The 112,291-nt window shown below is 60.2% G+C and carries 103 protein-coding genes and 2 tRNA genes (1 of these 105 cut by a window edge); 44 read left to right on the top strand and 61 right to left on the bottom strand.

Features of this window, described 5'->3' with window-relative positions:
* Positions 1-175: 175 nt before the first annotated feature.
* Positions 176-370, top strand: coding sequence for a hypothetical protein (locus ACYZUC_RS14055; RefSeq protein WP_008030018.1), 195 nt, complete (start codon positions 176-178; stop codon positions 368-370).
* On the opposite strand, the gene ACYZUC_RS14050 is transcribed toward ACYZUC_RS14055, so the two are convergent.
* Positions 371-799, bottom strand: coding sequence for a PA3611 family quorum-sensing-regulated virulence factor (locus tag ACYZUC_RS14050; protein ID WP_461996393.1), 429 nt, complete (start codon positions 797-799; stop codon positions 371-373).
* A gap of 186 nt (positions 800-985) precedes the next feature.
* Between ACYZUC_RS14050 and ACYZUC_RS14045 the strand changes: the two genes are divergently transcribed.
* The 3 genes from ACYZUC_RS14045 (at position 986) to ACYZUC_RS14035 (ending at position 3,027) form a co-directional block, all read left to right on the top strand.
* On the top strand, positions 986-1,729 hold the full coding sequence (locus ACYZUC_RS14045; protein WP_207285793.1) for a tRNA-uridine aminocarboxypropyltransferase: 744 nt from the start codon (positions 986-988) through the stop codon (positions 1,727-1,729).
* A gap of 209 nt (positions 1,730-1,938) precedes the next feature.
* Positions 1,939-2,589, top strand: a complete 651-nt coding sequence (gene erdR / locus ACYZUC_RS14040) for a response regulator transcription factor ErdR (protein WP_192228519.1) — start codon at positions 1,939-1,941, stop codon at positions 2,587-2,589.
* Between the two features lie 75 nt (positions 2,590-2,664).
* On the top strand, positions 2,665-3,027 hold the full coding sequence (locus tag ACYZUC_RS14035) for a diacylglycerol kinase (RefSeq protein ID WP_008030027.1): 363 nt from the start codon (positions 2,665-2,667) through the stop codon (positions 3,025-3,027).
* Here ACYZUC_RS14035 and ACYZUC_RS14030 read toward each other — a convergent pair.
* On the bottom strand, positions 3,024-3,950 hold the full coding sequence (locus ACYZUC_RS14030) for a LysR family transcriptional regulator (protein ID WP_008030029.1): 927 nt from the start codon (positions 3,948-3,950) through the stop codon (positions 3,024-3,026). The two genes, ACYZUC_RS14035 and ACYZUC_RS14030, sit on opposite strands and share 4 nt — an antisense overlap.
* Positions 3,951-4,072: 122 nt before the next feature.
* Here ACYZUC_RS14030 and fpr point away from each other — a divergent pair, with 122 nt between their 5' ends.
* Positions 4,073-4,852, top strand: coding sequence for a ferredoxin-NADP reductase (gene fpr / locus ACYZUC_RS14025; protein ID WP_003443014.1), 780 nt, complete (start codon positions 4,073-4,075; stop codon positions 4,850-4,852).
* Between the two features lie 132 nt (positions 4,853-4,984).
* On the opposite strand, the gene tsaA is transcribed toward fpr, so the two are convergent.
* From tsaA to rimO, 6 genes are all read right to left on the bottom strand, one after another.
* On the bottom strand, positions 4,985-5,683 hold the full coding sequence (tsaA, locus tag ACYZUC_RS14020) for a tRNA (N6-threonylcarbamoyladenosine(37)-N6)-methyltransferase TrmO (RefSeq protein WP_461996390.1): 699 nt from the start codon (positions 5,681-5,683) through the stop codon (positions 4,985-4,987).
* Positions 5,684-5,853: 170 nt separating this feature from the next.
* Positions 5,854-6,624, bottom strand: coding sequence for an SDR family oxidoreductase (locus ACYZUC_RS14015; RefSeq protein ID WP_461996388.1), 771 nt, complete (start codon positions 6,622-6,624; stop codon positions 5,854-5,856).
* Positions 6,625-6,822: 198 nt separating this feature from the next.
* Positions 6,823-7,293 carry a YehS family protein gene (locus ACYZUC_RS14010; RefSeq protein WP_017336769.1) on the bottom strand — a complete coding sequence of 157 codons (471 nt, stop codon included), beginning with the start codon at positions 7,291-7,293 and terminating at the stop codon, positions 6,823-6,825.
* A gap of 75 nt (positions 7,294-7,368) precedes the next feature.
* Positions 7,369-8,079 (bottom strand): rRNA pseudouridine synthase, encoded by a 711-nt coding sequence (locus ACYZUC_RS14005; RefSeq protein WP_461996386.1) that lies wholly within the window; start codon positions 8,077-8,079, stop codon positions 7,369-7,371.
* A 175-nt stretch (positions 8,080-8,254) separates the two neighbouring features.
* The gene (locus ACYZUC_RS14000) at positions 8,255-8,728 is read right to left on the bottom strand and encodes a GNAT family N-acetyltransferase (protein ID WP_461996384.1); all 474 of its coding nucleotides are present in this window, start codon (positions 8,726-8,728) and stop codon (positions 8,255-8,257) included.
* Positions 8,729-8,841: 113 nt separating this feature from the next.
* Complete coding sequence (gene rimO / locus ACYZUC_RS13995) at positions 8,842-10,179, bottom strand: 30S ribosomal protein S12 methylthiotransferase RimO (RefSeq protein WP_461996382.1); 1,338 nt, start codon at positions 10,177-10,179, stop codon at positions 8,842-8,844.
* A 288-nt stretch (positions 10,180-10,467) separates the two neighbouring features.
* On the opposite strand from rimO, the gene ACYZUC_RS13990 reads away from it, so the two are divergent.
* A complete protein-coding gene (locus tag ACYZUC_RS13990) occupies positions 10,468-12,369 on the top strand; it encodes a potassium transporter Kup (RefSeq protein WP_461996381.1) in 1,902 nt (633 codons plus the stop codon).
* A 173-nt stretch (positions 12,370-12,542) separates the two neighbouring features.
* On the opposite strand, the gene ACYZUC_RS13985 is transcribed toward ACYZUC_RS13990, so the two are convergent.
* On the bottom strand, positions 12,543-12,914 hold the full coding sequence (locus tag ACYZUC_RS13985; protein WP_461996379.1) for a DUF3077 domain-containing protein: 372 nt from the start codon (positions 12,912-12,914) through the stop codon (positions 12,543-12,545).
* Positions 12,915-13,340: 426 nt separating this feature from the next.
* Between ACYZUC_RS13985 and ACYZUC_RS13980 the strand changes: the two genes are divergently transcribed.
* Positions 13,341-13,631, top strand: coding sequence for a type II toxin-antitoxin system Phd/YefM family antitoxin (locus ACYZUC_RS13980; RefSeq protein WP_461996377.1), 291 nt, complete (start codon positions 13,341-13,343; stop codon positions 13,629-13,631).
* A gap of 154 nt (positions 13,632-13,785) precedes the next feature.
* On the opposite strand, the gene ACYZUC_RS13975 is transcribed toward ACYZUC_RS13980, so the two are convergent.
* The 5 genes from ACYZUC_RS13975 to ACYZUC_RS13955 all read right to left on the bottom strand — a co-directional run bounded on the left by ACYZUC_RS13975 (position 13,786) and on the right by ACYZUC_RS13955 (position 18,665).
* Positions 13,786-13,989, bottom strand: coding sequence for a hypothetical protein (locus ACYZUC_RS13975; protein WP_461996711.1), 204 nt, complete (start codon positions 13,987-13,989; stop codon positions 13,786-13,788).
* A 112-nt stretch (positions 13,990-14,101) separates the two neighbouring features.
* Positions 14,102-15,397, bottom strand: coding sequence for a virulence factor family protein (locus ACYZUC_RS13970; RefSeq protein ID WP_461996376.1), 1,296 nt, complete (start codon positions 15,395-15,397; stop codon positions 14,102-14,104).
* Entirely contained in the window at positions 15,397-18,039 is a 2,643-nt protein-coding gene (gene mprF / locus ACYZUC_RS13965) for a bifunctional lysylphosphatidylglycerol flippase/synthetase MprF (RefSeq protein WP_461996375.1), read from the bottom strand. The genes ACYZUC_RS13970 and mprF overlap by 1 nt, the downstream gene beginning before the upstream one ends.
* Before the next feature lie 278 nt (positions 18,040-18,317).
* Positions 18,318-18,394 (bottom strand) — tRNA-Met (locus ACYZUC_RS13960).
* Positions 18,395-18,588: 194 nt separating this feature from the next.
* Positions 18,589-18,665 (bottom strand) — tRNA-Met (locus tag ACYZUC_RS13955).
* A gap of 301 nt (positions 18,666-18,966) precedes the next feature.
* On the opposite strand from ACYZUC_RS13955, the gene dinB reads away from it, so the two are divergent.
* Positions 18,967-20,028 (top strand): DNA polymerase IV, encoded by a 1,062-nt coding sequence (gene dinB / locus ACYZUC_RS13950; RefSeq protein WP_461996373.1) that lies wholly within the window; start codon positions 18,967-18,969, stop codon positions 20,026-20,028.
* Positions 20,029-20,122: 94 nt separating this feature from the next.
* Here dinB and ACYZUC_RS13945 read toward each other — a convergent pair whose 3' ends face one another.
* From ACYZUC_RS13945 to ACYZUC_RS13930, 4 genes are all read right to left on the bottom strand, one after another.
* The gene (locus tag ACYZUC_RS13945; protein WP_461996371.1) at positions 20,123-21,076 is read right to left on the bottom strand and encodes a hypothetical protein; all 954 of its coding nucleotides are present in this window, start codon (positions 21,074-21,076) and stop codon (positions 20,123-20,125) included.
* A gap of 17 nt (positions 21,077-21,093) precedes the next feature.
* Positions 21,094-22,809 carry a proline--tRNA ligase gene (locus ACYZUC_RS13940; protein WP_461996369.1) on the bottom strand — a complete coding sequence of 572 codons (1,716 nt, stop codon included), beginning with the start codon at positions 22,807-22,809 and terminating at the stop codon, positions 21,094-21,096.
* A 130-nt stretch (positions 22,810-22,939) separates the two neighbouring features.
* Entirely contained in the window at positions 22,940-24,499 is a 1,560-nt protein-coding gene (locus ACYZUC_RS13935) for an AmpG family muropeptide MFS transporter (RefSeq protein WP_461996368.1), read from the bottom strand.
* A 43-nt stretch (positions 24,500-24,542) separates the two neighbouring features.
* Positions 24,543-24,896, bottom strand: coding sequence for an MGMT family protein (locus tag ACYZUC_RS13930; protein ID WP_008039267.1), 354 nt, complete (start codon positions 24,894-24,896; stop codon positions 24,543-24,545).
* A gap of 252 nt (positions 24,897-25,148) precedes the next feature.
* On the opposite strand from ACYZUC_RS13930, the gene ACYZUC_RS13925 reads away from it, so the two are divergent.
* Entirely contained in the window at positions 25,149-26,156 is a 1,008-nt protein-coding gene (locus tag ACYZUC_RS13925; RefSeq protein WP_461996366.1) for a DUF481 domain-containing protein, read from the top strand.
* A 198-nt stretch (positions 26,157-26,354) separates the two neighbouring features.
* Here the strand turns inward: ACYZUC_RS13925 and ACYZUC_RS13920 are convergent, their stop codons facing one another.
* Positions 26,355-26,564 carry a cold-shock protein gene (locus tag ACYZUC_RS13920; protein ID WP_002554837.1) on the bottom strand — a complete coding sequence of 70 codons (210 nt, stop codon included), beginning with the start codon at positions 26,562-26,564 and terminating at the stop codon, positions 26,355-26,357.
* A 353-nt stretch (positions 26,565-26,917) separates the two neighbouring features.
* Between ACYZUC_RS13920 and dcd the strand changes: the two genes are divergently transcribed.
* Together dcd and ACYZUC_RS13910 are read left to right on the top strand one after the other, a co-directional pair.
* Positions 26,918-27,484 (top strand): dCTP deaminase, encoded by a 567-nt coding sequence (gene dcd / locus ACYZUC_RS13915; RefSeq protein WP_008030058.1) that lies wholly within the window; start codon positions 26,918-26,920, stop codon positions 27,482-27,484.
* A 107-nt stretch (positions 27,485-27,591) separates the two neighbouring features.
* Positions 27,592-27,801 (top strand): hypothetical protein, encoded by a 210-nt coding sequence (locus tag ACYZUC_RS13910; RefSeq protein WP_008030060.1) that lies wholly within the window; start codon positions 27,592-27,594, stop codon positions 27,799-27,801.
* A 130-nt stretch (positions 27,802-27,931) separates the two neighbouring features.
* Here the strand turns inward: ACYZUC_RS13910 and ACYZUC_RS13905 are convergent, their stop codons facing one another.
* From ACYZUC_RS13905 to ACYZUC_RS13870, 8 genes are all read right to left on the bottom strand, one after another.
* On the bottom strand, positions 27,932-28,696 hold the full coding sequence (locus tag ACYZUC_RS13905; RefSeq protein ID WP_008030062.1) for an ABC transporter ATP-binding protein: 765 nt from the start codon (positions 28,694-28,696) through the stop codon (positions 27,932-27,934).
* A 13-nt stretch (positions 28,697-28,709) separates the two neighbouring features.
* Positions 28,710-29,828, bottom strand: a complete 1,119-nt coding sequence (locus ACYZUC_RS13900) for a succinylglutamate desuccinylase/aspartoacylase family protein (protein WP_461996363.1) — start codon at positions 29,826-29,828, stop codon at positions 28,710-28,712.
* Positions 29,829-29,840: 12 nt separating this feature from the next.
* A complete protein-coding gene (locus ACYZUC_RS13895; protein WP_461996361.1) occupies positions 29,841-30,551 on the bottom strand; it encodes an ABC transporter permease in 711 nt (236 codons plus the stop codon).
* The gene (locus tag ACYZUC_RS13890) at positions 30,548-31,276 is read right to left on the bottom strand and encodes an ABC transporter permease (RefSeq protein WP_461996359.1); all 729 of its coding nucleotides are present in this window, start codon (positions 31,274-31,276) and stop codon (positions 30,548-30,550) included. The genes ACYZUC_RS13895 and ACYZUC_RS13890 overlap by 4 nt, the downstream gene beginning before the upstream one ends.
* A gap of 56 nt (positions 31,277-31,332) precedes the next feature.
* On the bottom strand, positions 31,333-32,115 hold the full coding sequence (locus tag ACYZUC_RS13885; protein WP_407012169.1) for a transporter substrate-binding domain-containing protein: 783 nt from the start codon (positions 32,113-32,115) through the stop codon (positions 31,333-31,335).
* A 289-nt stretch (positions 32,116-32,404) separates the two neighbouring features.
* Entirely contained in the window at positions 32,405-34,093 is a 1,689-nt protein-coding gene (locus tag ACYZUC_RS13880) for an ATP-dependent DNA ligase (protein ID WP_461996357.1), read from the bottom strand.
* Positions 34,090-35,124, bottom strand: a complete 1,035-nt coding sequence (locus ACYZUC_RS13875) for a ligase-associated DNA damage response exonuclease (protein WP_461996356.1) — start codon at positions 35,122-35,124, stop codon at positions 34,090-34,092. The genes ACYZUC_RS13880 and ACYZUC_RS13875 overlap by 4 nt, the downstream gene beginning before the upstream one ends.
* A 188-nt stretch (positions 35,125-35,312) precedes the next feature.
* Positions 35,313-37,763 carry a penicillin acylase family protein gene (locus ACYZUC_RS13870; RefSeq protein WP_461996354.1) on the bottom strand — a complete coding sequence of 817 codons (2,451 nt, stop codon included), beginning with the start codon at positions 37,761-37,763 and terminating at the stop codon, positions 35,313-35,315.
* Between the two features lie 1,249 nt (positions 37,764-39,012).
* Here ACYZUC_RS13870 and ACYZUC_RS13865 point away from each other — a divergent pair.
* On the top strand, positions 39,013-39,570 hold the full coding sequence (locus tag ACYZUC_RS13865) for a cysteine hydrolase family protein (protein ID WP_461996352.1): 558 nt from the start codon (positions 39,013-39,015) through the stop codon (positions 39,568-39,570).
* A gap of 186 nt (positions 39,571-39,756) precedes the next feature.
* Here the strand turns inward: ACYZUC_RS13865 and ACYZUC_RS13860 are convergent, their stop codons facing one another.
* From ACYZUC_RS13860 to ACYZUC_RS13845, 4 genes are read right to left on the bottom strand one after another with little or no spacing between them, the layout of a single operon-like run.
* Entirely contained in the window at positions 39,757-39,966 is a 210-nt protein-coding gene (locus ACYZUC_RS13860; RefSeq protein WP_007906737.1) for an SEC-C metal-binding domain-containing protein, read from the bottom strand.
* On the bottom strand, positions 39,963-40,457 hold the full coding sequence (locus ACYZUC_RS13855) for an LEA/WHy family protein (protein ID WP_461996350.1): 495 nt from the start codon (positions 40,455-40,457) through the stop codon (positions 39,963-39,965). Before ACYZUC_RS13855 ends, ACYZUC_RS13860 begins: the two co-directional genes overlap by 4 nt.
* A gap of 47 nt (positions 40,458-40,504) precedes the next feature.
* Positions 40,505-40,981, bottom strand: coding sequence for a YchJ family protein (locus ACYZUC_RS13850; RefSeq protein ID WP_008040831.1), 477 nt, complete (start codon positions 40,979-40,981; stop codon positions 40,505-40,507).
* 4 nt (positions 40,982-40,985) lie between these two features.
* Positions 40,986-41,483: a DUF6231 family protein gene (locus tag ACYZUC_RS13845; protein ID WP_008031670.1), complete on the bottom strand. Its 498-nt coding sequence runs from the start codon at positions 41,481-41,483 to the stop codon at positions 40,986-40,988.
* 189 nt (positions 41,484-41,672) lie between these two features.
* Here ACYZUC_RS13845 and ACYZUC_RS13840 point away from each other — a divergent pair, with 189 nt between their 5' ends.
* The 4 genes from ACYZUC_RS13840 to ACYZUC_RS13825 all read left to right on the top strand — a co-directional run bounded on the left by ACYZUC_RS13840 (position 41,673) and on the right by ACYZUC_RS13825 (position 44,355).
* The gene (locus ACYZUC_RS13840; RefSeq protein ID WP_461996347.1) at positions 41,673-42,368 is read left to right on the top strand and encodes an OmpA family protein; all 696 of its coding nucleotides are present in this window, start codon (positions 41,673-41,675) and stop codon (positions 42,366-42,368) included.
* 89 nt (positions 42,369-42,457) lie between these two features.
* Positions 42,458-43,177 carry an OmpA family protein gene (locus ACYZUC_RS13835; RefSeq protein ID WP_461996345.1) on the top strand — a complete coding sequence of 240 codons (720 nt, stop codon included), beginning with the start codon at positions 42,458-42,460 and terminating at the stop codon, positions 43,175-43,177.
* A gap of 148 nt (positions 43,178-43,325) precedes the next feature.
* Positions 43,326-43,604 carry a DUF1145 domain-containing protein gene (locus tag ACYZUC_RS13830; RefSeq protein WP_008031667.1) on the top strand — a complete coding sequence of 93 codons (279 nt, stop codon included), beginning with the start codon at positions 43,326-43,328 and terminating at the stop codon, positions 43,602-43,604.
* Positions 43,597-44,355, top strand: a complete 759-nt coding sequence (locus ACYZUC_RS13825; RefSeq protein ID WP_461996344.1) for a collagen-like triple helix repeat-containing protein — start codon at positions 43,597-43,599, stop codon at positions 44,353-44,355. The genes ACYZUC_RS13830 and ACYZUC_RS13825 overlap by 8 nt, the downstream gene beginning before the upstream one ends.
* A gap of 114 nt (positions 44,356-44,469) precedes the next feature.
* Here ACYZUC_RS13825 and ACYZUC_RS13820 read toward each other — a convergent pair whose 3' ends face one another.
* A complete protein-coding gene (locus ACYZUC_RS13820) occupies positions 44,470-44,934 on the bottom strand; it encodes a CopD family protein (protein WP_461996342.1) in 465 nt (154 codons plus the stop codon).
* A gap of 99 nt (positions 44,935-45,033) precedes the next feature.
* Between ACYZUC_RS13820 and dinG the strand changes: the two genes are divergently transcribed.
* The 5 genes from dinG (at position 45,034) to pdxH (ending at position 52,948) form a co-directional block, all read left to right on the top strand.
* Positions 45,034-47,178 (top strand): ATP-dependent DNA helicase DinG, encoded by a 2,145-nt coding sequence (gene dinG / locus ACYZUC_RS13815; protein ID WP_223512269.1) that lies wholly within the window; start codon positions 45,034-45,036, stop codon positions 47,176-47,178.
* 95 nt (positions 47,179-47,273) lie between these two features.
* On the top strand, positions 47,274-49,784 hold the full coding sequence (locus ACYZUC_RS13810; protein ID WP_461996340.1) for a beta-agarase: 2,511 nt from the start codon (positions 47,274-47,276) through the stop codon (positions 49,782-49,784).
* Between the two features lie 242 nt (positions 49,785-50,026).
* Positions 50,027-51,172 (top strand): serine hydrolase domain-containing protein, encoded by a 1,146-nt coding sequence (locus ACYZUC_RS13805; RefSeq protein ID WP_461996338.1) that lies wholly within the window; start codon positions 50,027-50,029, stop codon positions 51,170-51,172.
* Positions 51,173-51,286: 114 nt separating this feature from the next.
* The gene (locus tag ACYZUC_RS13800; RefSeq protein ID WP_461996336.1) at positions 51,287-52,276 is read left to right on the top strand and encodes an OmpA family protein; all 990 of its coding nucleotides are present in this window, start codon (positions 51,287-51,289) and stop codon (positions 52,274-52,276) included.
* A 24-nt stretch (positions 52,277-52,300) separates the two neighbouring features.
* The gene (gene pdxH, locus ACYZUC_RS13795) at positions 52,301-52,948 is read left to right on the top strand and encodes a pyridoxamine 5'-phosphate oxidase (RefSeq protein ID WP_461996335.1); all 648 of its coding nucleotides are present in this window, start codon (positions 52,301-52,303) and stop codon (positions 52,946-52,948) included.
* A gap of 5 nt (positions 52,949-52,953) precedes the next feature.
* Here pdxH and ACYZUC_RS13790 read toward each other — a convergent pair whose 3' ends face one another.
* A complete protein-coding gene (locus tag ACYZUC_RS13790; protein WP_461996334.1) occupies positions 52,954-53,190 on the bottom strand; it encodes a hypothetical protein in 237 nt (78 codons plus the stop codon).
* Positions 53,191-53,358: 168 nt separating this feature from the next.
* Here ACYZUC_RS13790 and ACYZUC_RS13785 point away from each other — a divergent pair, with 168 nt between their 5' ends.
* A complete protein-coding gene (locus tag ACYZUC_RS13785) occupies positions 53,359-53,823 on the top strand; it encodes an outer membrane lipoprotein (RefSeq protein ID WP_461996332.1) in 465 nt (154 codons plus the stop codon).
* Between the two features lie 534 nt (positions 53,824-54,357).
* Here the strand turns inward: ACYZUC_RS13785 and ACYZUC_RS13780 are convergent.
* The 3 genes from ACYZUC_RS13780 to nhaA all read right to left on the bottom strand — a co-directional run bounded on the left by ACYZUC_RS13780 (position 54,358) and on the right by nhaA (position 57,081).
* Positions 54,358-54,588 carry a DUF7683 domain-containing protein gene (locus ACYZUC_RS13780; protein ID WP_461996330.1) on the bottom strand — a complete coding sequence of 77 codons (231 nt, stop codon included), beginning with the start codon at positions 54,586-54,588 and terminating at the stop codon, positions 54,358-54,360.
* Entirely contained in the window at positions 54,585-55,772 is a 1,188-nt protein-coding gene (locus tag ACYZUC_RS13775) for a colicin E3/pyocin S6 family cytotoxin (RefSeq protein WP_461996329.1), read from the bottom strand. Before ACYZUC_RS13775 ends, ACYZUC_RS13780 begins: the two co-directional genes overlap by 4 nt.
* A gap of 121 nt (positions 55,773-55,893) precedes the next feature.
* Positions 55,894-57,081, bottom strand: coding sequence for a Na+/H+ antiporter NhaA (gene nhaA / locus ACYZUC_RS13770; RefSeq protein ID WP_223481690.1), 1,188 nt, complete (start codon positions 57,079-57,081; stop codon positions 55,894-55,896).
* A gap of 235 nt (positions 57,082-57,316) precedes the next feature.
* On the opposite strand from nhaA, the gene ACYZUC_RS13765 reads away from it, so the two are divergent.
* Positions 57,317-58,414, top strand: a complete 1,098-nt coding sequence (locus ACYZUC_RS13765; protein ID WP_461996710.1) for a PLP-dependent cysteine synthase family protein — start codon at positions 57,317-57,319, stop codon at positions 58,412-58,414.
* Between the two features lie 127 nt (positions 58,415-58,541).
* On the opposite strand, the gene ACYZUC_RS13760 is transcribed toward ACYZUC_RS13765, so the two are convergent.
* From ACYZUC_RS13760 to ACYZUC_RS13750, 3 genes are all read right to left on the bottom strand, one after another.
* Positions 58,542-60,155 carry an NAD(P)/FAD-dependent oxidoreductase gene (locus ACYZUC_RS13760; protein WP_192228637.1) on the bottom strand — a complete coding sequence of 538 codons (1,614 nt, stop codon included), beginning with the start codon at positions 60,153-60,155 and terminating at the stop codon, positions 58,542-58,544.
* Between the two features lie 95 nt (positions 60,156-60,250).
* Entirely contained in the window at positions 60,251-60,904 is a 654-nt protein-coding gene (locus ACYZUC_RS13755) for a COG3650 family protein (protein WP_461996326.1), read from the bottom strand.
* 159 nt (positions 60,905-61,063) lie between these two features.
* Positions 61,064-61,663 carry a short chain dehydrogenase gene (locus ACYZUC_RS13750; protein ID WP_192417963.1) on the bottom strand — a complete coding sequence of 200 codons (600 nt, stop codon included), beginning with the start codon at positions 61,661-61,663 and terminating at the stop codon, positions 61,064-61,066.
* A gap of 105 nt (positions 61,664-61,768) precedes the next feature.
* Here ACYZUC_RS13750 and ACYZUC_RS13745 point away from each other — a divergent pair, with 105 nt between their 5' ends.
* A complete protein-coding gene (locus ACYZUC_RS13745; RefSeq protein ID WP_461996324.1) occupies positions 61,769-62,677 on the top strand; it encodes a LysR family transcriptional regulator in 909 nt (302 codons plus the stop codon).
* Between the two features lie 184 nt (positions 62,678-62,861).
* Here ACYZUC_RS13745 and ACYZUC_RS13740 read toward each other — a convergent pair whose 3' ends face one another.
* The 5 genes from ACYZUC_RS13740 to ACYZUC_RS13720 form a co-directional block, all read right to left on the bottom strand.
* Positions 62,862-63,563, bottom strand: a complete 702-nt coding sequence (locus ACYZUC_RS13740; protein WP_461996322.1) for an ABC transporter ATP-binding protein — start codon at positions 63,561-63,563, stop codon at positions 62,862-62,864.
* Positions 63,564-64,331 carry a high-affinity branched-chain amino acid ABC transporter ATP-binding protein LivG gene (gene livG / locus ACYZUC_RS13735; RefSeq protein ID WP_008034380.1) on the bottom strand — a complete coding sequence of 256 codons (768 nt, stop codon included), beginning with the start codon at positions 64,329-64,331 and terminating at the stop codon, positions 63,564-63,566. It abuts the gene before it with no gap.
* Positions 64,328-65,584 (bottom strand): high-affinity branched-chain amino acid ABC transporter permease LivM, encoded by a 1,257-nt coding sequence (locus tag ACYZUC_RS13730; protein ID WP_461996320.1) that lies wholly within the window; start codon positions 65,582-65,584, stop codon positions 64,328-64,330. Before ACYZUC_RS13730 ends, livG begins: the two co-directional genes overlap by 4 nt.
* Positions 65,581-66,504 (bottom strand): high-affinity branched-chain amino acid ABC transporter permease LivH, encoded by a 924-nt coding sequence (livH, locus tag ACYZUC_RS13725; RefSeq protein ID WP_008034378.1) that lies wholly within the window; start codon positions 66,502-66,504, stop codon positions 65,581-65,583. Before livH ends, ACYZUC_RS13730 begins: the two co-directional genes overlap by 4 nt.
* Before the next feature lie 232 nt (positions 66,505-66,736).
* Positions 66,737-67,864 (bottom strand): branched-chain amino acid ABC transporter substrate-binding protein, encoded by a 1,128-nt coding sequence (locus ACYZUC_RS13720; RefSeq protein WP_461996318.1) that lies wholly within the window; start codon positions 67,862-67,864, stop codon positions 66,737-66,739.
* Between the two features lie 340 nt (positions 67,865-68,204).
* Here ACYZUC_RS13720 and ACYZUC_RS13715 point away from each other — a divergent pair, with 340 nt between their 5' ends.
* Complete coding sequence (locus ACYZUC_RS13715; protein ID WP_461996316.1) at positions 68,205-68,510, top strand: DUF2288 domain-containing protein; 306 nt, start codon at positions 68,205-68,207, stop codon at positions 68,508-68,510.
* A gap of 1,041 nt (positions 68,511-69,551) precedes the next feature.
* Here ACYZUC_RS13715 and ACYZUC_RS13710 read toward each other — a convergent pair.
* Positions 69,552-71,753: a hypothetical protein gene (locus ACYZUC_RS13710; protein ID WP_461996314.1), complete on the bottom strand. Its 2,202-nt coding sequence runs from the start codon at positions 71,751-71,753 to the stop codon at positions 69,552-69,554.
* Between the two features lie 198 nt (positions 71,754-71,951).
* On the opposite strand from ACYZUC_RS13710, the gene ACYZUC_RS13705 reads away from it, so the two are divergent.
* Both ACYZUC_RS13705 and ACYZUC_RS13700 read left to right on the top strand, forming a co-directional pair.
* On the top strand, positions 71,952-72,848 hold the full coding sequence (locus ACYZUC_RS13705) for an NAD(P)-dependent oxidoreductase (RefSeq protein ID WP_192228641.1): 897 nt from the start codon (positions 71,952-71,954) through the stop codon (positions 72,846-72,848).
* Between the two features lie 357 nt (positions 72,849-73,205).
* Positions 73,206-74,555 carry a spinster family MFS transporter gene (locus ACYZUC_RS13700; RefSeq protein WP_008043599.1) on the top strand — a complete coding sequence of 450 codons (1,350 nt, stop codon included), beginning with the start codon at positions 73,206-73,208 and terminating at the stop codon, positions 74,553-74,555.
* Positions 74,556-74,772: 217 nt separating this feature from the next.
* Here ACYZUC_RS13700 and rapA read toward each other — a convergent pair whose 3' ends face one another.
* Positions 74,773-77,619, bottom strand: coding sequence for an RNA polymerase-associated protein RapA (rapA, locus tag ACYZUC_RS13695; RefSeq protein ID WP_461996312.1), 2,847 nt, complete (start codon positions 77,617-77,619; stop codon positions 74,773-74,775).
* Between the two features lie 219 nt (positions 77,620-77,838).
* Here rapA and ACYZUC_RS13690 point away from each other — a divergent pair, with 219 nt between their 5' ends.
* Positions 77,839-78,180: a hypothetical protein gene (locus ACYZUC_RS13690; RefSeq protein ID WP_008034222.1), complete on the top strand. Its 342-nt coding sequence runs from the start codon at positions 77,839-77,841 to the stop codon at positions 78,178-78,180.
* Here the strand turns inward: ACYZUC_RS13690 and ACYZUC_RS13685 are convergent.
* From ACYZUC_RS13685 to ACYZUC_RS13675, 3 genes are all read right to left on the bottom strand, one after another.
* Positions 78,177-79,364, bottom strand: a complete 1,188-nt coding sequence (locus tag ACYZUC_RS13685; RefSeq protein ID WP_461996311.1) for an aminotransferase class V-fold PLP-dependent enzyme — start codon at positions 79,362-79,364, stop codon at positions 78,177-78,179. The two genes, ACYZUC_RS13690 and ACYZUC_RS13685, sit on opposite strands and share 4 nt — an antisense overlap.
* A complete protein-coding gene (locus ACYZUC_RS13680) occupies positions 79,361-79,831 on the bottom strand; it encodes a RidA family protein (RefSeq protein ID WP_223450969.1) in 471 nt (156 codons plus the stop codon). The genes ACYZUC_RS13685 and ACYZUC_RS13680 overlap by 4 nt, the downstream gene beginning before the upstream one ends.
* A gap of 202 nt (positions 79,832-80,033) precedes the next feature.
* Positions 80,034-80,927 carry a LysR substrate-binding domain-containing protein gene (locus ACYZUC_RS13675; protein ID WP_461996309.1) on the bottom strand — a complete coding sequence of 298 codons (894 nt, stop codon included), beginning with the start codon at positions 80,925-80,927 and terminating at the stop codon, positions 80,034-80,036.
* Between the two features lie 186 nt (positions 80,928-81,113).
* Between ACYZUC_RS13675 and ACYZUC_RS13670 the strand changes: the two genes are divergently transcribed.
* Positions 81,114-81,275 carry a hypothetical protein gene (locus ACYZUC_RS13670; RefSeq protein WP_085988412.1) on the top strand — a complete coding sequence of 54 codons (162 nt, stop codon included), beginning with the start codon at positions 81,114-81,116 and terminating at the stop codon, positions 81,273-81,275.
* A 142-nt stretch (positions 81,276-81,417) separates the two neighbouring features.
* The gene (gene ccoM / locus ACYZUC_RS13665) at positions 81,418-81,534 is read left to right on the top strand and encodes a cytochrome c oxidase subunit CcoM (RefSeq protein ID WP_461996306.1); all 117 of its coding nucleotides are present in this window, start codon (positions 81,418-81,420) and stop codon (positions 81,532-81,534) included.
* Positions 81,535-82,699: 1,165 nt separating this feature from the next.
* On the opposite strand, the gene ACYZUC_RS13660 is transcribed toward ccoM, so the two are convergent.
* Both ACYZUC_RS13660 and ACYZUC_RS13655 read right to left on the bottom strand, forming a co-directional pair.
* A complete protein-coding gene (locus ACYZUC_RS13660; protein WP_461996304.1) occupies positions 82,700-84,175 on the bottom strand; it encodes an inorganic phosphate transporter in 1,476 nt (491 codons plus the stop codon).
* Between the two features lie 377 nt (positions 84,176-84,552).
* Entirely contained in the window at positions 84,553-84,753 is a 201-nt protein-coding gene (locus ACYZUC_RS13655; RefSeq protein ID WP_007903846.1) for a hypothetical protein, read from the bottom strand.
* A 668-nt stretch (positions 84,754-85,421) separates the two neighbouring features.
* Here ACYZUC_RS13655 and pcaR point away from each other — a divergent pair.
* The 11 genes from pcaR (at position 85,422) to pcaC (ending at position 96,305) form a co-directional block, all read left to right on the top strand.
* The gene (gene pcaR, locus ACYZUC_RS13650; protein WP_008025635.1) at positions 85,422-86,264 is read left to right on the top strand and encodes a pca regulon transcriptional regulator PcaR; all 843 of its coding nucleotides are present in this window, start codon (positions 85,422-85,424) and stop codon (positions 86,262-86,264) included.
* 127 nt (positions 86,265-86,391) lie between these two features.
* Positions 86,392-87,738: a 4-hydroxybenzoate transporter PcaK gene (locus tag ACYZUC_RS13645; RefSeq protein WP_008039434.1), complete on the top strand. Its 1,347-nt coding sequence runs from the start codon at positions 86,392-86,394 to the stop codon at positions 87,736-87,738.
* 268 nt (positions 87,739-88,006) lie between these two features.
* On the top strand, positions 88,007-88,864 hold the full coding sequence (locus tag ACYZUC_RS13640; RefSeq protein WP_008025638.1) for a CoA transferase subunit A: 858 nt from the start codon (positions 88,007-88,009) through the stop codon (positions 88,862-88,864).
* Complete coding sequence (locus ACYZUC_RS13635) at positions 88,864-89,643, top strand: CoA-transferase subunit beta (RefSeq protein ID WP_150630975.1); 780 nt, start codon at positions 88,864-88,866, stop codon at positions 89,641-89,643. Before ACYZUC_RS13640 ends, ACYZUC_RS13635 begins: the two co-directional genes overlap by 1 nt.
* Complete coding sequence (gene pcaF, locus ACYZUC_RS13630) at positions 89,640-90,845, top strand: 3-oxoadipyl-CoA thiolase (protein ID WP_207286332.1); 1,206 nt, start codon at positions 89,640-89,642, stop codon at positions 90,843-90,845. Before ACYZUC_RS13635 ends, pcaF begins: the two co-directional genes overlap by 4 nt.
* 36 nt (positions 90,846-90,881) lie before the next feature.
* Positions 90,882-91,586, top strand: coding sequence for a protocatechuate 3,4-dioxygenase subunit beta (pcaH, locus tag ACYZUC_RS13625; protein WP_461996300.1), 705 nt, complete (start codon positions 90,882-90,884; stop codon positions 91,584-91,586).
* A 1-nt stretch (position 91,587) separates the two neighbouring features.
* Positions 91,588-92,154: a protocatechuate 3,4-dioxygenase subunit alpha gene (pcaG, locus tag ACYZUC_RS13620; protein ID WP_461996298.1), complete on the top strand. Its 567-nt coding sequence runs from the start codon at positions 91,588-91,590 to the stop codon at positions 92,152-92,154.
* 214 nt (positions 92,155-92,368) lie between these two features.
* On the top strand, positions 92,369-93,673 hold the full coding sequence (locus ACYZUC_RS13615; protein WP_461996296.1) for an MFS family transporter: 1,305 nt from the start codon (positions 92,369-92,371) through the stop codon (positions 93,671-93,673).
* A 45-nt stretch (positions 93,674-93,718) separates the two neighbouring features.
* Positions 93,719-95,083: a 3-carboxy-cis,cis-muconate cycloisomerase gene (locus ACYZUC_RS13610; RefSeq protein WP_461996295.1), complete on the top strand. Its 1,365-nt coding sequence runs from the start codon at positions 93,719-93,721 to the stop codon at positions 95,081-95,083.
* An 11-nt stretch (positions 95,084-95,094) separates the two neighbouring features.
* On the top strand, positions 95,095-95,901 hold the full coding sequence (gene pcaD, locus ACYZUC_RS13605; RefSeq protein WP_461996293.1) for a 3-oxoadipate enol-lactonase: 807 nt from the start codon (positions 95,095-95,097) through the stop codon (positions 95,899-95,901).
* 11 nt (positions 95,902-95,912) lie between these two features.
* Positions 95,913-96,305 (top strand): 4-carboxymuconolactone decarboxylase, encoded by a 393-nt coding sequence (gene pcaC / locus ACYZUC_RS13600; RefSeq protein ID WP_192420624.1) that lies wholly within the window; start codon positions 95,913-95,915, stop codon positions 96,303-96,305.
* A gap of 137 nt (positions 96,306-96,442) precedes the next feature.
* On the opposite strand, the gene ACYZUC_RS13595 is transcribed toward pcaC, so the two are convergent.
* The 5 genes from ACYZUC_RS13595 to emhA all read right to left on the bottom strand — a co-directional run bounded on the left by ACYZUC_RS13595 (position 96,443) and on the right by emhA (position 105,046).
* A complete protein-coding gene (locus tag ACYZUC_RS13595; protein WP_461996291.1) occupies positions 96,443-97,258 on the bottom strand; it encodes a methyltransferase domain-containing protein in 816 nt (271 codons plus the stop codon).
* A gap of 299 nt (positions 97,259-97,557) precedes the next feature.
* The gene (locus ACYZUC_RS13590; RefSeq protein WP_461996289.1) at positions 97,558-98,811 is read right to left on the bottom strand and encodes an OprD family porin; all 1,254 of its coding nucleotides are present in this window, start codon (positions 98,809-98,811) and stop codon (positions 97,558-97,560) included.
* A gap of 452 nt (positions 98,812-99,263) precedes the next feature.
* Positions 99,264-100,724, bottom strand: a complete 1,461-nt coding sequence (gene emhC, locus ACYZUC_RS13585) for an efflux RND transporter outer membrane subunit EmhC (protein WP_461996287.1) — start codon at positions 100,722-100,724, stop codon at positions 99,264-99,266.
* Positions 100,724-103,885, bottom strand: coding sequence for an efflux RND transporter permease subunit EmhB (emhB, locus tag ACYZUC_RS13580; protein WP_461996286.1), 3,162 nt, complete (start codon positions 103,883-103,885; stop codon positions 100,724-100,726). The genes emhC and emhB overlap by 1 nt, the downstream gene beginning before the upstream one ends.
* Before the next feature lie 3 nt (positions 103,886-103,888).
* The gene (gene emhA / locus ACYZUC_RS13575; protein ID WP_461996284.1) at positions 103,889-105,046 is read right to left on the bottom strand and encodes an efflux RND transporter periplasmic adaptor subunit EmhA; all 1,158 of its coding nucleotides are present in this window, start codon (positions 105,044-105,046) and stop codon (positions 103,889-103,891) included.
* A gap of 268 nt (positions 105,047-105,314) precedes the next feature.
* Between emhA and emhR the strand changes: the two genes are divergently transcribed.
* Positions 105,315-105,947 (top strand): efflux system transcriptional repressor EmhR, encoded by a 633-nt coding sequence (gene emhR / locus ACYZUC_RS13570; protein ID WP_461996282.1) that lies wholly within the window; start codon positions 105,315-105,317, stop codon positions 105,945-105,947.
* 385 nt (positions 105,948-106,332) lie between these two features.
* Here emhR and ACYZUC_RS13565 read toward each other — a convergent pair whose 3' ends face one another.
* Genes ACYZUC_RS13565 through ACYZUC_RS13555 form a run of 3 tightly spaced genes read right to left on the bottom strand, consistent with a single transcriptional unit; the run spans position 106,333 to position 108,915 of the window.
* Positions 106,333-107,382 (bottom strand): alkene reductase, encoded by a 1,050-nt coding sequence (locus ACYZUC_RS13565; RefSeq protein WP_192228656.1) that lies wholly within the window; start codon positions 107,380-107,382, stop codon positions 106,333-106,335.
* A 29-nt stretch (positions 107,383-107,411) separates the two neighbouring features.
* Positions 107,412-108,578, bottom strand: coding sequence for an MFS transporter (locus ACYZUC_RS13560; protein ID WP_461996280.1), 1,167 nt, complete (start codon positions 108,576-108,578; stop codon positions 107,412-107,414).
* A 34-nt stretch (positions 108,579-108,612) separates the two neighbouring features.
* Positions 108,613-108,915 carry an ArsR/SmtB family transcription factor gene (locus ACYZUC_RS13555; protein ID WP_008025677.1) on the bottom strand — a complete coding sequence of 101 codons (303 nt, stop codon included), beginning with the start codon at positions 108,913-108,915 and terminating at the stop codon, positions 108,613-108,615.
* 156 nt (positions 108,916-109,071) lie between these two features.
* Here ACYZUC_RS13555 and ACYZUC_RS13550 point away from each other — a divergent pair, with 156 nt between their 5' ends.
* Positions 109,072-109,650, top strand: a complete 579-nt coding sequence (locus ACYZUC_RS13550; protein ID WP_461996278.1) for an acyl carrier protein phosphodiesterase — start codon at positions 109,072-109,074, stop codon at positions 109,648-109,650.
* 106 nt (positions 109,651-109,756) lie between these two features.
* Here ACYZUC_RS13550 and ACYZUC_RS13545 read toward each other — a convergent pair whose 3' ends face one another.
* Both ACYZUC_RS13545 and olsB read right to left on the bottom strand, forming a co-directional pair.
* Positions 109,757-110,548, bottom strand: coding sequence for a lysophospholipid acyltransferase family protein (locus ACYZUC_RS13545; RefSeq protein WP_461996276.1), 792 nt, complete (start codon positions 110,546-110,548; stop codon positions 109,757-109,759).
* Entirely contained in the window at positions 110,548-111,303 is a 756-nt protein-coding gene (gene olsB / locus ACYZUC_RS13540; protein WP_461996275.1) for an L-ornithine N(alpha)-acyltransferase, read from the bottom strand. The genes ACYZUC_RS13545 and olsB overlap by 1 nt, the downstream gene beginning before the upstream one ends.
* Positions 111,304-111,457: 154 nt before the next feature.
* Between olsB and ACYZUC_RS13535 the strand changes: the two genes are divergently transcribed.
* On the top strand, positions 111,458-112,291 hold the 5' portion of the coding sequence (locus ACYZUC_RS13535; RefSeq protein WP_461996273.1) for an acyl-CoA dehydrogenase middle domain-containing protein. It continues 45 nt past the right edge of the window; the window shows 834 of its 879 coding nt (coding positions 1-834); it begins with the start codon at positions 111,458-111,460; its stop codon lies beyond the right edge, outside the window.

Raw genomic sequence — 112,291 nt, 5'->3', positions numbered from 1 at the left:
ATTTGCAAGGTGATTTCACCGCTCGTCTGAACCTGCGCCAAGTGTCCGGCACTCTGATTTACTAAATTACAGACGTGACACGACAGCTTTGCGTCAAAGGCAGGGCGCACGGTACAAGCGGTTCAAGGATTTTGTTCGCTCAAAGCATGGGCGAAGTGCATGGAGGCGGGATGCTATGGCCAGAGTCATTCTGGAGATCGATACGCAACTGTATCGATTATTGAAGTCATCGGCCGAGACCAATCATTTGAGTCTCGAGGAGGAGTGTTGCCGGCGTCTGGAGGGAGCCGAGCGGCGCTCGCGCTATTTACAGGCGTTGTTGGCCGAACTGCGCGCCGAGGATGAACAGCGGCGCGCCAATTCCCATTGATTACTTTTTCTTTGCCGGCGGCGCCGCTTTCGGGCAATCCGATTCCTGGAAGCTGGCGGAGCCGACCGCGCGATTGGTTTTCACCTCGGTAAAGTCGTAACGCATGATCGCGCCCTTCTTCATCAGCTTGCGGAACCCCTCGTTTCTGCAGACGGAGGCGCCAAGCTGGAAGTACACCGCTTTCGGATCAGCCCGCATCTTGTTGGCGTGGCTGCTTTGCACGCTCAAGTGGTTGATCAAAACATTGCCTTCGGCGGTGTAGCCCTGATCGAGAATGTCTTCGTTGATCGCCCGTGGCGTGCCGACGCTGCTTTGTGCGGCGACGTTTCGCAGCTCTCTGTTGAGATTCTGCTCACTCAAGGACGCAGCCTGAGCGCTGAAGGACGACGCCAGCAGGATGGCAGCGGTGGGAACGATAAGGCGCAGCATGAAACTCTCCTGGTTCAGTGACTGGTGGTTCGACCAGCCACAGGGCTGTGCGTTCATTGGCGGCGAATTATAGGGGAGCCCGTCTGGACGGTACAGGCTTGTGCCGGCCGCTCTGGTAAACTGCCGGCCTTTATTGCCCTGAGTGCCGTTCGTGTCGAGTTTTCCTGTCTGCCGGTGTTGCCCACGATGAACCACGCCCCCAACGCCGTAGCCCGCTTGCGCGACCAGCGCGAAGAGGAGGGCATCAAGCCGATTCAGGCCCGAGGCTGGAGGGCGACGCGTTGCCGTGCCTGCCGCGTGATCGAGAGCCATTGCCTGTGTGCCTGGCGTCCGCAGGTCGAGACCCGCTCGGGCGTGTGCCTGATCATGACCAACAAGGAAGTGTTCAAACCGAGTAATACCGGTTGGCTGATCGCTGACGTAGTGCGCGACAACCATGCATTCATCTGGTCGCGCACGGAAACTGATCCGCAACTGCTGGCGTTGCTCGCCGACCCGCAATGGCAGCCGTATCTGGTGTTTCCGGGCGAGTACGTCGAGCCTGAGCGCGTGACCAACACCGTCGAGGTGGATAGCAGCAAGCGACCGCTGTTTATTCTGCTGGACGCGACCTGGACCGAAGCCCGGAAGATTTTCCGCAAAAGCCCGTACTTTGAATCATTGCCGATCCTGAGCCTGCTGCCCGAGAAACTGTCGCGCTATCGTTTGCGCCGGTCGACCCGCAGCGAGCATTTGTGCACGGCGGAAGTGGCGGCGTTGTGCCTCGATCTGGCGGGCGATGTCGACGCCGCGTCGGCACTGGACGCTTATTTCGACGTGTTCAGCCAACATTACCTCGACGCCAAGCATCAGCTGGAAATGAACGTCGCAACACCGGCACATGCCGAGCTAATGCCTTTCGTACCGAAAACGGCCGCCGTCACGGCCTGATTGTCGCCCATACTGCAAAGAACTGTAGCGGCCAGGCACCTTGACCACCCCGGTTTCGCTGGGCATGCTTGGCGCCGATTGGGGCGCGGCTGTAGTTTCAGACGCCGTATTCTTTACGTGATTGCCACGTCATTGGCGTTGAACGTGCCCTGTTGGTGCAGCTCCGTGGCTGCGCCTTGAGCTGTTAGAAGAACAGGATCATTTGAAAAATGGCCACATACGAAATCCTGATTGCCGATGACCACCCACTCTTTCGTAGCGCCTTGCATCAAGCGTTGACCCTGGGCCTTGGCCCGGAAGTCCGTCTGGTGGAAGTGGCGAGCATCGCCGAGCTGGAAACCCGCCTCGACGAAAAATCCGACTGGGACCTGGTGTTGCTGGACCTGAACATGCCGGGCGCCTACGGTTTTTCCGGGCTGGTGCTGCTGCGTGGTCAATACCCGCAAATTCCGGTGGTGATGGTGTCGGCCCAGGAAGAAGCCTCGATCATGGTCAAGTCCCGTGAGTTCGGTGCCAGCGGTTTCATTCCCAAGTCGAGTGACCTGAGTGTGATCCAGAAAGCCGTACGTTCGGTACTGGATGGCGATGTGTTCTGGCCGCCTCAGGCGTTCGAAGCAGTCAGTGTTTCCGATGAAGCCAAGGCTGCCAGTGAAGGCCTTGCCAGCCTGACACCGCAGCAGTTCCGGGTGCTGACCATGGTCTGCGAAGGCTTGCTGAACAAGCAAATTGCTTACGAGCTGAGCGTGTCCGAGGCGACGATCAAAGCCCACGTCACGGCGATTTTCCGTAAGCTGAATGTACGGACCCGAACCCAGGCGGCGTTGCTCTTGCAACAACTTGAGTCAATTTCAAGCCATTGAAAGTTGGCATCTTCACGCTTTTTTGACTTTGGTTAATCTAGTTTTCCCACTCCTTTTTGGTCAGTTGCCACTTTTATGTCCCCTTTCAAAGGCCAGACCGGCCTGAAACGCATCCTCAACGCTTCCGGTTACTCGCTGGACGGCCTGCGCGCAGCCTTCACCGGCGAAGCGGCCTTTCGGCAACTGGTGTTGCTCAATGTCATCCTGATCCCGATTTCGTTCTTTTTGAACGTTAGCCGCGTCGAGCAGGCGCTGTTGATAGCCGTCTGCTTGTTGGCGTTGATCGTCGAGTTGCTCAATTCAGCGGTGGAAGCGGCCATCGACCGCATTTCCCTGGAATTGCACCCACTGTCCAAGAACGCCAAGGACATGGGCAGCGCCGCGCAGCTGGTGGCGTTGACCATGATCGCGCTGGTGTGGGCGGTAATCCTGCTTTAAGCGATGGTGGGCAGCACGATCTCGTCGCTGCGCTGAACCCCGGCGGTGAAAGCGCGGCACAGATCGAGGAATTCGCGCATCGCCGGCGTCTGAAATTTCTGTTTGTGCCAGATGAAATAGAACTGCCGCGCTAGATCGAGATCCGGCGTTTCCACTGGCACCAGGCTGCCGCGGCGAAACGCGTCGCGCAGTGCCAGCCGTGAAATGCAGCCAATCCCCAACCCTGATTCCACCGCGCGCTTGATCGCTTCGGTGTGTTCCAGCTCCAGGCGGATATTCAACGCGCTGCGATGATGACGCATGGCCTGGTCAAAGGTCAGGCGCGTGCCCGAGCCTTGTTCACGCAGAATCCACGCCTCGTGACTCAGTTCTTCCATGGTCGCCGTGCCGCGCAGGGCCAACGGATGCTGTGGCGCGCAAAACACCACCAGCTCATCCTCGACCCAACTCTGCACTTCGATGTCCGGATGGCTGCAGTCGCCTTCGATTAGACCCAGATCAATTTCATAATGGGCAACTTGTTGCACGATGTTGGCAGTGTTTTGCACGTGCAGCTTCACCTGGCTTTCCGGGTGGCGCTGCATGAAGCTGCCGATCAGCAACGTGGCCAGGTAGTTGCCGATCGTGAGGGTCGCGCCGACCGCCAGCGAGCCGAAACCGGATTTGCCGTTGAGCAGGTCTTCGATTTCCTTGGCTTGGTCGAGCAACGCCACCGCTTGCGGCAACAGTTGCTTACCGAGGGCGTTGAGGCTCAGCCGTTTACCGGCGCGGTCGAACAGCTGGCAGCTGGACTGGCGCTCCAGTTCGGTGATCGAGGTGCTTGCCGCCGATTGCGACAGGTTGAGCAGGCCCGCAGCACGGGATACGCTTTCCTGCTGGGCGACGGCGACGAAGACTTGAAGTTGACGGAGAGTAAATCGCATATCGATATAACCGATAACCCTTATCTTAATAATCCATTTAACAGATATTGTCGCTGCCATTAGAATGCGATGCAATTGCGCAGATCACAGGCGCAGGCAAAATCTCCAGGAGTCCCACGTACATGAGCAACATGAACCACGAGCGTGTCCTCAGTGTTCACCACTGGAACGACACTCTGTTCAGCTTCAAGTGCACCCGCGATCCGGGCCTGCGCTTCGAGAACGGTCAGTTCGTGATGATCGGCCTGCAACAGCCAAACGGCCGGCCGCTCATGCGCGCTTACTCGATTGCCAGCCCGAACTGGGAAGAGCATCTCGAGTTCTTCAGCATCAAGGTGCCTGATGGCCCGCTGACTTCCCAGTTGCAGCACCTGAAGGAAGGCGACGAGATCATCATCAGCAAGAAGCCTACCGGCACGCTGGTACTGGACGACTTGAAGCCTGGCAAACATTTGTACCTGCTCAGCACCGGTACCGGTCTGGCGCCATTCATGAGCGTCATCCAGGACCCGGAAACCTACGAGCGTTTCGAAAAAGTGATCCTGTGCCACGGCGTACGTTACGTCAACGAAGTCGCTTACCGCGAGTTCATCACCGAGCACCTGCCGCAGAACGAGTTCTTCGGCGAGGCCCTGCGTGACAAGTTGATCTACTACCCGACCGTGACCCGCGAGCCGTTCGAGAACGAAGGTCGCCTGACCGACCTGATGCGCAGCGGCAAGCTGTTCAGCGACATCGGCCTGCCTCCGATCAACCCGCAGGACGACCGCGCCATGCTGTGCGGCAGCCCGAGCATGCTCGACGAAACCAGCGAAGTGCTGAACAGCTTCGGCCTGAAAGTTTCGCCGCGGATGCGCGAGCCGGGTGATTACCTGATCGAGCGTGCGTTCGTCGAGAAATAAGAATACCGCTCAACCGCTCTGCTCTACCTGTGGGAGCGAGCCTGCTCGCGATGGGGGAGTGTCAGTCGACATCAATGTTGACTGTCACACCGCAATCGCGAGCAGGCTCGCTCCCACAGTTGTTTTTGGTGTTCAGATCTTCGCCGAAATGACTTCGAGAACGCGGATCATGCCTGCTTCGGGATAGTGCCATCGCACATCCACATCCCAGAACTGCGCGCCATATTCCCGCTCAGGCGCAGGCGTCTGATAAGCCGGCCGCGGATCTTGCGCCAAGCACTGCTCAACCAGCGCCACCAATGGCTCTTCAAGACGCTGAGCGTGCCCATGCGCCTGTTGCAACGCCGAGTCCGTCCACTGCACGGGAATCAGCTGCGGCGCAGCGCTGGCGATGCTGTTGGAGGCGGTGTCGATGATGTCGGCATAAGGCACGTAGGGTTTGATGTCGAGAATCGGTGTGCCATCCAGCAAGTCGATGCCGGATATCCACAGGCGATTGGCTTCGACCTTGTCCAGCTTCACCACGGATTGGCCAATGCCGTTGGGCCGATGCGTCGCGCGGGTGGCGAACACGCCCATGGATTTGTTGCCGCCGAGGCGAGGCGGGCGGACTTTCAGGCGTGGCTTTTCTTCCAGGGCCTGATGGAACAGGAACAGCAGCCAGACGTGGCTGACCTGCTCCAGACCCTGCACGGCGTCGCCCTGATCGAACGGCGCCACCAGTTCCAGCACGCCGCGGGCGGCGGGCGCCAGTTGCGGCTGGCGCGGGATGGCGAACTTCTCCTTGAAACAGGAGCGCACGAAGCCGATGGGGGAAACGCTGTAGGTCATTGGTTTAGGGTCGAAGCAGGATTGAGGCGGGCATGATAACCCGATCGACCTGCCTTCAGTTGTGCCTGTGCTGGCCCTTTCGCGAGCAAGCCCGCTCCCACAATGGATCTTCTGAGCACCATAGATCGAATGTGGGAGCGGGCTTGCTCGCGAATGCCGCACCGCAAATCCTAGAGGCTAAACCCACCATCAAGAGGAATAATATTCCCGGTCATGTAAGCCCCCGCCGTACTCGCCAGACTGATCGCCAACGCCGCCATCTCTTCCTCCCGGCCCCAGCGCTTCATCGGAATCAACGCCGTATCCTCCGCCAGCGCCTGCTCATCGTTCTCGATGTGCTGGGTCATCTTGCTCGGAAAGCGCCCCGGCGCGATTACGTTGACGTTGATGTGTTGGCTCACCAGTTCCCGCGCCAGAATCCGCGACAATTGATGCAGGGCAGCCTTGCTCGGCCCGTAGGCATAAGCCTGTTCGCCGAAGGAAGAAATTCCCGCCACCGAGCCGATGTTGATGATCCGCGCCGGATTGGCTTCTGACCCGGCCTTGCGCAGCAGCGGCAAGAACTGCTGGATGCAGTTGAACACCGACGTCACGTTGAGCTGCATGACCTTTTCCCAGCCCTTGACCGGGTAGCTTTCCAGCGGCGCTCCCCAGGTGGTGCCGGCGTTGTTCACCAGGATATCCAGATGGCTGATCTGCTCGCCCAGCCCCGTGGCGAGTTGCAGCACACCTTCTTCAGTGGCCAGGTTGGCGGCCACCGCGCGGCACGTTCCGAAGGCGCTCAACTCGTCAGCCGTTTGCTGACACGCTTCGGCATCGCGCGCGCAGACGTACACGGTAGCGCCGGCCTCGACATAGGCCTTGGCGATCATTTTGCCGATACCACGGGTGCCGCCGGTCACCAGAGCGGTGCGGCCTTGCAGGGAGAAGTACGGGTGCATGGCGAATCCTGAGAGCTGAGGGTGCATACACCCTAGTCGTCAGCCGCCGGAAGCGGAGCCACTATTTTTGCGCGGAATGAAGGTCTATAGAGCCTTCGGCTACTGCCACCCTTGTAGGAGCCGGCTTGCCGGCGATGGCGTCCTCAAAATTGCCATCGCCGGCAAGCCGGCTCCTACAGGGGAAGGTGGTGTGGGCGATTACTGCGGGCGAACGCGCAGGGTCAGGCCCTTGAGGAAGTTGCGCAGCAACTGGTCGCCGCACGGGCGATAGTTGGTGTGGCCGAACTTGCGGAACAGCGCGCTCAGTTCAGGCTTGGACACCGGGAACTCGGCGGCCTTGAGGATCGCGTGCATGTCGTCTTCTTTCAGTTCGAAGGCTACGCGCAGTTTTTTCAGGATGATGTTGTTGGTCACCGGCACTTCGATTGGCTGCGGCGGACGGCTTTCATCCTTGCCACGCTTGAAGATCACCAGGCCGTCGAGGAAATGCGCCATGACTTCGTCCGGGCAACGTACGAAGCCTTCCTCGTCCTCTTCTTTCTTGTCGAGGTAGGTCAACAGGTCTTCCAGGGACACGTCCATGCCGCCGAGCTTGATGATCTCGATGACTTTCTTGTCGCTGATGTCGAGCATGTAGCGCACGCTGCGCAGTACGTCGTTATGAATCATGGTGTGCAATCCTGATAGTCGGCAGTGGGCGCCGCATAAGCCGCGGCGCCAGAATGTGTGGCGGCGTGAAAAGTCTTAGAACTTCTCTTTGCCGGACAGGTAGCGCCATTGGCCCAGCGGCACTTTGCCGATGGACACGCCGCCGATGCGGATGCGGCGGATGGCGACGACCTTCAGGCCGACGGCCTGGCAGAACAGGGCAATCACGCCCGGTTGTGGGTTCTTCATCGCAAAACGCAGGCGGTTTTCGTTCTGCCAGCTGGCCTTGACCGGCGGCAGTTCCTTACCCTTGTAGGTGAGGCCGTGGTTCAGGCGGTTGAGGCCGTGAGCGACCATCTCGCCTTCAACCTCGACCACATACTCTTGTTCGATTTTCGCGGAGTCGGCGGTGAGTTTGCGCAGGATCTTCCAGTCCTGGGTGAACACCAGCAGACCGCTGGCGTTGGCCTGCAGGTCGGTGCTGGCGGTCAGGCGCAGGAAATGGCCCTTGAGCGGACGTTTGCTGAAGCGGTGTTCTTCGCTCAGGGTTTCGGCGCTGAGGGTGGCCATCGCGGTGTCTGCGTCCATGCCTGCCGGCACGTTGAACAGGATGGTCACCGGCTCTGGTGCGCTGGCCTTGGCCTCCGGGTCGAGCTCGACTTTCTGGGTGTCGACCTTGAACTGCGGCTCGTCGATGACTTCGCCGTCCACGGTGACCCAGCCGCCCTCGATGAACAGCTCAGCCTCCCGACGGGAACAGCCGACGAGTTCGATGAGGCGTTTGGAGAGACGTATCGGGTCAGTCATGACAGGGCCGTAACAAAAAAGGGGTGGGCATTGTACCTGCTGGGCGCCGGTTAATCCCGGCTCCATTTGCGCCGTACAGCTTTTTGTAGGAGCCGGCTTGCTGGCGATGGCATCTCCTCGGTCTGTCAAATGCACCGCGGTGATGCCATCGCCAGCAAGCCGGCTCCTACACAGGTTAGCCGTTGCTCGACTGTTGCCGGGTTTGGCGCAGCCGCATATGCAGCAACGGATAAGGCTGCCCCATGCCGTCATGCTCGGTGCGGCCGATCACCTCGAAGCCCTGTTTGAAGTAGAACCCCAGCGCCTGCGGGTTCTGTTCATTGACGTCCAGCTCATCGGCGTTCAGGTGTTCCATGGCATAACGCAGCAACTGCTTGCCCAGGCCCTGGCCACGGTGGGCCGGGTCGATGAAGAGCATTTCGATCTTGCCCGCCGCCACGCCGGCGAACCCGGTGATGCGCTGGCGCGAGTCTTTGGTGCAGATCAGCATCACCGCGTCGAGGTAGCGCGTCAGCACCAGATTCTTCAGCAGTTCGATGTAGCTGTCCGGCAGAAAGTCGTGGGTGGCGCGCACCGAGTCTTCCCAGACCCGAGTCAGTTCCTGGTAGTCGCTCTGTTTCGGCGTGTGGATGACCGAATGTTGGCGCATGGCCGAATGCCCCTTTTGCAGTGGATGGCGCGAGTCCTTTCTCCCACAAAACGATAGACGTAAAAAAGCCCCGCATCTCGTCAAGAGAGCAGGGCTTTGCGTATTTTTTGCGTTTAGATCTGTTCAGCCCACAAGTCGTATTCGTCGGCGTCGGTAACCTTGCACCAGACTTTGTCGCCCGGTTTCAGGTTGATGCCGTTGTCGATGAACACGTTGCCGTCGATTTCCGGGGCATCGAAGAAGCAGCGGCCAACCGCGCCTTGCTCGTCGACTTCATCGACCAGCACTTCGATTTCACGGCCGACGCGCATTTGCAGGCGTGCCGAGCTGATGGCTTGCTGGTGCGCCATGAAGCGGTCCCAACGGTCCTGCTTGACGTCGTCCGGGACGATGTCCAGGTCCAGGTCGTTGGCCGGTGCGCCTTCGACCGGCGAGTACTGGAAGCAGCCGACGCGGTCGAGCTGGGCTTCGGTCAGCCAGTTCAGCAGGTACTGGAAGTCTTCTTCGGTTTCGCCTGGGAAGCCGACGATGAAGGTCGAACGGATGATCAGGTCCGGGCAGATCTCGCGCCAGTTTTTGATCCGTGCCAGGGTCTTGTCTTCGAACGCCGGGCGTTTCATCGACTTCAGGACTTTCGGGCTGGCGTGCTGGAACGGGATGTCCAGGTACGGCAGGATCTTGCCAGCGGCCATCAGCGGGATCAGCTCGTCGACGTGCGGGTACGGGTAAACGTAGTGCAAGCGCACCCAGACGCCGAGGGTGCTCAGGGCTTCGCAGAGTTCGGTCATGCGGGTTTTCACCGGCGCGCCGTTCCAGAAACCAGTGCGGTATTTCACGTCGACGCCGTAGGCGCTGGTGTCTTGCGAGATCACCAACAGCTCTTTGACGCCGGCCTTGACCAGGCGCTGGGCCTCGTCGAGGACGTCACCGACCGGACGGCTGACCAGCTTGCCGCGCATCGACGGGATGATGCAGAAGCTGCAGCTGTGGTTGCAGCCTTCGGAAATTTTCAGGTACGCGTAGTGGCGCGGGGTCAGCTTGATGCCTTGCGGTGGCACCAGGTCGATCAGCGGGTTGTGATCCTTGCGCGGCGGCACGACATCGTGCACGGCGTTCACTACCTGCTCGTACTGCTGCGGACCGGTCACGGCCAGCACGCTCGGGTGCACGTTGCGGATGTTGCCTTCTTCGACGCCCATGCAGCCGGTCACGATGACCTTGCCGTTTTCCTTGATGGCTTCGCCGATCACTTCCAAAGATTCTGCCTTGGCCGAGTCGATGAAGCCGCAGGTGTTGACCACCACGACATCGGCGTCCTGGTAGGTGGACACAACGTCATAACCTTCCATGCGCAGCTGGGTAAGGATGCGCTCGGAGTCGACCAGTGCTTTGGGGCAACCCAGGGATACGAAACCAACCTTTGGATTGGCCGGCGCAGGAGTGGTGGACATGTCTAACCTCGGTATTTGTGACGCCTCCAGCCGAAGACGGCAAGGCGACAAACGGGCACTTGGTGTGCCTCTGATCAAAAAGTGCGCAATTCTAGCGATGAGAGACGCACTTGACCAGCTTTATGGAGGGAAATACGACGAGTGCTGCGCTATGCTTCGCGCCGTTACGCTTTACCGATTTTTTACAGTCAACAAAACGTCTGTAACGTCATGTAAAACAGCGCATGCTGCGTGACAAAGCATAGTGCTTCTTCCAAAGAAGTCCGGTCTGGGTAGTAGGAGTGTTGGATGGGTCAGGCAAGTAGTCAGGCGGCGGGTGCCGAGCATTCGGGGGCGAAGCCGATCGGCATGCTGGTCGCAGCGGTCGGGGTGGTTTACGGCGATATCGGCACGAGCCCGCTGTATACCCTCAAAGAAGTGTTTTCCGGTGGTTACGGCGTACCGGTCAACCATGACGGCGTGTTGGGCATCCTGGCGCTGATCTTCTGGTCGCTGATCTGGGTCGTCTCGATCAAGTACATGATGTTTGTCCTGCGCGCCGACAACCAGGGCGAAGGCGGGATCATGGCGTTGACCGCGCTGGCGCGGCGGGCAGCGGCGGGGCACAAGAAGTTGCGCACGTTGCTGGTGGTCTGCGGGCTGATCGGCGCGGCGCTGTTCTATGGCGACAGCATGATCACTCCGGCGATCTCCGTGCTTTCGGCGATTGAAGGTCTCGGGCTGGCCTTCGATGGCATCGACCATTGGGTGGTGCCGCTGTCGTTGATCGTGCTGGTGGCGCTGTTTTTGATCCAGAGCCACGGCACCGCGCGAATCGGCATCCTGTTCGGGCCGATCATGGTCACCTGGTTCCTGGTCCTGGGCGCACTGGGCGTCTACGGCATCATGCAGCATCCGGAAGTGTTGCAAGCGATGAACCCGGTCTGGGGCGTGCGCTTCTTCATCGTTCACCCGGGCATGGGCGTGGCGATCCTCGGCGCGGTGGTGCTGGCGTTGACCGGCGCCGAAGCGCTGTACGCCGACATGGGCCACTTCGGCCGCAAGCCGATTGCCCGCGCCTGGTTCATCCTCGTGCTGCCGGCACTGGTGCTGAACTACTTCGGCCAGGGCGCCTTGCTGCTCGGTGACCCGGAAGCGGCGCGTAACCCGTTCTATCTGTTGGCGCCAAGCTGGGCGTTGATTCCCTTGGTCGGCCTGTCGACCCTGGCCACGGTGATTGCTTCGCAAGCGGTGATTTCCGGCGCGTTCTCCCTGACCCGCCAGGCGATCCAGCTCGGCTACATTCCGCGCATGCACATCCAGCACACCTCCAGCGCCGAGCAAGGCCAGATCTACATTGGCGCGGTGAACTGGGCGCTGATGGTCGGCGTTGTGCTGCTTGTGCTGGGTTTCGAATCTTCCGGCGCCCTGGCCTCGGCTTACGGCGTTGCGGTGACCGGGACCATGCTGATGACCAGCATTCTGGTGTCGGCAGTGATACTGCTGCTATGGAAATGGCCACCGGTCCTTGCGGTGCCGGTCCTGTTGGGATTTGTGCTGGTCGATGGCGTGTACTTCGCCGCCAACGTGCCGAAAATCGTACAGGGCGGGGCCTTCCCGGTGATCGCCGGTATTGCGCTGTTCGTGCTGATGACCACCTGGAAGCGCGGCAAACAATTGCTGGTGGAGCGCATGGACGAGGGCGGGCTGCCGCTGCCGATTTTCATCAGCAGTATCGCCGTGCAACCGCCGCATCGTGTCCAGGGCACCGCCGTGTTCCTCACCGCGCGGCCAGACGCCGTACCCCACGCGTTGTTGCACAACTTGCTGCATAACCAGGTGCTGCACGAGCAAGTGGTGCTGCTGACGGTGGTGTACGAAGACATCCCGCGAGTACCGACGACACGGCGCTTCGAGGTGGAATCCCACGGCGAAGGGTTCTTCCGGGTGATCCTGCACTTCGGCTTTATCGACGAGCCGGACGTGCCGCTAGCGCTGAAGCTGTGTCACCTCGATGACCTCGACTTCAGCCCGATGCGCACCACCTACTTCCTCAGTCGCGAGACGGTCATCGCCTCCAAACTTGAGGGGATGGCGCGTTGGCGCGAGGCGTTGTTTGCGTTCATGTTGAAGAACGCGAATGGCAATTTGCGCTTCTTTAATCTGCCGCTGAACCGGGTGATTGAGTTGGGGACGCAGGTCGAGATGTAAGCCCGCGACATCGAAAAGCCCCCGTTGCCTTGAAGGTAGCGGGGGCTTTTTATTGCCCGACGCCTGACGCTGGCTAACAACGATCCCCTGTGGGAGCGAGCCTGCTCGCGATGGCGGACTAACATGCACCATTAATGTTGCCTGACAGACCGCTATCGCGAGCAAGCTTGCTCCTACAGGGACCGTGTTTCTGGCTTTTTTGTGAGTGTGGCCCGTCGCTTTTCGTTGCGCTCAGGCCATTGTTTTTTGGATTCGGTTTTTGTCCGAGCCGGCTGCTCCAGCACCTTCACTGCATCATCAACCACTGCCTTACTCATCGCCGTCAAATAATGCGCGGCCCAAGCGTGTCGGTCTGTGTCTCGGGCGTAGGCAGCATCTTTGGTCAGCTCTTTGGCCAGGAACAGAAAATCAGAGGCCATGGCTAACGCATCGCTGAGGGGAACGTCTCGCGTGACATGGAATAGGGGTTGGTTTGAGCAGTAGAGGACGGGGGTGAGGCCGATGGTTTTTAGTTCTGAGGGGGCAGGTGAATCTGTTTTGCTCATGGTGTATCTCCTAAACTGAGGAGCCGCCACGTTCGTTTCCAAGCGAATGGGTGGCAGCTGTGCGCAGGTTGGAAAACCGGGAGCCTAGGAAACCGGCACGTCCGAAGACGTCCCACGCACAACCGCCATGACACAGGATTGCAGCCGTAAATGTCTGCGGTCATGTTGGGCACGTTGTTGCCTACGCTCGACGGGTTTCCAAGCCCGATCGCTGAATGGTCAGCGACGTCAGGAGACTATCCCGTCAAAGAAAAGCCCAACAAGGCATCAAAGTGCCCAAAAAACACGATTCAGAGTTTGCCTACAAGGTCTGCGGACGTCATCCGATATCGCGCCGTCTGAAACAAACAAAAACTAAACGCCGCAAGTGATTCTGCGAGTCGAGGACATGGGCGCAAAAAATTAAATGAGTGTCGGGGGGAAAATATGACGGCGTTACTAGAACGTGCTGAACAGGCAATATCAGTGGTCGCGATGGTCAAGGACTTCAGTACCAGGCTCACTGAAATCTCCACTCGAGCCACCGAGCGCCTGGTTATTTTCAAGGACAATCAACCGGCAGCGGTCATTATCAACGTCGAGGCGTATCAAGAAATGCTCGACGAGCTGGATGACCTTCGGATTGAAGTAGCTGTTCTGGAACGCCTGACCGGTTTTGATGAGACCAGCGCAATCGACCACGACGATATGCGGGGACGGCACGCCAGGAAAGGCTGAAGCAACAGGGGATGGCGTGTTTCTAAGAAGCATCCGACAAGTATCGATTGGTATTGACGACTCGATATTTTCATTGAGACAAGTGTCCACGTTTTATGGAATGTGGACACTTGGGTTTTCAGCATCGTGGAGAGTCAAGACATTTTGCGTTTATTCAATCTGGCCAGCCTGCACGCCATAAAATCCTTCTAGCTGTTGGTGCTTCATGTCTGTACGAACCTTTTTTGGGGACTTTTTTTGACTTGAAGAGCAATTCATTTTCAACGTTTACACGGTCCATTGTAGGAGCCAGCTTGCTGGCGATGGACTCAAGTGCACCGCGGTGAGCCAGTCCGTACGCGTAATCGTTAACGACCATCGCCAGCAAGCTGGCTCCTACAGGTTCTGTGTTTCCCAGTAATCCGTGAAGAACCATAAAAAAGCCCCCGCTACCGTAAGGCAGCGGGGGCTTTTTTGTGGGCGGGTTCAGGTCACTCCTGAGTCGCCGTCTCCTTCGCTTGACGCTTCTCGATCACATCCACCAACCGCTGGGCCAGTTTCGGGTAGTTCTCGTCGAAGTGGTGGCCGCCGGGCAGTTTGATGGCTTCGCCTACGGCGGTCTTGTCGGTGCAGCCGCTTTCGTCGATTTCTTCTTCACCGAAGATGCACACCACTTTCTCTGGCGGCAGTTTGGCCATTTCCGGGCCGGTGGCGGCTTCTTTGCCGGCGTTGCCGAGCCAGCCTTCGACTTCGATTTCGAAGCTGCCGGTACGGGCGAAGGCCAGCAGGATGATTGCGTCGACGCGTTGCTGTTCCGAGGCTTCCAGGCGGTTGTAGATTGCCGGCAAGACGTCGGCGCCGAACGAGTAGCCCGTCAGGATGAAGCGCTTGGTGCCCCATTTCTGCCGGTAGTGCTGCATCAGTTCAGCGAGGTCCAGGGCGCTTTGCTCTGGGCTCTTGTGCTGCCAGTAGTAGCGCAGGGTGTCGATGCCGACGACCGGGTAGCCGATCTTGGCCATTTCGCCCGCTACGTCGCGGTCGAGGTCACGCCAGCCGCCGTCACCGGAGAGGAACAGGGTGACGGTGTCCTTGGCCTGGCCGGCAGGGACTTCAACCACTGGGATTTGCAGGCCGCCAGCGGCTTTGTCGCCACCGACGAGGAGCTTGCGCAGTTCGTTGTTCAGCACTTGCGGCAGGTTGATGTCGTAGTCGCTGATGCTGGTTTCGGCGTTGGGTTGGTCGCGCACGAAGCCGGCGCTGGTGTCGTCCGGGTTGTCGTTCCACGCCACCAGCCAGTGACCGTGAGCGGCGCTTTTCGGCAGCAGGTGGGTGCAGCCGGGTTTTTCCAGGGCCAGGTCCACCGAAACGGCCTGGGACTTGTCGTCCTTCTGCTCGGACAACCAGCGCCATGCCAGCACGGCGCCAGGGCCAATGCCGCTGACCAGCGTCGCCGGGCCTTTGAGTTCTCTCAGGCCGGCTTGCAGGGCGCGGCTTTGCAACAGGCAGTCCTTGGGCAGGATCACCTGAACGATCTGCGCCGAACCGCTGCGGCTCAGGGTCATTAATTGTTTGTCGCTGAGCTTCTGGTCTTCATTGACCGCCACCAGCACCTGGGCGCGCGGCGTGTTGCCGGGGATGACGCGGGTCATCGCGGCGCCGTCGGCCGGTGTCAGCCGTTCGAGCGTCGGTTCTGGCGCCGGGCGTTTGAGGAACCAGTAACCGCCACCGAGAATCAGGGCCAGCACTACCAGTGTGCCCAGTACGTACCGCAAGGAGCGTTGAATCATCAGCGTTTCACCAATCCAGTCAAGCCGCCCGCAATCAGGGCAGCAGTGTCGGCCAGGGCAACCAGCGGATCAAGTCCGGCGGGCACAGCCATATAACGGGGTTCCCAGTCAGGCTGGAACTTGTCTTTGAAGCGGCGCAAGCCTTGGAAGTTGTACAGCTGCTCACCACGGCGGAAAACCATCGAGCCCAGACGCTGGGTCAGTGGCGCGCCACGACGGGGTTGCAACCCCGACAGCGGCACCATGCCCAGGCTGAAACGCGCATATCCATGATTTTTATAATGTTGAATCAGGCCGACCATCATGAATTCCATGGTCAGTTTGGGCGCATCCGGGTGCGCGCGCATCAGGTCGAGGCTGGCCAGGTCATGGCCGAAAGTCTCGAGCAGGTTGGCGAACGCCACCGGACGCCCTTCGAAACGGATGACAGCGATGCGGAAATGCTTGAGGTAGTCATCACCGAAACGACCGAGGGAGAAGCCTTTCTCGCGCACGTTCTTGCCGGTCAGCCAGGCATCGGAAATCACCTTGAGCTCATCCATCGGCGCATGCCCTGGCTCATGAATCTCCAGCGACAGGCCATCACGGGTGCCACGGTTCCAGGTGTAGCGCAGGTCTTTCATCTCTTTGCCCTTGGCTTCGAGATCAAAGCGCTGCAGATCGACCCGGGCTTCTTCGCCGAGCTTGATCGCAGTCAGGCCGATGTCCATGTAGTACGGCAGGTTCTCGGCGCGTACTTGATAGAACACGGGGCGGGCGTGGTGGATGTCACAGAGGTCGCGGAACTGCCAGATCATTTCCGCCCGTTGCTGGGTCGGGCCGATCGGGTCATACAAGGCCACCAGGCTGCGCCCACGGCGGGCGTACATCAGGAACGCTTCGTCGTTAGGGTGAAACAGCAGCGCCTTGTCACCGGTCAGGGCGAGGCCACCGTCCGGTTGTGCGGAAGCCATCAGGATTTTTACCGCGCGGTCCAGTTCGTCCGGCGTGGGCAGGTGGATCACCGGGCGTGCGGTGCGCAGCAGCCAGGTCAGGGACACCACCACCAGCAGCACGGCGGCGCCGAGCAGCGAGCGCAAGCCACGCGGGGCGTCGGCGTCGAGGGTGAACTGCCACCAGAGTTGATGGCTGTAGGGAACGTCCTGATAAGCGAACAGCAGCAGCCAGATCGACGCACCGAGTACACAAAGGCTCGACACCAGATACAGCGGCGAAAACGGCAGTTCGGTCAGGCGGCTCGGGCGATAGAACGAGCGCCGGAAAACCCCCAGCAGGCTCGCGGTCAGGGTCATCAGGCAGGCTTCTTCCCAGTCGAAACCCTTGAGCAGCGAAAGCACGGCACCGACCAGCAACAGAATGGTGGTCAGCATCCACGCGGCCGACAGGCGCCGACGCAGGCCTTGAGCCAGCAGCAGGCAAAGAACGCCGACCAGGCTGGCGCCGAAGTGCGAAGCGTCGACCAGTCGATGAGGAATCAGGAAGCCGATGTGTTCCAGGCGCGTATCGATTTCCGGGGTCACGCCGGAGAACAGCAGCACCACGCCGGACAGGAACACCAGCACCGCCAGAATCGGCGCGGCCAGGCCGGAGGCTGCGCGCAGAGACTGACGCGTCTGAAACAAGCGCTGGCCTTCGTTGATCAACAGCAGCAAGCACGCGACCAGTAGCGGCAGCACCACGTAGATCAGGCGATAGAGCAGCAATGCGGCGGCCAGTGGTGCGGCGCCAAGCTTGTCGGCGAAGGCTGCCAGCAGAATCGCCTCGAACACGCCGACGCCACCGGGAACATGGCTGAGCACACCAGCGGCCAACGCCAGCAGGTACACCAGCAGGAATGCGCCGAAGGGCGGTGCTTCCGGCAGCAACAGATACAGCACGGTCGCGGCAGCAGCTACGTCGAGGGCGGTAATGACCAGTTGCAGGAACGTCAGGCGACGGCCCGGAAGACGCAAGGTGCGACGACCGACCTTGACCAGCAGGTTGTCTGCATAAGGCTGCTCTGGCAGGCGCCGGCGATAGATACCGACGGCCAATACGGTAAACAACAGCAATACAGCGGCGGCAATCGCACCCAGCAGCATCTGGGAGAGGCCCAGGGCGGCAGAGGCGGCAGGCAGGTTGCTGAGCGTGGCGAGTGCGGCCAGCGGGGGCAGGGCGCAGCCGAGCGAGAGGCTGGCGAACAGCGTCATGTGCGCGACATCGGAAGCCCCCAGGCCATGACGCGCATATAAACGGTAGCGAACCGAGCCTCCCGAGAGCATCGACAGGCCAATGGCATTACCGATGGCAAATGCCGTGAACCCGCCCAGGGCAAGAATCCGCGGTGCAAGGGTCACGCCGGCATAGCGGCTGGCCGACCATTCGTAACCAAGCAAGATGATGAAGCCGACCACGGTTGCGGCCAATGCACCGATCAGTGCCGGTTTCGGCACGTCGAGAATGGAGTCGTGCAGAGCGTACAGATCGAGTTCGCTCAACAGGTGGCGACAGGCAATCAGCGCGATAGCGAACAACAGCAGGGTGACCGCCAGGCCAATGGGCTGACGGTACTTGCTGACCAGATCAAGCAAGCGCAGACGCTCGGCCTTGATCGGTTGTGTCGCTGTGACGGTGTCTTGTGAATCAGACGAGTTGGCGCGCATCAATCACCTCTTGGATTGTGCGCGACAGGATGGGGGTATCCAGCCAAGTTACCAATCCCTGTAGAAAAAAATAATCACAAATATTAACGCCTCTCACCGATCAGCGGCGATGGCATGGCATCCGTCGTAGGGGGTTCTGTCTGCGATTCAGCATAGTCTGAACTCAGAACTCTGATGATCCCGAACGCTTCCCTACACAGTGACAGGTCATTGTTGCGAAAGGACTTTTTCAACAGATACAAAAAAGGCCACTCTTTCGAGTAGCCTTTTTTGATGTTTGGTTGCGGGAGCCGGATTTGAACCGACGACCTTCGGGTTATGAGCCCGACGAGCTACCAGACTGCTCCATCCCGCGTCTGTGTGGCGGCATTCTATAGAGATACGCCGGTGTGTCAACCGTTAATCCGGCGCCGGGTCAAATAAGCGTAAATAAGCGGCGAACGGTCGCAGGGGAGCGTTAAGTTTCGGAATCAGAACGATTTCTGCTTTCTGCCAAAAAACACGCGCGCACAAAAAAGGCCACTCTTTCGAGTAGCCTTTTTTGATGTTTGGTTGCGGGAGCCGGATTTGAACCGACGACCTTCGGGTTATGAGCCCGACGAGCTACCAGACTGCTCCATCCCGCGTCTGTGTGTCGGCATTCTACAGAGGAACGCCGGGCTGTCAACCTTCAATCCAGATAAAACCTGTTCTGGTTCAATCGCTTAGCTCTGAAAGAGGGCGGTGTGATCGGCTGTGAGTCAGGCCTGGCAAGGCTTGCAGCTCTATCGCAGGGGCGCTTTCGATTGAGAAAATAAATTCATCTGTAACTTTTCCTACCATTGGGTAAGAACATTCAGACTACTGGTGCTATATACAGGTGTCGGTGAGATACTGCCAATCCGGCACGCCTTGACTCCAATTCTACGCCATGAACACCGCTTTAATATGACCCAGCGAAAAATCATCCACGTCGATTGTGACTGCTTCTACGCTGCCATCGAGATGCGCGACGACCCGCGCCTGGCCGGAAAACCACTGGCGGTGGGCGGTTCGGCGGATCGGCGCGGGGTGATCGCCACTTGTAACTATGAAGCACGGGCGTATGGCGTGCGTTCGGCGATGTCGTCGGGGCACGCCTTGAAGTTGTGCCCTGACCTGACCATCGTCAAGCCGCGCATGGACGCCTATCGAGAAGCCTCGAAGGAAATTCACACGATCTTTCGCGATTACACCGACTTGATCGAACCGCTTTCCCTCGATGAGGCTTACCTCGATGTGTCGGACAGTGCGCACTTCGGCGGCAGCGCCACGCGAATTGCCCAGGATATTCGTCGTCGGGTGTCCAATCAGTTGCACATCACCGTCTCGGCCGGCGTGGCGCCGAACAAGTTCCTGGCCAAGATTGCCAGCGACTGGAAGAAGCCCAATGGCTTGTTTGTCATTACGCCGGATCAGGTCGAGGATTTCGTCAGCGGTTTGCCCGTCAGCAAGCTCCACGGCGTTGGCAAAGTGACTGCCGACAAGCTGGGCAGGCTGGGTATTGTCGACTGCTCGCATTTGCGCGAATGGGACAAGTTGGCGCTGGTGCGTGAATTCGGCAGTTTTGGCGAGCGATTGTGGAGTCTGGCCCGTGGGATCGATGATCGGTTGGTGCACAACGACAGTCGGCGACAATCGATCAGTGTCGAAAACACCTATGACGTGGATCTGCCGGATCTGGTGAGCTGTCTGGATAAATTACCCGAGTTGCTGGAAACCCTGGCGGGCCGCATGGCGCGAATCGACAACAGCTATCGGCCGGGCAAACCGTTCGTCAAAGTGAAATTCCATGACTTTACCCAGACCACGCTGGAGCAGGCCGGGGCAGGGCGGGATCTGGGGAGTTATCAGTTGCTGCTGACCCAGGCGTTCAATCGCGGCGGGAAACCAGTGCGGTTGTTGGGGGTCGGGGTGAGGCTGGAGGATTTGCGCGGAGGGTTTGAGCAGATGGAGTTGTTTGAGCGGTAGTTTAGCGGTGAATGTGATGGCCTCTTCGCGGGCAAGCCTCGCTCCTACAGGGGCTATGCGAGACCTGTAGGAGCGAGGCTTGCCCGCGAAGCTTTTAGTTCGGCCCCGGATCCGCCACCAGTCGCCCGGCATCCTTGGTCAACGACTTGAGGAATTCGGTCTGCAACTCAGGATCGTTACGCGTCAGCTCAATCAAACTCTGTTCAAGCTCGCTGGCTTCTTCTTCCAGACCCAGCTCCGACAGACGCTTGACCCGGTGAACCCACTGGCTCACTTCGTCGTCTTCAAGGTCGTCGTAAATCAGCCCGTGGGCTTCGAGCAATTTGCCGCGCAACGAGCTGCTGATCGCCAGGGACGAGTCCGTGTGTACATCGTCCTGACCATCTTCGACCTTGATCAGCAGGCGACTCAGGTGATTGATGTCATGTTCAGCGAACGGACTGTCGAGCAGGTTCAGGCGCAACACACCGTTTTTGTCGGTGCTCAGCTCGAAGGTTTCCTTGCCCGCCTTGACCTCCACCGGACGCTCGCTCCAGGGCAGGCTCGAGTATTCGGTGCGCTTGTCGAGCTGGACTTCGTCGATGCCGGCGAGGTTCTGCTGTGCACGACCGTGGGACGGCGCGTTCATGAACGGGTTGAGCCCGGCGAAACCGTAGCTGAACCAGTCCTTGGTCACGCTATCCGGCAGGTTGCCGAGGGCGAACACGTTGACCACATTCGCGCCGACACCGGCCACCACGGCCACCGCGCCCAGCGGGATCTCGTAGATCTCCCGCCAGGGTTGGTAAGGCGTGTAGCGATCGTAATGACGGGTGACTTCGAACTCGGTGACTTCGAAGGTCTTCTGCTCGTGGATCTTCACCCGACGTTGCGGCAGCTCAAGCACCTTGGGCTCACCGACATCGATCTGCAGGCTGTGATCGAGCAATTTGCGCTCGACACGAGCCTCGTGCTCGCTGCGTTGCGACATGTGATTGGCGCAGCCGCTGACCAGCAGGGTGCCGCACAGGGCGGCACCACCGAGGCCTAAGGTGTTTCGCTTGAACATGACTTCTCTATCTGGTGTCAGCGGCGGATACGGGCCTGGAGGAAGGACAGCACGCCAGCGACCGGCAGCGCTTGCGCCTCGGGCTCGGTGCGGCTCTTGTATTCCAGATTGCCTTCGGCGAGGCCGCGGTCACTGACCACGATCCGGTGAGGAATGCCGATCAGCTCCATGTCCGCGAACTTGATGCCCGGGCTGGTTTTCTTGTCGCGATCGTCCAGCAGCACTTCGAAGCCGGCCGCAGTCAACTCTGCGTACAGCTTGTCGGTCGCTTCGCGAACCTGTTCGGTTTCGTAGCGCAGCGGCACCAGTGCGATCTGGAATGGAGCCAGTGTGTCGCTCCAGATGATCCCGTTGGCGTCGTTGTTCTGCTCGATGGCCGCAGCCACCACGCGGGAAACGCCGATGCCGTAGCAACCCATTTCCAGGGTGACCGGCTTGCCGTTCTCGCCCAGCACTTCGCACTTCATCGCTTTGCTGTACTTGTTGCCCAGCTGGAAGATGTGCCCGACTTCGATGCCGCGCTTGATTTCCAGGGTGCCTTTGCCGTCCGGGCTCGGATCGCCGGCCACGACGTTACGCAGGTCGGCAACGGTCGGAACAGGCAGGTCACGCTCCCAGTTCACGCCGAAGTAGTGCTTGTCGTCGATGTTCGCACCGATACCGAAGTCGCTCATCAGCTCGACGGAACGGTCGATGATGATCGGCAGCGGCAGGTTCAGCGGGCCGAGGGAGCCGGCTCCGGCGCCAATGGCGTCGCGCAGTTCGCTTTCGGACGCCATGACCAGTGGGCTGGCAACGCCAGGCTGGTTGGCGGCCTTGATTTCGTTCAGCTCGTGGTCGCCACGGATGATCAGGGCAATCAGCTTGCCTTTCTCTTCAGCATGAACCACGAGGGTCTTGATGGTCTTCTCGATCGGCAGGTTGAAGCCTTCGACCAGTTGCGCGATGGTCTTGGCGTTCGGTGTGTCGATCAGGCGCAGCTCTTCGGCCGGTGCCGGACGGGAAGTTTCCCGTGGTACCGCTTCGGCTTTTTCGATGTTCGCGGCGTAGTCTGAACCGTTGCTGAAGACGATATCGTCTTCGCCGGATTCGGCCAGTACGTGGAACTCGTGGGAGCCGGCGCCGCCGATGGAGCCGTTATCGGCTTCGACAGGGCGGAACTTCAGGCCCAGGCGGGTGAACACGTTGCAGTACGCCTGGTGCATGCGGTCGTAGGTGACCTGCAGCGAAGGCTGGTCAGCGTGGAACGAGTAGGCGTCCTTCATGATGAATTCGCGGCCGCGCATCAAACCGAAGCGTGGGCGGATTTCGTCACGGAATTTGGTCTGGATCTGATACAGGTTGATCGGCAGCTGCTTATAGCTGCTCAACTCGTTGCGCATCAGGTCGGTGATCACTTCTTCGTGGGTCGGGCCGGCGCAGAAGTCGCGACCGTGGCGATCCTTGAAGCGCAGCAATTCAGGGCCGTATTCTTCCCAACGACCGGATTCCTGCCACAGCTCAGACGGTTGAGTACTCGGCATCAACACTTCAAGAGAGCCTGCGGCGTTCATTTCTTCACGAACGACGGCTTCGACCTTGCGCATCACTCGCAAGCCCATCGGCAGCCAGGTGTACAGGCCCGAGGCGAGTTTGCGGATCATGCCGGCGCGCAGCATCAACTGATGGCTGATGACGACCGCGTCGGAAGGCGTTTCTTTCTGTGTGGCGAGCAAAAATTGACTGGTGCGCATGGTTGGCCGTTGTCGGTTGCTGATGACGAGAAATGACGGAGCATTGTACGGGCGAGATCTGCTGGCGTACAGGCGCGCGGTCGGTGGTGTGGCAGGAGGGCGGGAATCTCCACGCCCTTTGCGATGCTTCCTACGATTCTTCCACGACCTGGGTCGGAACCGGTTCAGGCTTTGGCGTCGGGCCTTCGCGGCGGCTCTCCTGGAACCAGTGCAAGGCGATCAACACCAGCGTCGGAACGCCCAGCAACGCGGTGATCAGGAAGAAATTATGGTAGCCGAATTTTTCCACCATGACCCCGGAATAGCCACCGATCAGGCGCGGCAGCAGGAGCATGATCGAGCTGAGCAGGGCGTATTGGGTGGCGGAGAACTTGAGGTTGGTCAGGCTCGACAGGTAGGCGACGAACGCCGAGGTCGCCAGGCCCGAGCTGAAGTTGTCCAGGGAAATGGTCAGGATCAGCATGTTCAGGTTGGCGCCCATGTCGGCGAGCATCAGGAACAGCAAATTGGTGCCCGCTGACGCCACGCCGCCGATGAACAGGATCGGCAGGATGCCGAAACGCACGATCAGCAGGCCGCCCATGCCGGCGCCGACCAGCGTCATGATCAGGCCGAAGATTTTGCTGACGCTGGCAATCTGATCCTTGGTGAAGCCCTGGTCGATATAGAACACGTTGGCCATCACGCCCATCACCGTATCCGACATCCGATACGTGGCGATCAGCCCGAGCAGCAGCAGCGCTTGCCAGCGGTAACGCAGAATGAAGTCGTTGACCGGTGTCAGCACCGGCGCCAGGCCACGACGGCCTATGGCCGACAGGCACAGCGCGGTGAGCGAGGTGTAGAGGATCGCCCGCAGGAAGGCGCGGTCTTCTAGCAGCAGATCGAGCAGGCTGACGCCGTCAAACAGCACGCTGGCGAAGTCGGTGTTGTAGAGCTGGGTGAACATGGCCGGCACGGACACCAGCAGCACGATCAGCACGAACACCGAGGCCAGTTGATGCACAAAGCTGTAGCGCCCGGCCTGCAGTTGCGTGCGCAACGGAACCGGCGGTTCGCGCATGAAGAAAGAGGTCAGTAACGCCGGAACCATCAGGGCGCCGAACAGCAGATAAGTGCCGGCCCATGCCGAATGCTTGTAGTTGAAACCGGTGGAGCCAAAACCTTCGGCGAAGAACAGGGCGCCGGCAGTGGCCAGCAGTGCCGCGATCCGATAGCCGGACATGTAGCTGGCGGCCAGGGCAGCCTGGCGGCTGTCTTCGGCGATTTCCAGGCGATAGGCGTCGACCGCGATGTCTTGCGTCGCCGAGGCGAAGGCCACGACTACGGCGATGGCGATCAGCCAGGACAGGTGTTTTTGCGGGTCGCAGAAACCCATCCCGATCAAGCCGAGGATTACCAGTGCCTGGGAAAGTACCAACCACGAGCGACGGCGACCGAGCTTGCCGAGAAATGGTAGGCGCCATTGGTCCAGCAACGGTGACCAGACCCATTTAAAGGCGTAGGCCAGACCGATCAGGCTTGCATAGCCGATAGTTTCGCGAGCCACACCGGCTTCACGCAACCAGACGGACAGTGTCGAAAACACCAGCATGTAGGGCAGGCCGGCGGCGAAACCAAGCAACAACAGCACAAGTGTCGATGGGCTGGCATAGGCGGCGAGCGCGGCGCGCCAGGTTTTACGGGGCATGGGCTGAAGTCTGCCTCAAGATTACGGAAACAAAGCGCGCACTCTAACCGCTGTGCTCTACCGGGCGCCAGCCATGGCGCTGAATATCAACACGATTGTTCAGGACACTGATGCCTTCAGAGCGCAATCGTGCGCGTTGCTCGTCCCCTGAAGGACTGCCCACGGGCAGGCTGATCCGACCGCCGGCGCCGAGCACCCGGTGCCAGGGCAGTTTGGTGTCGCCGGGCAACTGGCTGAGTGTACGCCCGACCCAGCGCGCGGCGCGCCCCAGTCCTGCGAGTTCGGCAAGTTGACCATAACTCACGACTTTGCCCTCGGGCACCTGCGCCAAAGTCAGATAGAGCGCCGTGCGTCGGATTTGCGCAGGGCTTTCGGTTTCTGCATCGGCGTCGGTCACATCCGGGATCCTGTAGGAGCGAGCCAGCTCGCGATGGTCGTTAACGATAACGCGAGCTGTCTGGGAAAACGCGTCGATCTTGAGTTTATCGCGAGCAGGCTCGCACCTACAGTGGGTTACCGTCTGTAGGGTAATTCCTCGATCAATGACTGAGAAGTGAACTCAGTAGAGATGGCCGGGTCAGTCCTTGTTAGGGCCTTATTCCTATGGATAATGCCGACTTTTTTCGCAAACTTGAGCCTGTCTTTGCTTATGGTGTCCAGAACCCTGTTGTGCCTCGCTGTCCTGAGTGCTTCCACGCCCTTGCTCGCCGACACCGTGTGGTTAAAGAACGGTGACAAGCTGAGTGGCAAGATCACTCTGTTCGACGGCGGCAAACTGGTGATCCAGACCGAATACGCCGGTTCGGTTCCGATCGACTGGAAGCAGGTCAAAACCCTGGAGAGCGATCAGGAGTTGCTGGTCAAGCAGGATGCCTACAGCGGTGAGAAGGCCAAGTCGCTGCACGCGGCAGACGACGGCAAGGTGACGCTGGAAAACGGCGAGGCACCGAAGACCGTCGAGCTGGCGAGTATCCAGCAGATTCTCAAGCCCAAGCCGGTGGTCGAAGATCTGGTCTGGAAAGGCAATATCGATGCGGCGCTGGATTACCAGCGGGCGGAAAAGGACACCGACGACTACGATGTCGACTTCAAGACCACTGCCCGCCATGGCAGATGGCGGCATATCGCCGAAGGCGAGTACAACCGTGAATTCCAGGATGACGTGGTCACCACTGATAACTGGCGGGGCGAGTACTCGCTCGACCGCTTCCTGACCGAGAAATGGTTCTGGCAGGGCCGCGCGGTTTATAAGCGCGACAAGGTTGAAGAACTCTCCCGTCAGCGCACCGTCGGTACCGGTCCGGGTTACCAGTTCTGGGATGACGAGCTAGGCGCATTCTCGCTGGGTTCGCTGTTCAACCACACGGACTACCAGTTCTCCGACGGCAGCAAGGACAACTTCTATTCCCTGGCGATGAAGTGGGATTACAACCGCTACCTGGTCGGCAAGAGGGTGGAGTTCTTCACCAATGGCGAAGTGGGCAAGCCGTTGTCGGGTGTGGCGGATTATGCGCTCGATGCCGAAATGGGCTTGCGCTACAAAGTGACCGAGTGGGCGTCGCTTAACCTGAAGGCCGAGCGAGACATCATCAGCGGTACAGACGATGCCGATCTGGACAAGACCCGCTACACCGCAGGCTTTGGTGTGGCCTGGTAAATCCATTCGCGGGCAAGTCGGATCGCCGCACCGCTCGCTCCTACAGGTCCTAGTGATCTGTAGGAGCGAGCGGTGCGGCGATCCGACTTGCCCGCGAAGGCGTCAGTACTGTCCATAGTATTTGGATCTCTACAAAACACCCGCCCACAAAAAAGCCCCGCTTTTAAGGGCGGGGCTTTTTACTAAAGCAAGTACAAGTTAGATAACTTGAACTTCTTCAGCTTGCATGCCTTTCTGACCGCGGGTAGCGATGAAAGAAACCTGTTGGCCTTCTTTCAGGCTTTTGAAGCCGTCGGATTGGATAGCTTTGAAGTGAACGAACAGGTCGTCACCGGATTGTGGAGTGATGAAGCCGAAGCCTTTTTCATCGTTGAACCACTTAACGGTACCAGTTTGGCGATTAGACATGGTGTAACTCCTTGAACAAAGATAACTGCGACTCAGGAAGAACCCTGGCCGAGACTGAGTGCAAAGAGCAGGAAAAATTCTTGTAGATGGTTGGATCGAAATTCAACATATCGTGTAGAGATTCTCAGTGACACAAGCAGCACAGTGGCGCCACCTTAACCCTTTTTCCGGAACGTGCCAATGCTTCCTGCGAAGGTTTCTCTGTTTTCGTGACTGACGGTGCATTGTATTGCCGTCGAGGTCCGGAATTTAAGGGGGATCGCCAAGAATTGTGCCCCGGACTTTGAACCGGCGGCGCGCCCCGGTAAGATGCCGGACAGATTTATTCCACCTCGCTATTCAGGACACCCGCCATGAGCATCAAATCGGACAAGTGGATTCGCCGCATGGCGCAAGAGCAGGGCATGATCGAACCGTTCGTCGAGCGCCAGGTGCGCGGCAGCGACGACAGCCGAGTGATCTCCTACGGCGTGTCGAGTTACGGCTACGACGTTCGCTGCACTAATCACTTCAAAGTGTTCACCAACATCAATTCGGCCATCGTCGACCCGAAAAACTTCGATGCCGGCAGCTTCGTCGATATCCACAGCGACGTCTGCATCATCCCGCCGAACTCCTTCGCCCTGGCCAGCACCGTCGAATACTTCCGTATTCCGCGCAACGTATTGACCATTTGCCTGGGCAAAAGCACCTACGCCCGCTGCGGCATCATCGTCAACGTCACCCCGCTTGAGCCTGAGTGGGAGGGTCACGTGACCCTGGAATTCTCGAACACCACCAACCTGCCGGCGAAGATCTACGCCAACGAAGGCGTGGCGCAGATGCTGTTCCTTGAATCCGACGAAGAGTGCGAAGTGTCCTACAAGGACCGTGGCGGCAAGTATCAGGGCCAACGCGGCGTGACGCTGCCACGCACCTGAGTCAACCGTCTGACAAACCGTGGGAATTCCTGGGCGAGCGTACACTCTATGGGGTGTACTGCACCGATCCGCGCAAGGCGGATCGGGCCATCGCTCAGGAGTGCTATATGAAGATCGACCCGCGTATAAGTGCCGAACTGGCAAGGCTTGAGCCCAATCAGGTTGGCGTTTTGGCCTGGTCGTTGCTGGCACATCCGCCCATCAGCATGGCGGGGGGCATCCCCGGCCAGCCTGATCCCGATACCCCCAACGAACAACCCTCCGAACCCGGTGAGCCAACCCTGCCGGATGAGCCGCCTCCCGCGCCGGTTGTGTGATCAACCACGGAAACGAATGGCCGCATTTGTAGGAGCGAAGCTTGCTCGCGAAGACAGTGGGTCAGCCGACATCTTTCTCTCCTGACCCACCGCTTTCGCGAGCAAGCTTCGCTCCTGCAAGGGCTGCGTGTTACTTGAGGTTGCCGCTGAGGAACTGCTTCAACCGCTCGCTCTTCGGATTACCCAGCACGTCTTCCGGCGCGCCTTCTTCCTCGACCAGGCCCTGGTGCAGAAACAGCACCTGACTCGACACTTTGCGGGCGAAGCTCATTTCGTGGGTCACCATGATCATGGTCCGGCCTTCTTCGGCGAGGCCCTGGATCACTCGGAGCACCTCACCCACCAGCTCCGGGTCGAGCGCCGAGGTCGGTTCGTCGAACAGCATGACTTCCGGCTCCATGGCCAGTGCGCGGGCAATGGCGACCCGCTGCTGCTGGCCCCCGGAAAGAAACGCCGGGTACTGGTCCGCCACGCGTGCGGCCAGGCCAACCTTGTCGAGGTAACGACGTGCGCGGTCCTCGGCTTCCTGCTTGCTGCAACCCAGCACCCGGCGCGGAGCCATGGTGATGTTTTCCAGCACGGTCATGTGGCTCCACAGGTTGAAATGCTGGAACACCATGGCCAGGCGGGTGCGGATCCGTTGCAGTTCATCGGCGTCGGCCACGTGCATGCCGTGGCGATCCTTGATCATGCGGATGTTCTGGCCGTCCAGGCTCATGGCGCCGTCGTTGGGCTGTTCGAGAAAGTTAATGCAGCGAAGGAAGGTACTTTTGCCCGAGCCGCTGGCGCCGATCAGGCTGATGACGTCGCCGGTGTTGGCCTTGAGTGAAACGCCTTTGAGCACATGATGATCGCCATAGCTTTTATGCAGGCCTTCGATGGTCAGTTTGTACATGGGGCATGCATCCTCAAGGCGAAAGTAGGTAGCCGCTGCGATAGGCTTCGGTGCCCGCGACGTGGGCGATCACCATGCCGGCAGTGGCCATGCGCCGCAGCGAGCGGGCGTACATCAGCCCGGCGACAGTGCAGTGAACGGGAGTGACGAGATCGTTGATCGGGTCGACGATTTCGGCGATCAGTTGCCCGGCCTCCAGGTATTCCCCCGGCAGCGCGGTGAACACCAGCAAACCGCCCACGGGCGTGGCCACCGGTTCGACGGCCGCCAGCGGCGTGGCGGGATACGGCAGTTCCGGCAGTGGCGCCGGTTCGCCGGCAATCGCGCCGAAGTGAATCAGGTAATCGATCAACGCCTGGGAGTCGAGGCTGGCCAACGGGTGATTGACGTCGCCCTGGCCACGCAATTCGACGGTGACCGAGAAACTGCCGAGCGGAATGTCGAAGTGTTCGCCGAAGCGCTCTTTCAACTGCCACCAGAGCAAGGTGAAACATTCGTCGAACGACTGACCGCCGGAATCGGTGGCCAGCAGACTCGCTTCGGCACCGATGTAGCGGGCCAGCGGCTCGACCTGTGGCCAGGCCTCGGGCGTGGTGTAGAGGTGCGCGACCGCTTCGAAGTCGCAATGCAGGTCCAGCACCATGTCCGCGTCACAGGCCAGTCGTTGCAGGACCAGGCGCTGGGATTGCAGTTGAGTGCTGGCAGTCTGTCGCGCCAGAGCCTGGCGCAGGCTGGTGCGAATCAGTTCGAGGTTGCGCTGCGGATCGTCGCCGAGCTGGCCTTCGATCTCATTGCCGACTTCCTCGCTCAGGTCGACGAACCAGCGGTTGAAGTTCTGCCCGCTTTCGAGCTCGTAGCGGCCCAGCGGTACATCCATCAGCACTTGTTCGAGGCCGACCGGGTTGGCAATCGGCACCAGCACGATTTCGCTGCGCAGGTGGCCGGCAGCTTCCAGCTCGGCCAGGCGCTGTTTGAGGTGCCAGGCGACCAGCATGCCGGGCATTTCATCGGCGTGCAGGGACGCCTGGATGTAGATCTTGCCTTGGGCCGACGTCGGGCCGAAGTGGAAGCTGTGAATCTGTCGTGCGGTCCCCGGCAGCGGGGCCAGCAAGTCATGTATCTGGTGGCGCATGTGCGAAAAGTCCTAGTGGGTCGGCCCGAGGAAGGCCAGCCATCGGCGTTCGGCGAGGCGGAACAGGCCGACCAGCGCAAAGGTGACGGTCAGGTAGATCAGCGCGGCGATGCCGAACGACTGGAAGGTCAGGAAGGTCGCCGAGTTGGCGTCCCGCGCGACTTTCAGGATGTCCGGGATGGTCGCGGTGAACGCCACGGTGGTCGAGTGCAGCATCAGGATCACTTCGTTGCTGTAATAAGGCAGCGAGCGACGCAGGGCTGACGGCATGATCACGTAGGCATAGAGCTTCCAGCCGGTCAGGCCGTAGGCTTTGGCCGCTTCGACTTCACCGTGGGCCATGCTGCGAATCGCCCCGGCGAAAATCTCCGTGGTGTAGGCGCAGGTGTTCAGGGCGAAGGCGAGGATGGTGCAGTTCATCGCATCACGAAAGAACGCATCGAGTATCGGCTGGGCACGCACGGCGGCCAGGCTGTAGATGCCGGTGTAGCAAATCAGCAGCTGGATATACAGCGGCGTCCCGCGAAACAGGTAGGTGTAGAACTGCACCGGCCAGCGAATGTAGAAGTGTGGCGACACCCGGGCGATGGACAGCGGGATCGACACCAGGAAACCGATGAAGATCGACGCACTGAGCAGCCACAGGGTCATGGCCAGGCCGGTGATGTTGTAGCCGTCGGTGTAAAGGAAGGGTTTCCAGTATTCCTGCAGGAGTTCGATCATCGTACGGCCTCCCGGGAGCCAGCGGCGTAGCGGCGTTCAAGCCAGCGCAGGATGAAGTTGGAGGCGCTGGTGATCAGCAGGTAAATCAGCGCAGCCAGCACCAGGAAGTAAAACAGTTGATAGCTGCTTTTGCCGGCGTCCTGGGCAGCCTTGACCAGGTCGGCGAGGCCGATGATCGACACCAGGGCGGTGGCCTTGAGCATCACCATCCAGTTGTTACCGATACCCGGCAGGGCGAAACGCATCATCTGCGGGAACACCACGATCCAGAACCGCTGGCCACGTTTGAGGCCATAGGCGGTGGCCGCTTCGACCTGGCCCCGTGGTACCGCGAGAATCGCGCCACGAAAGGTTTCGGTGAAATACGCGCCATAAATGAAGCCCAGGGTGATGACCCCGGCGCTGAACGGGTTGATCTCGATGTATTCCCATTCCATGAGATCGGTGAACGACGTCAACCAGGTTTGCAGGCTGTAGAAAATCAGCAGCATCAGCACCAGGTCCGGCACGCCGCGAATCAGCGTGGTGTAGACCTGCGCCGGGACACGTACCAGTTTGACTTTTGACAGTTTGGCACTGGCGCCGAGCAGGCCGAGCAACACGGCCACCAGCAGCGACAACGCCGATAATTTGATGGTCATCCAGGTGCCTTCCATCAGCAACGGACCGAAGCCCTTGAGGCTGAAGGCAGAGAGCCCCAGATTTTGTAATAGGTTTTCGAACATAAATCAGCAACCTGATCGGATGAAAAAAGCGCCCATCGCGAGATGGGCGCCGGGCATTATTTGCCGCTGTACAGATTCAGATCGCCAAAGTGTTTCTTCTGAATGGTGGCGTAGGTGCCATCGTCGTGTAACGCTTTGATACCTTTATCCAAAAGTGCCTTGAGGTCTTTGTTACCTTTCGAGATACCGACAGCTGTTTTGGCTGGCAGCAATTCGCTGTCAACCGGCTTGCTGATTTCGAAACCCTCGCCTTGAGGCGACTTCAAAAAGCCCAGTTCGGCTTGCAGCATGTCCTGGATCGCGGCGTCGAGACGACCCGATTTCAGGTCCGAATACACCTGGTCCTGGTTCTGATAGGCCTGGGTTTTCACGCCAGCCTTGTCCAGCACGGCCTTGGCGTAGGCTTCCTGAATGGTGCCTTGCTCGTAGCCAACGGTCTTGCCCTTCAGGGACGCGGCGTCTTCGGTCAGGCCGGAACCTTTCTTGAACACATAAGCGGTTGGGCCGGAGAACAGCTCGCTCGAGAAGTCGATGACTTTTTCGCGGGCCGGGGTGACGGTCATCGAAGAGATCACACCGTCGAATTTGTTGGCCTTCAGGCCCGGAATCATGCCGTCGAAATCGCTTTCGACCCATTTGCACTTGACCTTCAGCTCGGCACAGATGGCATTGCCCAGATCGATATCAAAGCCCACCAGGCTACCGTCGGCCGCTTTCGACTCGAACGGTGCGTAGGATGGGTCAACGCCAAAACGCAGTTCTTTGTATTCCTTGGCCAGCGCGGAGCCGGCAGCCATGCACAACGCCAGTGCAGAAAGGGTCAGCAATGCTTTTTTCATTATTCAATCCCTAAGAACCAATATGAGCGCTTGTGGCGCAGAATTATTGTTACTGGAAAGCGTAAGACCTATTGAAAGTAGCAATTTCCGAACCAGAGTCCCGAACAAGCGTTTTAAAAGGTGATTCAAGAAATGGCTGGACGGGATTTATGCACGAAAACGGGCGCCGGGAAATAGCTGCACCGTCATTGAGCATGTAGTCGTGCTTTTGTAGGAGCCGGCTTGCTGGCGATCGGAGCGACGCGGTGATCCAGAATGACCGAGTTATCGTTTCCTACCGGGGATCGAGTCAACCCAACAAATTCTGCAGGGTGGCAAGATTGTCAGCCTCGTCAATGCTCTTGTCTTTGCGCCACCGAAGCATCCGCGGAAACCGCACCGCAATCCCGCTTTTGTGGCGCTTGGACAAAGCGATCCCCTCAAACCCCAATTCAAACACCAGGCTCGGTTTTACACTGCTCACCGGACCGAATGTCTCCACTGTAGTCTTGCGCACGATGCTGTCGACCTGGCGCATTTCCTCGTCGGTGAGCCCCGAATACGCCTTGGCGAATGGCACCAGCGTGCGCTCGCTGGCACCGGGCGGACTGTCCCACACCGCGAACGTGTAATCGCTGTACAGACTGGCCCGGCGACCATGGCCGCGTTGCGCGTAAATCAGCACGGCGTCGATGCTGAACGGGTCGACTTTCCACTTCCACCAGACGCCCATGTCCTTGGTCCGGCCGACGCCATACAGCGCATCCCGGGCCTTGAGCATCATGCCTTCGACGCCGAGGCTGCGGGAGGCTTCGCGTTGGCGGGCGAGGTCGAGCCAGTCTTTCCCGGTCAACACTGGGGAGGGCAGTAACACCGGGTTATTGCACTGGGTGATGACCTGCTCCAGTTGGGTGCGCCGCCGGGCTTGAGGCTGGTTGCGCCAGTCTGCGCCTTGCCATTCCAGCAAGTCGAAGGCCAGTACAACCACCGGCACTTCATCGAGGATTTTCTTGCCCAGGGTCTTGCGGCCGATCCGCTGTTGCAGTAGGGCGAACGGTTGCACCGCCGGTGGGTTCGGCGCCAGTGGATCGAAGGCATCTTCGGCGCTCGGTGGTGCGGTTTTCCACGCAACGATCTCACCGTCGATCACCGTGCCGTCCGGCAGGCCTTGAACCAGGCTGTCGAGCTCGGGAAAACGCTCGGTGACCAGTTCTTCGCCGCGCGACCAGATCCACAGTCGTCCATCGCGCTTGACCACTTGGGCGCGGATGCCGTCCCACTTCCATTCCACTTGCCAGTTGCTGACGGGGCCGAGCAGGGTTTCGAATTGCTCCACCGGTTGCGACAACGCGTGGGCGAGAAAAAACGGATAAGGCTGGCCGCCCCTTTGTGAGTGTTCATCGGCCGACTCGGCGGCGATCAGTTTCAGGTAGCTGGCCGCGCTGGGACGGTTGGACAGGTCGATGTAACCCACCAGTCGTTGGGCCACGCGTTTGCTGTCGAGCCGCGCCATCGCTGCCAGGGCCCGGGTCACCAGCAACTTGGAGACGCCGACGCGCAAACTGCCGGTGATCAGTTTGATGCAGAGCATCAGGCTGGGGCGGTCCAGTTGCGACCAGAGTTCGGGCAATCGCTGGGCGAGCACGTCGGGAGGTTCGCCGCGCAAGGGCAGCAGTTTGTCTTCGATCCACAGCGCCAAACCGTCGGTGGAACTGTGGGGCGCTTCGGGCAGCACCAGCGAGATGGTTTCCGCCAGATCGCCCACCGCCTGATAACTCTCTTCGAACAACCACGGCGACAGGCCGGAATACGCCACGGCGAGTTCACGCAGGATGCGCACCGGCACCAGTTGTCGAGGTCGCCCGCCGGACAAAAAGTACACCGCCCATGCGGCGTCTTCCGGGGCGGCCTGAGCGAAGTAGTGTTGCATCGCCGCCAGTTTGGCGTTGCTGGACGTTGTCGCGTCGAGCTCGGCGTACAACTGGGCAAAGGCCTTCACGGCAGCACCTCGGCGCTTTGCGGTTCGGTGTCGGTGATGTCTTCCTCGTCGTCGCCGTACTCAGTGGTGAATTCCTGGGCGTCGAGACCTTGCTCGCGCAAATGGCGCACCAGGACCGCGACCGAACCGTGGGTGACCATCACGCGCTCGGCGCCGGTCTGTTCGATTGCCCAGAGCAGGCCTGGCCAGTCGGCGTGGTCCGACAACACAAAACCGCGGTCCACTCCCCGTCGTCGACGCGTGCCGCGCAAGCGCATCCAGCCACTGGCGAAGCCATCGCTGTAATCGCCGAAGCGCCGCATCCAGGTGCTGCCGCCCGCCGAGGGCGGGGCCAGGACCAACGCCTTGCGCATCATCGGGTCGCTCTTTTTTACCTCGCCAGCGTGGATCGTTGGTGGCAGATAAACGCCGCTTTCTCGATACACTCGGTTGAGCGGCTCGACGGCGCCGTGCACCAGAATGGGGCCGAGGCGCGCGTCGATACCGTGGAGAATCCGCTGCGCCTTGCCGAAGGAGTAGCAGAACAGCACGCTGGTCTTGTCTTCGTCGGCATTGGCTTGCCACCACTGATTGATCTCGGCAAACACCTGCGCCTGAGGCGGCCAGCGATAGATCGGCAGGCCAAAGGTCGATTCGGTGATGAAGGTGTGGCAGCGCACGGGTTCGAACGGCGCACAGGTGCCGTCGGGTTCGATTTTGTAATCCCCGGAGGCGACCCAGACTTCTCCACCATATTCCAGGCGCACCTGCGCCGAACCGAGCACATGGCCGGCGGGGTGGAAACTCAGGGTAACGCCATGGTGTAGCAACCGTTCGCCATAGGCCAGGGTTTGCAGATTGATGTCCTGGCCCAGTCGCACGCGCAGGATGCCTTCGCCGGGCTCGGCCGCCAGATAATGCTGGTTGCCGCCTCGGGCATGATCGCCGTGCGCGTGGGTGATGACCGAACGTTCGACTGGCCGCCACGGGTCGATATAGAAATCCCCGGCCGGGCAGTACAAACCTTCGGGACGCGCGATAACAAGATCCATGTTGTTACCAAAATGGAGGGACTTGTTAGCTATGAGGTTTGGGCGAGGTCAGAAGTTCTATCGAAATTTGAAGGGCAACGATAACCCTTGTAGGAGCAAGCTTGCTCGCGATGAGGCCATGTCAGTCACCATTGTTGGCGGCTGACACTCCGATATCGCGAGCAAGCTTGCTCCTACAGGGGATTGCGTTATTTGCCGGGTGTCAGCGTCAACCGCTTGGTCCCGTAGACCTTGTCGAAGTTCTGCGGCTGCATCGGCAGACTCACGTATTGCCCTTTCAACCACGGATCAACGCTATCGAGGTAGTTCGGACTCGCCGGGTTACCCGACTGGCCGGTACCGTTCTGGCCCATCAGCGGTTCGGCCTGGCCGAAATCGACGATGAAGCGCATGGCCGGTGCCAGCGTGGTGTTGAAGTCCTGGCCCCATGCGAACGCCGCCGTGTTCAACGTGGTTTGATCGCCGCCGGCCGCGAGCGGACCGCGCACGGTCTGGCCACTGGCGTTCTTCCATTCATAGCGGTGCAGTTTGCCCCACTGCCAGGCTTTGTGATCGCCGCCCAATTGACTGTCGCCTGCAGTGATGGCCGCCGCGAGGCTGCGGGCGAGAATCGCCGGTTTGTCTTCTTTCTGTGGCGTGCGCGCGTCATCCCAGAACGGGCTGTCTTCACGTCCCAACAGATGATCGGCCTGCGCCGCGTAGGACAACTTGCCGTTAGCGATAAAGGCTTTCCACGCCGGGCTGCTTTCCGGGCCCAGTTCATCGAGGAAAGTTTGCTTGGCGCTTTCCTGTAGGAACAGCTCGTAAATCGCTGCATCGGCAGAGGTCGCGGCGAGTTTGCCGTCGAATGCCATCAGACGGGTAAACGCTTCGCGCGCCTTGTCGCGATCGGCCACCGGCAACGCTTCAATGGCCTGCTTGAGTGGCTTGGCCATGCCCGGCGCTTCAAACATCTTTTTCAGTTTGGCGGCGAACGTGGTGGTCTGATCGTATTGCATGGCAATCACACTACGCGTGTCGTGTTTGCCCACGCCGGCCAGTTCAGCCATGCGTTCGCCACGCTCCGGTGCCGACCACGAATTGGACAGCTGCATGCCATAACCGTGGGGAATGACCCGCTGGTTGGCCGTGCCGAGCCAGCCTTGTGCCGGGTCTTGATCGTACGGGTGCAGCATCGCGTCGGCGTAACCGTCCCAGTCATAACGACCTTCCCAGCCCGGCGATGGCAGCAGGCCTTCGCCTTCGCGGCGGTTCGGGTAACGACCGGTGACTTGCCAGCCAATATTGCTGGCGTCGGCAAAGACCAGGTTCAGCGTGATCGCACGGATTTCACGGCTGGCGTCCGAGGCTTTCTCGACGGTTTGTGCGCGAGACAGGTCGAAAAACGCGTCCAGGGATTTGTCATCGGTGAAGTTCGGTGTTTGCAACGCGAGGCCCAAACCGTTGCCCAGCGCCGTGCCTTTGGCGCTGTTGAGCAGCGGCCCGTGGCGCGTTTCGTACACCGCTTCGCGAATCGGCCGCTGGCCTTTGACGAAATAGGTTTCGTTGCGAACGATAACCGGCTGCCATTTGCCGCCGACTTCGTAGGAAAGACCGTTGCCCTGGCGTTGGATTTTTTCCAGGAACAGGTCCTGGTTGTCGCCCATGACCGATGTCATGCTCCACGCCACTTTGCCGTTGAAACCGCCCAGCACCATCGGCAAACCGGCGATGGTCACGCCGGACGCCTGGTATTTCGGCGCACGAATCTGCACGTAACTGAACAGCGACGGCACGCCCAGCGGCCCATGGCTGTCGCTGGCCAGCAGGCTTTTGCCGCTGCGGCTGCGTTGCGGGGCAATCGCCCAGTTGTTCGATGATGTGGCGCCCAGCAGATTCAGGTCAGACAGTTGGCCGGTGGCTTTGCTGATTTCGGCGAGGCCTGGAATCGCCCCGTTGAGCTTGAGGCCCTGAAGTTTTTCGGCTTCGGCCACCGGCAGTTTTTCGTCGGGGGCGGACGGTGTCAGCCAAGGGAGTTTGTCGGTGGTGACCGATTGGGCCAGCACCAGCGAGGAAATTTCCTCGGGCAGGTTCGCCGATTGGCTGAAGTTCAGCAGGCAGAAAATCAGCGCCGAATCTTCCGGTTTCCAGTATTCGGGTTTGTAGCCGGTGGCGGCGAGGTCGGCTGGCAACTTGTCGCGGTAGCGGAACAGGTAGGCGTTGACCCCGCGCGCATAGACTTCGAAGAAGCGTTTGAGGCGCGGCGAAGAGGCCTTGTACAACTCGCCGGCGCTTTTCTTCAGGTTGACGGCGCGCATGTAGCGGTCGGCGTCCAGCAGGTCCGAACCGGACATCTCCGACAACCGGCCTTCGGCCAGCAGGCGCAAGGTGACCATCTGCGTGATGCGGTCGCTCGCGTGTACATAGCCGAGGGTGAACAGCGCGTCGTGGAAGCTGCTGCTTTCGATCAACGGCACGCCCATGGCGTTGCGACGCACCGAAACGTTTTGCGCCAGACCTTTGAGCGGCTGTACGCCGGTGGTGGGCGGGAGTGTGTCTTGGGCGTTCCAGGTCTGACAACCGGACAGGCTCAAAACACCGGCCACTGCTGCGGCAACGCCGAACCGGGGAAGAAAATGTGTGAGGGCTGGCGAGGCCATGGCAAAGCTCCTGCGGGGGGGTAGCGTCAGTAAAGGCGCTACGTTAGAGAGCAGGAGGTGGCCGCGCAAGCAGGGTAGGGGGTTATTTCAGGATTTGTCGGATAAACCGTGATGGTTAGGGTTGATGCTGTTGTTTTTTGGCTCGGGGTACATATCCATTTTGGGGGTGATGGCGGCTATTGGTTTCGCCCTTACGGCGAGTCACTTGGAGAAGCGCCAAGTAACCAAGCGCTTTTGCCCCTTTCGTTCGGTGGCTCGCTAATGCTCGCCATACCCTCGCTCCGGTCCTGCTCCGTGGGCCCGCCGCGATCGGCCATCCCTGGCCGTGCGCGGCTAACCCGGCATCCATGCCGGGTTGCCCACTGCGTAGAACCTGCACTCGGCCTCTCGAGGGGGCGACTACCGCCACAGCAGCCGAGGCGGCCTGAAAGCCGACCTGGCTCTTCGGTCGTGCGCGCGCTCCCACACTGTGGTGGCCCCACCCATTTTGGATGTTTACACATTCCCCTGTAGGAGCCGGCTTGCTGGCGATGGCGTCCGTCCAGTCAATGCACACGTTGACTGACCCACCGCTATCGTCGGAACGCCGCCCGCAGCAAGCCGGCTCCTACAGTTGATCGTATCTATCCAAACACATCTGCATTTCCCTTGTAGGAGCCAGCTTGCTGGCGATGGCGTCCTTTCAGGCGATAAATGCGTCGACTGACCCTCCGCCATCGCCGGCAAGCCGGCTCCTACAGGGATCTGCGTTTGCTTTTGATTTTCACCACTCATCAGGCCGAGCGTTAGCTCGCCTTCAGCTTTTGATCTTGAGGTACACGCCCCCTCGAGAGGCCGAGCGCAGGTTCTGCGCAGTGGGCAACCCGGCATGGATGCCGGGTTAGCCGCCCCCGGCCATGGATGGCCGATGGCGGCGGGCCCACGGAGCAGGACCGGAGCGAGGGCATGGCGAGCATTAGCGAGCCACCGAACGAAAGGGGCAAGAGCGCTTGGTTACTTGGCGCTTCTCCAAGTGACTCGCCGTAAGGGCGAAACCAATAGCCGCCGTTACCGAAGAAACGGATATACACCCAATCGATCACTCTCAAACCTTAGGCGAATTCACCTTGCTGTATTCATTGCGGCATCGTGAAGTTCGGACAGCAACCGCGAGCATCAGGTCGTCCCGTTTGCGATCGAGGGCTTGCCTGTAGGAGGCGGTGATGCTCAAGTGCGTGAAACTCAATAACCTCGCGTGAGAAAAGTCGGCATGGAGCTCAAGACCAACGCAGCACTGATCATCATCGATCAACAAAAAGGCATTTTGGAGCCAAGGCTTGGCCGGCGAAATAATCCTCAGGCCGAGGCGCGGATTCTGGATTTGCTGGGGCTCTGGCGGCGAACCGGGCGGCCGGTGATCCACGTACAGCACCTGTCCCGTTCACCGGACTCAGTGTTCTGGCCGCAGCAATCTGGCGTGGAGTTTCAAGAGCGGTTCCAGCCATTGGCCGGCGAGCAACTGATTCAGAAACAGGTGCCGGATGCGTTTTGTGCGACGGCGCTGGAGGCTAGTTTGCGAGAGGCGGGGATCGATCAGTTGGTCATCGTGGGCGTCGCGACCCACAACTCGGTGGAGTCCACGGCGCGAACGGCCGGTAACCTGGGGTTTGATACGTGGGTGGCGGAGGATGCGTGCTTCACGTTCGACAAGGCGGATTATTTCGGCAATGCGCATTCAGCCGAAGAGGTGCATGCGATGTCGCTAGGCAATCTGCACGGCGAATACGCCACGGTCGTGAACACAGCACAAATCTTGATGACTGACTGAATGACTGTAGGAGCGAGGCTTGCCCGCGAAGAAGATGACGCGGTTTGCCTGAATAACCGCGGTGCCTTTTTCGCGGGCAAGCCTCGCTCCTACAGGGGATGGTGTCATTCACGAATCCAGTGTGGGGGCGAGACCGGCTTGCCGGCGAAGCGATTCAACAGGCGATGAAAAACATCGCCCGAAGCATCAAGCGCCGTGGCACTTCTTGAATTTCTTGCCGTTGCCGCATGGGCAAGGGTCGTTGCGGCCGACGTCCTTCAGGGCGTTGCGCACCGGCTCCTGGTGAGCGTGGCCGCAGTTCGGGCCGTGGACATGGCCATGGTCGTGATCATGGTGGTCGTGATGGTCATGATCGTGGTTGCAGTCAGGACCATGGACGTGGGGTTGCTGGGTCATCGGGTGTGCTCCGGAATTAAATCGGCGGGGATTATCACGCCTTTGCGCGCCAGGTGCACGTAGTGCGCGATGAACACACCGGTTTCCAGCTCACCTTCCAGGCGATAGGGGATAGGTTGCTCGGGTTTTTTCAACAGTTTCACCAGCTCCCGAACCTTGGGCCACAGGTTGGTGCGGATCGGCACTTTGAAATACGCGCTGTGCTTGGGGCTGACCGTAAACCAGTGTTCGTGCTCGCCTTCGGTCAGCAGCATTTCACCCAGGTGAATCCGGTATTCGAGGCCGCGCACCGTCAGGTCACTGTCGCGCGGGTTGTCGACGCGAAAGAACAACAGGAAACGTTGCTCCATCAGTTTCGCCCGGACCACTTCGACCTTGACCAGATGCACTTCAGGTTCCGGTTCATCGTCGCTGAACCAGGACGCACAGCCGCCGAGTCCGAGAAACAGGAGCAGGGTGAGCATATGCAGGACGTGACGTCGGCTGATCATGGTTGTGTTTCTCCCTTGATCCCCAGTCTAGCCCTTCACGAATCACCTCAACTGGCGAAATACCCCGCACAACACTTCTTGAACTTCTGCCCGCTGGCACATGGGCAGGCATCGTTGCGTCCGGCCTTGAGTGGCACGGTGGGGTCGATGAAGTACCAGTGGCCGGCGTTCTGCACGAACGACGAGCGCTCGCGGTGGCTGTGTTCGCCGCTGCCATCGTGCCAACGCGCGGTAAAGGTCACGAACGCGTGTTCCGGTTGACCGCCGAACACTTCGGAGCTTTCCACCTCCAGGCCGAGCCAGGTGCTTTGCGCGCTCCAGTCGCTGATGGACTGACGATCGAGGCCGGACTGCTGCGCGGGCAGGGTGGTCGCAACCAGGTAATCGATCAGGCCCAACACATAAGCGCTGTAGCGCGAACGCATCAACGCTTCGGCACAAGGCGCCGGATGCCCGGCATGGTAATGACCGCAGCAGGCGTCCAGCAGGGTGCCGCTGCCGCAAGGGCAAATGGATGTACTCATTGCGTTACCACCAGTATTTCCCGAAGTTTTCCGGATTGGCCCAGAACCGTGAGTTGAGCCAGTCGGGGACTTGTTTGTAGTCAAGCAGATCGTAGGTGAACAGGGTCAGTACTTGCTCGTCGCGCTGGAAGCGTTCGCTGGCTTGCAGGGCCAGGGAGAAAAAATCCGTCTCCTGCCAGCCACTGGCCGGCAAATCCGCCAGCACCGCAATGCGACTGGCATTGAGGTTGCGGATGCCGCCGAGCAAATTCAGGCCATCGCGTTTGGGCAAGTGTTCGAGGCAATCGACCACCAGCGCCAGATCAAAGCGGCGTGCCGCCAGTTCGGCCGGCAACGGTCCGGGCGCCGCGTGGGCGACGCAGGTGTCCGGGTGCGCCAGCTTGAATGCTTCCAGCGCGGGGAATTCGCTCGCGCCGATCAGCAACAGGCGGAGCGGGGCATAACGATCCAGCAAAGCGGCCAGCGCCTGCTGGGGCGTGCGCGAAGAAATACCTGAAATCATCGAAGATCCTCAATCAGAGCGCCAAGACTAGCCTGCCCGAAGGTCCAGATATAGAGCGCCGTCGCGCTAAAAGTGTCGATCAGCCGTGAACACTGGATAAAACTGCAATGGCCTATTGCTGGCGGAGATTAAAGCTCGGGTCTTTACTACCTGAATCGGTTCTAAGCCGATCCCTCAGGAGAAAACTAGATGAGCATAGTTCGGACAGCATTACCCTTGGTTCTGCTAACCAGTGTGTTGACTGGTTGCGCAGGTTTGCAGAAAACCGACTGGCCGACCTGTGCGGCAGTCGGCGGTGTAGTCGGTGCGGGTCTCGGCGCGACCGAGAGCTCGGCATGGGCAGGGTACGGCGCTCTGCTGGTTGGCGGTACGGCCGCTGCCTATTGCTGGGTTCACGGTGATGGCGACGAAGACGGCGATGGCGTGCCGGACAGCCGCGACAAGTGCCCGGGTACGCCTAGAGGCGTGAAGGTCGATGCCGACGGTTGCCCACCACCAGTCCCTGCGCCAGTGGTTGAAGAGGCGGTTGTGGTCAAGGAAGAAACCATCGTCATCCGCGATGTTCACTTCCAGTTCGACAAAGCCACACTCACGCCTTCTGACAAACAGGTGCTCGATAAGATCGCCACTCGTTTGAAAGCGGAAGCCCCTACTGCTCAGTTGACCGTTACTGGCCATACTGACAGCGTGGGCAGTGATACCTACAACCAGAAACTGTCGGATAAACGCGCTCACTCGGTGGTTGAGTACCTCATTCAGGAAGGCGTGCCGCGCAGCAACTTCGTGTCTGTTTCCGGTGCCGGTGAAAGTCAGCCGGTGGCCGATAACAAAACCGCCGACGGCCGTGCACAGAACCGTCGCACCGAAATCAAAATCCAACGCTAGATCCCTCGCATCCGTGGCTTGTGCAGTCACGGATGCGGGTCTTTACTCCTGTGTAACCGGCATCGGCCGGTAACACAGGAGCTTTCACCATGAGCCTTCCCACACGGACCGTCTGGCCGGTTCTGCTGCTTGGCAGCCTGTTGACCGGTTGCGCTACTCACAGTGATGGCACTGCCCCCCTCAATCAACGTACCTGGCCGATCTGCAGCGTTATCGGCGGCCTGGTCGGTGGAGGCCTGGGCGCTATCGAAAGTGGCGGTTGGGCGGCCGGTGGAGCGGCGCTTGGTATCTTGACCGGTGGCCTGATCTGCTACGCGCAGGATGGCGACGAAGATGGCGATGGTGTCTTCGATCGACGCGATCGCTGCCCGGATACACCGGCCAATACTCCGGTCGAACATCATGGTTGTCCGCTGCCGCAATACCCGGCCAGTGTGAATCCCGCTGAACCTGCACAATCTGAAGTCATCACTCTGAGCGATGCGGGCGATGTGTTGTTTGCGTTCAACAAGTCCGACCTGACGCCCTCGGCGCAAAGTCAGCTGGACTCGTTCATACCCAAACTGCAAAACGCCGATGTGGTCAGCATCAAAGTGATCGGTCATACCGACAGCAAAGGTTCCGACGCCTATAACCAGGCACTCTCTGAACGACGCGCGAGCAGCGTGGCGGCTTACTTGCTGGGCATGGGCCTGGCGCCGAACAAACTCACCAGCGAAGGCCGGGGCGAAAGCGAGCCGGTGGCCGATAACGAAACAGAAGAAGGCCGCGCGAAAAACCGTCGCGTGGAATTGCACATCAATCGCTGAGCCCCGTGATAGAGCCGTCGGGCAATGATTACAGTGGCACCGACGGCCATTCGGCGGCCTTCATGAAGAATTTTCTGTTGCCCTCTGGCTTATCCCGCGTGGAAGCCGTTACTGTGCGCGCAAAGAATAATTCTCAACGGGGGGGCGTATGAAGGTGTTTTGGGGGCTGGGTAAGCTGTTGACCCTGCTGTTCTGGCTGGTGGTGTTGGTCAATCTGCTGATGCCCTTTGTCAATCCGCTGCACCTGTTGGTCAATCTGGCCGGCGGCCTGCTGGCGTTCCTTCATCTTCTTGAGGCGGTGTTCTGTTTCCGCAGTCTCCGGGGCCGCGCCCACCCTTGGCGTGATCGCTTGAAGATTGTCTTTTTCGGTGTTTTCCACCTGCAAACCATTCCGGCTCCTGCCGTACCGAAGGCTTCCCATGCGTAAACTCTGTCTGCTCGCCGCACTCGTCAGCCCATTCGCCTGCGCCCAGGTGGTCAGCGTCGAAACCAACTCGCTGATGCGCTTGCCCAATACCGCCAGCACCTTGCAGCTGGAACGCCTGGAAGTGGCCGATTACGGCACGTTGCTGATTCCCTCGAACGTGACCGAAGTCAGCGTCGGCGAATTGCGCCTGGGGCGTGAAGCGCGGATCGCCATCGTGCCCGGCGAAACGGCGCTGGAGTTGAAGGTCAGCCGTGCGCAATTGTCCGAAGGCAGTCAGATTACCGCTCGCGGCGCACCGGGTACTTACCTCAAGGCGGCCCGCTCGGGACGCAACCTGAATGTGCAGATCAAGGCGCTGAATGCACCGCAGTTGTTGGTTGACGCTCGCGGCGGCGCAGGCGCGCCGGGGTTTGTCGGCCTCGACGGCGCCAACGGTCAGGCACCAGGCTGCACCTGGGGCCAGGCCGGTCGCGGGGCCGATGGCAGCGATGGCAGCGATGGTCAGCCGGGTGCGCCGGGTGCGCTGGTCAGGCTGGAAGTACCACGTGATTATCCGGCGGAGCAGATCAAGGTTCAGGTCGCCGGCGGTGCGGGTGGTCTGGCCGGTCCTGGCGGCAAGCCGGGGGCGGGCGGCAAGGCCAAGGGGTGCTTCGTCTACAAGGCCGATGGCGGCAAGAGCGGCAAGCCTGGCGTTGACGGCCAGCCGGGGCCTGCGGGCGCGGCGGGTTCGGTGACGGTTCAGCGGTTGTAATCCATTTCTGAAATGTGTGTCGTCTAATCGATTGCCTTCGCGGGCAAGCCTCGCTCCTACAGGGATCACGCTGTCCATTGTAGGAGCGAGGCTTGCCCGCGAAGCTTTTGGCTTTTAAAACATCGGCCGAGCCGAGGCGATGGCCACCAGCACCAACCCCACAATCAGATTAATCCCCACCAACTTGCGAATCCTCCCCAGCACCGCAGCCCCCGTCGGCCAATCCTGCGCCGTCACCGCCGTGCGCAATTCCGGCAACAGCAACGCCTGAATCCGGATAAACAGCGCGGTCATCACCACGTACAAGCCCATCATCACCTGCACATAACGCGGCGCGGTTTCAAAACCGCTGTAGTGCAGATGAATCATGCCGACACCGCTGACCGGCAACAGCACCACCGCGACCCAGACCCAGCGGAAAAAACCTTGAAACACTTCAACCCACAGCTTCAACCGGGCCGGGCCTTCCAGCGCCTTCATGGCCGCAGGACGCAGCACCATCCAGGCGAAAAACATGCCGCCGACCCACACCAGGGCGGACAGGACATGCAGGGTGTAAACGATGCCAAAAGGTGTCATTGGGGTACTCCGTTCTGCGCGGGATTAATTAGCGCGGTATGATAGCCGCCGAACCGAACCACTGAAAATTTATCCAGCGTTTTTTGCGCCCGACAATCCATGATCAGCACTGAACTCAAAACCACGATCCAGGGCGCCTACTCGCGTTTTCTCGAAGCCAAGAGCCTCAAGCCGCGCTACGGCCAACGCCTGATGATCGCCGAAATTGCCAAGGTCCTCGGTGACATCGACACCGACGACGAAGGCCGGCGCAGTGGCGACCCCGCGATTGTCGCGGTGGAAGCCGGCACCGGTACCGGCAAGACCGTGGCCTACAGCCTTGCGGCGATCCCGACCGCGAAAGCCGCTGGTAAACGCCTGGTGATCGCCACGGCCACCGTGGCCCTGCAAGAACAGATCGTCTACAAGGATCTGCCCGACCTGATGCGCAACAGCGGGCTGAATTTCAGCTTCGCCCTGGCCAAGGGCCGCGGGCGCTACATGTGCCTGTCCAAGCTCGACATGTTGCTCCAGGAAGGTCACGCACAAACCGCTACCGCGCAGCTGTTCGAAGAAGAAGGTTTCAAGATCGAGGTCGATGAGGCCAGTCAGAAGCTGTTCACCAGCATGATCGAGAAGCTCGCCGGCAATAAGTGGGACGGCGACCGCGACAGTTGGTCCACCGCCCTGGAAGACGCCGATTGGGCGCGCCTGACCACCGATCACAGCCAGTGCACCAACCGCCATTGCCCGAACTTCGGCCAGTGCGCCTTCTACAAGGCCCGCGAAGGCATGGGCAAGGTTGACGTGATCGTCACCAACCACGACATGGTCCTGGCGGACCTGGCCCTTGGCGGCGGCGCCGTTTTGCCCGATCCGCGCGACACCATCTACGTGTTCGACGAAGGTCACCACCTGCCGGACAAGGCCATCGGCCACTTCGCCCATTACACGCGCCTGCGCTCCACCGCCGACTGGCTGGAAACCACCGCCAAGAACCTCACCAAATTGCTCGCCCAGCATCCGCTGCCGGGCGACCTGGGCAAGTTGATCGAACAGGTGCCGGAGCTGGCCCGTGAGATCAAGACCCAGCAGCAATTCATGTTTACCGCCTGCGAACAGGCTGCCGATTTCAAACCCGGCGAAGACGTCGAAGGTCGCGAACGACCACGTCACCGCTTCGTCGGCGGGGTGATTCCCGAGCACATGCGCGAAATGGGCATCGAGCTGAAAAAGGGTTTTGCCCGTCTAACCGACCTGTTCACCCGGCTTACCGAGTTGCTCAAGGAAGGCATGGACGGCGAGGTCAACATCGGCATCGCCAGCAACCAGGCCGAAGAGTGGTATCCGCTGTTCGGCAGCCTGTTGTCGCGCTCTTCGGGCAACTGGGAGTTGTGGGTTGCATTCACCGCCGAAGACCCGGAAGACAACCCGCCCATGGCGCGCTGGCTGACCCTGGCCGAAAGCGGCTCGCTGTTCGACATCGAAGTCAACGCCAGCCCGATCCTCGCGGCGGAAATGCTGCGGCGCAACCTGTGGAACGTCGCTTATGGTGCGCTGGTAACCTCGGCGACCCTGACCGCACTCGGCACCTTCGACCGCTTCCGCATGCGCGCCGGCCTGCCGAAAAAAGCCGTGACCGCCGTGGTCCCGAGCCCGTTCCATCATGCCGATGCCGGTGTACTGCGAGTGCCGGACCTGAAAGCCGATCCACGTGATGCACCGGCCCATACCGCGGCGATCATTCGTGATCTGCCTCAGCTGGTCGAAGGCTCGCGCGGCACGCTGGTGCTGTTCTCCTCGCGCAAGCAGATGCAGGACGTGTTCGACGGTCTCGACCGCGACTGGCGCAAGCAAGTGTTCATTCAAGGCAACCTGTCGAAACAGGAAACCCTGAACAAGCACAAGGCGCGCGTCGATGGCGGCGATTCCAGCGTGCTGTTCGGCCTGGCGAGTTTCGCCGAAGGGGTCGACTTGCCCGGTGCGTACTGCGAGCACGTGGTGATCGCGAAGATTCCATTCTCGGTGCCCGATGATCCGGTCGAAGCGGCACTGGCTGAATGGATCGAAGCGCGGGGCGGCAATCCGTTCATGGAGATCTCCGTACCGGACGCCTCGCTGAAACTGGTCCAGGCCTGCGGTCGCTTGCTGCGTACCGAAGAGGACCGCGGCACCATCACCTTGCTCGACCGGCGCCTGGTCACCCAGCGTTACGGCAAAGCGATCCTCAATGCGTTGCCGCCATTCCGTCGAGAAATTTCCTGATACGACGGTGGGCAAATCTGCCCGCCGCGTTGTCTATCTCTCTGCCATCGCTTTTCCACTGGCCATTGTTGGTCGTTAGGGAGATTTTCGTTCTCATGATTCGCCGTTCGTTGCCTGCTGTTTTTGCCTTGTTGTTCACCACGCCTTTGCTCGCCGCTCCCGCAGGCCAGCAGACGCTGTTCAACTTTGTGCGCCCCGCCGACGTGGTCCAGGTGGCGACTCAGGACGCCAGCCTGCCGCAATCCAATGCAGAGCAAACGGCCGAAGGCGAAGTGCTGCGCCGGGTGACGTTCAACCCGGTGGCCCAGCCAACCCTGCGCCTGACCCCGCAAACCGGGGCCTGGGACTGGTCGCAGTCCGGCGTGATGAGCCTGCGTATTCAAAGCGCGATGAACTGGGCCGTGACCCTCTTCGTGAAAATCCAGAGCAACGACGGCAAGACGCTGATCAGCCGCGTGGATCTGCCGGCGGGCCCTGCGCAGACGCTGCTGGTGCCGTTGCAGCCGAGCTCGCCGCTGAGCCTGGGCATGAAGGCCGGTCCGCCGATGCCGATGACTGTCGACGGTCAACGCATCCTGTTGGCCAGCAGCGCCGGTGAGCTGGATCGCAGCCAGGTGGTGTCGGTGACGTTGTCGATGGATCAGCCGAAAGTCGCTCAAAGCATCCTGCTGGAACGCTTTGGCGTGCAGGAAGGCGAGGCGGTCACCCAAGCCGTTTATGGCGGCCTGGTGGACGCTTTCGGTCAGTCGACCCGTACCAAATGGCCGGAGAAGGTCAGCAGCGACGAGCAACTGAAAAGCGCCGCCGCCAAGGAACAGCAACAAACCAAAACCTGGCTGGCCGAGCGCGAGAAGTCGTCGCTGGACAAGTTCGGTGGCTGGATAAAAGGCCCGTCGTTCAAGGCCAGCGGTTTTTTCCGAAGCGAAAAACGTGACGGTCGCTGGTATCTGGTGACCCCGGAAGGCCATCCGTTTTATTCGCTCGGGGTCAACACCGTTACGCCGGACGTCAACCAGACCTACATCGCCGGTCGCGAGTGGATGTTCGAATCGTTGCCTAAACCTGAAGAATCGCTGGCCAGTCACTTTGGCGAAGGCGACAACCGGGGTGGCAATGGCGTCGATCAGGGCCGTGGCTACAACGCCGGGCGCTGGTACGATTTCTATGGCGCGAACCTGCAGCGTCTGTATGGCGCCCCTTGCACACCGGGCAGCGACACCAAGGCCGGTGTCGCCGAAGCGGCCAAGGCCGACGCGGTTGAGGCGACGGTCGAGAAGACCGCTGAACAACCCGTCGTTCCTTCCACGGCCGAAGCCGGTGTTGCCGAAGCCGCCAAGGCCGGCGCAGAGGAAGCGGCTGTCGCGAAAGCGGTCGAGCAGAAACCCGCCGAACCTTGCACCGCAGTGATTGATGAACAACGCTGGGCCAGCCACACCCTGGATCGCCTGCAAGCCTGGGGCTTCAACACCATCGGCAACTGGAGCGCCCCGGCGCTGGGCAACGCGGACCGCGTGCCCTACACCTTGCCGCTGTCGATCGTCGGCGATTACGCCAGCATCAGCACCGGCACCGACTGGTGGGGCGGCATGCCTGACCCGTTCGACCCGCGTTTCGCTATGGCCACCGAGCGCGCCGTGGCCATCGCCGCCCGCGATCATCGCGACGATCCTTGGCTGATCGGTTACTTCGCCGATAACGAACTGGCCTGGGCCGGTCCTGGTGACGACCCGAAAGCCCGCTACGCGCTGGCCTACGGCACCTTGAAAATGACCACTGACGTGCCGGCCAAGCGCGCGTTCCTCAAGCAATTGCGCGACAAGTACCGCAATCAGGCAGGCCTGTCCAAAGCCTGGGGCATCGACTTGCCGGCCTGGGAATTGATGGAAGACCCGGGCTTCGTGCCGCCGCTGCCGAGCGCCGAGTACCCGGAAATCGAAGCCGACTTCAAATACTTCCAGAAGGTCTTCGCTGACACGTACTTCAAAACCATTTCCGACTCGCTCAAGTGGCACGCACCGAATCAGCTGTTGCTGGGCGGCCGCTTCGCCATCAGCACCCCGGAAGCCGTGGAGTCCTGTGCGCAGTATTGCGACGTGCTGAGCTTCAACATGTACACCCTGCAACCGCAGGACGGTTACGACTTCGCCAAATTGCGCAGCCTGGACAAACCGGTGCTGATCACCGAATTCAACTTCGGCTCGGCCGATCGCGGCCCGTTCTGGGGCGGCGTGACGCAACTGGCGAAGGAAGAGGATCGCGGTCCGGCTTACGCCAATTTCCTGAAACAGGCGCTGAGCGAGCCGTCGATTGTCGGTGTGCACTGGTTCCAGTATCTCGATCAACCAGTGACCGGTCGTCTGCTGGACGGTGAAAACGGGCACTTTGGTTTGGTCGGCATTACCGATCTGCCGTTTCAGGGCTTCGTCGACAGCGTGCGCAAGAGCAACCTGGCGGCCGTTGATCAGTTGGGCAAAGAGGCCGAGAAGGCCAAGGCTGAAGCGGATAAAGCCAGTCACGATGCCGAAGGCGGGCGAAAAGCTGAAGCCGGTAAAGGCCCGGGGAAGGGCGCCGGGCAGGCGGGTGGGCATTCGGGGAATGGTCATTAAGGCCTGATCTACCGCGTTATCGTTCTTCGCGGGCAAGTCGGATCGCCGCCCGCTCGCTCCTACAAGGAACACCGCCAACCTGTAGGAGCGAGGCTTGCCCGCGAAGGCGTCCGCACGAACACCATAAATTTCTGATCAGTGCTTGGCCGAACCGACCGCCCGGCCCAACCCTGTTCCCAAAACCTTCAATGGCTGGAACAATGCCGGCCACTTTGTAGAACGTTTGTCCGAGGGAGTAGCGGGTGCAGATTCAGGGTCATTACGAGCTTAAGTTCGAAGCGGTTCGCGAAGCGTTCGCGGCGTTGTTCGACGATCCTCAGGAGCGTGGCGCAGCGTTGTGCATCCAGGTCGGCGGCGAAACCGTTCTCGACCTCTGGTCCGGTACCGCCGACAAGGATGGCCATGAGGCCTGGCACAGCGACACCATCGCTAACCTGTTTTCCTGCACCAAGACCTTCACCGCCGTCACCGCCCTGCAACTGGTCGCCGAAGGCAAGCTGCAACTGGATGCCCCGGTTGCTCGCTATTGGCCTGAATTCGCTGCCGCCGGCAAGGAATCCGTCACCTTGCGTCAACTGCTCTGCCACCAGGCTGGTCTGCCGGCGTTGCGCGAGTTGCTGGCCCCGGAAGCGCTTTACGACTGGCAAACCATGGTCGATGCGCTGGCCGCAGAAGCACCTTGGTGGACGCCGGGCACCGCTCACGGTTATGCCGCGATCACCTATGGCTGGCTGGTCGGCGAGTTGCTGCGCCGTGCCGACGGCCGTGGGCCGGGCGAGTCCATCGTGGCCCGCGTGGCCAAGCCGTTGGGCCTGGATTTTCACGTCGGTCTGGCGGATGAAGAGTTCCATCGCGTGGCGCACATCGCCCGTGGCAAGGGCAACGTCGGCGATGCCGCGGCCCAGCGCCTGCTGCAAGTGACGATGCGCGAACCGACGGCCATGACCACGCGGGCCTTTACTAACCCGCCGTCGGTCCTGACCAGCACCAACAAACCGGAATGGCGGCGCATGCAACAACCGGCGGCCAACGGCCACGGCAATGCCCGCAGCCTGGCCGGGTTCTACGCCGGTCTATTAGACGGCAGCCTGCTGGAAAGCGAGATGCTCGATGAGCTGATCCGCGAACACAGCCTCGGCGAAGACAAGACTTTACTGACCCGGACCCGTTTCGGTCTGGGTTGCATGCTCGATCAACCGGATGTCCCGAACGCCACCTACGGCCTCGGCCCACGTGCGTTCGGCCACCCGGGCGCTGGCGGCTCCATCGGTTTTGCTGACCCTGAACACGATGTCGCCTTCGGTTTTGTGACAAATACACTGGGGCCTTACGTCTTGATGGATCCGCGTGCGCAAAAGCTCGCGCGGGTACTGGCCACTTGTCTGTAAAACGCGCTGAAGGGTTCCAGGGCCGGAACCCGAAGGCCTTTATGTTTTCCAACCGTCTGTTTATCCGGGTCATGCCGGCCTGAATTTTTATGACTTCCTTTTTGTGGATTTCCAATGTCACTCAATAAAACCACCCTCGCTTTGGCCCTGTGTGTCGCTGTTACCGGTTGTGCGCAGACACCAAAAAATGATTCGGATGGCAGCAGCTGGTGGCCGTTCGGTTCCTCCGACAAAGTCGCGGCGAAAGAGCCGGCTCCCGCGCCGGCACCCGTGAAACCTGCCGAGGCTGCCCCGACTGCCAAGGCTGAAGCCGACACCGGTAGCAAATGGTGGTGGCCGTTCGGCGGCAAAGAGCAGAGCACGGCCAAAGTCGTGCCGATGCCTGACCCTAAAGTCACTCAGGCCTGGCTCGACGATTACGAACCGCGCCTGCGCACCGCGATCAAGGACAGCAACCTGCAACTCGAGCGCCGTGAAAACGTGTTGGTGGTCATCGCGCCGGTAGAAGGTTCGTTCAACCCCGACCGTCCGGCCATGTTGCTGCCGGTGACCCTCGGCCCGTTCACTCGCGTGGCGAAAATCCTTGAAGTCGATCCCAAGACCGCCGTGCTGGTACTCGGCCACAGCGACACTTCGGGCGCCGCACCGGCCAACGTGAAACTGAGCCAGGAACGCGCACAAGCCGTGGCGGCGATTTTCCGCCTCAGCGGTCTGCAGCGTGATCGCCTGATGCTGCGCGGCATGGGCGGCGAAGCCCCGCGTGCGGCCAACGACAGCGTTGAAGGCCGTGCCTTGAACCGTCGCGTCGAACTGCTGGTGACTCCGCAAAACACTATGGTTGCGCTGTTGAGCAAGTACAACATGCCAGCCCCGGCACCGGTGAAACTGGTCGCTGCCCAGGACGTCAAGCCAGTGGCCAAGCCGGTCACCCCGGCACCGGCCGCGAAGAAAGCCGCTGTACCTGCCGCGAAAAAAGCGCCGGCCAAGAAAGCTGCAGCCAAGAAGGCACCGGCCAAAACCGCGACGCCGGCCAAGAAGACCGCGCCGGCCAAAGCCGCAACAGCTGACAAAAAAGCCGTTGCCGCCGATGCTGTGAAAAAGTGATTCGTTAACCAAAAGGAATGCGCCATGACCCAGGGCCTGGCTGATATGCGTCGCGACTACACCCGAGACGGCCTGACCGAGGCACAAGCCCCGGCCGAGCCGTTCGCGCTGTTCCATCAGTGGTTTGCCGACGCGGTGAAAACCGAGCAGCCGCCGGTGGAAGCCAACGCCATGACCCTGGCCACCGTCGACAAGGACGGTCGGCCGCATTGCCGCATTTTGCTGCTCAAGGGCCTGGACGCGCAGGGCTTTACGTTCTTCACCAACTACGACAGCGCCAAGGGCCAGCATCTGGCCGCGAACCCGTTCGCGGCCATGACGTTTTTCTGGCCGGCCCTCGAGCGTCAGGTCCGTGTAGAAGGTCGGGTGGTGAAGGTCACGCCTGAGGAGTCCGATGCCTACTTCCAGGTTCGGCCGCTGGGCAGTCGCCTTGGCGCCTGGGCTTCACCGCAAAGCCGCGTGATCGCCGATCGCGCCGAGCTGGAAGCGTTGCTCAAGAACACCGAGCAACGTTTCAGCGATACGCAGCCTCATTGCCCTGAGCACTGGGGCGGTTATCGTTTGCTGCCTGAGCGCATCGAATTCTGGCAGGGCCGTTCGAGCCGCCTGCACGATCGCCTCAACTATCGTTTGCAAGGCGCCGACTGGATTCTTGAACGTCTGGCGCCCTGAGTAGTCTACCGACCGGGATAACCTGCCGCAGCGGCCTCCAGCCACTGCGGCAGGTCCCGACGCTTGATTTTCTGCGCGTGAGCGTTCGCCAGTTGCTGGAGCATGTAGGCTCTTTTCTGCTCATCGCTCCCCGCCAGGGCTAGCGCCAGATCGCGGTCCATCCATCGTTTGATCCGTACGTACAACCACCCATGGAAGTACAGGCCGGCTACAGTGGTAACGACAATGATGAAGTAATCCATGAAAATCCTTGAGGCAGCGGCGCAGATCTCGTCATTTGCCGCTACTGTTTGCTGAGGTCGTGGAGGTCCCTGTACCGGACCTGAATCAAACCAATATTGTCGGGGCGGCGTCGTGACACGCGTCAAGCTGCGGAGTTTAATGGTTACCTGTCTTTTGGAGTTGATGCTATGCGTAAGTCTGTTCTGCTTGTTGCTTCCTTTTCCACGATGGCGATGTTGCTCACTGGCTGCCAATCGAGCCTGACCGGTGACTCCTACTCCCGTGACGAAGCGCGTCGTGTGCAGACCGTTCGCATGGGCACCATCGAATCCCTGCGTCCGGTTAAAATCGAAGGCACCAAGACCCCGATCGGCGGCCTAGCCGGCGCGGCGGTCGGTGGTGTTGGCGGCAGCAGCGTCGGCGGTGGTAAAGGCAGCATCGTCGCTGCAGTCATCGGCGCCGTGGCTGGCGGGCTGATCGGCTCGGCCACTGAAGAAGGCCTGACCCGCACCCAAGGTGTGGAAATCACTGTTCGTGAAGACGACGGCAGCATGCGTGCCTATGTGCAGCAGGTTCAGGAGAATGAAGTGTTCCGTGTGGGTGAGCGGGTGCGGATTGCTACTGTAGATGGTACGAGCCGCGTTACGCACTAAGCGGGAACGAAGGGTAAAAGAAAACCCCGATCAGGTGACTGGTCGGGGTTTTTTTTGAGACGGGGTTTTGGATGGGGGGCATATCCGTTTCTGCGGTAACGGCTTCCACTGGTTTCGCCCTTACGGCGAGTCACTTGGAAAAGCGCCAAGTAACCAAGCGCTTTTGCCCCTTTCGTTCGGTGGCTCGCTAATGCTCGCCATGCCCTCGCTCCGGTCCTGCTCCGGTCCTGCTCCGTGGGCCCGCCGCGATCGGCCATCCCTGGCCGGGCGCGGCTAACCCGGCATCCATGCCGGGTTGCCCACTGCGCAGAACCTGCGCTCGGCCTCTCGAGGGGGCGTGTACTTCAAAAGCCAGATCAAAAGCTGAAGGCGAGCTAACGCTCGGCCTGATGAGTGGTGAAAATCAAAGGCTGTACGCCAATCCCCTGTAGGAGCTGGCTTGCCGGCGATAGCGGTGGGTCAGTCGACATGGTTATTGTCTGAACAGACGCCAATTCTGTGTTGTTCTCGAAGGCCGCTACGGGGTAAGTGATGCTATTCGAGGCACACCAATTGAACTATGTGGTTCCTGTTGTCCAGGTTCGTACCAGTCCAGTTTTGTAGTGTTTCCACCTGTTCTGGAGACAGGTCGTAGCAGTCGAACCCTTCCTCGGGTTTGAGCCAGTTCATCAGCTGTCTTAGTTCTTCGCTGCGATTGGCGGGTATTTCCACACTCTGAAGCAACTCTTCGGTCTGTTTTTCGAAGATTTCTAAGACATGTCTCATTTTTCTACGCTCCTTTTTGGGTCGGCAGGCTTTGTTTGCTCTCCGGTCAGCGGGTCATATTCCCTAAGGTGCTTGCCTTGTTTGGTGTACAACTCGACCTTGCCGTGCTGAGAGTCCCATTCATAAATTCTCCCGGAGCTATCTTTCCACCGTCGGCGTTTGCTGCCGCCCCCTCTTACATAAGTTTTCGATGGCTCAGATTTTAGATCGGGGAATGCTGCGAGTGAGTCGGGAGCAGTGTGGAATTTGTGATCACCAGGAACGCTGTAAACAATGTAAACCGGCTTTACCCCCGACCCCACCGGAAAAACAAGAATGAAATCCTTGTAATCAGGCGGATGCACCGGATCGACGATGATGCTGTCAGCCTGTTTCGTCGGCGGATAAACCCAGATGTGCGGCGCTTGCGGGGCGGCTTCCAGTTTGGGGATGCCGAGGATGTCGGAGCCATCCACAGCTGGAGTCCAGATCAGCTCGACGCCTTCGCCTAGATCGGCTACCTGCTGATTGCCGCGCAACGTAAATTGCACGACATCCACCATCTCCCAGTCACGATTCTTGCCAGTGTAGAAACCGTAGCCCTTGAGACTGCCATCAGCCTGTTGCTCGACTCGCAGGCGAACTCGGGTGCGAGCCTGTTTCAGGGCGCGCAGTTGGTCTTCGGTATAAAGCGCGCCATCGCCCAGGCTTGGCGTCCAGAACAGTGCGGCCAGGCCGGCCAGTGCGGTGGCCCCGGCAGCGCCGAGTGTTACAGTTGGAGCGGCGAGCGCCGGGGTGCGGAGGGCTAGTCGGCCGATGCCGAGTGAGAGAGTAGTGCCGCTGATGGTTTCAAGATTCAGCAGTCCCGCATCATCTGTTTTCCGAGCGCCGAGCCAGGCGATTTCTCCGTAGTCCTTGAGGCTGTCGGTTGGCACCATGCCCGAGGGGTTCGAGTAATCGATGATGGTATCGGGCAGGTTGCACGACTTTGCGAAGACGCATCCGGCTTGTACAGGCCTCTGTTTTTCTGCCAGGAACTGACGACCACGCTCGAAGGCATCCTGCCTGGCGAGCATGGCGTCGTAAGCGTTTTGTCGGGCGTCCCGTTCGGCCAACTCGGTGGCTGTCATGAAACGGTGGGTGACGTGATGACCGTCGCCGGACGGTGGGTTTTTAACCCTGGGGATTTCCTTGTTGCCAGCCACTGATCTTCCTTGCGTTCGCACGTCGACAGCCCTCAAGAAAGGGGCTGTGCGACGTTAGCGAACGAGGCAAATCGTGGCTGTAGGACGCGTCTCGAATGATGCTAGGAGTTGTCTCTATTGATCAGGATGAGAGCACGGTCTGCTTGCGACTCGCCGCCGCCGTCACCGCATATCCAATCAACGCTGCCAATATCGACCCGGTCAAAATCCCCATCCGGTCCATCCCGGCGTACTCACTGACGCCCGGTTCAAACGCCAGGGAACCGACAAACAAGCTCATGGTGAAACCAATCCCGCAGAGGATCGCAACCCCCAGCACCTGGCCCCAATTGGCGCCTTGGGGCAGGGCGGCGATGCCGGTTTTTACCGCGAGCCAGGTCAGGCCGAACACGCCAAGCGTCTTGCCCAGCAGCAGGCCGATTGCGATGCCCATCGGCACGTGATGGGTGAAGCTTTCGACGGTCACGCCGCTCAGGGACAGGCCGGCGTTGGCGAAGGCGAACAGCGGCAGGATGCCATAGGCGACCCACGGGTGCAGGGCGTGTTCCAGCGTCAGCAGCGGCGACGGCTCGGCGTTTTTGGTGCGCAGCGGAATGCAGAAGGCCAGGGTTACGCCGGCCAGCGTGGCGTGGACACCGCTTTTGAGTACGCATACCCACAGGATCAAACCGATGATCATGTACGGCCCGAGCTTGACCACGCCGAGCCGGTTCATCGCGATCAGCGCGACGATGCAGGCCGCGGCCAACGCCAGGGACAAGGTCGACAGTGCGCCGGAATAGAAGATCGCAATGACGATGATCGCGCCGAGGTCGTCGATGATCGCCAGGGTCATGAGGAACAGTTTCAGCGACACCGGCACACGCTTGCCCAGCAGGGCGAGGACGCCGAGGGCGAAGGCGATGTCAGTCGCCATCGGAATGGCCCAGCCACCGAGTGCAGCGGGATTGTCACGGTTGAAGAACCAGTAGACCAACGCCGGCACGACCATGCCGCCAATCGCCGCAGCGCCGGGCAGGACCACCTGTGAAGGCTTCGACAGCTGACCGTCGAGGACTTCGCGCTTTACTTCCAGGCCGATCAGCAGGAAGAACAGGGCCATCAGGCCGTCGTTGATCCACAGCAGTGCCGGTTTGGCGATTTGCAATGCGCCGACCTGAGCCACCACCGGGGTGTCCAGAAAGCTGCTGTAGAGCCACGACAACGGGGAGTTGTTGATGATCAAAGCCAGGGCTGCTGCGGCGATCAACAACAGACCGCTGGCAGCTTCCAACTGAAAGAAACGCGTGAAAGTGCTACGCAGAGGCAAGGTCGCTCTCCATCGAATAATCAAAAAGGTGGCACACCCTAACCCGTACCGTTAGTTGTTAAAACAAAAGTTATATTCTTTTTTGTTATATGCCGTTACAACGCGAAAGGCGGCACGGACCTGAGCCTAGCAGTTGCCGGACGTATTGAAGCTCAGCTGTACCTGTGCGCGATGTCGGATTTTTCCTAAGCTTGTGGGCTGAGCCTTGTGCCAAGGCCGACTCAACGAGAAAACCATCATGAGCGACAACCGACAGTGGGCCCGCGAAGCCATCCGGATCATCGAAGCGGACTTCCAGCGCAGCGCCGACACCCACCTGATCCCCTTGCAGCTGCCGGGGTTGCCGGGCATCGAGTTGTATTTCAAGGATGAGTCGAGCCATCCCACCGGCAGCCTGAAACATCGCCTGGCACGTTCGTTGTTCCTCTACGCGCTGTGTAACGGCTGGCTTAAACCCGGCGCGCCAGTGATCGAAGCGTCCAGCGGTTCGACGGCGATTTCCGAGGCGTACTTCGCCCGTTTGCTCGGCTTGCCGTTTATTGCAGTGATGCCGGCCACCACCTCAAAAGAGAAGATCGCGCAGATCGCGTTCTACGGTGGCAAGAGCCATCTGGTGGACGACCCGACTCAGATCTATGCCGAATCCGAGCGCCTGGCGCGCGAGCACGACGGCCACTTCATCGATCAGTTCACCTACGCCGAACGCGCCACCGACTGGCGGGCGAACAACAACATCGCCGAATCGATCTTCCATCAGATGCGTTTTGAACAGCACCCGGAGCCGAGCTGGCTGATTTCCAGCCCCGGCACCGGCGGCACCACGGCGACCCTCGGGCGATACGTGCGTTATCGCCAGCATTGCACCCGCGTGCTGTGCGCCGATGCCGAGCGCTCGGTGTTTTTTGATTACTACCTGACTGGCGATGCCAGTCTTCGCCTGGATCACGGTTCGCGGATCGAAGGCATTGGTCGGCCACGGGTCGAGGCATCGTTTCTGCCAAAGGTGATCGATGCGATGGTCAAGGTGCCGGACGATCTGTCACTGGCGGCCATGCATTACCTGGCGCAGCGGTTGGGACGTCGGGTGGGCGGGTCGAGCGGGACCAATCTGATTGGCGCGTTGATGGCGGCGCAACAGATGGTGGCGGCGGGGGAAACGGGGTCGATCGTGGCGATTCTGTGCGATGGCGGCGAGCGCTATGAGACCAGTTATTACGATCAGGCCTGGCTCAAGGCGCAGGGGTATGAGTTGAGTGGGTTGATGGCGGCGGTGGCAGCGAGTGTCGAGCGCGGCGAGCCGCTGCCAGCAACCGTGCTGCGCGCAAACATCTAACCCGGCCCTTGTAGGAGCGAGGCTTGCCCGCGAAGAAGTTGACACGGTCTGTCTGAAAGACCGCGTTATCGTTCTTCGCGGGCAAGCCTCGCTCCTACAAGTTATTCGTCGTTCCCAGCGTTCCTAATCAGGCCTCTAGGCCGAGGATGTCGCGAGCCACGGCTTCGGCGATGCGAATCCCGTCGACACCCGCCGACAGAATCCCCCCCGCATAACCCGCGCCTTCACCTGCCGGGAACAAGCCCTTGACGTTCAGGCTCTGCATCGACTCATTACGGGTGATCCGCAACGGCGACGATGTGCGCGTCTCGATTCCGGTCAACACCGCGTCATGCAGCGAGTAGCCGCGAATCTGCTTCTCGAACGCCGGCAAGGCTTCGCGAATGGCTTCGATGGCGAATGCCGGCAAGGCCAGCGCCAAATCACCCAGCGCAACACCGGGCTTGTAGGACGGTTCAACGCTGCCCAGCTCGGTGGACGGTTTGCCGGCGATGAAATCGCCAACCAACTGTGCCGGCGCTTCGTAGTTGCTGCCACCCAGCACAAAGGCGTGGGATTCCAGGCGTTCCTGCAACTCGATACCGGCCAGCGGACCGCCCGGATAATCGACTTCCGGGGTGATCCCGACGACGATCCCGGAGTTGGCGTTGCGCTCATTACGCGAGTATTGGCTCATGCCGTTGGTCACGACGCGATTCGGCTCGGAGGTCGCCGCGACCACTGTGCCGCCCGGGCACATGCAGAAGCTGTAGACCGAGCGACCGTTCTTGGCGTGGTGCACCAGTTTGTAGTCGGCGGCACCCAGTTTCGGGTGGCCGGCGTACTTGCCCAGGCGCGCGCGGTCGATCAGCGACTGCGGGTGTTCGATACGGAAACCCACCGAAAACGGCTTGGCTTCCATAAACACGCCACGACCGTGGAGCATGCGGAAGGTGTCGCGGGCGCTGTGGCCGAGGGCCAGGATCACGTGCTTCGAATGGATCTGTTCGCCGCCGTTGAGCTCGACGCCAACCAATTGACCGTCCTCGATCAGCACGTCGGTGACGCGCTGCTGGAAGCGTACTTCGCCGCCCAGTGCACGGATCTGCTCACGCATGTTTTCCACAACACCCGTCAGACGGAACGTACCGATGTGCGGTTTGCTGACGTAGAGGATTTCTTCCGGCGCGCCGGCCTTTACGAACTCATGCAGGACTTTGCGCCCGATGAATTTCGGGTCCTTGATCTGGCTGTAGAGCTTGCCATCGGAGAAAGTCCCCGCGCCGCCTTCACCAAATTGCACGTTGGACTCGGGGTTGAGCACGCTTTTACGCCACAGGCCCCAGGTGTCCTTGGTGCGCTGGCGCACTTCGGTGCCGCGCTCGAGGATGATCGGCTTGAAGCCCATTTGCGCGAGCAGCAGCCCGGCGAAAATCCCGCACGGTCCGAAACCTACGACAACCGGGCGTTGCTGCAGATCGGCCGGCGCCTGGCCGACCACTTTGTAGCTGACATCCGGCGCCACGTTGACGTTACGGTCATCGGCGAACTTGTGCAGCAACGCCGCCTCATCCTTCGCCGTGAGGTCGATGGTGTAGATGAAGCACAGTTCGGAGGATTTTTTACGCGCATCGTAGCTGCGCTTGAACAAGGTGAAATCGAGCAGGTCATCACTGGCGATGCCCAGGCGCTGCACGATGGCAGGGCGCAGGTCTTCTTCGGGATGGTCGATCGGCAGCTTGAGTTCAGTGATTCGTAACATGACGGGATCCGGTTCGCGGGGCGCACAACTGCGCCAAGGCGTTTGAAGGCGGCGATTATAAGCCCCAAAAGCCGAGTCCCGTGAGGCTTAAACGATCAGTCGTCGCGCGATCCGCCGAAATACCCGCAACCACGTTGAACCTGGCCGTCAATGCGCAGTTCGGCGCTCATGTGTTGAACACTGCCGGTGCTGCTGTCGACGCAACGTTGCGGCGCGACCCACAGTTCGATGTGCTGGTTATTGGCTTCGGTGCTGAGGTTGAAGCGGCCATCGCCCAGTTGCTCTTCAACATAAGGTACAGCCAGGGGCGGTTGACCCGCACGGTCGATGACCATGCCTTTGCCACTGACCTTGACGTTCCACTCGGGCCCGTGGCCGGCGGCGCGCAGGATCAACGGTTTGAAATTCGGATCGCTGCAGGCGGTGCCCGAGCGCTCGACGCGGTAGAGCTGCTCCAGATCGAGGCGGTTGTCGACGATCCGCCCGCGAACGTCGGCGAACAGCTTGCCCTGCGCATCGGCGAGGCTTGCGGCCTCTTGCAGGACGCTGGTGCCGCCGGTGTCGTTGACCACGAAACTGCGCTGCTCATTGCACGGCTGGAACAACAGCTTGCCGTCGGCCGCCGTCAACTGACCCTGCATTCGGGTCTGGCCCACGTGGGAGGCACTTTCACGCGGGCCATCGAACAACTGACAGGCAGCGAACAGTGGAAGCACGGCAACAAGGACTAAGGAACGGGCAACACGCATCTTTGGCTCTCCAGACAAGTGCCGCCACGTTACGCAGCCTGACCGTTCATCACAACCCCGCCGAGGTGTGTTGGTCCACCTGTAGGAGCACAGCTTGCTGGCGAAGGCGATCTTACGGACGCCTTCGCCGGCAAGCCGTGCTCCTACGGATTGTGTTGTTCAGCCGACGTGAAAGGTCTGACCGGTTTGCAGGCCTTCTACGCTTTTGGCGTAGGCCAGTGCCACATCGACAGCCGGAACCGGTTTGAAACCGCGGAAGTACGGCGCGTATTTGCCCATGGCTTCAACCAGGACATTCGGGCTCACCGAGTTCACCCGCAGGCCGCGCGGCAGCTCGATCGCGGCGGCACGCACGAAGCTGTCGATGGCACCGTTGACCAGTGCGGCCGAAGCACCGCTGCGGATCGGGTCGTGGCTGAGCACGCCGGTGGTGAAGGTGAACGATGCGCCGTCATTGGCGAATTCGCGGCCGATCAGCAGCAGGTTGACCTGGCCCATGAGCTTGTCGTTCAGGCCGAGGGTAAAACTGTCGGCGGTCATTTCGTCCAGTGGCGCGAAGGTCACGTTGCCCGCCGCGCAAACCAGTGCGTCGAACTTGCCGGTCTGTTCGAACAGTTTGCGAATCGAGGCGCTGTCGCTGATATCCACTTGGAAGTCACCGCTGTTGCGACCGATGCGGATGACTTCGTGACGCTCGGACAACTCCTTGTCGATCGCCGAACCGATGGTGCCGCCTGCGCCAATCAAAAGAATTTTCATGTTGTTGATCCTCATGTGTGTTGAAAGTGGCTTCAGTCTAGAGTGGTTTTTTCTGTGGATAAGCGCGCTAATAGGCAACCTTTGGTTTTCTAATGGAAACAATCCATGAGCGAGATGGATGATCTGGCGGCGTTTGCGGTGTTGATCGAAGCGGGCAGTTTCACCTTGGCGGCGCAACAACTGGGTTGCAGCAAAGGCCAGTTGTCCAAGCGCATCAGCCTGTTGGAGACGCGGTTTTCCGTGGTGCTGCTGCAACGCACCACCCGCCGCTTGAGCCTGACGGCGGCGGGGGCGGCGCTGTTGCCGCAAGCCCAAGAGCTGGTGGTGCAAGTGGAACGGGCGCGTCAGGCATTGGCGCGGTTGAAGGACGATATGGCAGGGCCGGTGCGTATGACGGTTCCGGTATCGTTGGGAGAAACCTTCTTCGATGGCTTGCTGCTGGAGTTTTCCCACAAATACCCGCAGGTGCAGATCGAGCTCGACCTCAGCAACAATTACCGTGACTTGTCCCGCGACGGTTTTGATCTGGCGGTTCGCTCCGACGTCGGCAATGACGAGCGTCTGGTAGCGCGACCGCTGTTGGCCTGGCACGAACTGACCTGCGCCAGCCCGGCTTACCTTGAGCAACACGGCGAACCGCTGACCCCACAGTCCCTGGCTGAGCACCAATGTTTGCTCAACAGCCACTACAGCGGCCGCGAAGAATGGCTGTATCACCAGCAGCACGAATTATTGCGGGTGCGTGTGTCGGGACCGTTCGCCAGCAATCATTACAGCCTGCTCAAAAAAGCCGCGCTGGCGGGCGCCGGCATTGCGCGTCTGCCGTCCTACCTGTTGCAGGCGGAATTGGCTGACGGCCGTTTGCGTTGGCTCCTGCGCGATTATCAGACGCGTCGCATGCCGATGTATTTGGTGCATCCGTATCAGGGTGGGTTGCCCAAGCGCACTCAGGTGCTGGCGGATTACTTGATTGGCTGGTTCAAGCGCAGTGGGGAGGCGTTGGATCGGCTGTGAGCCATCACACGGTCCCTGTAGGAGCCGGCTTGCCGGCGATCGCGGTTTAACATTCTACAGAGAGGTTGACTGATACTCCGCTATCGCCGGCAAGCCGGCTCCTACAGGGGTTATTCATTGTTCTCGGGATTGTGCCGGGCACAAAAAAACGGCCCGAAGGCCGTTTTTTGTTTACCACGAAGGCTTAACCACCGAGGTACGCTTCGCGCACTTTCGGGTCGGTCAGCAGTGCTTCACCGGTGCCTTGCATCACCACGCGGCCGTTCTCAAGAACGTACGCGCGGTCAGCGATTTTCAGCGCCTGGTTGGCGTTCTGCTCGACCAGGAACACCGTCACGCCATCCTTGCGCAGCTGTTCGATGATGTCGAAGATCTGCTGGATGATGATCGGCGCCAGACCCAGCGAAGGCTCGTCGAGCAGCAGCAGCTTGGGCTTGCTCATCAGCGCACGGCCGATGGCGAGCATTTGCTGTTCGCCGCCGGACATGGTACCGCCGCGCTGATTGAAACGCTCTTTCAGGCGTGGGAAAAGTCCGAGGACCTTGTCCATCTGTTCCTGGTAATCGCCCTTATCAGTGAAAAATCCACCCATGGAAAGGTTTTCTTCCACGGTCAGGCGAGCAAACACCCGACGACCTTCCGGCACGACGGCAATGCTCTTGCGCATGATCTGCGACGAACTCTGGCCGACGAGCTCTTCGCCCATGTAGCGGATGCTGCCGCTGTGGGCTTGCGGCGAACCGCAGAGGGTCATCAGCAGGGTCGATTTGCCGGCGCCGTTGGCACCGATCAGGGTCACGATCTCGCCCTGACGGACTTCGACGTTGACGCTGTGCAGCGCCTGGATCTTGCCGTAGAAGGTGGAAACGTTTTCGAATTGCAGCATTTACGCTTCCCCCAGGTAGGCTTTGATCACTTCAGGATTGTCGCGGATCTGTTCCGGCGTACCGTCGGCCAGAGGCGTGCCCTGGTTGATCACGACGATGTGGTCGGAAATGCTCATGACCAGTTTCATGTCATGTTCGATCAGCAGCACGGTGACGTTGTGCTCTTCACGCAGCATGCTGATCAGCGCCTTGAGATCCTCGGTTTCCTTCGGGTTCAGGCCGGCAGCCGGTTCGTCGAGCATGAGGATCCGCGGGCGGGTCATCATGCAGCGGGCGATTTCCAGACGACGTTGCTGACCGTAGGCCAGGGTGCCGGCCGGACGGTTGGCGAACGCCTTGAGGTTGACCTTGTCCAGCCAGTACTCGGCGAACTCCATGGCTTCGCGTTCGCTTTTGCGGAAGCCCGGGGTCTTGAACAGGCCCGCCAGGAAGTTGGTGTTCAGGTGACGGTGCTGGGCGATCAAGAGGTTCTCGACCGCCGTCATGTCCTTGAACAACCGCACGTTCTGGAAGGTGCGCACCACGCCTTTGAGGGCGATCTTGTGGCCGGGCAGGCCTTCGATCGGCTCGCCGTCCAGCATGATGCTGCCGCCGCTCGGCTTGTAGAAACCGGTCAGGCAGTTGAACACGGTGGTCTTGCCGGCGCCGTTGGGGCCGATCAGTGCCACGACCTGTTTCTCTTTCACGCTCAGGGCTACGCCATTGACGGCCAGCAAGCCGCCGAAGCGCATGCTCAGATTTTCGACTTTAAGGATCTCGCGGCTCATTTGCGCAGCTCCATGTGAGGACGTTGCATGGGCAGCAGACCTTGAGGACGCCAGATCATCATCAGCACCATCAAGGCGCCGAACATCAACATGCGGTATTCACTGAACTCACGCATCATTTCCGGCAACAGGATCATCACCGTGGCGGCGAGTACGACGCCCAGTTGCGAGCCCATGCCACCCAGCACCACGATGGCGAGGATGGTCGCCGACTCGATGAAGGTGAAGGACTCCGGTGTCACCAGGCCCTGACGCGCGGCGAAGAAGCTGCCGGCGAAACCGGCGAAGCATGCGCCGAGGGTGAAGGCCGAGAGCTTGATGATCGTCGGGTTCAGACCCAGCGCACGGCAGGCGATTTCGTCTTCACGCAACGCTTCCCAGGCGCGGCCCAGAGGCATGCGCAGCAAGCGGTTGATGACGAAAAGGGCGAACAGCGACAACAACACCGCGATCAGGTAAAGGAAGATCACCTTGTTGATCGAGTTGTATTCCAGGCCGAAGTACTCGTGGAACGTCTGCAGTCCCTCTGCGGCCGTTTTATCGAAGGTCAGTCCGAAAAGCGTTGGCTTGGGAATGTTGCTGATGCCGTTCGGGCCACCGGTGAGGTCGGTCAGGTTACGCAGGAACAGACGGATGATTTCACCGAAGCCCAGGGTCACGATCGCCAGATAGTCACCGCGCAGACGCAGGACCGGGAAACCGAGCAGGAAGCCGAAAGTGGCCGCCATCAGGCCGGCGATCGGCAGGCAGATCCAGAAGCTCAAGCCGTAGTAGTGCGACAGCAGCGCGTAGCTGTAGGCGCCGACGGCATAGAAACCGACGTAACCGAGGTCGAGCAGGCCAGCCAGGCCGACCACGATGTTCAGGCCCAGGCCAAGCATCACGTAGATCAGCACCAGTGTGGCGATATCCACCGCACCGCGAGAACCGAAGAACGGCCAGACCAGCGCACCGATGATCAACGCGATGATGATCCAGCGCTGAGTGGTCGGCAGGGTCAGGAAAGTACTGGCCTTGGCCGGCATCACCGGCATGTTCGGCGAGGATTTCCAGGCCGAGCTGATCTGCTGGTCGAACAGCACCCGCAGGAACATCAGTACCGAGCACACGGCGATAGTGATCAGCGTTGCAGTGCTGGTGCCATGGACTTCGAGGTTGATGCCGACAATGGTCAGCTTCAGACCGAGTACCGGGTAGGCAACAGCCCACACCAGCAAGGCGCTGAACAACGCCTGTTTAAGATTCCTAGTCATACTTTTTCAACCTCCGGACGGCCCAACAGGCCGGTAGGCCGGAACAACAACACCAGAACCAATAGGCCGAACGCCACGACGTCCTTGTACTGGTCGCCGAAGATATCGGCACCGAAGGCTTCCGCCACCCCAAGCACGATCCCGCCAAGCATGGCGCCGGGGATGCTGCCGATACCGCCCAGTACCGCTGCGGTGAAGGCCTTGAGGCCGACCAGGAAACCGGCGTTCGGGTTGATCACGCCGTATTGCATGCTCAGCAGCACGGCCGCGATGGCCGCCAGTGCGGCACCGATGACGAAGGTCAGGGCGATGATGTTGTTGGTGTTGATACCCAGCAGGTTGGCCATCTTGATGTCTTCGGCACAGGCGCGGCAGGCGCGACCCAGGCGAGAGCGGGAGATGAACAGTGTCAGGCCGAGCATGGCGATCAGGGTCACCACGAACACCACGATTTGCATGTAGGAAATCAGCACTTCGTGTGCGCCACCTGGCCCGATGGCGAAGTTGCCGGGGATCAGGTTGGGGATGGATTTGTCCTTGGAGTCTTGCGCCAGCAGAACCGTGTTCTGCAGGAAAATCGACATGCCGATGGCGGAAATCAGCGGGATCAGACGGTTGCTGCCGCGCAAGGGGCGGTAGGCGATCCGTTCGATGCTGTAACCGTAGGCACTGGTCACGACGATGGTCGCGAGGAAAGCGGCGGTCATCAACAGCGGAACACTGTCGAGTCCCATCATGGACAGGCCCGCAATGGCGATGAACGCCACGTAGGAACCGATCATGTACACCTCGCCGTGGGCGAAGTTGATCATTCCAATGATGCCGTAAACCATCGTATAGCCGATGGCGATCAGGGCATACGTGCTGCCAATGGTCAGACCATTAACCAGCTGTTGGAAGAAGTGATAGATGTCAGGCATTACAGCGCTCCTAAAAACCTGATACGCATTTCACTGGTGGAGTCATTTTCCCGCTCGAGCCCCGTGGATCTGCATCCACTTCGAACGCGAGGTTTGCCAGCGAACCGCTGATGACGGTTTTGAGATTTTCAGGTGGGGAGACTGGCGGATCACGCCAGCGCGGCCCAATACGTTCGTAAAACAAAGCCCACGGCACGCCGTGGGCTTTATTGGCAGTCAGTCAGGCAACGCCTTACTGAGGCTTGGCTTCAGTTTTTGGTTTGCCGAAGTGCCACTCGTAAACCACAAATTTGAAGTCTTTCAGGTCGCCCTTGGCGTCGAAGCTCAGGTCGCCAGTCGGGGTTTTGAAAGTGCCGGCGTGGATGGCAGCAGCCACTTTGGCAGCGTCTTCGGACTTGGCAGCCTTGATACCTTCAGCGATCACTTCCACAGCCGAGTAGGCCGGGAATACGAACGGACCGCTCGGGTCTTCTTTCTTCGCTTTGAACGCGTCAGCCAGAGCAACGTTGGCTGGATCCTGGTCGAAGGATTTCGGCAGGGTTACCAGCAGACCTTCGGAAGCGTCCTTGGCGATCTGCGAAATCGAGTCGTTACCCACGCCTTCCGGACCCATGAACTTGGCTTTCAGGCCTTTTTCCTGGGATTGACGCAGGATCAGACCCAGCTCCGGGTGGTAGCCGCCGTAGTAGACGAAGTCGACGTTGGCTTGCTTGAGCTTGGAGATCATCGAAGAGAAGTCTTTGTCGCCGGCGTTGATGCCTTCGAACACGGCAACCTTGACGCCTTTGCCTTCCAGGGTTTTCTTCACGGCGGTGGCGATGCCTTCACCGTATTGCTGTTTGTCGTGCAGGACAGCAACGATTTTCGGTTTTACGTGATCGGCGATGTAGTTACCGGCGGCAGGGCCCTGGGCGCTGTCCAGACCGATGGTGCGGAACACCATTTTGTAACCACGAGCGGTGATGTCCGGGCTGGTGGCAGCCGGGGTGATCATGATCACGCCTTCGTCTTCGTAGATGTCCGAAGCCGGTTGAGTGGAGCTGGAGCACAGGTGACCGACTACGAACTTGACGCCGTCGTTGACGACCTTGTTCGCGACAGCCACAGCTTGTTTTGGATCACAGGCGTCATCGTATTCAACGGCTTCGAGTTTCTTGCCGTCTACGCCGCCCTTGGCGTTGATCTGTTCGATGGCCATTTTGGCGCCACTGAACTGCATGTCGCCGTATTGGGCTACAGGACCGGTTTTAGGGCCGGCGATGCCGATCTTGATGGTGTCAGCTGCGAACGAATGGCTGGCAACCCCGGCCAGAACCATAGCGGCAAACAGTTTGGAAATCTGCTTAGTAGCCTTAGTCATAGTGCTCCACTCTTACTGTTGTAGTTTTTATAGTCCTGGCGCCGTAGCAGCAGAACCGGGTCAGATATCTTCGAATATCCTCCGGAAAATGCCCCCGGCAACTGTACCGGTACAGTGTAGAGCGCCGATTGTCAGCCTGGGAAGGCAGCGCCGGGGGGCAAAACCTGAGGGTGTCGCTTTTTTGAAAGAAAAAGACAGAATTGCGGCGGGGGTTGTAGCTGAATTCTCAGCAATCCTTGGCTTTCCTGCAGTTTTCAATCGGTGACTCAATTGCATCCGGGTTTTTCTGCCTGACCACCGACGTTATCATCCACGTCGATTTCTTTTCCGGACAGGACCCATGACTCAAGAACCTAGCACCCTCTATGCCAAACTGCTTGGTGAAACCGCATCTATTACCTGGAAGGAGCTGGAGCCGTTCTTCGCCAGGGGTGCCCTATTGTGGGTCGATCCCGGTCTGGATTTGATCGCGGTGGCCGAGGCTGTGGCGACGGACGAAGGGGCGAAAGTGGCTGCCTGGCTGGCCGCCGACACGGTCGCCAAGCTGTCTGAAACGCGGGCGCTGGATCTTTTCGAACGTGATCCGGAGTTGTGGGCAGTGGTGGTTTCGCCGTGGATTCTGATCCAGGAAAGGGCGACGAAGTGAAGTTGCGCACCGAATGAGTGCGTCGCTTCGCCGAGGAAAAGTGTGTAGCCGAGTAGCGTGATGGCATGTTGCCGTAGAGAAAGGCCACAGGCGGAGTTGGCATAACGGTGACGTAAACGTAACGGGCACAGTTTATTGAGCAGCCGATGGGCTGCTTAATTGTTTCTGGATGTTGGATTTAGGTGTGTCAGGGGTTTGGATTTTGTACATATCCATTCCTGAGGTAACGGCTTCTATCGGTTTCGCCCTTACGGCGAGTCACTTGGAAAAGCCCCAAGTAACCAAGGGCTCTTGCCCCTTTCGTCCGGTGCCTCGCCTAGGCTCGGCATACCCTCGCTCCGGTCCTGCTCCGTGGGCCCGCCGCCATCGGCCATCCATGCCGGGTTGCCCACTGCGCAGAACCTCCACTCGGCCTCCCCATGGGGCAAGCAGATCAAATTCAAAAGCCAGATCAACAGCGCGCGAGGCGGCCTTAAAGCCGACCTGGCTCTTTGGTGGTCCGCGTTGTCCTTCTTTGTTTCGTACACTCATTCCGGACTTGTACGCCAATCCCTTGTAGGAGCCGGCTTGCTGGCGATGGACGTTAACGATGACGCGGGCTGCCTGAATGTGCGCGGTGGCTGGGCGTTTTTCGCGAGCAGGCTCGCTCCTACATGGGATCGGCGTCAGCACGGTCAAACAAGCGCAGCGCGCCCGCTTGACGCCCCGGTCGGCCCAAAGGCCGCCTCGTTTTTGATTTTGATCGGAGCGCCCCGTTAACCACGCTGGCCGAACGCAGGCATTGCGCAGCGGGGAAACCGGCAAGGATGCCGGTTTAGCCGCGCTGGGCCAGGGATGGCCCATCGCGGCGACCCGCGGAGCAATGCCGGAGTGAGGGCACACCGAGCCTAGGCGAGGTGCCAAGTGGTGGGGCAAGAGCGCTTGGTTACTTGGCGCTCTTCCAAGTAACTCGCCGTAAGGGCGAAACCAATATCAGCCATCACCCAAAAAACGGATATGCCCCCCAAGCTTGAATCTAAAAGCCTGAGGAGCGGCATCAGATCAGACGGTAAACGTCTTGCCCGTATGGTTATTGAGCGAAATAACCTTGGTCTTGCCAATCCGGTGACGGTAGATCTCGCGCAGGTACTTGATCGCCTTCTTCACGCAATCGCGCGACAGGCGAATGTCATTGATCGAGACAAATTTTTCCTTGTCGTTGATCAGCTCGCGGTACTTCTTCTCGTACATCGGTTTGATCGCATACCAGTTGGTATCGAGGATCTTCGCCGGGTTCTCGAACTCGTTCAGCAAGTCATCGATCAGTTCTTCGTTGAAGTCTTCGTTGATGATGAAGTCGAGGATCGAGTTATCCAGCGTGTCGTCGAAGCGGTACGGGTTCTTCGCGAAGCAGCGCTTGATGAAGGCCACGATCAGTGTCAGGAAGTCGTCCGACAGGCACGGGCTCTTGGCGATCAAAGTGGTCAGCGACAAGTTGGCCGACGCGCCGATTACCAGCGCATAACGCTTGAGCGTGGTGTTCGGGAACAGGCTGTTGAGGTGAGTCTTCAACCGGTTCAGGTCCATGTACGACAGCTTGTAGTCTTTCGGCAGCGAAACAATCGACACCACCGACGAGCAGTTCTTGAAGAAGTGCAGGTCGTGCAGCGCGGCCGCGTCGTAACCGGAATTCTTGTACTGCTCCAGCGAGGCGCGATAGCGCTTGGACTCGATCGGCAGCAGGCTGATGCCTTCGATGGCCTGGGTCACTTTGTTGAAGTGCGGCAGGTCGATGGAGCGGAAGAACAGGTCATCGATGTTCAGGCGCTGCGGCTCTTTCTCGAACACCTTGAACTTGTCACTGCTTGGCGGCGGGGTTTCCGGTACTACCGATTCGGCGTAGGCAATCGCCACCGGGCCGGCCAGGCTCATGAACAGGTCGTTGGCGTCGAGGCGAATGGTTTCGCCGATGTCGATGCCGGCACGACGGAAATAGTTCTGGTCGTAGTCAGTCGTGACCGCCTGCGCCGTCAGAATGTTGAAGATCTGCTGCGAGATGTATTGGTTGGCGTGCTTTTCCATCGCGTTGACGTCGATGTTCTGGATGTTGCCGTCATCGCTTTCTTCGGCATAACGCATGATGTCGTTGGAGATCAGCATCATCGCGTTCCATGGGCGGATACGGCCCATGACGCTGGCTTCGCTGCTGTCTTCGTTGGCGAAGTTGTAGGAGAAGTCCCATTCTTCCGAAAGGTATTTGCACAGCAGGCGACCGGCGTTGATGTGCAGCGCCTCGGACATTTCACTGCGGTGATCGGAAATGTTCGGCAGTACGCAGATGCCGCTGGTGAAGATCGGTTCGAAGACGAAGGAGTGACCGCTTTTGCCGTCGTGCTCGTCCATCGGCTTGGTGTCGAACGTCTTGTTCATGTACGAGTGCTGCTGGGCCAGGCCGAATTCCGAAGCCATGCCCGAACCGGTACCGCCGCCGGCACTGAAGATCGAGAAGTACAGGCGCGACTGGTTGGCCTTGATGCCGCAGCTGTCGATCAGGTACGAGTGAATCATCTTCCAGTCCGGGCTGGAGAAACGCTGGGTGTCCTTGTTCAGGATGATCTTGGCCAGGTACTGACCGAGGATCGGCGCGTTACCGGCGCCACCGGCGTGGACTTCCGACAAGTCCATGATTTTCATTTTGCTGTAGTCGCGCAGGAAGCCGCTTTTTTCGCCCTTGCGCGAGAAACGGATACGACCGGCGATGTCTTTGTCGAGGTCGCCGAGCATCACCAGCGGCTCGACCAGGAACACTGGCTTGGTCGCCTTGTTCGGGCCCAGGCGCAGGTTGTTGCGGATCCACTGGGCCGGGCTGTAGCCCTTTTCCGCGTAGCGCTTGTCCGGCGACAGGCGATCTTCGTTGTTGAATTCGTTGAGGTAGAACTTGCGGGCGTTGTACACCAGTTCCGCGACGTCTAGCGCGATGTTCGAGCCGCAGCGACCGAGGCCGATCAGGCACACCGACGGGAACTCCTGATCGTTGTGCTGTTCGCTATCGCCTTCCAGGTGCGGCGAGCGCGGGAACACCATGTCGCGCAGGCCGTCGAGGTTATCGAGGATGCGGTCCGTATTGGTCTCGGTGAAGTACAGGTATTGCTGAGTCGCCAACGGGCGCGAGGGGCTCAATGGCTTCGACGGCGTGGGGCTGTTCGCCGCGGGGCTCAGCGTCAGATCGGATATCGCAGTGGCCGGATTGTTTTTAGAAGTCATTGTGCGCCATGTACCTGGGCTGGTTGGCTGGACGACAACGTGTCGTCAAACCATCACGGATGGGTTCTCGCGTCTTTTTTCAGCGCGTATTGGGCCCAAGCGTCAGGGACTGGGCCTGAACATCACTCGGGGGAATCCTTTCCTTAGTCATGATGAATCGGCCAATATTTGGCGATCTTTAATGAAAAAGGAGGCCGAATGATGTCAACCCTACCTTCGTTGGGTTTTGCCGGTATCGGCCTGATGGGCCTGCCGATGTGTCGGCGCCTGCTGGCTGCAGGGTTTTCGCTGACTGTATGGAACCGTAATCCGGCCAAATGTGCGCCGCTGGTCGAGGCGGGCGCGCGACAAGTTGCCACGCCTGCCGAGCTGTGTCGGCACGCCGATGTGCTGATGTTGTGCCTGGCCGACACGGCCGTGGTTCGCGAGGTGGTGTTTGGTCCGGGCGGAGTGGCCGAAGGTGGGAAAAGCGGCCAGTTGCTGGTGGATTTTTCCAGCCTGGAACCCACCGCGACGCGGGAAATGTCGGCGCAGTTGGCCAGCCAGACCGGCATGCGCTGGCTGGACGCTCCGGTGTCCGGGGGCGTTATCGGCGCCGAGGCCGGGAGCCTGGCGATCATGGTGGGCGGCGAAGCGGCGGACCTTGAGCGTGTCAGGCCTGTTCTGCTCAGCCTCGGCCAACGTGTCACTCATATGGGCGCGGTCGGGGCGGGGCAGGTGACCAAGGCCTGCAATCAGATGATCGTTGCCTGTAACGCTCTGGTCATTGCCGAAGTCGTGGCGCTGGCCGAACGTTCCGGCGTGCAGGCCAGCCTGATTGCCGAAGCGCTGGCCGGCGGGTTTGCCGATTCAAAACCGTTGCAGATCCTCGCCCCGCAAATGGCCGAAAGCCGTTTTGAACCGGTGAAATGGCACGTGCGCACGCTGCTCAAGGACCTCGATACCGCGGTGAAATTTTCCCGTGAGCAAGGTTCGGCCACGCCCATCAGCGGATTGGCCGCACAATTGATGCGGTTGCATGGTAGCCAGGGATTCCTGGAAAAAGATCCGTCGACCCTGGTGCAGCTGTACCGCGAGCCGGACTCAGCGGACTGACCGTGTGCCCGTGTTTGCGCTGGTTGATTTCACTCAGCACCGGACGCAGTTCCGCCAGCGGCACCGGGCGGCTGAGCAGGTAGCCCTGGACGAAATCGCAGCCCCGCGCCATGCCCGCTGGCGAATGCTTTGGAGTATAGAAGTCATACAAAGAGCGCGAGCCGTAGTGGCATATTGGCAGCAACCATTTTGGAATGAGCGTTAGAGCGTTTGGACATAAATTGTTGCGCGACTAGTGCTGCGTTCCATGGGGGGATATCAGCCTTACGAATAATTACAGACAGCTTGGGCGGGCCTGACTAGATTGCAGGTTCCGGGGACAGTGATGCCCCAAAAACAATAAAAAGAGACGGACCCATGCAGAACTCGACCCAAGCGGCGAATGCCTGGCGCATTCTGTTCCTGCTGTTCCTGGCCAATCTGTTCAATTTCTTCGATCGCACCATTCCGGCCATCATCATCGAGCCGATCCGTATGGAATGGCACCTCAGCGACTTTCAACTGGGCATCATCGGTACCGCCTTCACCATCGTCTATGCGATTGCCGGACTGCCGCTGGGACGGATGGCCGATACCGGTTCGCGCGCCAAGTTGATGGGTTGGGGGCTGGCGGCCTGGAGCGGGCTGACAGCGGTCAACGGACTGGTGGGCAGTTTCTGGAGTTTCCTGATCGTGCGCATGGGCATCGGCATCGGTGAGGCCAGTTACGCACCTGCCGCCAATTCGCTGATCGGCGATCTGTTTCCAGCCCACCGCCGTGCGCGTGCGATGGGCATTTTCATGCTGGGGCTGCCGTTGGGACTGCTGCTGGCATTCTTCACCATCGGCTGGATGGTCAAGGCGTTCGACAGCTGGCGCGCGCCGTTCTTCATCGCGGCGGTGCCGGGGCTGATCCTGGCGGTCTTCATGTTTTTCATCAAGGAACCGAAACGCGGCGCAGCGGAAAGTGTGCAGGTCTCGCAGGAGCGTGTGGACCGGCCGATCCGCCGGGTGCTGGCGGTGCCGACCTTTCTGTGGCTGGTGATGGCGGGGCTGTGTTTCAACTTCGCGACCTATGCCTGCAACTCCTTCCTGGTGCCGATGCTGCAACGCTACTTCCAGATGCCCTTGCACGAAGCGGCGGTGGCGACCGGTGTGATCGTCGGCGTGACGGGGCTGTTCGGCCTGACGTTGGGCGGCTGGGTCGCAGACAAGATTCACCAGCGGGTGGCCAATGGGCGGCTGCTGTTTGCGGCGTTCAGCCTGATCGTTTCGACGGTGTGCACCGCGTGGGCGTTGCATGCCGGGCGGATCGAGATCGGGGTGTTCGTGGCGGTGTTCAGTCTGGGCTGGTTGTTTGCCTACAACTTCTACACCTGCGTTTACACGGCCATCCAGGACGTGGTCGAACCACGCCTGCGGGCCACGGCGATGGCGTTGTTCTTTGCCGGACTGTATTTGCTGGGTGGTGGATTGGGGCCGGTGGTGGTGGGCGGTTTGTCCGATCACTTTGCGCACACGGCGATGCTGGCGGCCGGCGCCGAACAAATGACCGAAGCGTTCAAGGCTGTTGGCCTGCATGACGCGATGTACCTGATCCCGGTGGCGCTGTTCTTTACGATGGTGTTCCTGTTCATGGCGTCGCGGTGTTTTGTGCGGGATGCGAAGCGGATGAAGGAAGGGTTGGTGGCGGTGGTTGAGCCGCAAATCCCGGCAGTCACCGCTTAGAAAAGCTGGAATAGAAGACCTGTAGGAGCCGGCTTGCTGGCGATGGACTCGAATACGCCGCGGTGAACCAGTCAGTACGCGTTATCGTTAACGACCATCGCCAGCAAGCCGGCTCCTACAGGGATTGTTGTTGTGGCAGTGGTTGTGGTTTTTTCGAGGCAAAAAAAGGCCCGCATCGCAGCGGGCCTTTTTCATTGCGCGAGGTGGGGCAGGGCGATTAACCCGCCACCAACACCCGAATCGCTTCCAGTCGCAGCGCTGCCTTGTCGAGCATCGCCAGACCTTGTTCACGCTGTTTACGCAGGGCAACCAGTTCGCTGTCGCGTACGGTCGGGTTGACCGCTTGCAACGCGGTCAGGCGCGCCAGTTCTTCATCGGTATCAGCCGCAAGACGACGTTGCGCCTCGGCCACGCGCTCGGCGTGACGCGGGAAGATTTTCTCTTCGCCGGCGTTGATCCGTGGCGTCAGCTGATCGCGCTGGGCCTGGATGAACTTGTTGGCGCTGGCACGCGGCACGCTTTCCAGTTGATCGTTCAGGGTCTCGAACGACACGCGGGCCGACAGGTCGTTGCCATTGGCATCGAGCAGGCAGCGCAGCGCGGCCGGCGGCAGGTAACGGCCCAGTTGCAGCGAACGCGGTGCAACCACTTCGCTGACGTAGAGCAGTTCCAGTAACACGGTGCCCGGTTTCAGCGCCTTGTTCTTGATCAGCGCCACGGCGGTGTTGCCCATCGAACCGGACAGCACCAGGTCCATGCCGCCTTGCACCATCGGGTGTTCCCAGGTGATGAACTGCATGTCTTCACGAGACAGCGCCTGGTTGCGGTCGTAAGTGATGGTCACGCCTTCGTCGTCGCCCAGCGGGAAGCTGGCGTCGAGCATTTTTTCGCTCGGCTTGAGGATCAGGGCGTTTTCCGAGTGGTCTTCGCTGTCGATGCCAAAGGCGTCGAACAGGGTTTCCATGTAGATCGGCAGCGTGAACTGATCGTCTTGCTCGAGGATGTCCTCGACCAGTGCATCACCTTCGCCAGCACCGCCGGAATTGAGTTCCAGCAAGCGGTCGCGGCCAGTGTGCAGCTCGGCTTCCAGGCGCTCACGCTCGGTGCGAGCCTCGTCGATCAGCGCTTGCCACTCGCCGTCGTCGGCATTTTCCAGCAGCGGCAGCAGGCGCGGGCCGAACTGGTGCTGCAAGGCGTTGCCGGTCGGGCAGGTGTTGAGGAACGCGTTCAACGCTTCGTGGTACCACTGGAACAAGCGCTCTTGCGGGCTGGTTTCGAGGTACGGCACGTGCAGTTCGATGATGTGCTTCTGGCCGATCCGGTCGAGACGACCGATCCGCTGCTCCAAAAGGTCCGGGTGCGACGGCAGATCGAACAGCACCAGGTGGTGCGAGAACTGGAAGTTGCGACCTTCACTGCCGATTTCCGAGCAGATCAGCACTTGCGCGCCAAACTCTTCATCGGCGAAGTAGGCGGCCGCGCGGTCACGCTCAAGGATGTTCATGCCTTCGTGGAACACCGTCGCAGGAATACCGGAACGCACGCGCAGGGCATCTTCCAGGTCCATGGCGGTTTCGGCGTGGGCGCAGATCACCAGCACTTTGGTGCGTTTGAGCATTTTCAACTGGTCGATCAGCCACTCGACGCGCGGGTCGAATTTCCACCAGCGTTCTTCTTCGTTGGCGTCCGGCTGGGCCTGGAAGCTGACTTCCGGGTACAGCTCGGCGTGATCGCCCAGCGGCAGTTCGAGGTATTCGTCGGGGCACGGCAGCGGGTACGGGTGCAGTTTACGTTCTGGGAAACCTTGCACGGCGGCGCGGGTGTTGCGGAACAGCACGCGGCCGGTGCCGTGGCGGTCGAGCAGTTCGCGGACCAGACGGGCACTGGCTTCGGTGTCGCCATCATTGACGGCGGTCAGCAGCGCTTCGCCTTCGTTGCCGAGGAAACCGTGAATGGTCTTGTGCGCTTCAGGCGACAGACGCCCCTTGTCCAGCAGCTCCTGAACGGCTTCGGCCACCGGGCGATAGTTCTCGCTCTCGGCACGGAAGGCGTGCAGGTCATGGAAACGGTTCGGGTCGAGCAGGCGCAGACGTGCGAAGTGGCTGTCCTGACCCAGTTGTTCCGGGGTCGCGGTCAGCAGCAGTACGCCAGGAATGACTTCGGCCAACTGTTCGACCAGCGAGTACTCAGGGCTGGCCTTGTCTTCGTGCCACACCAGGTGGTGGGCTTCGTCGACGACCATCAAGTCCCAACCGGCGGCGAACAGCGCGTCCTGGGCCTTTTCGTCTTCCACCAGCCATTCCAGGGCGACCAGCGCGAGCTGGGTGTCTTCGAACGGGTTGGCGGCATCGCTTTCGATGAAGCGTTCTTCGTCGAACAGCGCGACTTGCAGGTTGAAGCGGCGGCGCATTTCCACCAGCCACTGGTGCTGCAGGTTTTCCGGCACCAGGATCAACACGCGGTTGGCGCGGCCCGAGAGCAGTTGGCGATGGATCACCAGACCGGCTTCGATGGTTTTGCCCAGGCCCACTTCGTCTGCCAGCAATACCCGCGGCGCAATGCGGTCGGCGACTTCACGGGCGATGTGCAGCTGGTGCGCGATGGGTTGCGCACGCACGCCGCCCAGGCCCCAGAGCGAGGATTGCAACTGGCGGCTGGTGTGTTCCAGGGTGTTGTAGCGCAGGGAGAACCAGGCCAGCGGGTCAATCTGCCCGGCGAACAAACGGTCGCTGGCCAGTCGGAACTGAATGAAGTTCGACAGCTGGGTTTCCGGCAGGGTGACCACTTCGTTCTGCGCGTTGAGGCCGTGGTAGACCAGCAGGCCGTCGATGTCGTCGACTTCCTGTACGGTCAGTTTCCAGCCTTCGAAGTGAATGATCGAATCGCCCGGCGAAAAACGCACGCGGGTGAGGGGCGCATTCCGTAGCGCGTACTGGCGAGTCTCGCCAGTGGCCGGATAGAGCACGGTCAACAAGCGGCCGTCCTGTGCCAGAACGGTGCCTAAACCCAGCTCGGCTTCGCTGTCACTGATCCAGCGTTGCCCCGGTTGATACTGCTGCGCCATGCTGCCTGACTCCCACCTTGAAAAAGCGGGCTATCTTAACGGAATGAGGGCTTCAGGGCCAAAGGACTCTCAGAAAAACTCACAGTCTTACGTTAGTCCACCGCTTGAGACGTGTGCGGGCCGGGGCACTTGTTAGTGCCAATCCGGTCACAGTTTGCGACCGATGGCTCAAGTCGCCATCCCCGCAGCCGACAGCCTGCTGACAGGAGACAAATAATTATGCTGCCACCGATGCTCCCCTTGAGTGCCGTGCCGATCACTTCACAGCATGACCCGATCCGCCAGCGCCCGGATATTCCGCCCGTTGTGCCGGTGCAGGAAAGCTCCAACGAAAGCACGATCGACCTGCAACAGCGCGATCCGGAAGAGGCGGCCTTTCAGCTGCGCGAGGAACAGCGCCGCAAGCAGGAAAAAGAACGCCGTCGCCGTGAAGCCGATGAAGATCCTGAAGAGCACCTGGCGATTCCCGGCACTGAGCTCAACGCGGATAACACCGTGCCGGTCGCGCCATTGATGGACGACGAGCCGCGTCAGGGGTTGTGGGTCGACATTCAGATTTAGTCCTTGATGAGGGAAAGTTCGTTGAGGACGTTGAGCAGTACATCCATTTCTTCTTCGGTATTGAGGTAACTGACGGCAATCCGCGCGATGCTGTCCAGCCCTCGGGCCTGCATATCCAGCGGCGTATAGGCCACGCCATTGGCGCCGATATTGATCCCCCGTTGCGCCAGCCGCTGCTTCAACTCAACGCTGTCCCAACCCTTGAGCGTGAAAGCGATCAAGCCTGATTGCTGATTCGTCGGCCCCAGGTTGTGCAGCTTCAGCCCGCTGACCGACTCAAGGCGTTCGCGCAGTTGCCCACTCAAGCCCTCGATCCGCTGGCGAATCCGGGTTGCACCCAAGTGGTTGAACTCCTCCAGCGCATTGGCCAGTCCGGCCAGCAACGCCACCGACACTTCACTGGTTTCAAACCGCCGCGCATCGTCACGCACTGAGAAACCTTCGCCGTTCCACGGCGCGGAAAGCACGTCCAGATGGCCGGGCACGAGCCGTTCGAGAAACCCCGGTTTGATGTACATCAGCGCTGTTCCTCGCGGGCCACGGAGGAATTTGCGCCCGGCGCCCTTGAGCACATCGCAGTTCAACGCCTGCACGTCGCAGGGCAATTGCCCCAGCGCCTGGCCGGCGTCGATGAAGTAGGGAATGCCGTGCTGGCGCGCCACGGCGCCAATGGCCTCGGCCGGGTTGATCAGGCCGCCGTTGGCCGGAAGCCAGGTCAGTGCGATCAGCTTCACCTTCGGGTCGATCATCTGCTGGAGGGCAGACACGGACACGGCACCCGTCTCATCGCAGGGAATCACCTCCAGCCGCGCCCCGGCGCTGACGGCCCGTGCGATGCAGGCCAGATTGCCGCCCCATTCATGGCGTCCGACCAGTATCCGCTCGCCGTCCTGCCACGGCCCCAATGCATTGAATGCCATGCCCCAGGCAGCCGAACCGCTGCTGGCGAACGCGATGTTTTCAGTGTTTGCATTGAGCAGCAGGGCTGCCGCACTGCGAGCGCGGGCCTGCACGCTCTGGTCGGCGGCCTCCATGGGGCCGCAGTGGGCTTCGAGTCGCAGTTGCTCGATGATCGCGTCGAGGGTGGCCTGGCTCGGCAACGAGGCGCCGGCGTGGTTGAAGTGAATCACGCTGGCGCACCCCGGCGTCGCCGCTCGCAAACGCTCCACTTCGCCGAGGTTCATGGCCGCAGCTCGAAAATCGCGTCAATTTCAACGGCCACGCCGCCGGGCAGGCTCGATACGCCGACAGCCGTGCGCACATGCCGGCCTTTTTCGCCGAGGGCATTGACCAACAGGTTGGATGCGCCATTGGCGACCGCACCTTGACGCGCAAAATCCGGGGCGCTGGCGATGAACACGCCAAGACGGATGATGCGCACCAGTTTCGACAGGTCATCGCCGAGCGCATCGCTCAATTGTGCGAGCAGGCCCAGCGCGGCAAGTTCGGCGGCGTTGGCGCCTTCTTCATCGGAGATCGACTCTCCCAATCGGCCGATGAATGCCGGTTTGCCGTCCAGTAGCGGAATCTGACCGGAAATGAACAACTGGTTCTGGCTGACCACATGGTTGACGTAATTGGCGATGGGCTGGCTCGGTGTCGGCAGGCTCAGGCCAAGTTGCTGGACACGGTGGGCGAGTGAGTCGGTCATGGTGAATCCTCCTGAATGAAGGCTTCAGCATGTTGTCGGACGGGGAGCGCGACAAACGGATAGATTTAATCCGACGTATTCAAATAGCTCATGCGTAGACCGAATGTGGGAGCGAGCCTGCTCGCGAAAGGGTGTGTCAGTCACATGAATGTTGGATGGGACATCGCCTTCGCGAGCAGGCTCGCTCCCACAATTTTGATCTTTAGTCGCCGTGAGATTTGTGTGCGATGTTGGCCACCTCATTCAGCCATTCACCAAAGCATTGTGCCGCGTGGCTCGGCGTCCGCTCAGGCGTGACCAGCCAATACCCGATATCGCTAATGAACGGCGGGGTGGAGAAGGCTTCTACCAACGAGCCGTCCTTGAGCCGGCGCTCGATCAAGTGACGACGCCCCATGGCGATGCCTTGGCCGGCCACGGCGGCTTCGACGACGATGTTGTAGTCGTGGAGCATGACGCTGGGGCAGTGGCTGAGGTCGATGGCGTTGTGCGCGCTCCAGTCGATCCACTCGAACGGTTGGTGCGACTTGGCCATCAGCAGCGGGCCATGGTCGGTGCCCTTGGCCTTGAACGCCGGGCTGCACACCGGGCTCAGTGTTTCCACCATAAAGCGCCGGGCCTGGACTTTCGGCCAGCCACCTTTGCCGTAGCGGATGGCCAGGTCGACTTCACCGCCGCCGACGTCGGCCAGTTGCACCGAGGGCAGGAGTTCGACATGAATGTGCGGGTGGCGCGAGTTGAAACTGGCCAGGCGCGGCGCCAGCCACAGGGTGGCGAACGAGGCGAGCAGGCCGATGCGCAGGGTGCTTTCCTGGTGCTCATTGCCCCGCAGTTCACGGGTGGCCAGGGCGATGGAGGCGAGGGCCGGTTGAATTTTCCGGTAATACGCTTCGCCGGCAGGCGTCAGATCGATGGCCCGGGTGCGGCGGATAAACAGCCGTTGATTGAGGAACTGTTCCAGTTTCTGCACTTGATGGCTGATTGCACTCTGGGTCACCGACAATTCATCGGCGGCCTTGATGAAACTCAAATGACGCGCCACGGCCTCGAAGGCGCGCAGGGCCATCAAGGGAGGCAGATCCTGGTGCAGTTCCACGGTGCGGGTCCTTTGGGTCCATCGCAAAGTCGCGATTGTGCGTTGAAAAAACGCCGTGAGCACATATTTTGTTAAGCCGCTGTTACGCCGGTGACTGGTCAGCGCGGGCGCCAGACCGCATTATTGGCGCAATCCTGCCGAGCGATGCGGCAGTTGAACTTCATTTCACGCGATGCACTGAAGACCATGAGCCAAGACGACAAACTGATCGACCTCAATTCCGAACGCGCCAAACGCGTTCATGACCTCAACGAAAAACGCCTGAACGAAGTGCGCCAGGCATTCGAGCAGGCAATGCCGTTGGGCAAAGCGAAGAAGAAGCCGAAGAGCAAACCGAAAAAGCGTTAAACCCCTCGCATCCGTTGATGCAGATCAGTTTTCTCCCTCCTTTGCGCCCAGTCTCGGGCGATATTGATCCCGGTCAATTTCCTCTCCTGCCCGATTGGTTAACTTAGCCCCATCGCAACAGGGCAAGTGCAGGAGGCCAGTCATGTTTTTCGACAACGTGGTGATCGCCGGAGTGCTGACAGTCGGCCTCATGGTTCTGTTTTTCGTAGGGTTTGGATTTTTTATCTGGAAGGATTCGCACAAACGGAAAAAACCGTAGGTCTTTCTGGATGCAATGAGCACGCAAGGCATTTTGGGCAACTTCGGTTGCCCTTTTTTTTGCCTGCGAAAATCTGGTGGCTTGTGCGGGTTGGCGGTGGGGGATTTTAAGTTGGGCAACGGCCTGGGGTTTTCAGGTGGGTTGTTGGGTGGTGTACATATCCGTTTCTGCGGTAACGGCGGCTTATGGTTTCGCCCTTACGGCGAGTTACTTGGAGAAGCGCCAAGTAACCAAGCGCTTTTGCCCCTTTCGTTCGGCCCTTCGCTTAGGCTCAGGGTCCCCTCGCTCCGGTCCTGCTCCGTGGGCCCGCCGCGATCGGCCATCCTTGGCCGTGCGCGGCTAACCCGGCATCCATGCCGGGTTGCCCACTGCGCAGAACCTCCACTCAGCCTCTCGAGGGGGCGACCACCGCCACAGCCGCCGAGGCGGCCTGAAAGCCGACCTGGCTCATTTTGCGTACGCGTTCTCCTTCACTGCTGCGGCCATTCATTCTGGATATGTACACCGCCCCCCTGTAGGAGCCTGCTTGCTGGCGATTGCGTCCGTCCAGCCAATACAAACCTCGACTGACCCACCGCCATCGCCAGCAAGCCGGCTCCTACACGAGGATTGGGTTCACACAATTCAAAATTGTAGGAGCAGGCTTGCCGGCGATGGACGCCAACGATAATGCGGGCTGTCTGAATGAACGCGTCGCCCAGACGCTTTTCGCCAGCAAGCCGGCTCCTACAGGAAATCGCGTACGCTTTTGATTTTCACCACTCATCAGGCCGAGCGTTAGCTCGCCTTCCGCTTTTGATCTGAGCGCCCCCTCGAGAGGCCGAGTGGAGGTTCTGCGCAGTGGGCAACCCGGCATGGATGCCGGGTTAGCCGCGCACGGCCAGGGATGGCCGATCGCGGCGGGCCCACGGAGCAGGACCGGAGCGAGGGCATGCCGAGCCACAGCGAGGCACCGAACGAAAGGGGCAAGAGCGCTTGGTTACTTGGGGCTTTTCCAAGTGACTCGCCGTAAGGGCGAAACCAATAGCCGCCGTTACCGCAGAAACGGATATGTACTCCATCCAACACCGCCCTCCAGCTCGCGTGCTTCGTGGTGTTCACTAAAACGCAGCGATAAAAAAGGCGCGAACCTCACGGAACGCGCCTTTTTCGTTGCAGCGATGTATCAGCTAGCCAGTGCCTTCGACGCCAGCCAGAACAGGCCGGCCGACAGGCCCACGGTTGCCGGCAGGGTCAGGACCCAGGCCAGCAGGATGGTTTTGACGGTGCCGCCCTGCAGGCCGCTTTTGTTGGCGACCATGGTGCCGGCCACGCCAGAAGACAGCACGTGGGTGGTGGACACCGGCAGGCTGAAGATGTTCGCCATGCCAATCAGGCTCGCGGTCGTGATCTGCGCCGACATGCCCTGGGAGTAAGTCATGCCTTGCTTGCCGATCTTCTCGCCGATGGTCAGTACCACGCGTTTCCAGCCGACCATGGTGCCGAGGCCCAGGGCCAGTGCGACCGCCAGGATTACCCAGAACGGAGCGTATTCGGTGGTGGTGGTCAGGTCTTTGCGCAGCTTGTCCAGGTCAGCCTTTTCACGGGCTGCGAGGCCTGGCAGTTTGCTGACTTTCTTGGCCGTGTCGTCCAGGCAGAGCAGGTAGCGACGCACTTCGATGCGGCTTTCCGCCGACAACGAGTGGTAATCGGCCACACCTTTAAGGGTGTCGAGCAGGGCGGAAATGGTCGGTTCGGTCTGTTTCGGGTTGCAACGGAATTTCTCCGGCAGATCGCCTTCCACGCTTTTGCCCAGTGCCAGGAACTCGCCCAGCGTATCGGCATTACGTTTGTAGAACTGGCTCAGGTGCAGGGTTGCATCGCGAGTCCGTTCGATCTGGTACGTGGTGCTGCCGAGATCGAGCACGAACTGCGCCGGCACGATACCGATCAGCACCAGCATGATCAGGCCGATACCTTTCTGACCATCGTTGGAACCGTGCACGAAGCTCACGGCCATGGCCGAGATCACCAGCACCAGGCGGTTCCAGAACGGAGGGTGTTTCTTGTCGTCGATACTGCGGCGCTGTTCCGGCGTCTTGTGCATCTTGGACAGCGGACGCCACCATTTAAGGCCGATCAGAATCAGCGCGGCGACCAGGAAGCCGGCCATTGGCGAGAACACCAGGGAGGCACCGATATCGATCGCCTTCTGCCAGTTCACACCATCGGCCAACGGAATGTCGTTGATCAGGGCGTTGGCCAGGCCGACCCCGAGGATCGAACCGATCAGCGTGTGGGAGCTGGAGGCCGGGATACCGAAGTACCAGGTGCCCAGGTTCCAGGTGATGGCGGCGGCGAGCAACGAGAACACCATGGCCAGCCCGTGACCGGTGTTCACATTGATCAGCAGTTCTACCGGCAGCAGGTGGACGATGGCATACGCCACACCGACACCGCCCAGCAGCACGCCAAGAAAGTTGAACACACCGGAAAAGAACACGGCCAGATGAGGCGGCATGGCTTTGGTGTAGATAACAGTGGCCACCGCGTTTGCAGTGTCATGAAAGCCGTTGATGAACTCGAAGGCGAGGACAAAGGCGAGGGCGAGCAAGAGGCTCACAAGCACCCAAGCATCCAGTCCGCTGAATAAATCGATCATGAAGGTTTTCTGACCCGGTCATAAGGGGGCGCGATTATGCCAGAAAAGACTGCTAATCAATGCACTAGCTGCTCATCGGTAACATTCTTCAACGAATTAGTTTGCGGCAATAGCCCAGGCGCCGGGCTTTTACCGGGTTTTGCAAGTCGTTGAATTTCTTTGGAAAGCCCGCAGGCACAAGGGTTTCTCTCCTGTAGGCGAGAGGCTTGAACGCTTGTGTGAAATATCTGAGAAGAGGGCCAGACATGAGCCATTTACCTCATCAGATGGATGAGGAGGCCGCTGCCCGCTCGTAGCGGGCGCGAATGGCAACATCATTGCTTCCCGCTTTTAACGGGGGCAGGCGCGGGCCCTTGAAAGGAATCAGGCCGGAGCAATCATGGCTCTTCGGCTTTGAGTTCCTTTTCCATCTTCTGCAATTCCTGGGAAAAAGCCTGATCCTGAACGGTGGCGCGTTTACGCCAGGGTTTGCGTTCCGGTTCGGGCTGAGCGGCGTAGGTGGTGACTTCCCCGCCGTAAACTTCCTTGTAACGTTGTTCCTGGCGCTCAAGTTCCGCGCGCAGTTCGTCTTTCGTCACAGTGCTACCTGTATGGGTTGAGATTAATTCTGGTAAATCGCGCTGCAGCAAATGCATTGACCACGCTCGCCGAAAGGACAATGCCCGCAAAGGCATCGTTTTACGACTCGGCAATCAATACTTCCATGTTGCAGGCGGCCACGGCACCAGAGCAAAACGGCTGACGTAGCATCAGTTTCCTGTTTCAGCGAGCGCGCTGGCGGAGCATATGAAATGAACGACAGGCACTTGCTGCGGGCAGCCGCGATGGAACATCGTGCTGCCGGGTGACGCAATCGGCAAGTAAAAACCGAGTGGTCACTGAGTTGCATTATAGCGGTCGATTTGCAGAACACTATCGCCAAGGAGTTAAAAATGAATGGCAATGTGTGATTGTTTTGTTACTTGCAAGTTTTGCGGTCACTTAGCAGTGATGTCTTTCTGGCGTCATTAAGTCGAACAAGTTAAAGATTACATGGGGTGCTTTAACGGCGGGTTCAAGCAAAGGTAAAACATGTAATAGGGAACGAGCCGAAACCTGCACAGCGACTGTCGCGTCCAATAGGGCTGATTGCGATTATCGGTCGGCCGTTCGATAATCGCCCGATCTTGGCTGCCTGTGGCTTGTGCGCCGAACCCGGGGCCGCATGTAATAGCCTTCGCCGATCCGTGTGGGAAAAGGACCTGATATGAACGAGCAAATGCGCAATTCCTTCGCTTCAGTAGCGCCGCCGATAGTCGCGTCGCCCGCCAAGCGGATCCAGGCCCTGACCGGCGACCCGGATTTCATGACGTCCCTGGCCCGTGGCCTGGCCGTGGTGCAAGCGTTCCAGGAGCGCAAACGGCATTTGACCATCGCCCAGATCAGTCACCGCACGGAAATTCCCCGCGCCGCTGTGCGACGTTGCCTGCACACCCTGATCAAACTCGGCTACGCCACCACCGACGGTCGCACCTATTCGCTGCTGCCCAAAGTGCTGACCCTCGGCCATGCCTATCTGTCCTCGACCCCGTTGGCGGTGTCGGCCCAGCCTTACCTCGACCGCATGAGCGAGCAACTTCATGAGGCCTGCAACATGGCCACGCTGGAAGGCGACGACATTTTGTACATCGCCCGCTCGGCGACGACTCAGCGTCTGATCTCGGTGGACCTGTCGGTGGGCGGACGCCTGCCCGCCTATTGCACCTCCATGGGCAGGATTCTTCTCGCGGCACTGGACGACACGTCACTGCGTGAATACCTCGACCATGCCGACCTGCAAGCCAAGACCAGTCGCACTCTGCATACCCCCGAAGCGTTGCTCGAGTGCCTACAGGAAGTACGGCAACAAGGCTGGTGCATCGTCGATCAGGAACTGGAACAAGGCCTGCGCTCGATTGCCGTTCCGGTGTACGACGCTTCCGGGCAAGTGGTGGCTGCGCTCAACGTCAGCACGCACGCCGGCCGGGTCAGCCGCAACGAACTGGAGCAACGTTTCCTGCCGGGTCTGCTGGCGGCCAGCCGCAACCTCAGCGCCCAGCTGTTTGCCTAAGCTGTTCGGTAATCGCCCAGACTCGCGTTTAACGAATTGACGCACTTTCCCCAGGATCACTAATGTCGCGGCAGCGCCAGCCTAGGCTGGCACCTGTCCGACTGCGTTCTTGCGTGGAATAAAAATAATGAACCAGCCTCAGTCTGCTGTAGGAAACTGCCTCGACGTGCAGTCCTTCATCAATGCTCAACCCATTTCGCGCTACCAGTGGCGAGTGGTAATCCTGTGTTTCCTGATTGTCTTCCTCGATGGCCTCGACACCGCGGCCATGGGTTTCATCGCGCCGGCACTGTCCCAGGACTGGGGCATCGATCGCGCCAGCCTTGGCCCGGTGATGAGTGCGGCGTTGATCGGCATGGTCTTCGGCGCACTGGGTTCCGGCCCGTTGGCTGACCGCTTCGGGCGAAAAGTCGTACTGGTGGGCGCCGTGTTGTTATTCGGCGCCTTCAGCCTGGCGTCGGCTTACAGCACCAATGTCGATCAATTGCTGGTACTGCGCTTCCTGACCGGCCTGGGCCTCGGCGCCGGTATGCCGAACGCCACGACGTTGCTGTCGGAATACACCCCGGAGCGCAAAAAATCCTTGCTGGTGACCAGCATGTTCTGCGGCTTCAACCTCGGCATGGCCGGTGGCGGGTTTATTTCGGCCAAGCTGATTCCGGCGTTCGGCTGGCACAGCCTGTTGCTGATCGGCGGAATTCTGCCGCTGATCCTCACCGTCGTTTTACTGCTCTGGCTGCCGGAATCGGCGCGTTACCTGGTTGTGCGCAATCGCGGCACCGACAAGGTACGCAAGGCGCTGGCGCCGATCGATCCGAGCGTTGTCGCTCAGGCATCCAGCTTCAGTGTGCCGGAACAGAAAACCGTGAAGGCCCGCAACGTGTTTGCAGTGATCTTCTCCGGCACTTACAGCACCGGCACCTTGCTGTTGTGGCTGACCTACTTCATGGGCCTGGTGATCGTTTACCTGCTGACCAGTTGGCTGCCGACGCTGATGCGTGACAGCGGCGCGAGCATGGAGCAAGCGGCGTTTATCGGCGCGCTGTTCCAGTTCGGCGGCGTGTTGAGCGCCGTGGGCGTGGGTTGGGCGATGGATAGGTTCAATCCGCACAAAGTCATCGGCACTTTCTACCTGCTGGCCGGGGTGTTTGCCTACGCGGTAGGGCAGAGCCTGGGCAACATCACGCTGTTGGCAACCCTGGTGCTGGTGGCGGGGATGTGTGTCAACGGCGCGCAATCGGCGATGCCTTCTTTGGCGGCGCGGTTTTATCCGACTCAAGGGCGGGCGACGGGTGTGTCGTGGATGCTCGGGATTGGTCGCTTTGGCGCGATCCTCGGGGCTTGGATGGGCGCGACGTTGCTGGGGTTGGGCTGGAACTTTGAACAGGTGCTGACGGCGCTGGTGATTCCGGCGGCGTTGGCGACCACGGCGGTGGTGATCAAGGGCATGGTCAGCCATGCGGATGCGACCTGAGTCCGGGTTTCAGGATCTTCAGTGGGTTTGATGGCCTCTTCGCGGGCAAGCCTCGCTCCTACAGGTTCAGTGATTACCTGTAGGAGCGAGGCTTGCCCGCGAAGCTTTTGAGGTCGGTAGCGAGACAACAATCTGTTCGATAAACGAACACTCAGTCGATTATCGGATTGTTTGGGGTTTTTATGGGGCTTACTCTCTAGTCATTCCGGCGCGCGCATCGCGCCTTTTTCTACCACTGTCGGTTCATAACAAAACGGGAGCCTGCCCCATGGCTGAAATCCTTTCGCTGCACGACGCGGTGAAGCAATTCGTTAACGACGGCGATACCGTTGCGCTCGAAGGCTTCACTCACCTGATCCCTACGGCGGCGGGTCACGAAATCATTCGTCAGGGCAAGAAAGATCTGACGCTGGTACGGATGACGCCTGACCTGATCTACGACCAGTTGATCGGCGCCGGTTGTGCTCGCAAGCTGATTTTCTCCTGGGGCGGCAACCCGGGCGTGGGCTCGCTGCACCGTCTGCGTGATGCGGTCGAGAAGCAGTGGCCGCACCCGCTGGAAATCGAAGAACACAGCCACGCCGACCTCGCAAACGCCTACGTCGCTGGTGCCTCCGGCCTGCCGTTCGCGGTGCTGCGAGCCTACGCCGGTTCCGACCTGCCAAAGGTCAACCCGCTGATCAAGAGCGTTACCTGCCCGTTCACCGGTGAAGTACTCGCGGCCGTGCCTTCGGTGCGCCCGGACATCACCGTGATCCACGCGCAGAAAGCCGACCGTAAAGGCAACGTGCTGCTCTGGGGCATTCTCGGCGTGCAGAAAGAAGCCGCACTGGCCGCCAAGCGTTGCATCGTCACCGTTGAAGAAATCGTCGACGACCTCAATGCACCGATGAACTCCTGCGTGCTGCCGACCTGGGCCTTGAGCGCGGTCTGCCACGTTCCCGGTGGTGCGCATCCGTCCTACGCTCACGGCTACAACGAGCGTGACAACCGTTTCTACCAGGCCTGGGACCCGATTGCCCGCGACCGTGAAACCTTCACCGCGTGGATCAACGAGTACATCCATGGCTGCGCTGACTTCAGCGAGTTCCAGGCCAAGCTGGCCGCTGCTTCGGAGGCGAAGTAATGACTTACACCACCAATGAAATGATGACCGTTGCCGCCGCACGCCGACTGAAGAACGGTTCGGTGTGCTTCGTTGGCATCGGCCTGCCGTCGAAAGCGGCCAACCTGGCGCGGCTGACGTCCTCGCCGGACGTAGTCCTGATCTATGAATCGGGTCCGATCGGTGCCAAGCCGAGTGTATTGCCGCTGTCGATTGGTGACGGTGAACTGGCGGAAACCGCTGATACTGTGGTCCCGACTGGTGAGATTTTTCGCTACTGGTTGCAGGGCGGGCGCATCGACGTCGGTTTTCTCGGCGCCGCGCAAGTGGACCGCTTCGGCAACATCAACACCACGGTGGTCGGCGATTATCACGCACCGAAAGTCCGTCTGCCGGGCGCCGGTGGCGCGCCGGAAATCGCCGGCTCGGCCAAAAGCGTGTTGATCATCCTTAAACAGTCGGCGCGTTCCTTCGTCGACAAGCTCGACTTCATCACCTCGGTCGGCCATGGCGAGGGCGGCGATTCGCGCAAGCGTCTGGGGCTGCCGGGTGCCGGTCCGGTCGGCATCATCACCGACCTGTGCATCATGGAACCGGAAGCGGGCACCCATGAATTCGTGGTCACTGCGTTGCACCCTGGCGTGACCCGCGAGCAAGTGGTTGCGGCCACCGGTTGGGCGATTCGTTTCGCCGACACCGTTGAACACACCGCCGAGCCGACCGAGGTTGAACTCAAGGCACTCAGGGATCTGGAAGCCCGCACCGCCGCCGCCCACGGCCAAGCACCCGGAGAAGCGTGATGCGTGACGTTTATATCTGCGACGCGATTCGCACCCCCATCGGCCGTTTCGGCGGTGGCCTGTCGGCGGTTCGCGCCGATGACCTGGCCGCCGTGCCGATCAAGGCATTGATGGAGCGCAACCCGTCGGTGGACTGGAACGCCGTGGACGAAGTGTTCCTCGGCTGCGCCAATCAGGCCGGCGAAGACAATCGCAACGTGGCGCGCATGGCGCTGCTGTTGGCGGGCCTGCCGGAAACCATTCCGGGCGTGACCCTCAATCGCCTCTGCGCTTCGGGCATGGATGCCATCGGCACCGCGTTCCGCGCTATCGCCAGCGGTGAAATGGAACTGGCGATTGCCGGCGGCGTCGAGTCGATGTCCCGCGCTCCGTTCGTGATGGGCAAGGCCGATGCGGCGTTCTCGCGCAACATGAAGCTGGAAGACACCACCATCGGCTGGCGTTTCATCAACCCGTTGATGAAAGCGCAATACGGTGTCGATGCGATGCCGCAGACCGCCGACAACGTGGCCGACGATTACGAAGTGTCCCGAGAGGATCAGGACGCGTTCGCCCTGCGCAGTCAGCAGCGCACTGCCGCCGCGCAAGCTGCAGGATTTTTCGCGGAAGAAATCGTTGAAGTGCGGATTGCCCACAAGAAGGGTGAAACCGTCGTCAGCCAGGACGAACATCCTCGCGCCGATACCACGCTGGAAACCCTGGCCAAACTGAAACCGGTCAACGGTCCAGACAAAACCGTCACCGCCGGCAATGCGTCGGGTGTGAACGACGGTGCGGCGGCACTGATTCTGGCCTCGGCCGAAGCGGTGAAGAAACACGGTTTGACCGCTCGCGCCAAAGTGCTGGGCATGTCCAGCGCCGGTGTCGCACCGCGTGTCATGGGCATCGGCCCGGTCCCGGCGGTACGCAAATTGACCGAACGTCTCGGCCTGGCGGTCAGCGATTTCGATGTGATCGAACTCAACGAAGCCTTCGCCAGCCAAGGCTTGGCGGTGTTGCGTGAACTGGGCCTGGCGGACGACGCGGCGCAGGTCAACCCGAACGGTGGCGCCATTGCCTTGGGCCATCCGCTGGGCATGAGCGGTGCGCGCCTGGTGTTGACGGCGTTGCATCAGCTGGAAAAAACCGGTGGCAAGAAAGGTCTGGCGACCATGTGCGTCGGTGTTGGCCAGGGTCTGGCCTTGGCGATCGAACGCGTCTGACGCGCAGCAGTGACAATAAGAACAGAGGAAAGCGAAATGACTGACAAGCCTGGTTACCGTCGCCCGCAGGAAGGCACTCAGCCTGAGTACCTGCACCCGACGTATCAATCCACCAACCGTCGCTCACCGTCGAAGCCGTTGGTGTTTTTGCCTCATTCGTTGTCGGAAATTACCGGTCCGACCATCGGCGCCGAACGCGTCAACGAGAGTGACAATGACCTGACCGCCCAGCACAAGGGCGAACCGCTGGGCGAGCGCATCATCATTCACGGCCGCGTGCTGGATGAAAACGGTCTGCCGGTGCCGGGGATTCTGGTGGAGATCTGGCAGGCCAACGCCGCCGGTCGCTACAACCATGCCCGCGACCTGCACGACGCGCCGCTGGACCCGAACTTCACCGGCACCGGCCGCACCGTGACCGACGCCGATGGCTGGTATCAATTCCAGACCATCAAGCCCGGCGCTTACCCGTGGGGCAACCACCACAATGCCTGGCGTCCGGCGCACATCCATTTTTCGCTGTTCGGGCCGAGCATCCTGACGCGCCTCGTCACGCAGATGTATTTCCCCGGCGACCCGTTGCTGGCGTACGACCCGATCTACAACTGCGTGCCCGATACCAGCGCCAAAGAGCGCTTGATCGCCAGTTTCGACCTGGAAAAAACCATCCCTTCCTATGCCCTCGGTTATCGCTGGGACATCGTCTTGCGCGGCCGCGACGCCACGCCGATGGAGAAATAAGATGACGCTGACTGCGACCACGTCCCACACCGTCGGGCCGTATTACCACATCGGCCTGACCTGGCTGAACCGCGAAAACCTCACCGTCGAACAAACCCTGGGCGAGCGCGTTGCGATCACCGGGCAAGTCATCGACGGCAACGGTGACATCGTCAACGACGCGATGCTGGAAGTCTGGCAGGCCAACGCCGCCGGCAAGTACGACCACCCTGAAGACGATCAGGCCAAACCGCTGGACCCGAACTTCGAAGGCTTCGGCCGGATCCCGGTGGATGCCGAAGGGCGCTTCCGCTTCACCACGATCAAGCCGGGCACGGTGGAAGGCCTGAAAGGTTCGACCCAGGCACCACACCTGGTGGTGCTGGTGTTTGCTCGCGGGCTGGTGAAGCACTTGCTGACGCGGATTTACTTTGATGGCGAACCGGCCAACGTGTCGGACCCGCTGTTGGAGTGCGTGCCGGCCGAACGCCGCAATACCTTGCTGGCGAAGCAGGATGCGACCGGTGTTTATCAGTGGAATGTGATTCTGCAAGGCACGGATGCGGAGACGGTGTTCTTCGACTACTGAGTTGGCTTGAGATCATTCGCGGGCAAGTCGGATCGCCGCACCGCTCGCTCCTACAGGTTTTGAATTGGTCATCACATTTTGTGAACGGCACAAAACCTGTAGGAGCGTGGCTTGCCCGCGAAGGCGTCCATAAGTACGCCACCGAATGTTCGTGTGGAACGGGACTGTTGCAAAGTGTGTCTAGACTCTCACTGTCCCCATTGAGTAAAAAACAATGACAACGCCAACTGCTTCACCCGCGCTATACACCGGCGAAGAGCGCAGCAAACGAATCTTTGCGATTGTCGGCGCCTCGTCCGGCAACCTCGTCGAATGGTTCGACTTCTACGTCTACGCCTTTTGCGCGATCTATTTTGCTCCTGCCTTTTTTCCGTCCGATAACCCGACGGTGCAGCTGGTCAACACCGCGGGCGTGTTTGCCGCCGGGTTTTTGATGCGACCCATCGGAGGCTGGATTTTCGGCCGTGTCGCGGACAAGCACGGGCGCAAGAATTCGATGCTGATTTCGATTCTGATGATGTGCTTCGGATCGCTGCTCATCGCGTGCCTGCCGACCTACAAGGACATCGGCGTCTGGGCGCCAATCATGCTGCTGTTCGCGCGCTTGCTGCAGGGCTTGTCGGTGGGCGGTGAGTACGGCACCACCGCCACCTATATGAGCGAAGTGGCCCTCAAGGGCCAGCGCGGGTTTTTCGCCTCGTTCCAGTACGTGACGTTGATTGGCGGGCAACTGCTGGCGGTGACGCTGGTGGTGATCCTGCAACAGTTCCTCACCGAAGATGACCTGCGCGCTTACGGCTGGCGGATTCCGTTCGTGGTGGGGGCGATGGCGGCGCTGGTTTCGCTTTATCTGCGTAGATCGCTGAAAGAAACCACCAGTAAGGAAATGCGCGAGAACAAGGACGCCGGCAGCATCCGCGCGTTGTTCCGCGACCATAAGGCCGCGTTCATTACCGTGCTCGGTTACACCGCCGGCGGCTCGCTGATTTTCTACACCTTCACCACGTACATGCAGAAATACCTGGTGAACACCGCCGGCATGCACGCCAAGACCGCCAGTTACATCATGACCGGCGCGCTGTTCCTTTATATGTGCATGCAGCCGTTCTTCGGCATGCTCGCGGACAAGATCGGCCGCCGTAACTCGATGCTGTGGTTCGGTGCGTTGGGTACGTTGTTCACCGTGCCGATTTTGCTGAGCCTGAAAAGCGTCACCAGTCCGTTTCTGGCATTTGTCCTGATCACTGTGGCGCTGGCGATCGTCAGTTTCTACACCTCGATCAGCGGCCTGGTGAAAGCCGAGATGTTCCCGCCGGAAGTACGCGCCTTGGGCGTTGGCCTGGCGTATGCGGTGGCGAATGCGATTTTCGGCGGTTCGGCGGAATACGTCGCGCTGAGTCTCAAGGCCGTGGGCATGGAAAACTCCTTCTACTGGTACGTTACGGTGATGATGGCGGTGGCGTTCCTGTTCAGCCTGCGTCTGCCGAAACAGGCGAAATACCTGCACAACGACCTTTGATCCATCCGCGTGGGCCACATCGGCCCACGCTTTCAAGGACTGTTTATGAACCAGCGACCGGGCAATCAATTGTTCGATGCCTATTTCACTGCGCGCGATATGCGTGAGGTGTTTTGCGATCAGGGCCGGGTTCAGGCCATGCTCGATTTCGAAGCGGCGCTGGCCCGCGCCGAGGCGCATGTCGGGTTGATTCCGCAGACGGCGGTGGCACCTATCGAAGCGGCTTGCCGCGCCGGGCACTACGATTTCGCCGCCCTTGGCGAGGCGATTGCCACGGCGGGTAATTCGGCGATTCCGCTGGTGAAGGCGTTGGGCAAACAGATCGCCACCACCGATGCCGAAGCCGAGCGCTATGTGCATCTGGGCGCCACCAGCCAGGACGTGATGGACACCGGCCTGGTGCTGCAATTGCGCCGGGCGCTGGAATTGATTGAGGGCGATCTGGCGCAGCTGGGCGAAACCCTTTCAACGCAAGCCCAGCGTTATGTCGCCACGCCGCTGGCCGGGCGCACCTGGTTGCAGCACGCAACGCCGGTCACCTTGGGCATGAAGATCGCCGGTTGGCTGGGCGCCGTCACCCGCAGCCGTCAACGCCTGCAAGAACTCAAACCACGCCTGCTGGTGCTGCAATTCGGCGGAGCCTCCGGCACCCTCGCGGCCCTCGGTGCGCAAGCGCTGCCGATTGCCGACGCGCTGGCCACGGAGCTGCACCTGACGTTGCCCGACCAACCGTGGCACACCCAACGTGATCGCCTGGTGGAGTTCGGTTCGGTGCTGGGATTGATCGCCGGCAGCCTCGGCAAGCTCGGTCGCGACATCAGCCTGTTGATGCAGACTGAAGCGGGCGAAGTGTTCGAACCCTCGGCGCCGGGCAAGGGCGGTTCGTCGACCATGCCGCACAAACGCAACCCGGTGGGTGCCGCCGTGCTGATCGGCGCTGCAACACGGGTTCCCGGTCTGCTCTCGACCCTGTTCAGTGCGATGCCGCAAGAGCACGAGCGCAGCCTCGGCCTGTGGCATGCCGAGTGGGAAACCCTGCCGGAGATTTGCTGCCTGGTGTCCGGTAGCCTCAAGCAAGCATTGCTGGTGGCCGACGGATTGGAAGTGGACGCCGAGCGCATGGCCCGCAACCTCGACCTGACCCAAGGCCTGGTGCTGGCCGAAGCGGTGAGCATCGTCCTCGCACAACGGGTCGGTCGCGACACCGCGCATCATTTACTGGAGCAATGCTGCAAGCGTGCTGTGGCCGAGCAGCGGCATTTACGCGCGGTGCTGGGCGACGAGCCGCACGTGACTGCCGAGCTCTCGGCCGCTGAACTCGATCATCTGCTGGACCCCGCTCACTACCTCGGACAGGCCCATACCTGGGTCGAGAGAGCGGTGGCTGAACATTCTACGTTGACTGCCTGAAGGAGACTGCTGTGGCTTTCGTACAACTCGCCGAGGGCGAACTGCACTACCAAATTGAAGGGCCGCAACTCGATGGCCCGGTCGATGCACCGGTGCTGGTGCTGTCCAACTCGCTGGGCACCGACCTGCACATGTGGGACGCGCAAATTGCCGCGTTCACCGAGCATTTCCGCGTGCTGCGTTTTGATACCCGTGGCCACGGCAAATCCCTGGTCACGCCGGGGCCCTACAGCATCGAGCAACTGGGCCGAGATGTGCTGGCGCTGCTGGATGCGTTGCACATTGAGAAGGCGCATTTCTGCGGTCTGTCGATGGGCGGCTTGATCGGCCAGTGGCTGGGCATCAATGCCGGTGATCGATTGAACAAACTGGTGGTGTGCAACACCGCCGCGAAAATCGGCGACCCGTCGATCTGGAACCCACGCATCGAGACTGTGTTGCGTGACGGCGCGGCCGCCATGGTTGCGCTGCGTGATGCGTCGATTGCGCGCTGGTTTACCCCGGACTTTTCCGCTGCCAATCCGGCGGCGGCGAAGAGGATTACCGACATGCTCGCGGCGACTTCGCCTCAAGGCTACGCGGCCAATTGCGCTGCCGTGCGCGATGCCGATTTCCGTGATCAGCTGCCCTCGATCAAAGTGCCGTTGCTGGTCATCGCCGGCACCGAAGATGCGGTGACGCCGCCGTCCGGTGGGCACTTCATCCAGGAGCATGTGCAGGGCGCCGAGTACGCCGAGTTCTACGCGGCGCATCTGTCCAACGTGCAGGCCGGCGATGCGTTCAGTGATCGCGTTCTCGCTTTTTTGCTGGGCCATTGAGGGGAACATCCGTGGACGAGAAACAACGTTACGACGAGGGCATGAACGTGCGCCGCGCAGTCCTCGGCGACGCCCATGTCGACCGCAGCCTGACTGCGCTGACCGAGTTCAACTCGGAGTTTCAGGAGATGATCACCCGCCACGCGTGGGGCGACATCTGGACCCGCCCGGGCCTGCCGCGCCATACCCGCAGCCTGATCACCATCGCCATGTTGATCGGCATGAACCGTGAGGGTGAACTCAAACTGCACCTGCGTGCCGCCGCCAACAATGGCGTGACCCGTGGCGAGATCAAGGAAGTGATCATGCAGAGCGCCATCTATTGCGGCATCCCGGCGGCGAATGCGACGTTTCATTTGGCCGAGTCGGTGTGGGATGAGTTGGGCGTCGAATCCCGGGAATAGACCAAACGCCACACACCTGTAGGAGCCGGCTTGCTGGCGATTTGGACGACGCGGTTTGTCAGGCGGATCGCGTCGATCCTATCGCCAGCAAGCCGGCTCCTACAGGATTTGCGTTGCCGGGTGGATCGGGACTGTTTTCAGACGGTCGCGACGATGAATATCCGCTTGAACGGAAACAACGTTCGCCCGTCGCTCTCCGGCGGGTAATGCGCGTGTATGCGCATCAGGTAGTGGTAAATGAAGCGCGCCTGTTCATCGGCCTTGAGTGCCTGCATCACTGGCCGCAGCGCCGAGACCTTGACCCAGTCATAGATCGGCGATTGGCCGCAGACCACCTGCAATTGCTCGGTCTCCCAGATGTCCAGGGTTTTGGTGATCGGGGCGAGCAAGCGGTAGTAATCTTCCAGCGACATGAGCGTCCGTGCGGCCATGGCCTCGCGCAGTTGCGCCGTGCCTAACGGTTGGCCGCAAGCACCCGCGTCTTCCAGCGTGTCGAGCACCAACCGATACCACAACGCATCCCGCCAGTCGGGCATGTGCGCTGCCAGGCAACCGCCTGGGTTGAGCTGCCTGAGCAGCCGCGGCAGCAGTTGATGGTGATCCTTGATGAAGTGCAAAACGGCAGCGGCGAACAGCAGGTCCGCTGGCTGTTCGGGCTGCCAGTCGAGCAGGTCACACTGTTTCCACGACGCCTTGATGGGCAGAAGGCGGGCTTCGTCGAGCATTTGTCCGGAACTGTCGATGCCCTGCAACTGCGCGCGAGGCCAACGCTTGGCCAACAGTTGCGTGGCGATGCCGGTGCCGCACCCCAAGTCATAAATACGTTGGGGCGATTTCAGTTCGACACGACCGAGCAATTCATTGACCGGTCGTTGCCTGAGGCGCGAAAACTGCTGGTACGCCTTTGCGTCCCAGTCGGATGTGACGGGTGCAGGATTGAGTCGGGTGACCATGAGGTGGTCCTCTGGTGATCAGCGGTGTCTTCCGATGACAGCCTGGCTAAAGTCTTGCGGACCCACATCAACAGATAACGGAAGGGGAAGGGTTGAAAGCGCCTGAGTCCTGTCAGGTTTTTTCACTGTAATTGACGGTGGGTGAAGCGCCAGTCAGCCTGACAAGCGGCTGACTCGATATCGCGTTATCGTTCTTCGCGGGCAAGCCTCGCTCCTACAGGTTTTGTGCCCGTCACAAAATGAATAACCAACGCAAAACCTGTAGGAGCGAGGCTTGCCCGCGAAGGCGTCCTCGAGGCTTACAACAAACTGATCGGGTAGCTGATGATCAACCGGTTCTCGTCGAACTCGTTGTTGCTGTAGTCGCGGCGCATGGTCGAGTTGCGCCATTTGACGTTCAGGTCCTTCAGCGCACCGCTCTGCACGGTGTAGCCCAGTTCACTCTCGCGGCCCCATTCCTTGCCGTCGGTGATGGTGCCGGTGTGCACGTTTTCGCCGCTGATGTAGCGGTTCATCAGGGTCAGGCCCGGTACGCCGAGCGCAACGAAGTTGTAGTCGTGACGCACCTGCCAGGATTTTTCCCGCGCGTTGTCATAGCTGGAGTTGTAGCTGTCGTTGGCCAGCGTGCCGCCGCTGGTGCCGTTGACCCGCATCCAGGCGTTGTCGCCGGTGAGTTTTTGCAGGCCGACGTAGAAGGTGTTGCCGCCGTACTTGGCGGAAAGCATTCCCGACCAGGTCTTGTTATCCAGATCGCCGGCACGTGCGCTGCCGTCTTCCTTGCCGTAGAAGAAACCGAGGTTGGCGCCCAGGGTCCAGTCGCCGATGGGTTGGCTGTGAATCAGGTTGACGTATTGCTGGCTGTAGATGTCCTTGAGTTCGGCGTTCCATAGGCCGATCTGGGTGCGTTTCTCGTTGAACAGGTATTCGCCGCCCTGGAAGTTGAAGCGGTCGGAGGTGAAGGCCGCTTTGCCGGTCATCGACATGTCGTTCATGCTGCTGTCGTCACGCGGGCTGTTCTGGCGGAACTGGCCGCCGTAGAGCGTCAGGCCGTTGATTTCCTTCGACGTGATCTGACCGCCACGGAAGGTTTGTGGCAGCGAGCGACCATCGTCGGAGCGCAGGATCGGCAGCACCGGCATCCATTCGCCGACCTTCACTTCGGTCTGCGACAGCTTGGCCTTGAACGCCACGTTGGTGCGACCGAAGTTGTCCGCCGGGCGGCCATCGTGGTCCAGCGGCAGCAACTGCGTACCGCCGGTGCCTTTCCCACCGTCGAGTTTCACCGAGTACAGCCCCAGCACATCCATGCCGAAGCCGACGGTGCCTTGGGTGAACCCGGACTTGGCGTCGAGGATGAAACTTTGCGTCCACTCTTCAGCCTTGCCCTGTGCCTTGGTCGGGTTGGTGAAGTTGCGGTTGATGTAGAAGTTGCGCAGGTTCAGGTTGACCTTGGCCCCTTCGACAAAACCCGCCTCTTCGGCCGTGGCGGGCAGGGCGGCACCGGCCAGTGCGAGGGCGATCAGGCTGGGAACGAAATAAGTGGAAGGCGTCATGGGCTCGGTCTCTCTAATTCTTGGAGATGAAACGGGTGGATGCCGCAACCGTCGGGTTGCAGACAAAAGATTCGAATTCAAATGAAACGGGGCGAGATCAGCCGGACAGGGCGGGGCGCGGGGGCATGGTGTCGAACCTGTTGTTATTGGTTTTGTGTGGCGAATGGTGCGGGGAATGAACTGGATGGTTCAATTGGTAAAAGCGGGTTTTGGGCGATTATCGAACGCAACATTTGCTGGGTTTTTGTGTTGTTAATCTTGGCCCCTTCGTCGGAATGCCGCCCAGACCAAGCCCGCTCCTACGGGTTAGCGTGGTTCACACATTTTGTGATCGACACGCAACCTGTAGGAGCGAGGCTTGCCCGCGAAGGGGTCTGCATTGCCAACACAACATTTCCAGCAGCCAAATAAAAGCCCACCAAAAGGTGGGCTTCGTGTTTACAGCCGTTCGATCAGAACAACTTCAGCTTCGGCGCTTCTTCTTTCAGCGGCTCGACTTTCGCAGTCTGCTCGTTCCAGCCACCGCCCAGTGCCTTGTACAGATTCACGGCACTGACCAGTTGCGCCAGGCGGTCGGTGATCAGCGCCTGTTGGGCACTGAACAGCTGACGCTGGGCATCGAGGAAGGTCAGGTTGCTGTCGACGCCAATGCGATAACGACGCTCGGCCAGACGGTAGTAGTCCTGGTTGGCGGTGACGAAATCACGCTGGGCCTGCAACTGCTCGGTATAGGTCTGGCGGGCGGCCAGGCCGTCGGCGACTTCCTGGAAGGCCGTTTGAATGGACTTCTCGTAGTTCGCCACGCCGATGTCTTTCTGGATTTTCGAGTAATCCAGGCTGGCGCGCAGGCTGCCGGCGTTGAAGATCGGCAGGTTGATTTGCGGCTGGAACAACCACGTGCCCGAACCACCCTTGAACAGGCCGGACAGGTCCGGGCTCAACGTACCGGCATTGGCGGTGAGGCTGATGCTCGGGAAGAACGCTGCGCGCGCCGCGCCGATGTTGGCGTTGGCTGCTTTCAGGTTGTATTCGGCTTGCAGAATGTCCGGACGACGTTGCAGCAGGTCCGACGGCAAGCCAGGCGGTACGTCGCTCAGCAAGTCGTCAGACAGCGGCTTGGCTTCTCGCAGATTGGCCGGGATGCCAGTGCCGAGCAGCAGCACCAGGCTGTTTTCATCCTGGGCAACCTGGCGTGTGTAACGGGCCAGTTGCGCACGGGCGTTTTCCACCGAAGTGCGCGACTGCGCCAGATCCAGTGCCGAGGCTACGCCCACTTCGTTGCTGCGCGCGGTGAGCTTGTAGCTCTCCTCGAACGCCGCGAGGGTGTCCTGAGTCAGCTTGCGCAGCTCTTTGTCGGCCTGCCAGGTCAGGTAGGCATTCGCCACGCTGGCCACCAGGCTGATTTGCGTGCTGCGACGGCCTTCTTCAGTGGCGAAGTACTTCTGCAGGGCTTCTTCGTTCAGGCTGCGAACCCGACCAAACAGGTCGAGTTCATAGGCGCTGATGCCGACGGTGGCCGAGTAGGAACTGGTGATGCCTGCCTGACCGCTCTGTGAAGCGTCAGCCGGAACCCGCTGACGGCTGCCGGTACCGTTGGCCGAAACCGCCGGGAACAGGTCGGCGCGGGAGATGCGGTATTGCGCAGCGAACGCGTCGATGTTCAGGGCCGCGACACGCAGGTCACGGTTGTTTTCCAGGGACACCTGGATCAGCTGCTGCAGCGCCGGGTCATGGAAAAACTGCTTCCAGCCCTGTTCGGCGGCGGCCTGGCTCGGCGCCTGGGCCGACGAATACGCCGGGCCTTGCGGGAACTGGGCGGCCACCGGTGCTTCAGGCTGCTGATAATCAGGTATCAGCGAGCAACCGCTCAGCACGAAGGCCGCGACTGCGATGGAGAGTAGCGACTTGCTCATTAGCCAGCCTCTTTAGAAGGTTCAATAGCGTCGTCCTGATCGGCGATTTTTCGCTGACCCATGGCCGACACGGTGACGAAGAACAACGGGACCCAGAAGATCGCCAATACGGTGGCGGTGATCATACCGCCAATTACCACGGTACCGATGGCGTGTTGGCTGCCCGAGCCGGCGCCGCTGGAAATGGCCAGAGGCACCACGCCGAGAATGAACGCCAGGGAGGTCATGATGATCGGGCGCAAACGCATGCGGCAGGCCTCGATGGCAGCCTCCTGCAAGCTCTTGCCCTGCTCATGCAGATCCTTGGCGAACTCGACGATCAGAATGGCGTTTTTCGCCGCCAGACCGATGGTGGTCAACAGACCCACGAGGAAGTACACGTCGTTGGACAGCCCCCGCAGGCTGGTGGCCATCAGCGCACCGATAATCCCCAGTGGCACCACGAGCACGACGGCAATCGGAATCGACCAGCTTTCATACAATGCCGCCAGACACAGGAACACCATCAGAATCGACAGCGCGAACAGCGCTGGCGCCTGGGAGCCTGCCAGTCGTTCTTCATACGACAGACCGGTCCAGGAAATACCGACACCGGCCGGCAGTTTCAGGGCAAGCGCCTCGACTTCGGCCATGGCTTCACCGGTGGAATAACCCGGGGCAGGGGAGCCGAGGATTTCCATCGCTTCTACGCCGTTGTAACGGGCCAGTTTTGGCGAACCGTAAATCCACTCACCCTTGGCAAACGCAGTGAAAGGAACCATGGTCCCGGCGCTGTTGCGCACGTACCACTTCTTCAGGTCTTCAGGGCTCATGCGCGCGCCAGGCTGGCCTTGCACGTAAACCTTCTTCACACGACCACGGTCGATGAAGTCGTTCACATAGCTACTGCCCAAGGCAATCGACAGGGTGCTGTTGATGTCGGCGATGGTAATGCCCAGCGCACTGGCCTTCTCGTCGTCGATTTCCAACTGGTATTGCGGCTCGTCGTTCAGACCGTTCGGGCGCACTTGCGACAGCACTTTGCTCTGCGCCGCCATGCCGAGGAACTGGTTACGGGCAGCCATCAGTTTTTCGTGACCGATACCGGCGCGGTCTTGCAGGAACACGTCGAAACCGGTTGCGTTACCCAGCTCCAGTACCGCTGGCGGTGCGAAAGCGAACACCATGGCGTCACGGAAGGTAAAGAAGTGCTGTTGGGCACGGGCCGCGACTTTGAACACGTTGTTGTCGGCGTTACGTTCGTGCCACGGCCTCATCATGATGAACGCCATACCCGAACTCTGGCCACGGCCGGCGAAGTTGAAGCCGGTCACGGTAAACACCGAGTTCACCGCATCGCCTTCACCGCCATCCTTGCTTGGGCGCAGCAGGAATTCACGCATTTGGTCCACGACGACCTGAGTGCGCTGGGCAGTCGAGCCGGCCGGGGTCTGCACTTGAGCAAACAGTACGCCCTGGTCTTCCTCCGGGAGGAACGAGGATGGAATACGCATGAACAACCAGATCATGCCGATGACGATGATCACGTAGGCCAGCAGGTACGGTGCCTTGTTGCGCAGAATGTTGCCGACACCACGCTCGTAGCTTTTCACGCTACGGTCGAAATTGCGGTTGAACCAGCCAAAGAAGCCGCGTTTCGGCACGCCGTGCTCGCCCTTGGGAATGGCTTTGAGCATGGTGGCGCAGAGCGCCGGGGTGAAGATCAGCGCGACCAGTACCGACAGGGCCATGGCCGAGACGATGGTGATCGAGAACTGCTTGTAGATCACGCCGGTGGAACCGCCGAAGAACGCCATCGGCAACAGTACCGCCGAGAGCACAAGAGCAATACCGACCAGCGCACCCTGGATCTGCCCCATGGATTTCTTGGTGGCCTCCTTGGGTGACAGGCCTTCTTCGCTCATGACCCGTTCGACGTTTTCCACCACGACGATGGCATCGTCCACCAGCAGGCCGATGGCCAATACCATACCGAACATGGTCAGGGTGTTGATGCTGAAACCGAACGCCGCGAGGATGCCGAACGTACCCAGCAATACCACTGGCACGGTCATCGTGGTGATGACAGTGGCGCGGAAGTTTTGCAGGAACAGGAACATCACCAGGAACACCAGCACGATGGCTTCGACCAGGGTTTCAACCACACCCTTGATCGACTCGGTCACCACTGGCGTGGTGTCGTACGGGAACACCACTTCCATCCCTTGCGGGAAGAACGGCTTGAGGCTGTCGATGGTTTTGCGCAGGGCTTTCGCGGTGTCGAGGGCGTTGGCACCGTTGGCCAGTTTCACCGCCAGGCCGGAAGCCGGGGCGCCGTTGAACTGGGCGTTGATGCTGTAGTTCTCGCCACCCAGACCGACGTCGGCGACATCTTTCAAGCGAACCTGGGAGCCGTCCTTGTTGACCTTGAGCAGGATTTTGTTGAATTGCTCAGCGGTCTGCAGGCGGGTCTTGCCGATGATCGTCGCGTTCAACTGAGTGCCGGGCAGGGCAGGCAGGCCGCCGAGCTGGCCGGACGATACCTGGACGTTTTGCGCGGCGATGGCGGTTTTGACGTCAATCGGGGTCAGGTTGAAGTTGTTCAACTTGGCCGGGTCGAGCCAGATACGCATGGCGTACTGGGAACCGAACACCTGGAAGTCGCCCACGCCGGCTGTCCGCGAGATCGGATCCTGCATGTTGGACACGATGTAGTTGGACAGGTCGTCCTTGGTCATGCTGCCGTCACGCGAGACCACGCCGATCACCAGCAGGAAGTTTTTCACCGCCTTGGTGACGCGGATACCTTGCTGCTGCACTTCTTGCGGCAGCAGCGGGGTGGCCAGGTTCAGTTTGTTTTGGACCTGAACCTGCGCGGTATCGGAGTTGGTGCCTTGCTCGAAAGTCGCGGTGATCGTCATGGTGCCGTCGGAGTTACTTTCCGAGGACACATAACGCAGGTTGTCGATACCGTTGAGCTGCTGCTCGATCACCTGAACCACGGTGTCTTGCACGGTTTGCGCGGAAGCGCCCGGGTAGGCCACGGAGATGGCGATCGCCGGAGGTGCAATGCTCGGGTACTGGTTGATCGGCAACTTGAGGATCGATAGAGCCCCGACCAGCATGATCACCAGGGCAATTACCCAGGCGAAAATCGGACGGTCGATAAAAAATTTCGACATGGTTTACTCCCCTTTGCCGCTGGAAGCCTTGTTAGCTGCCTGTGCGGGGGCCGGGTTCTTTGCGCCAACGTTAGTCGCCTCAGTGGCCTTGACTTCAATGCCAGGTTTGACGAATTGCAGCCCTTCGGTGATCAGGCGATCGCCGGCTTTCAGGCCGTCCTCGATCAGCCACTGGCTGCCGACAGTGCGGCTGGCCTTGAGCTGACGCAGCTCGACCTTGTTGTCCGCACCGACGACCAGCGCGGTCGGGGAGCCTTTGAGGTCGCGGGTCACGCCTTGTTGCGGCGCCAGGATGGCGGCTGCATTCACGCCGGCCTGAAGCTGGGCGTGAACGAACATGCCGGGCAACAGGGTGTGATCAGGGTTCGGGAACACCGCACGCAGGGTGACGGAGCCGGTGGTCTGGTCAACCGAGACCTCGGAGAACTCGAGCTTGCCTTCCAGTTTGTACTGGCTGCCGTCTTCGAGGGTCAGCTTGACCGCCGCCGAGTTGTCACCGGCCTTTTGCAGGCGACCGCTTTCCAGTTCACGGCGCAGTTCAAGCAGCTCTACCGAGGACTGGGTGACATCGACGTAGATCGGATCGAGTTGCTGGATCACCGCCATGGCGTCTGCCTGGCCACTGGTGACCAGAGCGCCTTCGGTCACGCTGGAACGACCGATGCGACCGGACAGAGGCGCGTACACTTTGGTGTAGCGCACATTGATCTGGGCGCTTTGCAGTGCGGCTTCCGATTGCAGGCGGTTGGCCAGTGCGGTGTCGTATTCCTGACGGCTTACAGCCTGTTCGTTGACCAATTGCTTGTAACGATCGGAGATCGATTTGGTCTGTTGCAGGTTGGCTTCGGCGCTTTTCAGCGTGGCTTCATAAATCGCCGGATCGATCTGATACAGCTGTTGGCCGGCCTTGACGTCACCGCCTTCCTTGAACAGACGCTTGAGAATGATGCCGTTGACCTGCGGGCGAACTTCGGCGATGCGATAGGCGCTGGTGCGACCTGGCAGCTCGGACGTCAGGGTGAAGGCTTGAGGTTGCAAGGTGACGACGCCGACCTGAGGCGGTGGAGCGGCCGGTGCCGCTTCTTCCTTTTTGCATCCGCTGAGCAGCGATGCCAAGGCGACGGCAGTGACCAGAGCGGTAACAGCTGGCTTGAATTGCATGAAAATCCTCGGGTCAGGCGCGCAAAAAAACGCACAAGAAAAGATGGAAGGTTAAAAATTGGGTGCCGGGTGGATAAGTAGCCTGCTAAGGAATATACTTACATTCACGGTTGTTTGTAAATACCTTGGCTGTGTACCCTCGCTGTTACAGAGGCCGTCGCAAGGTTGGAATTGTAGGCCCGGGGACAAGCCCCTAGAGCGCTCGCCCCACTTTTATTCAGCTGATATTCAGACATCGCTGAAGCATCCTGATTGAGGTTGTACTGCCATGGTCCGTCGCACCAAAGAGGAAGCTCAAGAAACCCGCAGCCAGATACTCGAGGCGGCCGAAAAGGCCTTTTTCGAGCGGGGCGTGGCCCGCACGACGCTGGCGGACATCGCAACCCTGGCCGGCGTCACCCGCGGCGCCATCTACTGGCATTTCAGCAACAAGGCCGATCTGGTGCAGGCCATGCTTGATAGCTTGCATGAGCCGCTTGATGAACTGGCCAAAGCCGCGGAGAGCGAAGACGAGCTCGACCCGCTGGGCTGCATGCGTCGACTGCTGATTCATTTGTTTCATGAAGTTGCGCTGGACCCCAAGACCCGGCGCATCAACGAGATTCTGTTTCATAAGTGCGAATTCACCGATGAAATGTGCGACCTGCGCCAGCAGCGCCGAACGGCCAGCCTCGAATGCAACATGCGCATTGGCCTGACCTTGCGTAATGCCGTGAATCGCGGGCAGTTGCCGGAAAATCTCGACCCCGCCCGTGCGGCCATCAGCATTCATGCCTATATAGATGGCCTGCTGTACCAATGGTTGCTTGCGCCGGACAGCTTTGAACTGCATACCGATGCCGAGCGTTGGGTCGATACCGGGCTGGACATGCTGCGTTTTAGTCCCAGCCTGCGAAAATGAAACAACATGCGTAATCGGCTTCGCGTGTGTCAACCGTTGAAGCCGTAGATGAACCGTTCTTCACGCGCTCTACGGCAGTGGGGTGCTTTTATATACGCCCGTTCGCTTGGTTGACAGGTCGCACGCTCAGTATTTTGTAGGAATTTTGTGTCTGGTCTGTGAGAAAGGGTAAGTACCAGACGTTGAATAGATCCTGTCATGATCCCTGTAGGAGCGAGGCTTGCCCGCGAAAGGTGTGAGCTATAACGCGTAAACCAGATACCCCGCGGCGCCCTCGGATTTTTCGCGAGCAGGCTCGCTCCTGCAGAAGCTGCGTCAGGCACACGGCAAATAAAAAGCCCCGGCTCTTTCGAGTCGGGGCTTTTTGCGTTTCAGCGGGTGACGATTACAGCGTCGGGTAGTCGATGTAGCCGACCGGGCCCTTGCCGTAGAACAGCTCCGGACGCGCTTCGTTCAGCGGCGCATCGGCCTTCAAACGTGCCGGCAAATCCGGGTTGGCAATGAACGGCACGCCGAAGGCGACCGCGTCAGCCTTGCCGCTGGCCAGCCAGGCGTTGGCGCTGTCCTTGGTGAAGCGTTCGTTGACGATGTAAGGACCGCCGAAGGCTTCCTTGATTTGCGGGCCGAGGCTGTCGGTGCCTTCTTTTTCGCGGGAGCAGATGAACGCGATGCCACGTTTGCCCAGTTCGCGAGCGACGTAGGTGAAGGTTTCGGCCAGGTTGTCGTCGCCCATGTCATGGGAATCGGCACGCGGTGCCAGGTGCACACCAACGCGGCCGGCGCCCCAGACTTCGATCGCGGCATCGGTCACTTCCAGCAGCAGGCGTGCACGGTTTTCCACGGAGCCGCCGTATTGGTCGGTGCGCTGGTTGGTGCTGCTTTGCAGGAACTGGTCGAGCAGGTAACCGTTGGCGCCGTGGATTTCCACGCCGTCGAAACCGGCGGCCTTGGCGTTTTCCGCACCGACGCGGTAAGCGTCGACGATGTCGGCGATTTCAGCGGTTTCCAGGGCGCGCGGCGTCGGGTAATCGGCCAGTGGGCGAACCAGGCTGACGTGACCTTTGGGCTGGATGGCGCTCGGTGCGACCGGTTTTTCGCCGTTCAGGTACGACTCGTGGGAAACCCGGCCGACGTGCCACAGTTGCAGGAAGATCTTGCCGCCCGCGCCGTGGATCGCCTTGGTGACGTTGGTCCAGCCGCGCACTTGATCGTTGGACCAGATGCCCGGGGTGTCCGGGTAGCCAACGCCCATCGGCGTGACCGAGGTGGCTTCGCTGAGGATCAGGCCGGCCGAGGCGCGTTGAACGTAGTACTCGGCCATCAGCGCGTTCGGCACACGACCTTCGTCGGCGCGGCAGCGGGTCAGCGGAGCCATGATGATGCGGTTGGCCAACTCGAGGTCGCCCAGTTTGATCGGATCGAAAATAGTCGTCATGAAATGCACCCTCGTGAGGTATCAGTGAGTCAGTTGGTAGCAGGGGCCAGCTCGGGATTACCGCTCTGACGGAAAGTAATCAGGGTCACCAGCAGGGCGAGTACCGCCAGTGCGGCGGCCGCCAGTGGCACGCTGGTCAGGCCGTAGCCGTGGGCTATGACGCTGCCGCCGACCCAGGCACCGAGTGCGTTGCCGACGTTGAAGGCGCCGATGTTCAGGGTCGACACCAGGTTCGGTGCAGCCTTGCCGTAGGCCACCACGTTCACTTGCAGGGCGGGTACGGCGGCAAAGCACGCGGTAGCCCAGAGGAACAGAGTGATTTCGGTCGGGATCAGCGCAACGCTGGTCCAGGTCAGTACGGTGGACACCACGGCCATGCTGATGAACACGCCGATCAGCGTCGCCGCCAGGCCTTTGTCGGCCAGTTTGCCGCCGATGATGTTGCCGACCGTCAGGCCCAGGCCGATGAGCATCAGCGTCCAGGTCACGCCCCGTGGCGAGACGCCGGTCACCTCGCCCAGCAGCGGGGCGACGTAGGTGAACAAGGTGAACACCGACGCGGCGAACAGCGCGGTCATGCTCAACGACAGCCAGATACCGGCGCCTTTGAGGGCACGCAGCTCGGCGCGCATGTCGAGTTTCTCTTCATCGCGCTTGGCCGGCAGGAAACGGATCAGGCCGATCAGGGCGATTACGCCGATAACGGTCACCGCCCAGAACGTCGAGCGCCAGCCGGCTTGTTGACCCAGCGCGGTGCCCAGCGGCACGCCGAGGACGTTGGCCAGGGTCAGGCCGGTGAACATCAGGGCCACGGCCGAAGCGCGTTTGTTGGCCGGAACCAGGCCAGCAGCTACCACCGAACCGATACCGAAGAATGCACCGTGGCAGAGGGCAGTCACCACTCGGGCAAACATCAGCACGTTGTAGTCACTGGCCACTGCGCAGAGCAGATTGCCGATGATGAATATCCCCATCAACGCCACCAGTGCTGCCTTGCGCGGCAGTTTGGCGGTGGCCAGTGCCATGAACGGCGCACCGATGGCCACGCCCAGGGCGTAACCGGTCACCAGCCAGCCGGCGCCGGGGATCGACACACCGAGGTCGGCCGCCACATCGGGCAGCAGGCCCATGATGACGAACTCGGTGGTGCCGATGGCGAAGGCGCTCAAGGCCAGGATGAGGAGCGAGAGGGGCATTGTTGATTCCTTGTCGGCTGACTGACGTTAAGGGTCAGAGCTCTTTACTGAAGGTTTTGAGGAATTCCTGGATGGTTTCCTCGTTGCGTTTGAAAAAGTGCCACTGGCCGACTTTGCGGCTGCTGATCAGGCCGGCGCGTTGCAGGGTCGCCAGGTGGGCGGACACCGTGGACTGCGACAAACCGCACCGTTGATCGATCTGCCCGGCGCAGACGCCGTGCTCGTTGCTGTGGGTCTGGTCGGGAAATTCGACGTCCGGGTCTTTGAGCCAGTGCAGGATTTCTCGCCGTACTGGGTGTGCCAGGGCTTTTATTATTTCGTCGAGGTCGAGGTTCATAGCTTGGGGCTCGTGATGAGTAAAACGCTATATCGCGATGAGGCGAACTTTAAATCGGTATTTCGCGATATACCAATATGATTTTGATCTGATGACCGCATAAATCGGTATATCGGGTTATAACGATATGAATGCCGCAGTGTTAAGCTGGGCGGCATGAACTATCTCGCACATCTTCACCTCGGTGGCCAGCGTCCCGGTCAATTGCTTGGCAGTCTGTATGGCGATTTCGTCAAAGGACGGCTGCAAGGGCAGTTCGACCCGGAGATCGAGGCGGCTATCCAGTTGCATCGCAGCATCGACGTGTTTACCGACCGCCATCCGATGGTGGACGTGGCGTTGTCGCGGTTTTCCCTGACCCGTCGGCGTTATGCCGGGATCGTGCTCGATGTGTTTTTTGACCATTGCCTGGCGCGGGACTGGACGCTGTATGCCGACCGGCCGCTGGCGCTGTTCACCGGCGACGTGTATCGGGTGCTGTCCCATGAGCCGCAATTACCGGAACGCCTGGCGAGGATTGCGCCGCACATGGTGGCGAATGACTGGTTGGGTTCTTACCGGGAATTTGAAGTGTTGGAGCAGGTGCTGCGAGGGATTTCGCGGCGGCTGACCAGGCCCGAGGAACTGGCGGCGGCGATGCAGGAGTTGCGGGAGTTGTATGAGCCGTTGAGCGAGGACTTTCGGTTGTTTTACCCGCAGCTCCAGGATTTCGCCAAAAACTACCCGACAACATAAATCCCTGTAGGAGCCGGCTTGCTGGCGATGGCGGTGTATCAGTCAGCATCTCTGTTGAATGCTATGCCGCTATCGCCAGCAAGCCGGCTCCTACAGGGGTATGTGTTCAGGCAGCGATGGCGGGGCGCATCGGAGCCTGCTGTTTTTCGGGAATCGCGCCAAACAACACCTTCTGCACTGCCTGCTGCGCTTCGAATGCCAGCGCCGCACGTTCCCGGCCTTCACAGGCAATCGGCTTGAGCAGATGAATCTCCACATCGCCCCGGTCGTTGGCAAAAAGGCGCATCAGGTGAGAGAGCAAGTCATCATCGCCAATGAACGGCGCCAGCGAATCGACCTCACCCTCGCGCAGATAACGAATCGCCAACGGTTGCAGCTTCGCTTGCGAATCAATCGCTGCCGACAGCAAGCGACCATGGAAGGTGCGCAAGGAACGGCCATCGGTGGTGGTGCCTTCCGGGAACATCAGCAGCGGATGCGCTTGCTCCAGGTGGCGCGTCATCTGTTTACGGATCAACTGGCTGTCACCCGAACCACGGCGGATAAACAGGCTGCCGGCCTTGGCCGCCAACCAGCCCGCCACCGGCCAGGTACGCACTTCGGCCTTGGACAGGAACGACATTGGCGTGAGCATGCCCAGCAGCGGAATGTCCGTCCAGGACACGTGGTTGCTGACCCAGAGCATCGGCTCCTTCGGCAATTCACCGTGCACGGTCACGCGAAAGGGCAGGGCATTCGCCAGGCGTGCCATGAAAAATCTCGACCAGCGCTGACGGCGGACCATCGAATGGGCGATGCCCAAGCGCTCGAACAAACCGAACACACTGGCCATGCTCAGCCCCAATGCCACCACGACCAACACTCGCGCAATCCGCGCGTACACCCGTAGGCGGCTCATTACACAGCCGCCTTGAAGTGTTTGGCGTAGCGCGGGCAGAGTTCGTCGCGTTTGAGCAGGATGAACACGTCGGCGACCTGGAAGTCTTCGTCCCAGCACGGCTCGCCACAGATCTTCGCACCGAGGCGCATGTAGGCCTTGAGCAGCGGCGGCATTTCGGCGATGACGTTGGAGGGGATGTCCAGAACCGGCAACGGTTTTTTCGGTTCGGCGCGCAGGTTTTCGGTGCACAGGTAACGTTCGCGCAGACGCTGCATGATCGCGTGAGCCTGAATGCCGCCGTCCTGCATCGGGATGCTCGCGCAACCCATCAGATAGCTGTAGCCGCCCTGGTTCAGGACTTCGGCCAGTTCACCCCAGAGCACGGCGATGGTGCCGCCGTTGCGGTAGGCCGGGTCGACGCAGGTGCGGCCGATTTCGAGGATCGGGCCTTTCAAGTGGACCAGACCGTGCAGGCTGAATTCTTCTTCGCTGTAAAACTTACCCAGGCTGCTGGCGGCGGTGTGGTCGAGCAAACGGGTGGTTGCCACCAGGCGACCGGTGTTCAGGTCACGCACGCCGATGTGGGCGCAGTGAACATCATAGTCATCCATGTCCAGACCCAGTTCCGCGCCTTTGAGCTTGGCGTTGAACTCGCCGCTGAACACGTTGAAGCGCAAAGCCTGGGCTTCCTGCAAGGCCTCGGCGCCCACCAGGCGTTCGGCTTGCAGGCGGCGTTCATTGCCGGTGTCGCTGATGCGGGCGATCTGAGTCATTGCGATTCTCCGTGCGGGCTGGTCACCCGTCTTGGGTTAGAGCCGATCGACTTTCTTTATGCGGCCGTGTTGTGCAAAGTCAGGCTATGTAGCCCCGGTGTCATCGCCATGAAGCTTTGGTGATGCTTATATGACAGCCCACAAGGAGCCTCTTATGCCCTGGCAAACCCTGTTGAAACGCCGCGATCGCTTGCCCGCCAATCCGGACCTCGGTGAGGGCTTCGCGACCTTGTTGCAGCAGTTGGGCACGGTCACGCCGTTTGAGTTGGCGGTGGGCGGTGGACGCCTGATGGCGACGCCGGGGCTGGCGTTTCTGGTGGGCTACCAGGCGGCATTGCGCATGCTGTGGCCGAGTGCGCCGCCGAGCCTCGGCGCGTTGTGCGCGACCGAACAGCGCAGCCTGCGGGTGGCGGACATGCAGACGCGTCTGAGCGATCTGCGCCTGAGCGGACGCAAGGATTTCGTGACCGCCGGCGATGCGGCCGACTGGCTGCTGATCGCCGCTCGCAGTGAAGCGCCTGGCGAGTCTCCGCGCCTGAGCCTGGCGGTGGTTTATCCCGGTGAGCCGGGTGTGCGCCTGGAAAAACTCCCACCGATCCCACTGATGCCGGACATCAGCCATGGCCGGCTGTTTCTCGACCATGCCTTGTGTGAGTTGCTGGCGGGGGATGGCTGGGATGCGTACGTCAAACCGTTCAGAACGCTGGAAGACGTCTATGTGTTGAGCGCGATGACGGCGTGGTTGTATGGCGTCGGCCAGGACAGTGACTGGCCGCAGGCCTTGCTGTTGCGTTTGCTGGCGCTGTTGGCCGGGTGTGCGGAGGTCAGCCGGCAGGCGCCGAACAATCCGGCGGGGCATGTGTTGCTGGGCGGGTTGTTTGCGCAGTTCGACGGGTTGAAGGTTGAGGTGAATCAGGCATTGGCCGATGGCCCGCCGCAGTGGGCGGCGATGTGGCAGCGGGATCAGGCGGTGATGGATTTGGCGGCG

Source organism: Pseudomonas sp. GT1P32, from assembly GCF_054897805.1.
The sequence above is the reverse complement of the archived record's forward strand: the minus strand, read 5'-3'. Positions and strand labels throughout refer to the sequence as shown.

What these genes read in the sequence shown, in the direction of transcription:
- ACYZUC_RS14055 (WP_008030018.1), top strand. Translation starts at nt 176, where the DNA reads ATGGCCAGAGTCATTCTGGAGATCGATACGCAACTGTATCGATTATTG.
- ACYZUC_RS14050 (WP_461996393.1), bottom strand. Translation starts at nt 799, where the DNA reads ATGCTGCGCCTTATCGTTCCCACCGCTGCCATCCTGCTGGCGTCGTCC.
- ACYZUC_RS14045 (WP_207285793.1), top strand. Translation starts at nt 986, where the DNA reads ATGAACCACGCCCCCAACGCCGTAGCCCGCTTGCGCGACCAGCGCGAA.
- erdR (WP_192228519.1), top strand. Translation starts at nt 1,939, where the DNA reads ATGGCCACATACGAAATCCTGATTGCCGATGACCACCCACTCTTTCGT.
- ACYZUC_RS14035 (WP_008030027.1), top strand. Translation starts at nt 2,665, where the DNA reads ATGTCCCCTTTCAAAGGCCAGACCGGCCTGAAACGCATCCTCAACGCT.
- ACYZUC_RS14030 (WP_008030029.1), bottom strand. Translation starts at nt 3,950, where the DNA reads ATGCGATTTACTCTCCGTCAACTTCAAGTCTTCGTCGCCGTCGCCCAG.
- fpr (WP_003443014.1), top strand. Translation starts at nt 4,073, where the DNA reads ATGAGCAACATGAACCACGAGCGTGTCCTCAGTGTTCACCACTGGAAC.
- tsaA (WP_461996390.1), bottom strand. Translation starts at nt 5,683, where the DNA reads ATGACCTACAGCGTTTCCCCCATCGGCTTCGTGCGCTCCTGTTTCAAG.
- ACYZUC_RS14015 (WP_461996388.1), bottom strand. Translation starts at nt 6,624, where the DNA reads ATGCACCCGTACTTCTCCCTGCAAGGCCGCACCGCTCTGGTGACCGGC.
- ACYZUC_RS14010 (WP_017336769.1), bottom strand. Translation starts at nt 7,293, where the DNA reads ATGATTCATAACGACGTACTGCGCAGCGTGCGCTACATGCTCGACATC.
- ACYZUC_RS14005 (WP_461996386.1), bottom strand. Translation starts at nt 8,079, where the DNA reads ATGACTGACCCGATACGTCTCTCCAAACGCCTCATCGAACTCGTCGGC.
- ACYZUC_RS14000 (WP_461996384.1), bottom strand. Translation starts at nt 8,728, where the DNA reads ATGCGCCAACATTCGGTCATCCACACGCCGAAACAGAGCGACTACCAG.
- rimO (WP_461996382.1), bottom strand. Translation starts at nt 10,179, where the DNA reads ATGTCCACCACTCCTGCGCCGGCCAATCCAAAGGTTGGTTTCGTATCC.
- ACYZUC_RS13990 (WP_461996381.1), top strand. Translation starts at nt 10,468, where the DNA reads ATGGGTCAGGCAAGTAGTCAGGCGGCGGGTGCCGAGCATTCGGGGGCG.
- ACYZUC_RS13985 (WP_461996379.1), bottom strand. Translation starts at nt 12,914, where the DNA reads ATGAGCAAAACAGATTCACCTGCCCCCTCAGAACTAAAAACCATCGGC.
- ACYZUC_RS13980 (WP_461996377.1), top strand. Translation starts at nt 13,341, where the DNA reads ATGACGGCGTTACTAGAACGTGCTGAACAGGCAATATCAGTGGTCGCG.
- ACYZUC_RS13975 (WP_461996711.1), bottom strand. Translation starts at nt 13,989, where the DNA reads ATGGTCGTTAACGATTACGCGTACGGACTGGCTCACCGCGGTGCACTT.
- ACYZUC_RS13970 (WP_461996376.1), bottom strand. Translation starts at nt 15,397, where the DNA reads ATGATTCAACGCTCCTTGCGGTACGTACTGGGCACACTGGTAGTGCTG.
- mprF (WP_461996375.1), bottom strand. Translation starts at nt 18,039, where the DNA reads ATGCGCGCCAACTCGTCTGATTCACAAGACACCGTCACAGCGACACAA.
- dinB (WP_461996373.1), top strand. Translation starts at nt 18,967, where the DNA reads ATGACCCAGCGAAAAATCATCCACGTCGATTGTGACTGCTTCTACGCT.
- ACYZUC_RS13945 (WP_461996371.1), bottom strand. Translation starts at nt 21,076, where the DNA reads ATGTTCAAGCGAAACACCTTAGGCCTCGGTGGTGCCGCCCTGTGCGGC.
- ACYZUC_RS13940 (WP_461996369.1), bottom strand. Translation starts at nt 22,809, where the DNA reads ATGCGCACCAGTCAATTTTTGCTCGCCACACAGAAAGAAACGCCTTCC.
- ACYZUC_RS13935 (WP_461996368.1), bottom strand. Translation starts at nt 24,499, where the DNA reads ATGCCCCGTAAAACCTGGCGCGCCGCGCTCGCCGCCTATGCCAGCCCA.
- ACYZUC_RS13925 (WP_461996366.1), top strand. Translation starts at nt 25,149, where the DNA reads ATGGTGTCCAGAACCCTGTTGTGCCTCGCTGTCCTGAGTGCTTCCACG.
- ACYZUC_RS13920 (WP_002554837.1), bottom strand. Translation starts at nt 26,564, where the DNA reads ATGTCTAATCGCCAAACTGGTACCGTTAAGTGGTTCAACGATGAAAAA.
- dcd (WP_008030058.1), top strand. Translation starts at nt 26,918, where the DNA reads ATGAGCATCAAATCGGACAAGTGGATTCGCCGCATGGCGCAAGAGCAG.
- ACYZUC_RS13910 (WP_008030060.1), top strand. Translation starts at nt 27,592, where the DNA reads ATGAAGATCGACCCGCGTATAAGTGCCGAACTGGCAAGGCTTGAGCCC.
- ACYZUC_RS13905 (WP_008030062.1), bottom strand. Translation starts at nt 28,696, where the DNA reads ATGTACAAACTGACCATCGAAGGCCTGCATAAAAGCTATGGCGATCAT.
- ACYZUC_RS13900 (WP_461996363.1), bottom strand. Translation starts at nt 29,828, where the DNA reads ATGCGCCACCAGATACATGACTTGCTGGCCCCGCTGCCGGGGACCGCA.
- ACYZUC_RS13895 (WP_461996361.1), bottom strand. Translation starts at nt 30,551, where the DNA reads ATGATCGAACTCCTGCAGGAATACTGGAAACCCTTCCTTTACACCGAC.
- ACYZUC_RS13890 (WP_461996359.1), bottom strand. Translation starts at nt 31,276, where the DNA reads ATGTTCGAAAACCTATTACAAAATCTGGGGCTCTCTGCCTTCAGCCTC.
- ACYZUC_RS13885 (WP_407012169.1), bottom strand. Translation starts at nt 32,115, where the DNA reads ATGAAAAAAGCATTGCTGACCCTTTCTGCACTGGCGTTGTGCATGGCT.
- ACYZUC_RS13875 (WP_461996356.1), bottom strand. Translation starts at nt 35,124, where the DNA reads ATGGATCTTGTTATCGCGCGTCCCGAAGGTTTGTACTGCCCGGCCGGG.
- ACYZUC_RS13870 (WP_461996354.1), bottom strand. Translation starts at nt 37,763, where the DNA reads ATGGCCTCGCCAGCCCTCACACATTTTCTTCCCCGGTTCGGCGTTGCC.
- ACYZUC_RS13865 (WP_461996352.1), top strand. Translation starts at nt 39,013, where the DNA reads ATGGAGCTCAAGACCAACGCAGCACTGATCATCATCGATCAACAAAAA.
- ACYZUC_RS13860 (WP_007906737.1), bottom strand. Translation starts at nt 39,966, where the DNA reads ATGACCCAGCAACCCCACGTCCATGGTCCTGACTGCAACCACGATCAT.
- ACYZUC_RS13855 (WP_461996350.1), bottom strand. Translation starts at nt 40,457, where the DNA reads ATGATCAGCCGACGTCACGTCCTGCATATGCTCACCCTGCTCCTGTTT.
- ACYZUC_RS13850 (WP_008040831.1), bottom strand. Translation starts at nt 40,981, where the DNA reads ATGAGTACATCCATTTGCCCTTGCGGCAGCGGCACCCTGCTGGACGCC.
- ACYZUC_RS13845 (WP_008031670.1), bottom strand. Translation starts at nt 41,483, where the DNA reads ATGATTTCAGGTATTTCTTCGCGCACGCCCCAGCAGGCGCTGGCCGCT.
- ACYZUC_RS13840 (WP_461996347.1), top strand. Translation starts at nt 41,673, where the DNA reads ATGAGCATAGTTCGGACAGCATTACCCTTGGTTCTGCTAACCAGTGTG.
- ACYZUC_RS13835 (WP_461996345.1), top strand. Translation starts at nt 42,458, where the DNA reads ATGAGCCTTCCCACACGGACCGTCTGGCCGGTTCTGCTGCTTGGCAGC.
- ACYZUC_RS13830 (WP_008031667.1), top strand. Translation starts at nt 43,326, where the DNA reads ATGAAGGTGTTTTGGGGGCTGGGTAAGCTGTTGACCCTGCTGTTCTGG.
- ACYZUC_RS13825 (WP_461996344.1), top strand. Translation starts at nt 43,597, where the DNA reads ATGCGTAAACTCTGTCTGCTCGCCGCACTCGTCAGCCCATTCGCCTGC.
- ACYZUC_RS13820 (WP_461996342.1), bottom strand. Translation starts at nt 44,934, where the DNA reads ATGACACCTTTTGGCATCGTTTACACCCTGCATGTCCTGTCCGCCCTG.
- dinG (WP_223512269.1), top strand. Translation starts at nt 45,034, where the DNA reads ATGATCAGCACTGAACTCAAAACCACGATCCAGGGCGCCTACTCGCGT.
- ACYZUC_RS13810 (WP_461996340.1), top strand. Translation starts at nt 47,274, where the DNA reads ATGATTCGCCGTTCGTTGCCTGCTGTTTTTGCCTTGTTGTTCACCACG.
- ACYZUC_RS13800 (WP_461996336.1), top strand. Translation starts at nt 51,287, where the DNA reads ATGTCACTCAATAAAACCACCCTCGCTTTGGCCCTGTGTGTCGCTGTT.
- pdxH (WP_461996335.1), top strand. Translation starts at nt 52,301, where the DNA reads ATGACCCAGGGCCTGGCTGATATGCGTCGCGACTACACCCGAGACGGC.
- ACYZUC_RS13790 (WP_461996334.1), bottom strand. Translation starts at nt 53,190, where the DNA reads ATGGATTACTTCATCATTGTCGTTACCACTGTAGCCGGCCTGTACTTC.
- ACYZUC_RS13785 (WP_461996332.1), top strand. Translation starts at nt 53,359, where the DNA reads ATGCGTAAGTCTGTTCTGCTTGTTGCTTCCTTTTCCACGATGGCGATG.
- ACYZUC_RS13780 (WP_461996330.1), bottom strand. Translation starts at nt 54,588, where the DNA reads ATGAGACATGTCTTAGAAATCTTCGAAAAACAGACCGAAGAGTTGCTT.
- ACYZUC_RS13760 (WP_192228637.1), bottom strand. Translation starts at nt 60,155, where the DNA reads ATGTTACGAATCACTGAACTCAAGCTGCCGATCGACCATCCCGAAGAA.
- ACYZUC_RS13755 (WP_461996326.1), bottom strand. Translation starts at nt 60,904, where the DNA reads ATGCGTGTTGCCCGTTCCTTAGTCCTTGTTGCCGTGCTTCCACTGTTC.
- ACYZUC_RS13750 (WP_192417963.1), bottom strand. Translation starts at nt 61,663, where the DNA reads ATGAAAATTCTTTTGATTGGCGCAGGCGGCACCATCGGTTCGGCGATC.
- ACYZUC_RS13745 (WP_461996324.1), top strand. Translation starts at nt 61,769, where the DNA reads ATGAGCGAGATGGATGATCTGGCGGCGTTTGCGGTGTTGATCGAAGCG.
- ACYZUC_RS13740 (WP_461996322.1), bottom strand. Translation starts at nt 63,563, where the DNA reads ATGCTGCAATTCGAAAACGTTTCCACCTTCTACGGCAAGATCCAGGCG.
- livG (WP_008034380.1), bottom strand. Translation starts at nt 64,331, where the DNA reads ATGAGCCGCGAGATCCTTAAAGTCGAAAATCTGAGCATGCGCTTCGGC.
- ACYZUC_RS13730 (WP_461996320.1), bottom strand. Translation starts at nt 65,584, where the DNA reads ATGACTAGGAATCTTAAACAGGCGTTGTTCAGCGCCTTGCTGGTGTGG.
- livH (WP_008034378.1), bottom strand. Translation starts at nt 66,504, where the DNA reads ATGCCTGACATCTATCACTTCTTCCAACAGCTGGTTAATGGTCTGACC.
- ACYZUC_RS13720 (WP_461996318.1), bottom strand. Translation starts at nt 67,864, where the DNA reads ATGACTAAGGCTACTAAGCAGATTTCCAAACTGTTTGCCGCTATGGTT.
- ACYZUC_RS13715 (WP_461996316.1), top strand. Translation starts at nt 68,205, where the DNA reads ATGACTCAAGAACCTAGCACCCTCTATGCCAAACTGCTTGGTGAAACC.
- ACYZUC_RS13710 (WP_461996314.1), bottom strand. Translation starts at nt 71,753, where the DNA reads ATGACTTCTAAAAACAATCCGGCCACTGCGATATCCGATCTGACGCTG.
- ACYZUC_RS13705 (WP_192228641.1), top strand. Translation starts at nt 71,952, where the DNA reads ATGATGTCAACCCTACCTTCGTTGGGTTTTGCCGGTATCGGCCTGATG.
- ACYZUC_RS13700 (WP_008043599.1), top strand. Translation starts at nt 73,206, where the DNA reads ATGCAGAACTCGACCCAAGCGGCGAATGCCTGGCGCATTCTGTTCCTG.
- rapA (WP_461996312.1), bottom strand. Translation starts at nt 77,619, where the DNA reads ATGGCGCAGCAGTATCAACCGGGGCAACGCTGGATCAGTGACAGCGAA.
- ACYZUC_RS13690 (WP_008034222.1), top strand. Translation starts at nt 77,839, where the DNA reads ATGCTGCCACCGATGCTCCCCTTGAGTGCCGTGCCGATCACTTCACAG.
- ACYZUC_RS13685 (WP_461996311.1), bottom strand. Translation starts at nt 79,364, where the DNA reads ATGAACCTCGGCGAAGTGGAGCGTTTGCGAGCGGCGACGCCGGGGTGC.
- ACYZUC_RS13680 (WP_223450969.1), bottom strand. Translation starts at nt 79,831, where the DNA reads ATGACCGACTCACTCGCCCACCGTGTCCAGCAACTTGGCCTGAGCCTG.
- ACYZUC_RS13670 (WP_085988412.1), top strand. Translation starts at nt 81,114, where the DNA reads ATGAGCCAAGACGACAAACTGATCGACCTCAATTCCGAACGCGCCAAA.
- ccoM (WP_461996306.1), top strand. Translation starts at nt 81,418, where the DNA reads ATGTTTTTCGACAACGTGGTGATCGCCGGAGTGCTGACAGTCGGCCTC.
- ACYZUC_RS13660 (WP_461996304.1), bottom strand. Translation starts at nt 84,175, where the DNA reads ATGATCGATTTATTCAGCGGACTGGATGCTTGGGTGCTTGTGAGCCTC.
- pcaR (WP_008025635.1), top strand. Translation starts at nt 85,422, where the DNA reads ATGAACGAGCAAATGCGCAATTCCTTCGCTTCAGTAGCGCCGCCGATA.
- ACYZUC_RS13645 (WP_008039434.1), top strand. Translation starts at nt 86,392, where the DNA reads ATGAACCAGCCTCAGTCTGCTGTAGGAAACTGCCTCGACGTGCAGTCC.
- ACYZUC_RS13640 (WP_008025638.1), top strand. Translation starts at nt 88,007, where the DNA reads ATGGCTGAAATCCTTTCGCTGCACGACGCGGTGAAGCAATTCGTTAAC.
- ACYZUC_RS13635 (WP_150630975.1), top strand. Translation starts at nt 88,864, where the DNA reads ATGACTTACACCACCAATGAAATGATGACCGTTGCCGCCGCACGCCGA.
- pcaH (WP_461996300.1), top strand. Translation starts at nt 90,882, where the DNA reads ATGACTGACAAGCCTGGTTACCGTCGCCCGCAGGAAGGCACTCAGCCT.
- pcaG (WP_461996298.1), top strand. Translation starts at nt 91,588, where the DNA reads ATGACGCTGACTGCGACCACGTCCCACACCGTCGGGCCGTATTACCAC.
- ACYZUC_RS13615 (WP_461996296.1), top strand. Translation starts at nt 92,369, where the DNA reads ATGACAACGCCAACTGCTTCACCCGCGCTATACACCGGCGAAGAGCGC.
- ACYZUC_RS13610 (WP_461996295.1), top strand. Translation starts at nt 93,719, where the DNA reads ATGAACCAGCGACCGGGCAATCAATTGTTCGATGCCTATTTCACTGCG.
- ACYZUC_RS13595 (WP_461996291.1), bottom strand. Translation starts at nt 97,258, where the DNA reads ATGGTCACCCGACTCAATCCTGCACCCGTCACATCCGACTGGGACGCA.
- ACYZUC_RS13590 (WP_461996289.1), bottom strand. Translation starts at nt 98,811, where the DNA reads ATGACGCCTTCCACTTATTTCGTTCCCAGCCTGATCGCCCTCGCACTG.
- emhC (WP_461996287.1), bottom strand. Translation starts at nt 100,724, where the DNA reads ATGAGCAAGTCGCTACTCTCCATCGCAGTCGCGGCCTTCGTGCTGAGC.
- emhB (WP_461996286.1), bottom strand. Translation starts at nt 103,885, where the DNA reads ATGTCGAAATTTTTTATCGACCGTCCGATTTTCGCCTGGGTAATTGCC.
- emhA (WP_461996284.1), bottom strand. Translation starts at nt 105,046, where the DNA reads ATGCAATTCAAGCCAGCTGTTACCGCTCTGGTCACTGCCGTCGCCTTG.
- emhR (WP_461996282.1), top strand. Translation starts at nt 105,315, where the DNA reads ATGGTCCGTCGCACCAAAGAGGAAGCTCAAGAAACCCGCAGCCAGATA.
- ACYZUC_RS13565 (WP_192228656.1), bottom strand. Translation starts at nt 107,382, where the DNA reads ATGACGACTATTTTCGATCCGATCAAACTGGGCGACCTCGAGTTGGCC.
- ACYZUC_RS13560 (WP_461996280.1), bottom strand. Translation starts at nt 108,578, where the DNA reads ATGCCCCTCTCGCTCCTCATCCTGGCCTTGAGCGCCTTCGCCATCGGC.
- ACYZUC_RS13555 (WP_008025677.1), bottom strand. Translation starts at nt 108,915, where the DNA reads ATGAACCTCGACCTCGACGAAATAATAAAAGCCCTGGCACACCCAGTA.
- ACYZUC_RS13550 (WP_461996278.1), top strand. Translation starts at nt 109,072, where the DNA reads ATGAACTATCTCGCACATCTTCACCTCGGTGGCCAGCGTCCCGGTCAA.
- ACYZUC_RS13545 (WP_461996276.1), bottom strand. Translation starts at nt 110,548, where the DNA reads ATGAGCCGCCTACGGGTGTACGCGCGGATTGCGCGAGTGTTGGTCGTG.
- olsB (WP_461996275.1), bottom strand. Translation starts at nt 111,303, where the DNA reads ATGACTCAGATCGCCCGCATCAGCGACACCGGCAATGAACGCCGCCTG.